This window comes from Actinacidiphila glaucinigra, from assembly GCF_900188405.1.
GTDB lineage: Bacteria > Actinomycetota > Actinomycetes > Streptomycetales > Streptomycetaceae > Actinacidiphila > Actinacidiphila glaucinigra.
In genome coordinates this window covers 115,343-225,845 of sequence record NZ_FZOF01000005.1, presented here as the reverse complement: position 1 = coordinate 225,845, position 110,503 = coordinate 115,343, and the positions used below count along the sequence as shown (strand labels likewise).

Below are 110,503 nucleotides of genomic sequence, written 5' to 3'. Positions count from 1 at the left end.
GGCGTTCCGGCTGGTGGCTGCTGATCGGCCTCGTGCCGATCGTCGGCGCGATCGTCCTGCTGGTCTTCTTCTGCATCGAGGGCCAGCCCTCGGAGAACCAGTACGGCGCGAACCCGAAGTTCGCCGGCACACCGGCGTGACCTCCGCGCGGCCCGCTCCCGGCCGGCCCGGCCGGGGTCGGGCCGCGACGCCCGGGCCGTGCGGTGTTTGATTCGCCGGGTGGGGGGTGTGGGGGGATGCTGGTGTATATGGGTACGCGTGTTCCTGCGGATTCTGTGGCTCGGGCCGATTTGCCTGCGTGGTCGCCGATGCTGGCGGTGGCGGGTCCGTTGCCGGGGGCGGAGGCGGAGGCGGGGTACGGGTTCGAGCCGTTGTTCAACGGGGCGCGGGTGCTGGTGTATCTGCCGGGGGATGGGCGGGTGCGGTTGGTGTCGGGGATCGGGCAGGACGTGACGGCGGGGTATCCGGAGTTGGAGGGGTTGGCGGGGGTGTTGCCGCCGGGTCTGGTGGGGGTGCTGGACGGGGAGGTGGTGGCGTTGGGGAAGCATGGTGGGGTGTCGGTGGAGCGGTTGCAGCGGCGGATGAGTGTGCGGCATCCGGCGGCGGTGGCGGAGGCCGCGGTGGCGATGCCGGTGCAGTTGGTGGTGTACGACATTTTGTATTTGGGGGAGCCGGTGTTGCATGCGCCGTATACGGCGCGGCGGGCGTTGCTGGATGATCTGGGGGTGTCGGGGCCGCATGTGGTGGTGCCGCCGTACTGGCCGGCGATGGCGAGTGAGGCGTTGCACTACATTCGGCAGGAGGGGTATGACGGGGTGGTGGCGAAGCGGTTGACCAGTACATATCTGCCCGGTCGCCGCAGCCGTGACTGGATCAAGGTCAAGAACCTCCACGCCGACGCCACCTGACGCCCGTTGGCGCCGCCGCGGCCGGCGACCGCCGGGCCCGGGGCGCGTCGCACACCGTCCGGGCCCGGCCCTCCCGTGTCACCGCCGGCGGGTGATCGTCTTGTACTCGACGTAGCCGTTCAGGCCCACCGCGCCGTACTCGCGGCCGACGCCGCTCGCCTTGTGGCCGCCGAACGGGCCGTCGAAGCTCATCGGGGAGCCGTTCAGAGTGACGGTCCCGGTGCGCAGCCGGCGGGCGACCGCCAGGGCGCGCTCGGGGCTCGCGGTCCAGACGCCTCCCGACAGGCCGTACTCGGAGTCGTTGGCGATGCGCACGGCGTCGTCCTCGTCGTCATAGGCGATCACGACCAGTACCGGGCCGAAGATCTCCTCCTGGGCGATGCGCATGCCGTTGTCGACGTCCGCGAACACGGTCGGGGTGACGTAGTAGCCCTGCTCCAGGCCGGGCGGCACCTCGGGGCCGCCGGTGACCAGGCGGGCGCCCTCCTCGATCCCCAGCCTGATGTAGTCGATCACGCGCTGCTGCTGGTCGCGGCGGATCATGGGGCCGATGAAGGTGTCCGGCTCGGAGGGGTCGCCCACCTTCAGCGACTCCACCATCTCCTTCAGTGCCGTGACGACCTCCTCGTAACGGCTGCGCGGCGCCAGGATCCGGGTCTGCAGGATGCAGGCCTCGCCGTTGTTCGCCAGGGAGCCGAAGCGCAGGCCCTGCATCACGGTGGGCAGGTCGGCGTCCTCCAGGACGACGGCGGCGGACTTGCCGCCCAGTTCGAGGCTGACCCGCTTGAGCTGCTCGCCGGCGATCGAGGCGATGCGCCGGCCGGCGCGGGTCGACCCCGTGAAGGCGATCTTGTCGACGTCCGGGTGCGAGACGAGGTGTTCGCTGGTCTCCCGGTCCGCGGGGAGCACGCTGAGCACGCCCTCGGGAAGACCTGCCTCGTGGAAGAGGTCCGCCAGCAGCATCATGCTCAGCGAGTTCTCCGGGGAGACCTTCAGGACCACGGTGTTGCCCGCCAGCAGGGCCGGGGTGAGTTTCGCCGTGGCCGCCGAGAAGGGCGAGTTCCAGGGGATGACCGCGGCGACCACGCCGATGGGCTCGCGCCTGACGACGGTGTCGAAGTCCACCGAGGGGTCCGAGGGCGCGAGGACCTCCTCCCAGCCGAGCTCCCCGGCGGCCTTGAGGTAGGCCTCGACCTGGCGGGTCAGGAAGGGCTGGCCGGCCTTGGTGAACCAGCCCGCCGAACCGTTCTCGGCGGATATGGTCGCGGCGATCTCGTCGGACCGGGCCTCGCGGAGCGCGTTGACCCGGCGGATCACCTCCTGCCGCTCCTTGGGGTCGGTGCGCGGCCAGGGCCCGTGGTCGAAGGCCTCGCGCGCCGCGGCCACGGCCGCGTCCATGTCCGCGTCGGCCGCCTGGGCCACCCGGCCGAGAACGGACCGGTCGTGGGGGGAGCGGATGTCGAGGAGGAGGTCCGGGTCACTGGGGGTCACCCAGGAGCCGCCGATGTAGAGCCTGTCGCGAATGATCATCAGTCATGTCCTTCCGGTGAAGGGGCAGGGGCGTTGGAAAGGGCAGGGGCCGGGCCGGGGGGTCAGGCCGAGCGGGGTGCGGCCGGGTGGTCCGTGGAGCGGCTGACGTGCGCCCACGTCCTGGCCTCCGCGAGCCGCGCCTCCTCGGCGCTCAGCGCGATCTCCAGGGCGTCACTGCCGAGCAGCAGGCGGCGCGGGGGCTCCCCGGCGCCGACGACGTCGACGATCGCGCGGGCCATCCGGGCCGGGTCGCCGGGTTCGTAGCCGCTGTAGGCCGCCAACCGCTCCCCCCACAGCCCGACGGTCTGCCGGTAGTCGGCCGTGATGGGGCCCGAGGTCAGCGCGGCACCGGCGGCCCAGCCGGTGCGGATGCCGCCCGGCTCCACGATGGTCACCTTGATGCCGAGCGGGGCCACCTCGTTCGCCAGGACCTCGGAGAAGCCCGCGACGGCGAACTTGGCGCTCTGGTAGGCGCTGAGGCCCGGCGTGCCGCCGACACGGCCGCCGATGGACGAGATCTGCACGAAGTGTCCCGAACGCCGGCCGCGCAGGACGGGCAGCGCCGCCCGCGTCACGTTGACGACCCCGAAGAGGTTCGCCTCGACCTGCGCCCGGAACTCGTCCTCCGGGAAGTCCTCCACCGTGCCGTTGGTGGCGTAGCCCGCGTTGTTGACCACGACGTCGAGGCCGCCGAAACGCTCGACCACCGCCGCGACCACGTCCCGGGCCCCCGACGGCGAGGTGACGTCCAGCGCGAGGCTCTGCAGGCGCTCGGGGTGGGCCTGCGCCAGTTCTGCCAGTGCCTCCGGCCTGCGCGAGGTCACCGCGACCTGGTCGCCGGCCTCCAGCGCCGCGACCGCGAGGGCCCGGCCGAGGCCCTGGGAACCACCGGTGATCAGCCAGGTGCGTGCCATGGAACGTTCCTCCTGTCCTGTGACGAGCGCTCCCGGCCCGATGGGCGGAACCGAGATCACTGTGGAAGCTCGTCGATTAACTGCAACATCAATGTAGCACTATGGATTGTGAATGCGGCGGGCGTGATGGTGATGTACGTCTAACTGCGACTCGCTGTTATCATGTCGCCATCATGAGAGCTGATGCCGCACGTAATCTCGCCGTGGTCCTGCGCACCGGGGCCCGGCTGCTGGCCGAGGATCCCGGCACCTCGATGTCGGCCATCGCCAGTGCGGCGGGGGTGGACCGGACGACCGTGCACCGCCGGTTCGCCACGCGCGAGGCGCTGCTCAGCGCGGTCTTCCACGCGAAACTCGACTCCGCGGAGCGCGTCCTCGACGAGGCGCGGCTCATGGAGGCGCCCGTGCCCGTCGCCCTGCACCGCTACGTGGAGAGGATCGTCCCCGTCAGCCGCGAGTGGCCTGTCGACACGCGCCGCATGATGCGGCAGGACCCCGACGCGGACCGCCGGCGCGCGGAGCAGAGCGCTCGGCTGGACGCCTTCCTGCGGCGCGCCGCCGACGAGGGGCATCTGCGTCCCGACGCCTCCCCGGAGTGGGTGAGGGCGGTCCTCGACCAGCTGGTGGACACCGTCGCCCACCGTTTCCCCGATGTGGAACCGCCGCGGGCGGCCGACCTCGTGGTGGACACGTTCCTCAACGGTTTCGGCCGGTCCTGACCCGCGGGCGGACGGGGCCCGCGGGGCTCACAGTCCGAGTGCGATGGCGGTGCGGGTGAGTTCGGCGGTGCTGTGGATGCCGAGCTTGGCGCGGATACGGCGCAGGTAGGCGTCGACGGTGTGCCTGGACAGTCCCATGTGGCGGGCGGTCTGGAGGTAGGTGCGTCCCGCGGCGATGTGGCGCAGGGTCTCGCGCTCGCGGGGGGCGAGTTCGGGGAGCCCGGCGCCGGTGTCGGCACCCGTCTCGGCGTCGGCGTCGGTGTCGGCGGGGGGCGTGGCGGGTGCGGGGCTCATGGGGTGTCCTTCGGCGGGGCGGCTGTCGTGCCTGCTCGCGCCCTCGGAAGCGGGAGGCGGATGTCTGATTAGGGTGTTTTGCCCTATATCAACTACCTTCGCTCTGCGGCGTCATCACCCTGTCCGCCGACTGTCACAGACGTGTCACACCGCGGCCCCCGGGGACGGCCCCCGTGACCACCGCCCGGGCGATGCCGGTGCGCACGAGGGACGTCGGACCGCCGGGGCGGTCATTCGAGGGGCGGTACGGCGTCCAGGTCGAACGGCTCCGGCGACGGCAAGCAGACGTCGGGGTCCGGCAGTTGCTGCGCCGTCCAGATGCACTTGCCGTTCGGGGTGTAGCGGGTGCCCCACCGCTGGGACAGGGAGGCGACGAGCTGCAGCCCCCGGCCGCCCTCGTCGGTCTCGGACGCGTGACGGATGCGGGGCATCGTCAGGCTGTCGTCGGAGACCTCGCAGACCAGGTCGATGTCCCGCAGCAGCCGCAGCGTCATCGGGCCTCTGCCGTGGCGCACGACGTTCCCCACCAGCTCGCTGGCGAGCAGCTCCGTCGTCGGCGTCAGTTCCTCCAGATCCCAGGCGGCCAGTTGGTCCCGTACGTGCCTGCGGGCGATCCCCGCCGCCCGCGGGTCCTCGGGGAGCGGCCAGCAGGCGATCCGATCGGGCGCGAGCGCGTGGACGCGGGCGACGAGGAGCGCGATGTCGTCGCTGGTGGTCCGTCCGACGGGGAGGAGCCCCGAGATGAGGGTGTCGCAGAGCGCTCCCAGGTCGGCGCCGTCCGCGTCGACCAGCAGCCGCGCCAGGTCGCCGAGGCCCTCGTCGATCTCGCGCTCGGAGGACTCGACCAGCCCGTCGGTGAACAGCACGAGCAGGCTCTCCTCGGGGATCCGCAGCTCGATGCTCTCGAAAGGCTGCTCGGCCGCTCCCAGGGGCGGGTTCGGCGCCGCCTTCGGGAAGCGCACGGTCCCGTCGGGCTGGACGACCGCGGGCGGGGGGTGCCCGGCGCGCGTGACCGAGCAGATGCCGGTGGTCGAGTCGTAGAGGACGTACAGGCACGTCGCGTAGGAGTCCGCGCCGAGTCCGCCGACGATGTCGTTGAGATGCCCCATGATCTCGTCGGGGGGCAGTTCGAGGCCGGCCAGCGTGTGGACCGCCGTGCGCAGGCGCCCCATGGTGACGGCCTCGGACAGGCCGTGGCCCATCACGTCCCCGATGACGAACGCGACCCGGCCGGCGGACAGCGGGATCACGTCGTACCAGTCGCCGCCGACGTCCGCGCCCTGCTCGGTCGGCAGGTAGCGCGCGGCGAGCTCGCAGGACGGCAGCGCGGGCAGTTGCTGGGGGAGCAGGGCGCTCTGCAGTTCCCGGGAGCGGGTGTGCTCGGCGTCGTAGAGCCGTGCGCGTTCCAGGGCGTGGGCCACCAGGGCGCTGATGGCGCTCAGCAGGGTGCGCTCCTCGTCCGTCAGGCGCCGCGGCTGGTCGAAGGCGACCACGCAGACGCCGAAGGTGAGCCCGGAGGCGGTCAGCGGCAGGAAGGCCCAGGACCCCTTCCCCGTCAGATGCGGGCGGTCCGCCATCGCGGGGTACCGCGCCGCGTACTCCTCCGCGGAGGAGACGAACACCGGCCCGCTGGTCGAGATCGCGTCCCACACCGGGTCCTTGGCGCCCCGGGGGCGGCCCTGGAGGTTGTCGAGGAAGGACTGGGGGTAGCCGACGGACCCCACGTTGTAGGCCCTGCCGTCCTCGAGCGCCTGCACCAGCAGCCCGCTGGCGGCGAACGGCGGCAGCACGCGCTGGGCGACGGCGTCCACCACGTCGCGGGACGTCGTCGCCTTGGCGAGGGCGGCGGTGAGTTCGGCGATCCGTGTCGCGCGTTCGCCGGCCGCGTGCTCGGCGGCGGCGCGGTCGGCCTCGTGCCTGCGCCGGTCGGTGACGTCGGTGAAGTACAGCGTCACCCCGTCGGGCAGCGGGACCAGCCGGACCTGGTAGCAGGAGCCCGTGTCCGGCATGCGTACGTCGAAGCTCGTGGGCGCCGCCTTGGCCGCGGCCTCCCGGCAGCGGGACTCCAGCCCGGGGACCTGCCGCACCGACGGCAGCGTCCAGAGCACCCGGCCGAACAACTCCTCCTCGGAGGAGCCGAGCACGTCCTCCGCCTCCAGGTTGACGAAGGTGATCCGCCAGTCCTCGTCGGCGGAGAGGAAGCCGTCGCTCATGTACCGCAGGGCGCGGCTCAGCGCGTCGCGCGCGGACCGCGACTCGTTGCTCTCCCACGCCGTGCCGATCATCCGGTAGGGCTCGCCCCTGTCGTCCAGGACGACCTTGGCGCGGGTCTCCGTCCAGCCGTAGCTGCCGTCCGGGCGGCGCACCCGGTACTCGGCCTCGAACACGCCGCGGTCCCGGATCGCCTTCTCGGCGGCGGCGAGCGTCCAGCGCAGGTCGTCGGGGTGGACGACCTTCATCCAGCTCTCGACCCGGGGCACGAAGTCGGTGGGATCGGTGCCGTAGACGGCCATGGCCGCGTCGTCCCAGGCGAGTTCGCCCGTGCGGATGTTCCAGTCCCACGTGCCTACCTCGACGGCCTTCAGGGCCTGCCGCAGCCGGCTGCCGCTGGGTTCCTCGTGCGGCGGGCGGGTCGGGGGCGGGGCCTGGTCCACGCGTTCCTGGGCCCAGGCGGTCACCGCCTCGAGGAAGCGCCACTGCTCCTCGGAGGGCTCCCCGGCCGGGCCGGTCACGACGGTCAGCGACCCCACCGAACTCACGCCGTCCGACAGAGCCACGGACGCCAGCCCCGTGCCGGGCCACCCCTTCGCCGCCCCCGGCCGGACGGCGCCGGCCGATCCGTCGGCCGCCCACACGCGGCCGCGCCGGCGCACCGCGCGGGCCGGGACCGCGGGGCTCTCCTGGTCGATGATCTCCCAGGGGCGTACGGAGCCCGAGGACAGTCCGACCGTGGACACCAGGCGCAGTGCGGACATCGGCCCGCACAGGTGGACCGTGCCGCCCAGCCCGTCCAGCTCGGCGACCGCGTGCTGCAGTGCGAGCCGGAGCACCTCGCCCTCGGCGATGCCCTTCTCCACAGCGGCGAGCAGCGCCAATCGGTCGTTCACCATGTAAATGTACATTTCGGGAGGAAAGCTGGCAGGCGAGGCAGGCCTTACCTCGTAGCCCGGTTCCGCCCGGGTTCCAGGACGCCGTCGGGCCGCGGGCCGTGCGCGGGTTCCTCCTGGACGTGCAGGCGGAAGAGCGCGTTCAGCACGTCGTCCGACATGCCGGCGAGGACGGCCTCCGGTGTGGTGGCCATCGCCTGTGCGAGATCGTCGACCAGGTGCGCCAGACCGTCGATGCCGGTCTCCTGCGGGCCGGAGTCCGGGCCGGGGCCGGCGGGGCCGTGGTGAGTGGTCGTCTGGTTGCTCATGCGCATCTTCCGAACGGGGCGGGGCCGCCGCGGCGGGAGGCCGTGCGAGGTGTATGGGACGAGGTCAAGGCTGCGTCAACGTGGCGGAGCGGGCCACGGAACGCTGTTCCTATGCCTCCCGGTACCAGGCCGGGTGCGAGGGGGGCGTGTCCCCCCTGTCCCCCCTGTCCCGCCCGTCTCCCGGCAGGACACGGACGGGACACGGGCGGGACAGGGGCGGGACAGGGGCAGGACACCGGCCGGCGTCAGGCGGCCCTGACGCGCTGCGCGACCTCCTTGCCCTTGGTGGTCGCGTCCTCCAGCGCCCGCGCCCACGAGGCCTCGGCCAGCGGGACGAGCTCGGCCATGGCCGGGTTCGACGCCGCCGCGGTGAGTTCGGGGACGATGAAGTCCAGTTCCAGGCCCATGTACTCGCCGAGGATGGACCGCAGGTAGTTCTGGACGTACTCGGAGGACTCCCGCGGGGTGCCCGGCGCGTAGGAGCCGCCGCGGCTGGCGATGACGGTGACCGGCACGCCCTTCACGCTGGACGTGTCACCCGTCGTGCGGCCGACCATGAGTACGTGGTCGATCCAGCTCTTGAGCGTCGAGGGGATCGTGAAGTTGTACATCGGGGCGCCGAGGAGCACGGCGTCCGCCCGCTCCAGCTCCTCGATCAGGGTCAGCCGGCGCGCGAAGGCCGCCCCCTGCTCGGGTGTGCGGGACGGGGCGTCGACGAAGGCCGCGGAGAAGCCGTGCACGTCGAGGTGGGGGAGCGGGTCGGCGGCGAGGTCGCGGTGGAGCACGGTGCCGTCCGGGTGCTGCTCGCGCCAGGCGTCGCGGAAGGAGAGCGCGACGGTGCGGGAGCGGGAGGCGGAGCCCGGGTGGAGGGAGGAGTCGAGGTGCAGCAGGGTGGCCATGTGAAGTTCCAGGTGCGTCAGGTGGGTTCGTGTCCCCGTGGGGCGGCTCCCCGGCGTCATGGCGCCGGGGAGCCCGTTGGCCCGCGTCGCCGGGGGGTGCGAGGTGCGGGTCCCACGCCTCCACCGTGGAGCACCCGGTTGCCGAGGCCCAAAGAGGGGATTAGCCGCTAACTTTTGGTAAGTGGGGTGGTGTGCGGCGGCGAACCCATCCGGACGGATGGGGAGTTGACATGCGAAGAGGCCCCCGCCCGAGCGGGGGCGGGGGCCTTCGGTGGGAGCGGCGGATCGCCGCGTCGCTCGCGGGGTCGTGCCCGGGCGTCGCGCCGGAGGCCAACCGAGGCCTTGCGACGGCGCGTTCGGTCGCCGGGGCGCGGGCGCGGAGCGCGCCGAGGCCGTCCGCGACGGCGTTCACAACGACGTTCACGGGGTGCGGATCGCCGCGACGACGGACCGGACGGAGCCGGTCCGTGAGGCCGGGGGGAGGCGGCGTCGAGCCGCTGCCCGGACGTTCGCGGCGGCGCGGTGAGGGCGCGGGCCGTGTGCCGGGGCGCGTGGGTGCGCGCGGACTCGCGGCCGACTCGCCGCGGAGGCGCCGGAGTCCGTCGTCCCGGCCGGGGTCGGTCCCGCACGAGGGTGCGGACCAGTGGTTCGTCGGTGCCTGAGCCGGTCATGGGGCTCGGGTCGCGGAGCTCGGTGTCGTGCGGCGGCGCCGGGGTGGTTCAGCCCCGGGTGATGGTGCCGCCGGGGACGGGGGCGTCGCTCGGGCGGCGGTGGGTGCCCAGGCCCGGGGAGCCGATGGCCGTGAGGCCTTCACTGGCGGCCCGCCCGCGGTGCCGTCCGGTGCCGGAGGCGGCGGCCGGGGTCTGCCGGCGCCGCATCGCCACGAAGGCGTTGCTGAGCAGTCCGCCGGACTTCGTCGTCGGGGTGGCCTTGAGCATGGTGCTGGTTCTCCGGGTCTTTCGGTGTGCCGGCGGCATCAGGGGAGGAAGAGGGGCGGGAGCGGGCCGGTGCCGGGCCGTGCGAGGACGGGACGGCTCGGCACCGGTGCGGCTCCCTGCCCTGGCGGCCGGGACGTCGTCGTCCGGTCGCCGGGGTGCGCGTGGTCCGGCGGGGTGTGCCGGATGCGGTCGCGCCTCAGCGGACGGGTCCGTGGCCGTAGGACAGCCAGACGGTCACCCAGTGGCCGTGGCTCCAGCGGGCCAGGCGGTGGCCGTCGAACCGGTAGAGCTTGCCGTCGTACCCGTGCCAGTACTGCACGCCGTGGTGGCCGTAGTCGTAGTGGTGACGGGTGATCTCGTTGTTCCAGCGCCGGTCGTCGTTCCCGGCGCGGTCGCCGGTCCTGTCCCATGCCGTGCTGCCGACGGTCACGGTCTGCCGGTCCTGGCCGGAGGGCCGGGGGGCGGCGGAGGCGGAACCGGTGGCTCCGAGCAGGGCGGTGCCGGCGAGTGCCACCGAGGCGGTGGAGGTGGCGATGATGCGCGTCCACTTGTTCATGACTGGTTCTCTCCTTGCTGTGCCCCGGTGTGCGGGGCGTCGGACGACGGTCCGGCCGGTGGGCCGTTCCCGTCGTGCGGGAGCGATTCCGCGGGGCCGCCGGGGCGGGGCTCCTGGTTCGCAGGCGCTGGATCCGTGAGGGCCGGCGTCGCTGTGAATCGCTGGTGAATGGAACCTAACAGATGATTGATGGCGGTCAATCGTTTAAGGGGTGTGACCATCGCCTCGCGCATGGAATCCGGAGAAGTGGAATAACCCGGCACAAACATCCGCCCGGGGGTGCGGCGGATGTCCGTCCGTGCGTGGATCATGATCACCGGAATCGTTGACGGTCATGGATTACCCGCCCTTCACGATGGTTGGTGCCGCGCTATGATGGGGTCATGGCAGTGAACGAGATCGCGATTGAGGGTGCTGCCGGCGGCGACCCGCTGGAGCAGCTCGGTTTTCTGCTGGCCCGGCACGGCGCCGTCGCCAACAGTCGTGTCCAGCGCGCCTTCGGTTCCTGCGGCCTGGCGCCGCGGGCGGGAGCCACGCTGATGCTGCTCGGCGGGTGCGGGTCCATGGGGCAGCAAGGTCTTGTCGCGGCGCTCGAGGTGGATCCGAGCATCATGGTCGCGATCCTCAACGACCTGGAGTCCGCGCAGCTCGTCGAGCGCCGTCGGGACCCGGCCGACCGGCGCCGCCACATCGTCGCCATCACGGACCAGGGGCGCGGCGTCCTGGCCGAGGCCCGGGCCGCGGTGGACGAGGTCGAGCGGGGGCTCTTCGGGGACCTGTCCCCGGAGGAGGTCGCGGCGCTCCGCGGGCTCCTGGCCCGGGTGCGCACCTCGCCGGGCGACGAGGTCTGCTCCGAGGGCTGAGTCGGGCCCTTCCGGCACCCGTCCGCGTACCGCAACGCGAACAGCACCCCCGGTGGCCGGAGGTGCTGTGGTCTTCGGGTCGGCGGGAACGCCGCCGGACGCTCAGTCGAGGATCACGCCGTTGTTGATGGTGCCGTTGTTGACGTTGGTGGAGTTGTTGTTGCCGACGACGATGATGATGCTGCCGTTGCCACTGCTGTTCGGGCGGTTTCCGCCGTGGTTCCAGCCGCCGTTCCCCCAGCCCCGGTCCCCGTGTCCCCAGTTTCCGCCGTGGCCGCCGCCCCGGCCGGACGTCTTTGCGGCGGCCGCGTGCGCCTCGGACGGAGTGGTGGCGGCGAACGCGGTGGCGGGGATCAGTGTCCCTCCGGCGGCCAGGGCGGTCGCGGCGGTGAGGGTGACGAGGCGCTTGGTGCGTCGGTTGCTGGCCATGGTGGTTGTCCTTCGGGAGCGGTGGTGGAGGGGTTCCGGCGGTGTCCGGTGGGCTGCCCCTGGGGGCGTGAACCCGATGCCTCCAGTAAGCCGGGCGCGGCGCCCGGCGTCATGTCGCTGCAATTCGGGACTTGACAGGAATTTTGAGCCCGGGGTACAAGCTCGCGGGCCGCGGTCAGCCGGTGACCATCCCGGCGACCAGGTTGATGGTGGTGGCCAGGATGCTGGTGCCGAAGACGTACGACAGCAGCGAGTGCCGCAGCACCGTCGCGCGGATCGCCGGGCTGGACACGTCCGTGTCGGAGACCTGGTACGTCATGCCCAGGTTGTAGCTGAAGTAGAGGAAGTCCCGGTACGTCGGCGGGTGCGGGGAGTTGAAGTCGATCCCGCCCGCCGAGGCCGCGTAGTACAGGTACCCGTAGCGCGCGGCGTACATCAGGTGGAGCGCCGCCCAGGCCATGAACACCCCGCCCAGCGCGGTCGCCGCCGCGGCGTGATCCCTGTCGGAGCCGCCGCGCAGGAGCAGGACGACGATGGCGAGCAGCCCGCACAGGGCCGCGCCGACCACCACGAGTTCCTCGACGACCGGCCGGAAGTCCTCCCGCCGGGCGTTGCGGTGGGTGGCGGCCGAGTCCATCGGCCACAGCACGAGCCAGCCCGTGACGACGAAGACCGCCTCCGTCGCGGCGATCCCGGCGAGGACCCCCAGCGAGGCGTCCGTCAGGACGCCGCCGACGACCGCGCCGGCGGCCGCTCCGACGACGATCGCGCCTGCCAGCCGGGGGACCGCTGAGAGCGGCGAACTGGTGCTCATGCCGCATCACGCTACAACCCGTCATACATGGTTCACGGCAGCGGCACTTGGGATCGCCCGGAGGGGCGGGCGGTGCCCCGGCTCGTTGGGGCGGGCCGGGGCGTCCGTCCTCAGCCGAACTGGCCGGGCCGGTAGTCGCCGGCGGGCTGGCGGTTGATGACGTTGACGCGGTTGTAGGCGTTGATGACGGCGATGAGGCCGATCAGGGCGACGAGCTGGTCCTCGTCGTAGTGCTTGGCGGCGTTCGCCCAGACCTCGTCCGTGACACCGCCGGCGGCGTCGGCGATACGGGTGCCCTGCTCGGTGAGTTCGAGGGCGGCGCGCTCGGCCTCGGTGAAGACCGTGGCCTCGCGCCACGTGGCGACCAGGTTCAGGCGCACCGAGGTCTCGCCGGCCGCGGCGGCCTCCTTGGTGTGCATGTCGGCGCAGAAGGCGCAGCCGTTGATCTGGCTGGCGCGGATCTTCACCAGTTCCTGGGTCGTGGCCGGCAGGCCCGACTCCGCGGGCACCTTCCCCGCCGAGTTGAGGTGCTTGAAGAACTTGAGCGCGAGGGCGCTGCCGAACAGGTTCACGCGGGCTTCCATGGCGGTCTCCTCTTGCGTGGTGACGGGTACGCAGCCATGACGGGCGGGCCCGGGGAAATGTGACGCGGCCACGGATGTGACGTGGGTCTCACCCCTGGGTGGCTTCGCCCCCGTCGCCGACGAGGAATTCCGGGACCCGCGGCCCGCCGCGCTGTGCGGCGTCCTCGAGAACCCGGGGCGGGGCGGCCTCGGCGCGCGCCGGGTCCTGGACATCGGCTGCGGAACGGGGGTGTTCGCCCTGCGCCCGGCGGGCCTCGGCATCGAGGTCGTCGCCGTCGACCCGGCCCGGGCTGCCCTCGACGTCGCCCGGGCCGAGCCGGGGCGAGCGGGTCCGGTGGATCCACGGTGATGCGACGGAGCTGCCGCCGCCGGGCGTGGACCTTGCGACGATGACGGCCGACGCCGCCCAGGTGATCGACGACCTCGGGGCGTGGCGGGACACCCTGCGCGGGGCGTAAGAGGCGCTGCGGCCGGGCGGCCGTCCGGTGTTCGAGACCCGGGATCCGGCGAAGCGCGCATGGAAGGGCTGGAACCGGGAGGCGTCGCACCGGTTCGTGGACGTGCCGGGCACCGGACCGCTGGAGCACCGGGTCGAGCCGCTCGACGTCAACGGGCCGCTGGTGACGTCCCGTTGGACCTACGTCCCGGCCGCCGACGGGAGGAGGCGGAGGCGGTGTTCACCGCGCAGGGGCACGTCCTCGACGAGGTGCGGGACGCCCCTGACCGGGCCGGCCGGGGGTTCGTCTTCGCGCGCCGTCCGGAAGCGTGACCCGCCCGCACTCCCCTGACGCGTACGGCCGCCGGTGGAACCGGCGGCCGTACGGGGGAGGGCGGCGCGGACGATCAGCGCTTCCCGAAGACCTTCTTGCCGGAACCGAGGTCCATGAAGACCGTCTCTCCGGTGGCGTCGGCCAGGCCGTCGTTGTCGGTCACGGCGTAGACGTGGCCGTCACCGCCCACGGTGAGGCCCTCGAGCTTCTCCTGGGTCCACCCGTTCGTCGCCCGCAGGTCGGGCAGCACGTCGTGGGCCAGCTTCTTGGGCAGTACCTGGAGCGGCCCGGAAGCGGCGGCGGACTTCGGCATGTCGACCGTGTACACGCGCTTGATCTTCGCGGCGGGGCCGTTCAGCTTGTCCCGCTCGATCAGGGCGAGCTTGTCGCCGACCGCCGTGATCTCGGACAGGCCGATCCAGTCGCCCGGGGTCTCCGTGGTGCCGATCCGGTAGCCGAACCAGCTCCAGGTGCCCGACTGGACGTCGTAGCGGCCGATCCGGACGACCCCGGCCGGGTCGCCCTTGACCTCGCGCTGCAGGGTGGCCCAGACCACCTCGCGGCCGCTCCGGTCGGTGGTGGCGGTGACGCCCTCGAAGCCCTGCTTCGCCAGGCCCGCGGCGACGTCCGCCGGGAGCGGGACGACCTGCCGGGTCACTCCGTCGCGGTCGAGGCGGACCAGCTTGTTGCCGTCGCCGGTCGCGCCCTCGACGGCGAGCCAGAAGCCGCCCTGCGGGCGGGCGTGGATGCCCTCGGCGTCGTAGCCGACCGGCTTGCCGTCGGCGTCCTTGACGGTCAGGGCCCGGGTGATGACCGCCGGCTGCCGCGAGGTGTCGATGGTCATGATCTTGGTGACGGAGTACGCCGCGTCGGTGACCGTGTACAGCTCGTGCGGCCTGCCGGGGACGGCGGACAGCGCGCCGAGCGCGCCCCAGCCGATCGGCGCGCCGTCGGAGTCCGAGGCCGAGACGATGCCCGGGAACGACGGGGTGCCCTTGCCGAGCTGGAACAGGCTGACCGAGGCCCGCACGTTGACCGAGGCGTCGTCCTCCTCGCTGGAGACCACGAGCAGGTCGCGCGACGGGATCGGCAGCAGCCCCTCCGGGCCGTTGGTGGTGGCCAGCATCTGGCGGAAGACCGGGGCGGTCGGGCGGCTGACGTCGTACACGGCGACGAAGTTGCTGCGCTCGGAGCCGACGAAGGCGTACCGCACGCCGTGGAAGGTGGCGACGACCACGCCCTCCGGCTCGGTGCCCTTCTTGGCCGCGCGGTCCTCGTTGTGCAGGCCGTAGCGGACGGCGAGGCGCTCGAAGCTGTTGCCCGCGTCCCAGACGACCTTGCCGGTGCGGCTGTCGAAGACGGTCCAGCCGCGCGTGCCGCCCTTCCAGTCGCCCTCGTTGGCGGTCGCGAAGTAGCGGTCGTCGATCCAATTGACGGCGTCGGGCTCGCGCCGCACGTCGGTGATCGAGCCGGTCTGGTCGATGACGCCGTCCTTGACGGTGTCGATGCCGCGGACGGTGGCCGTGCCGGCGGTGAAGGCCTTGGTGATGCGGCCCGTCGGCAGGTCCACCAGGACGACGCCGTTGTTCTCCTGCAGCGTCACGGCCAGCTGGTTGCGGCCGTTGACGGCGACGTACTCCGGCTCCGGGTCGGTGGGCTCCACGATCCCGGCGGCGGACAGCACGGGCAGCGCGGTGCCGTCGGGCCGGGTCAGCGGCACGGCCCGGGTGCTCCAGTGCTGCGGCGCGGCGCCCTTGAAGTCGACGATCTGCACGAAGCCGGCCGGGGCCTGGGGCAGGTCGCCCTCCTCGCCGCCGGGCGGGGTCGCCTCCTCGTCGCGCTCGTTCTCGATCGCGATCGCGGCGTACCGCTTGTCCTTGGTGATGGTGATGGAGTCCGGCTGACCGCCCAGGTCGAAGCTGGTGACCCGCTTGCGGTCGCGCAGGGATATGACGTCCAGACGCCCGGAAGGCGTGGCGTAGCCGCTGCTGGTGTTCACCACGACCAGCACGTACTGGCCGACCACCGCCACGGAGGTCGGCTCGTCCTCGGCGTCGCCCAGCTCCGTCAGCGACAGGGTGCCGAGGCCACGCGGGCTGCCCGGCTTGCTGATGTCGAGGAAGCCGATCCGGCGCGCCAGGGCGTCGGTGTAGACCAGGGTGCGGCCGTCCTCGCTGACCGCCGAGATCTCGGCGACGGTCGCCGTGGCCGGGTCCTCGCCCACGGGGCGGTTCTGGAAGACCGGGTAGGTGGCGGTGCGCTGGAAGGTCGGCGCCACGTGCGGGTGGTGGGCGCTCGCCGGGCTCGCGGCCACCAGCGTGCCGGCAGCGACAGCCGCGGTCGTGAGCGCGGCGTAGGTTCTCTTGGGGAGCATCGTCTCTCCGTTGCGCTACGGTCGGAAAGGCGATCATCTCGCCGCCGGGCCGGCACAATCGGGCCCGCAGGTGAACAACCGGCGAAGTTCGCGCACGAGGTGCCGGTCGGCGCCCCCGGGTCTCAGGGCGCGGCGGAGGGGCGGCGGACGGCCGGGGCGGCCGCGGAGTACCGGGCGGCGCGCCGTGGGGGAGTCTCCTGGGCGTACGGGACCGCGGGAGCGGACCGCTGCCGGGGGATCTGGCAGCCGCGGCACAGGGCGAGGCCACCGGGAGCGGCGATGAGCGTCCCCCACCCGCGGCAGGTCCGGCACCGGCGGGCCCTGCGGGGATCTGCGTGGGGGGCGGGGCCGGTGCCTCGGGTCATACGGGGGTTCCCTCCTCGGGGCGGGGTGTACGCGGCGGCCGCGGCGGGGATCAGCCGTGCTCCCGACGCGCCGTCAGCCGGACGTCCCGCCGACGGCAGCGGCGCAGCAGTCTCGCCTCGCGGGGCAGCAGGCGCGGCCCGCCGATGATCACGAGGTCGCACACCGCGCCGGCGAGGACGGCCCTCTGCACGGGCCTTCGGTGCACACCCATCGATGAGCGCGAGGACCGTGCCGCGCCGACGAGCAGCAGGTCGGCGGCACCGGACGCGACGGCGCACAGCACCGTTCCCGGGGTGCCCCTGAGGACCCGCCGCTCGATCCGTACCTCCGGCGGCAGGCCGCCGAACGCGTCGTCCAGGGCCCGGTCCAGACGCCGAGCCGCATCCTCGGCCCAGAGGCCCGCCCAGGAGGACTCGGGCCGGGCGCGGTACAGGGCCTCGCCCTCCGGCGGCTCCCACGCCATGACGGCGAGGAGCGGCCGGCCGGTGGCCCGGGCCTCGGCAAGCCCGCGGCGCAGCGCCGCGAGACTGGCGAGGGAGCCGCTCACACCGACGACGACCCGGCCCGCCCGGCCGGTCATGAGCCGGCCCCGTGGGCGGTGGTGCCCCGGAAGAAGGGCGGTGTCGCGTTCGGCATGGCCGCGTCCCCTCTGTCGGTCCTGTGAAATCCCTGCCAGCGTGACCGCGCGCCGTACGATGAGGCAAATCGATGGCATTCATCCCGTGATGCGAGGCACCGATGGACGTGACTCTGCGGCAACTGAACGTGTTCGTCGCGATCGCCGACCACCGCGGGTTCGGTACGGCCGCCGCCGCGCTCGGCATGAGCCAGTCCTCGGTGTCGCACTCACTCGCGTCCCTGGAACGTGCCGTACGGGGCGAGCTGATGCGGCGTACCGCCCCTGCCGGGCCCACGCCCCTGGGCGACGCGCTGCTGCCGCACGCACGCGCCACCCTCGCCGCGGCCCGGGCCTTCGCCGCGGCGGCGGCCGCCCGGCACGATACGGCGGCCGAGGGCGCGATCACCGTGGCCGTGCCGCCGACCGCCGCGCACGGGCTGCTGCCGCGGTTGCTGAGGCTGTGGCGCGACAACGCCCCGCACGTCGAGATCAGGATCTTCGAGGGCTTCGCCGAGGAGATCACGCAGTGGCTGGAGAGCGGCACGGTCGACGCGGCGATCCTCATCGACCCGGACCCGGTGCCCCGTGGGGCCGTCCCGGTCGCGACCGACGCGCTGGAGGCCGTCATGCGCGGCGACCATCCGCTGGCGGGCGAGGACTCCATCGCACTGGCCGATCTCCTGGACGACCCGCTGCTCGCCACCACCTCCGGTGCCGAGAGCCAGCTCAGGGAACTCCACGCGCTGGCCGGGGTTCCGTACCGTCCCACGCAGCACATCCGTGAACTCGGCACGCTGCTCTGCATGGTCGAGGCCGGCCTCGGCGTCGCGGTCGTCCCCTCGCTGGCAGGGAGCATGCTGCCGGGCGGGCTCACCCTCGTCCCCGTACTGCCGCGGGTGGAACGGAGGTTGCTGCTCACCGGCCCGGCCACGCGCCCCTGGCATCCGCACGTGACCGCGATCCGCGATCTGTGCCGGGAGACCGGGCCCGCGACGTGAGCCCCGCGCGCGGCGCACGGCGGGCGGGGGCTCACCCCGTGGGCGCCAGTGCGGCCGTACGGCCTCCCAGGGCGACGGAGAAACGGTCGGTGACCTGCGTCAGGGCCTCGGCCGTCGCGGGCGCGACGGTCAGTGTGCCGTCGTCGGCGACGGTGAGGTCCTTGTCGAGCGTGAACCACCCCGGCACGACGTGGCCGGCGCCCATCGAGCTGAGCACCGGACGCAGCGCGTAGTCGATGGCCAGGACGTGGGCCGTGGTGCCGCCGGTGGCCAGCGGCAGCACGGTCTTGTCGGCGAGGGCGAACTGCGGCAGCAGATCGAGCAGCGACTTCAGCAGGCCCGAGTAGGCGGCCTTGTAGACGGGCGTGCCGATCACCACGCCGTCGGCCCGCTGGAACAGGGCCGCGGCCGCGACGATGGCGGGGTGGCGTACGTCGGCGCCGAGCAGGGCCTCGGCGGGCAGCGTCCGCACGTCCAGGGGGACGACCTCGTGGCCCTGGAGCCGGAGCCGGTCGTCCAGATGGCGCAGCAGCCGTGCCGTGCGGGAGGTGGCGGAGGGGCTTCCGGAGACGGAAAGGATGACGGCCATGGGGACCTTCCTGGTTCGGGCGGGCGGGTTGGGGGCGAGCGGGGACCTCGGCGCGGTCACCAGGTGCTGGATTCCACGGCCACAACGGGCATCAGCCCGTTGCGCAGCGTCTCCAGGAAGGTGACGACCTCGGCTGCCACGGAGCGGTGCTGTGTGTCGTTGAGCACGTCGTGATGGGCGCCGCGGACCACCGAGAGCCGGGCGCGGCGCTGGGACTTGGCGGCGCGAGCGAGCGCGGCGTGATCGGCGAGCGGGTCGGTGTCACCGACCAGGAAGAGCGCGGGAAGGGCGAGTTCGGCCTCGTACGCGGCGGTGAGCAGGGGGTCCGGCAGCGGCTCGCCCAGCGAACCCCGGCGTACACGGGGATCCCGGGTGAGCGTGTCGCGGTGGGCGGGGCAGGAGGTGCGGACGTCGAGTTCCCCTTCCCAGCCGCCTGTTTCGGCGGAGGCCGCCCGGCCGGGGAGCCCGGCGAGGACGACGCCGTCCGGCCGGACCCCGGCGGGTCCGGGCCGCCCGAGGAGCGCGGCGAGGGCTGCGGCGCCCGAGTCGGCGCCGACCAGGACGACGGGGGCGGCCGGTGGGCCGGCGGCGGTGCCCTCGACGGCGGCCGCGAGGCGCTCGCCGAACCGGGTCAGGGAGCCGTCCGGGTCGCCGGCGTCCGGCTCCGGGGCGGCGACGACGCGGACGCGGTGGGCGTCCGCGGCCAGCCGCCGCCCGAAGCGGGTGTAGGTCGCCGGTGTCTCGCCGCGGCCGGGCACCACGACGACCGTGCCGCGGGTGAGCAGGCCCTCGGGGACGTGGTGGTCGGCGTGGGCCGTGGTGCCGGGGGTGTGGTCGGTCATGCCGGGACTCCCGTCGGCTCGGGCCGGGGCCCGGGTTCGGCCGTGCGCCGCCAGCCCAGCTCCGGCGCCACCTCCGTCGCGATGAGTTCCAGTGCGCGCAGGGCCGCGTCGTGGTCGGGGACGGCGGGATTGAACTGGGTGATCAGGTCGGTCGCGACCGGCAGGACCCGCTCCTGCCGCAGCGCCGCGACGATCTCCTCGGGATGCCCGTGGAAGGAGTGGAAGCGGCGCAGCGCCTCGTCCAGGTCCAGGCCCTTCGGGAAGGCGCCGCCCTCCGCCATGCGCAGCGCCGCGCGGTGCACGTCGTCACCGATCTGCCGCAGCGCCGTCCGCCGGTCCTTCGCCGGGAAGACGAAGCGGGACAGCCCGATCCGGGGCCGGCGCGGCCGGTCCCAGGCGCGGAGGTACGCGTCCGCCCACGGGCGCTGTACCGCGTCGGTGGGGGAGTCGAAGCCGTACGCCGCCCGGTTGAGCAGGAGGTTCGACCCGCCGGCCGCCGCGTAGGCGGCTCCCTGCGTGCTGAAGGCGCCCTGCCAGATACGGTCGCCGAAGCCGCCGGCGGCCGGCTGGACGCGGAAGCCGGGAGCCCCGACCTCCGCACCTGCCAGTGCCCGGCGCAGTACGTCGAGGTGTTCGCTGGTCAGTTCGCGCTTGCGGTCGACGTCCCGGCCGAAGGCGGCGTACTCCAGGGCGTTGTAGCCGCTGCCCACGCCGATCTCGACGCGGCCCCCGCTGAGGGTGTCGACGGTGGCGACGTCCTCGGCGAGCCGGATCGGGTCTTCGAGCGGGAGGATCGTCACGGCGGTGCCCAGCCGGATCCGCGTGGTGCGCGCCGTGGCGTGGGCGAGGAACGTCCAGGGCGAGGCCAGTCCCCCGCCGCCGAGGGGCACGTGGTGCTGGGCCACCCAGCCGGTGTCGAAGCCCAGTTCGTCGGCGGCGACGAAGAGTTCCAGGGCGTTGCGGTAGGTGCGGACCGGGTCGTCGTCGCGGCCCTGCACATGGGTGAGGAAGCCGAGCCTAAAGCGCGGGCTCTCGGTGGTCATGGCCTGTTCCCGTCCGTCCTCAGTCGGCCACGAGCAGGTGCTCGCGGGTGTGGCGGTTGGCGGGGACCGGCAGGCCGAGGTGGCCGCGCAGGGTGTCGGCCTCGTACGCGGTGCGGAACAGGCCGCGCTTCTGCAGCAGCGGCACGACGCCGTCCACGAAGAGTTCGAGTTCGTCGGCGGTCCGGAAGGCGAGGTTGATGCCGTCGAAGGTGCCGGCCGCGAACCACTGCTCGATGGTGTCGGCGACCGTGTGCGGTGACCCGACGAAGGGGGAGCTGCGGAACTCGTTGGCGGACTGCGCGACCTGGCGTAGCGTCAGATTCTCGGCCCTGGCGCGTTCGATGATCCGGGCCGCGCCCGTGCGACCGCCCTTCTCGGCGAGGTGCGCCACGTCGGGGAAGGGCGCGTCGAGGTCGTGCACGCCGAAGTCGTAGGCGCTGAAGGAGCGGCCGAGCAGCGCGAGGTTGCGGTCGAAGTCGTTGTCCTCCTCGAAGATCTCCCGCTCGCGGCGCCGGGCGGCCGCGTCGGTGCCGGCGACGACGGGCCCGCCGTGGATGAAGATCTTGATGTGGTCGGGGTCGCGGCCGTAGGAGGCGGTGCGCGCCTTGATGTCGGCGTAGTACTCCTGCGCCTGCCGGAGGGTGCCGCCGGGCGCGTAGATGCCCTCGGCCACCTGCGCGGCCAGGTCACGGCCCTCCTCGGAGACGCCGGCCTGGAAGATCACGGGCTGGCCCTGGGGGGACCGGGACAGGTTGAGGGGGCCGGCGACCGTGAAGTGCTCGCCGGCGTGGTCGAGCGCGTGCAGCTTGGCCGGGTCGAGGAAGACGCCCCGCTCCACGTCGGCCGGGAAGGCGTCGTCCTCGTAGGAGTCCCACAGGCCCCGGGCGACCCGCACGAACTCCAGGGCCCGGCCGTACCGTGAGGTGTAGTCCAGGTGCTCCTCGAACCCGAAGTTCCTGGAGGTGCCCGTGTCGAAGCTGGTCACGACGTTCCAGCCGGCGCGGCCGCCGCTGATGTGGTCGAGGGAGGCGAAGCGCCGGGCGAGGTTGAAGGGCGAGTTGTACGTCGAACTCGCCGTGCCGACCAGGCCGACGCGGCGGGTGTGCGTGGCGACCGCCGACAGCAGGGTCAGCGGCTCCAGGCGGTTGAGGTAGTGGGCGGGGTAGGTGGCGTTGATGTACTGGCTGTCCACGATGAAGAGGGCGTCGAAGAGCGCGTGTTCGGCCGCCTTGGCCTGCGCGATGTAGTAGTTGATGTCGATGCTGGCGTTCTTGGCGACGCGGGCGTCCTTCCACAGGCCGTGCTGGCCGGGGCCGCCGACGCCGTAGGGGTGGAGCGCGAGGTGGATCCTGCGGGACATGGTGGCTGTTCCTGTCTGTCGTGGGGTCAGGTGCGCAGCAGGGCGCGCAGCGCCTCGCGTTCGGCCCGGTCCGCCGGGGCGGAGTACAGGGTGGGCGCGGAGCCGATGAGCAGGCGCGTGTAGGGGTGGCGGGGGTGGTTGACGACGTCGTGGGTGGTGCCGGTCTCCACCAGCTCGCCCTGGTGGAGCACGGCGACGCGGTCGGAGACACCGGCCACGGAACCCAGGTCGTGGGAGATGAAGACCAGGGCCGTGCCTGAGGCGCGCAGCTCCTTGAGGATCTCCAGGATCTGCACGCGGGTGGCCGCGTCGAGGGCGCTCACCGGCTCGTCGAGGATGACCAGGCGCGGCCCGGTGACCAGTGCCCGGGCGACCGCGACCCGCTGGCGCTGGCCGCCGGAGAGCTCCCCGGGCAGCCGGGCCAGGAGTTCCTCGTGCAGGCGGACGCGGGGGAGGAACGCCCGCGCCCGTTCGGCCGCCTCCTCGCGCGGGACGCCCTGCAGGAGCAGCGGTTCGGTGAGGGAGTCCTCGACGGTGAGGTCCGGGTCGAGGCTGCGCAGGGGGTCCTGGAAGACGTACTGCACGACACCGCGGCGGCGCAGGGCGCGCCACTGGCGGGGGCCGTGGCGGGTGACGTCCTCCCCGCCGACGACGACCGACCCGGCCGAGGCGCGTACCAGCCCCAGCACGGTCCGGGCCAGGGTGGACTTGCCGGATCCCGTCTCGCCGATGAGGCCGACGGTCTCACCGGGCGCGACGCTCAGGCAGACTCCGCGCAGTGCCGGGCGGCGCCGGTGGCGCGGACCGTAGTGCACGTCGAGGCCGGAGACCTCCAGCACGGGACCGGCGGGTCCCGCGTCGTCGGCGGTGCGGGCCGGTCCGCCGGTCATGTGTCCTCCCCCGTGGTGCGGAACCTGTCCAGGCCGTACTGCTCGTGTTCGGCGATCAGCAGGCGGGTGTACTCGTGCCGCGGGTCGTGGAGCACCGCGTGGGTGGGCCCCTGCTCGACCACCTCGCCCTCCCGCAGGACGAGGACCTCGTCGCAGAGCCGGGCGACGACCGCCGGGTCGTGAGAGACGACGACGAGGGCGAGGCCCGTCCGTTCGCGCAGTTCGGCGAGCATGTCGAGGATCTCGGCCTGGACGGTGACGTCGAGGGCTGTGGTGGCCTCGTCCGCGACGAGGATCCGCGGGCCCGCGGCGATCGCGGCCGCGATCAGGACGCGCTGGAGCATCCCTCCGGACAGCTCGTGGGGGTAACTGCCGTGCACCAGCTCCGGGTCGCGCAACCGCACGGTGCGCAGCAGCTCGACGGCCCGCCGGTGTGCCTCGCGGCGCCGCAGCCCCTTCTTGGCGCGTACGGCCTCGGCGATCTGGGCGCCGACCCGGATCGAGGGGTTGAGGTAGGAGGCCGGGTCCTGGAAGACCGCGCTGATCGTGGTGCCCCGCAGGGCCCTCCACCGGGCGGGGTTCAGGGTGGCGATGTCGGTGCCGTCGATCTCGATCGACCCGCCGGTGACCTCGAAGTGCGCGGGCAGGATGCCGAGTGCGGCGCGGCAGGTGAGCGTCTTGCCGCTGCCGGACTCGCCCACGATGCCGACGGCCCTGCCCGGTGCGAGCTCGAAGCTCACCCCGCGGACGATCTCGCGGTCGCCGGCCCGGTCCCCGATGCGCACGTCGCGCAGGGACAGCACCGGCGGTGCCGGGGCGTCCGGCGCGGCGCCCGGGGCACGCCGGGGGAGCAGGCCTTCGGAGACGGTCGTCATCGCGCACCTCCGGCGGGGGCGGGGGCGGGGGCGGGGTCGGTCCGGTCGGGGCGGCCGTCGCGGGCCCCGCGGTCGTCGAGCAGTACGCGGCCCGCCTCGCCGGAGACGTCGCGGATCGCGTCGGCGAGCAGGTTGCTCGCCCAGACGGTGGCCGTGATCAGCAGGGCGGGCGCCACCGGGGCCCACGGCCGGTGGCTGAGGTAGCCCAGGTCGGAGGCGAGCAGGCCGCCCCAGGTGGGCGCCGGTGGCTGCACGCCGATGCCCAGGAAGGTCAGGCTGGAGACGATCACGAAGCCGACGCCGATGGTCTGGGCGAGCGCGACCGCGATCGGCGGGAGGATCTTGCCCCACACGTGGCGGCGTACGATCCAGCCGGTCGAGGCGCCGGAGACGACGGCCGCCTCGACGTACTGCGAGCGCGCCACGGCCAGCGTGGCGGCGCGGGCCACCCGGTAGAACAGCGGTGACACCAGCACGCCGGTGACCAGCATGGCCTGGGTGAGTCCGTTGCCGAGCAGCGCGACCACGGCGACGGCGAACAGCAGGAACGGCAGCGCGACGAGCGTGTCGGCCAGGCGCAGCGTCGTCCACTCGAAGACCCGGCCCCAGTGGACGGACAGGATGCCGGGAAGGGCGCCCGCGACCAGTGCCGTCAGGGCGACTTCGAGCGAGCCGAGCACACTGACCCGGGAGCCGTCCAGCAGTCGGCTGAGGACGTCACGGCCGAGGTAGTCGGTGCCCAGCCAGTGCGTGCCCGAGGCGGCTGCCAGGGTGTTGTCGCCGGTGGCGAGCGGATCCAGTGGCGCGAGCCACGGGCCGAACAGCGCCAGCAGCGCGATCACGGTCAGCACGGCCGCGGCGATCCGGCCGGAGGTGAGGGCGAGGACACGTCGCACCATCGCTCACACCCCCCGCTGGGCGGCCGGCGTCACACGCGCCAGCACCAGGTTGACGATGAGGTTGAAGGAGACGACCAGGACGATCGACACCACGAGGACGCCCTGGACGGCGGGTACGTCCCCGGCCTGGGCGGCGTCGTTGGCGAACCTGCCGAAGCCCTGCAGACCGAAGATCCATTCGGTGACCACCGAGGCACCCACCAGGGCCGGGAACTTCAGGCCGAGGGTGGCGAGCGTCGGTCCGAGGCCGTTGCGCAGGACGTGGCCGAAGAAGATCCGCCGAGGGCTCAGCCCCCGCACCACCGCGCCCGTCACATAGTTCTCGCGATAGGCCGCCACGAGGCCCGCGCGCAACTGGCGGGCGACGTCGGCGATCACGTCGAAGCTCAACGCGACCGCCGGGAGGGTGATGTGAGCCAGCCACGGTCCGACGCCCTGCTCGGCCGGGACGTAGCCGCCGGAGGGGAACCAGTGGAGGCCGACGGCGAAGACGACGACCAGGACGATGCCCACCACGAAGGCCGGCATCACCGAGATCACCGTGACGAAGCCGGTGATCGCCCGGTCGATCCAGGTGGTGCTGCGCAGCGCCGCCACCGTGCCCAGCATGAAGCCGACGACGACGCCGATGAGCAGGGCCAGGGTCGCGACCGACAGGCTCACGCCCAGGCCGAGACCGATGAGGGTGGAGATGTCGGCGCCGTTGGCCCAGCTGGTGCCTAGCTGCCCGTGCAGGATGCCGTCGAGCCAGTCCCCGTACTGGACGAGGAACGGCCGGTCGAGCCCCCACTGGGCCTCGACCCGTGCGATCGCCTCCGGGGTCGCCTCCTCGCCCAGTTGGATCCGCGCCGGGCTGAGTCCGCTCAGCGCCCGCAGCGCGAAGGTCACGAAGGTCGCGACCAGGAACACGGGCACGATGATCGCGACGGACCGGACGAGGGCGGCCAGGACGCGGCCCGCCGTGTGCCGGGCCCTGGCCGCGGCGAGGCCGCGGCGGGGGGTGAGGGCGACCGGCGCAGCGGTCGTCGTCATGGGGTTGCCTCCCCTCTGTGGTGGACGGTGGTCAGCTGCCGCCGGCGATGGTCACGCCGGTCCAGTCGATGTGGGCCGGGTTCTTCGGCAGGTCGGAGACCGCCTTGCTCTTCGCGAAGAGGTTCGGCGAGGAGTAGGTGAAGACCAGGGCCTTGCTCTTCAGCCCCGCCCGGGTCGCCGCCCGCAGGTTGCGGACGTAGTCGGGGGAGTCCAGCGGTGTGCGGCGGACCTTCGCCACGGCCGCGTCGAAGCCGGCGGGTTCGTACGGCGTGCTGAGGTTGAGCGGGCCGTTCGGGCCGAAGTGCGCGGTGAGGGTCTGCACGGCGGAGTCGCGGCCCGTGGTGCCGTAGAGCGAGAACGTCAGGTCCTTGGCGAAGAAGGGGGTGGCCCAGTTCTTGTCGATCTTGATGCGGACGGTGATGCCGACCGCTGCCAGCTGCGACTGGACGATCTCGGCCTGCGGGTCCTCGGCCGGGATGACCAGGTCGAGCGTGATGTCGCCGGCCTTGTGGCCGGCCTCGGCGAGCAGTTTGCGGGACTTCGCCGGGTCGTACGGGTAGGGGTCCCGGGACTGCGGGTCGTAGGCCACGTAGCCCGTCGGGAAGGGCTGGTCGGTCGCCTCGCCGTGGCCGAAGGTCAGTTTGTCGACGAACTCCTCGCGGTTGACCGCGTGGCGGACGGCGTCGACGACCCTGTCGTCGTCGAACGGCGGCTTGTTGACGTTGAGGCTGAGGTTCGACGCGTTGAAGCCGGGCTGTACGAAGACGTCCAGACCCGCCTTCTCGGCGGCGTCCGCCTGACTCGGGTCGAGGTCGGCGAAGTTGTAGACGCCGGTCCGGAGTCCGGAGACGACCGTGGACGCGTCGGGGGCGGAGACGAGTTCCACGTCGTCGATGTGGATGTTCTTCGCGTCCCAGTAGTCCGGGTTCTTCTTCAGCAGCACCTTGGTGCCGGGGATCAGCTGCTCCACCACGAACGGACCGGCCCCGACCGGCTTCTGGTCCAGCTTCCGCGGGTTCGCGGCCGCCTTGGGGCTGGCGATCTGCAGGACGCGCTGACCGAGCAACTGGGGTATCTGGTAGTCGACCTGGGTGAGGTGGACGACCGCGTCCAGTCCGTCGGCGTCCACCGACCCGATCGACGTCAGGTCGCCGAAGAGCGCGGAGTTCTTCTGCTTCTTGGCCCGCTCGACGGCCGCCTTGACCGCCGCCGCGTCGACGGGCTCGCCGTCGCTGAACTTCAGGCCGGGGCGGAGGTGGAAGGTGACCTCGTCGCCCTTGTCGTTGTACTCCCAGCTCTCGGCGAGGTCGGGGACGGCGTCGCCCTTCTCGTCGGTGCGCGTCAGCGAGGCGTAGACGAGGGCGAGTTCGCGGAACTGGGCGCCGCTTCCGGAGACCACCGGGTCCCAGTGGGCGGGGAAGTAGGAGGAGGCCCACCTGAGGGTGGCGCCTCCGGCCGACGCACCGGCCCCACCGCCGCACGCGCCGAGGACGGGGACGAGTACGGAGACGAGGGCGGTGGCCAGCGCCGTGGTACGCAGGCGGCCCGGGCGCCGGGCGGTACGGGAGCGGGGTCCGGGCCGGGAATCGGGTCCGGGCCGGGAATCAGCTCCGGTACGGGAGTTGGATCCGGGGCGGTGGGGCGTGGGTCGTCCGGGCATGTCAGTGCTTTCTTCGAGGGCCCCCGGACCTGCTCGGGGCAGGCGGGGGCGCGGCGGCGGGCACGGCGCGCACCCGCGCCCGACGCCGTCGTGCCGGGACGGTCGTGCCGACGCGGCTCGGAAGCACACATCGGGCACGCCGCGCTCAGGGCAGGGCGTTCGGGGGCACGCGGGGACTCACCGGGATGCGGTGGGGGAAGGCGGCGGAGCGCGAAAGGGGCGGCGCGGACGGCGGGCGCGGCTCGACGGGGCGGCGGCGCGGCCGGTGCCGACGGATACGGTCAGGCGCCTGTGGGCCGTGGGCGGCGGCCGGTCAGCGACAGAGGGCGCTGCAGGTGCGCCGCAGGTCCACGTAGCGGCACACCACACCGGGGTGCGTCGTGAGCATGCTGTTCATCCTGGCGAGCACCCAGAGCGCCTGTCAATAGACACCAATTGGTGTCTCATTTGGCGGGACGCGCTCCTGACAGCGCCTCAGAGGCCCGTCAGCGCGAGCCGCGAGCGGTGGCCGGGTGCGTCGCGGCCTCCTCGGGGTGCAGCCACAGGGGCCCGTTGCCGGTGTCCACCCGGACCGCCTCCGGCGGCGGCCAGGGGCCCGCGGCCAGCAGCGCCCGCTCGGGATCGGTGAGGCTTCCGTAGCGCCGCAGCGCCTCGGCCGGAGGCAGCGGGGCCGGGGTGCGCGGCAGTCCCGGGCCCAACTCCTCGACGGCGCAGGCGTACTCCTCGTAGGGCCGCCAGCCGGGCACCACGCGCCGCCCGGCCGGGGAGCGCACGAGCAGCGTCGGCAGCGCGTACCGGTGCCCGCCGTCGCCGGTCTCCTTGGCCGCGCCGGGGTGCGGCGACGCGCTCCGCACCGACAGCACCTCGCGCACCGGGCGGCGCGCCTCCGCCCGGTCGGCCCGTACCCGCTCCAGGACGTCACCGGCCGCCGCTTCGGCCGCGAGCCGCACAGGGTCCAGGCCCGGCGTGCCGCGCACCGCGGCCAGCGCGAGCGCGGGTGTGTCGGCGGGCTCCCCGAGCACGAAGACAGTCTCCCGGAGCCTGCGCAGCACCCGCCCGGCGACCTCCTCGCCCTGCAGTTCGGCGGCCTTGGCGACCAGCGAGGCGGGCCAGGAGGTCGCCGCCACCCGGCTCAGCCGCCGAGCCCACGGCGCACCGGTGTGCGCGCCGATCTCCTCGACGTGGCGCGCGTACCAGGCGGTCTCCGCGGCCGGGTCGGGTGGCGGGTCGTCGTCCGCGTCGAACAGGACGCCGTGTACGCGGCGCCACCGCACCCGGCCGGCCAGCGCCGCCCGCAGCCTGCGGAACACCGGCTCCGAGCCCCAGGCCCAGGGGCACAGCGGATCGGTGTACTCCACCACCTCCACGGCCGGCGGGGCGGCTGCGGCCGTCACGCGGCTCCCTTCCGGTCCAGCCCTTCCGCCGAGCCGGCCGGCAGCAGCGAGGCCAGGGTCACACCGCCCAGGACCGCCGCCGCGCCCGCCTCGACCTGGCGCCACACCCCCGGCAGCCCCGCCGCCGGACCGGGGTAGCCGAGTCCGGCCAGCGACTCGCCCCGCAGGGTGATCAACTCGCCGTCCACGGCGCGCGCCACGTCCAGAAGGGTGATCTCGCCGGCGGGCCGGCCGAGCCAGTAGCCGCCCTCGCAGCCGCGCTGACTGCGCACCAGCCCGGCCCTGCGCAGCTCGCCCACCACGGACTTCAGGAAGCGGAACGGGATCTGCTGCGCGGAGGCGATGGCCTCGCAGGTCAGGGGGCGGGCAGGCTCACAGGCGAGCTCCAGCAGAGCCCGCGTGGCGTAGTCCGCCTTCGCGGAGATGTGCATGGGCCCATCATGCCCGAACCGGGCCGCGCCGCCCGGGGGTTCCACCACCGCGCTCGTTCATTGCGGCAGCGTTGCCGCAGGTGAAGCCCAAAGGACACTTCTTGACATCCTTTTCGGGGCCGCCCTAGCGTCCCGGCCATGAGCGAGCCCCTGACGAACCCCGGCGAAGGCTTCCACCCCCATCTCCACGACCCGTCCGGGCCCGGGGCGGCGTCCCTGCACACGCGGCTGCACCACATCCGCGCGGACGCCCTGGACGGGGAGACCGCGCAGACCGGCGGGATGCGCAGGTTCGCCGCCGTCAGCGGGCGGACCGCGGGGTCGGAGAGGCTCTGGATGGGCCAGACCCACGTCGCCCCGGCGACCTCGTCCTCCGACCACCACCACGGCGAGTCCGAGACCGCGATCTACGTGGTGAGCGGGCACCCCGAGTTCGTCTTCCTCGACGACTCGGGTGACGCTCCCGAGGAGGTGCGCCTGCGCACCTCGCCAGGCGACTACGTCTTCGTCCCCCCGTTCGTGCCGCACCGCGAGGAGAACCCCGACCCCGGCGAGGAGGCCGTGGTCGTCATCGCCCGCAGCACCCAGGAGGCGATCGTGGTCAACCTCCCCGCTCTGTACGCCCTTCCGGCCGAGGACGCCTGAACGGGCCGCACGCGCACCCGGAGCCGTTCCCGCGCTCGGCGTACACGCCCAGGGCGGGAACGGCTCCGTGCGTCATGCGGTGGGCGCGAGGGTGGCCGCCGTCCGCTGCGCGTGGAACGCCGGGTGCCGGTCCAGCCGGGCGACGTACGCCGTGAGACGGGCGTAGGGCGGGAGCAGGCCGCCCGGGAGGTGGACGAGGGCGACCCACAGGTCGACGTCGGCCGCGGTCAGATGGGCGCCCAGGACGTGGGGCCCGCCGCGGGCCAGCCGTCGGTCCAGCAGGCCGAGGGTGGTGTGCAGGGTCCGCAGGGCCGCGCCGCGGCCGGACGGCGCCCCCTGCGCGGCCCGCCGCGCGGCACGGGTGAGCCCCGCGTCCACCGTGTGCCGGACGGCCTCGATGCCGGCCAGGAGCGCCGGGGGACACAGCGGGTGCGCGGGAGCACACCCCTCGGCGCCGAGGCGGCCCGTGAGGTCCCCGAGGATGTCCGGGGTGTGGTTGCTGACGACCCGCCCCGTCCACCGGTCGCACAGCGCGGGCACGGTGAGCGGCCCGTCGTAGCGGTGCCATGTGGCCTCGTAGGCCCCGCGCAGCGCGGCGCGGGCGGTGCCGCCGGCGGCCCCCGCGGGAACGGGCGTCGTGACGACGGAGTCCCGCAGCCCCAGCAGGTCGAGGGTGATGGCGACCCGCTGCGAGAGCGGGCATCCCGGCGACAGGAACAACTCGTAGCGGCGCGGCGCCGGGTAGAAGCCGCCGGCGAGGTCGACACCGATGCGGCTGCGGAAGCGGTCGGGGCGGGACGTGCGCGGCAGCGCGGAACAGGAGACGTGGAGGCCGGGGTCGTGCGGGATCGTCTCGGTCATGCCCTCTCCAAGGCGTGGCGGGCCGCCGGCCGCTCCATGGGGGCACCGGCGGCGGGACGGCTGAAGGTCCTGGGTGGGTGTCAGCCGGCCGCGCCGGACGAGCTGCAGACGCGCAGGAAGTCGATGTGCAGGCGCCGGGTCAGGAGGAGGGCTCGTGCCCTGGGCATGTCCGCCTCCCCGGCTCGGGGCCCGCCGGACGCGAGACCGCGCTTGCCCCGCCGCACCGGCGGGACCAGGTCGTCACCCGGGGCACCCCACCGCGATGTGAGGGTTGCCGGTCAGCGGGCCGGGGCCGATGACCCACCGCGCCGCGGGGCGGCGTCGTGGGCGCTGACGATCGTGACCTGCCCATCAGTGTCGAGTCGTCAAACCCCGGGCGTCAAGGGACCCGTTCGCGTCTCATCGGAACGCTCACCATGTGAGACGGGGGCGTTGACACGCCCTCGGTGCCGTGCCTACGGTACGGCGCGACGGCGCAGCCCCGGAGGGAGCGGAGGTGACGGTCGTGCCGACCGAGTCCCGCACACCCGTCGCGGTCCCCGCCCCGGTCCACGGGGTCCTGCTGTACTCCCGCGCGCACATCGACCTGCAGCGCGTGGCCGGCTCCCTCTGTCGTTCCTGATCCCCATCCGCCCGCCGGCCCTCCGGACGAGGGCCGGTGAGACCTGTGGCCGATCAGGAAGGCACCCGTCGTGTCGTCGGACCTCTCTTCGCCGTACCCCTCCGCGTACTCCTCCGCCGGTTCACCGCCCGCGCACGCCCCGCTGCACCTCGCCGTCGCCCTCGACGGGGCCGGCTGGCACCCGGCCGCGTGGCGTGAGCCCGCGGCGCGGCCCCGTGAACTGCTCACCGCCCGCTACTGGCAGGACGTCGTCACCGAGGCCGAGCGGGGGCTGCTCGACTTCGTGACGATCGAGGACTCCCTCGGTCCGCAGTCCTCCCACCCCATCGAACCCGACGGCCGTACCGACCAGGTGCGCGGCCGCCTCGACGCCGTCCTGGTCGCCGCCCGGGTGGCCCCGCTGACCCGGCACATCGGTCTGGTGCCGACGGTGGTCGCGACCCACACCGAGCCGTTCCACGTCTCCAAGGCCATCGCCACCCTGGACTACGTGAGCACCGGCCGGGCCGGTCTGCGCGTCCAGGTATCGGCCCGGCCGAACGAGGCGGCGCACTTCGGCAGGCGCGCCATCCCCCCGTTCGGCCTCGGGGACCTGGACACCCCGGCCGTGCGGGAGCTGGTCGCCGGTCTCTTCGACGAGGCGGCCGACCACGTCGAGGTGGTGCGCCGCCTCTGGGACAGCTGGGAGGACGACGCCGAGATCCGCGACGTCGCCACCGGCCGCTTCATCGACCGCGACAAGCTCCACTACATCGACTTCGAGGGCCGGTACTTCAGCGTCAAGGGCCCCTCCATCACGCCCCGGCCGCCCCAGGGCCAGCCCGTCGTCAGCGCCCTCGCCCACAGCGGCGTGCCGTACCGGCTCGTGGCCCGCGCCGCGGACGTCGGCTACGTGACCCCGCACGACGGCGACCAGGCCCGCGCGATCGTCACCGGGATACGTGCCGCGCAGGAGGCGGCCGGCCGGGAGCGGGAAACCCTGCACGTCTTCGGCGACCTCGTGGTCCTCCTCGACGACGACGCCGGAGCGGCGCGGGCCCGCCTGGGGCGGCTGGACGGCCTCGCCGGCACGCCGTACACCAGCGACGCGAAGGTCTTCGCCGGCACGCCCGCCGGCCTCGCGGACCTGCTGCTGGAGTGGCGGCGGGCCGGGCTCACGGGCTTCCGGCTGCGCCCCGCGGTGATCGGCCACGACCTGCCGGCGATCACCCGGGGGCTGGTGCCCGAGCTGCAGCGCCGCGGCGCGTTCCGGGAGGCCTACGAGGCCCGCACCCTGCGCGGGTTGCTCGGTCTGGCCCGCCCCGCCAACCGCTACACCGCCACCAGCGCGACCGCGACCGCCTGAGCCGGAGGAACCGTACGCCATGAGCAAACCGCGCAAGCAGATCCATCTGGCCGCCCACTTCCCCGGCGTCAACAACACCACCGTGTGGAGCGACCCACGGGCCGGCAGCCACATCGAGTTCGGCTCCTTCGCGCACTTCGCGCGGACCGCCGAACGCGCCAAGTTCGACTTCCTGTTCCTCGCCGAAGGCCTGCGCCTGCGCGAACAGGGCGGCAGGATCCACGACCTGGACGTGGTCGGCCGCCCCGACACCTTCACCGTCCTCGCCGCGCTCGCCGCCGTCACGGAGCGCATCGGCCTCACCGGCACCATCAACTCCACCTTCAACGAGCCCTATGAGGTGGCCCGCCAGTTCGCCAGCCTCGACCACCTCTCCGGCGGGCGCTCCGCGTGGAACGTCGTCACCTCCTGGGACGCCTTCACCGGGGAGAACTTCCGCCGCGGCGGATTCCTCCCGCAGGAGGAGCGCTACTCCCGCGCCAGGGAGTTCCTCGCCACCGCGGGCGGGCTCTTCGACTCGTGGCACGGCGACGAGATACTCGCCGACCGTGCGACGGGCGCCTTCCTGCGCGACGCGCGGGCCGGATCCTTCGTGCACAAGGGGCACCACTTCGACATCCACGGACAGTTCAACGTCCCGCGCGGCCCGCAGGGACGCCCGGTGGTCTTCCAGGCGGGCGACTCCGAGGAGGGCCGGGAGTTCGCGGCCGCCGACGCCGACGCCATCTTCAGCCGCCACAGCACGTTCGAGGCGGGCCGTGCCTTCTACCGGGACGTCAAGGGCCGCCTGTCGAAGTACGGCCGCGGCCAGGACGAGTTGCTGATCCTGCCCGCCGCGACCTTCGTCCTCGGCGACAGCGACGCCGAGGCCGCCGAACTCGCCCGCGAGGTGAGGCGGCAGCAGGTCAGCGGGGCCACCGCGATCAAGCACCTGGAGTTCGTCTGGAACCGCGACCTGTCCGCCTACGACCCGGACGGCCCCCTCCCGGACGTCGACCCCGATCCCGGCGAGCACACCGTCGCCCGCGGTCGCGCCCAGGTGCGCATGTACCGCGACCCTCTGGCCACCGCCCGCGAGTGGCGGGAGCTGGCCGCCGCCAACGGGTGGTCGATCCGCGACCTGGTCATCGAGACCGGCAACCGCCAGTCCTTCGTGGGCTCACCGTCCACCGTCGCCGCGGGCATCGACGACTTCGTGCAGGCCGACGCCGCCGACGGCTTCATCCTCGTCCCGCACGTCACTCCCGGCGGCCTGGACGTCTTCGCCGACACCGTCGTCCCGCTGCTGCAGGAACGGGGCGTCTTCCGCGCCGACTACGAGGGCACCACCCTGCGTGACCACCTCGGCCTCGCCCACCCCGACGCGCGGACCCCGGCGGAGCGGGCCGCGTCGTGAGCCCTCCCGCCGTCCCGTCGTCGCCCGGACCCGCCCACCGCTGAGGAGACCACCCACCGTGTCCCGCACACCGCTCGGAGTCCTCGACCTCGTCCCGATCTCCTCCGGCTCCACCGCCGCGCAGGCCCTGCGCAACAGCATCGACCTCGCCCGGCGGGCGGAGGAGTCCGGCTACGCCCGCTACTGGTTCGCCGAGCACCACCTCAATCCCGGTGTCGCCGGCACTTCGCCCGCCGTTCTGCTGGCCCTCACCGCGGCCGCGACCTCCACGATCCGGCTCGGTTCGGGAGCGGTCCAACTCGGCCACCGCACCGCCCTGTCCACCGTCGAGGAGTTCGGCCTCGTCGACGCCCTGCACCCGGGGCGCCTCGACCTGGGGCTCGGCCGCTCCGGGGGCCGCCCACCGGGCGGCGCGGCCGGTCCGGTGCCGACCACGACACCCGTCGTGGACGGGCGTACGCCGGGCGGGCTGCGGATCCCGCCGAAGTTCTCCTTCGAGCACCTGCTCGGCTCACCCCGCATCGCGCTCCAGCGGCAGCTGCTGCAGCAGCCCGGCGCGCGCTCCCAGGAGTACGGGGAGCAGGTCGACGACATCCTGGCGCTGCTGCGCGGCACCTACCGCTCGGCGGACGGCGTCGAGGCGCACGCCGTGCCGGGGGAGGGCGCCGACGTCCAGGTGTGGATCCTCGGCAGCAGCGGCGGCCAAAGCGCCGAGGCCGCCGGCCGGCACGGATTGCACTTCGCCGCGAACTACCACGTCAGCCCGGGCAGCGTCCTGGAGGCGGTCGACGGCTACCGCGCCGCCTTCCGGCCGGGCGGCGTGCTCGACAAGCCCTATGTCAGCGTCTCCGCCGACGTCGTCGTCGCGCGGGACGACGCGACCGCCCGTGAACTCGCCGCCGGTTACGGTCTGTGGGTGCGCAGCATCCGTACCGCCGAGGGCGCCATCGAGTACCCCACCCCCCGGCAGGCCCGGTCCCACCCATGGACGGAGGCGGACCGGGCCCTGGTGGCGGACCGCGTCGAGACCCGGTTCGTCGGCTCGCCGCAGCGCGTGGCCGATCGGCTGGAGCAGCTCCAGGAGGCCACCGGGGCCGACGAGTTGATCGTCACGACCATCACCCACGGCCACGCGGACCGGGTCCGGTCCCACCGTCTGCTGGCCGAGGAGTGGCACCGCCGCTGAGCGGAGGGGCGGAGCCGTCACTCCCGACCGGGCAGCAGACCGCGCCGGAAGGCGCGGACGAGGTGGACGGGCACCAGCCGCTCGCGGCCGTCGACGGTGACAGGCACCAGGTGGGGGGCCTCGGCCTTCCAACGGGCGCGGCGGTGACGGGTGTTGCTGCGGGAGGTCCTGCGCTTGGGCACGGCCATGGGGTTCTCCTCTGCGGGTGGGCGCGGTCAGCGGGTGGCGTACGGCAGCAGGGCCATCTCGCGGGCGTTCTTTATGGCGCGGGCTAGGGCGCGCTGCTGGCGGGCGGTGACGCGGGTGACCCGCCGGCTGCGGATCTTGCCCCGGTCGGAGATGAACTTCCGCAGCAGATAGGTGTCCTTGTAGTCGACGTACTCGATGCCCGCGGCGAAGAGCGGGTTCGGCCGGGTCTTGCGGGCGTCCTTGCCCTTGCCCGTGTTCTGACCCCTGTTCAGGCCCCTGGTCGTGCCGGTGCGGACGGTCGTCATGGTGCTGTCTCCGTGGTCGTCGCAGTGTGCGGTTCAGGCCGCGTGGTCGAGGAAGCCGTCGAAGGCGTGGGGCAGGCGGCGCCAGCCGTCGGGTCCCGCCGCGTACTCGGCATCAGTGAGCAGGCAGCGGTCGAGGGTGGCCACGAGTCCTTCGCGGTCCAGGCCGGGCGAGGTGAAGGTGAGGTGCTGGCCGCGGTCGCCGTGTTCCGGGTGCCAGTCCAGGGCGGCCGCCACCCGCCGTTCGGGCGGCACCATCTCCCACGCCGCGTCGGGGAGCGCGGCGAGCCACGGCCCGACGTCCTCGATGCACAGCGCGCCGCCGGCGGCCTCCCAGGAGAGCAGGGTGTCGGGGTGGTCGGCCAGCCAGAAGCGGCCGCGGCTGCGCGCGGCGGCGCAGCTGAGGTCCTCCAGGGCCGCGTGCAGCCGGCCGGGGTGGAAGGGCCGGGCGGAGCGCCACACCAGGGTGGCGACACCGTGGGCGTCGGCCTCCTGGGGCAGCAGGGCGCAGGCCGGATGCTGCCGTGCGGCGGCCGCGGCGACGTCGAAGCCGGACCGTGCCGCCGGGGCGAGCCGGCCCGTACCGATCGTGACCTGACGGGCCGTCGGGTGGAGCTGGGTGAGCAGTTCGACGTCGCCGGGGTCGGCGTCCTCGCCCGGCGCGAGGGCGAGGACGCCGGCGTACTCCAGTTGCCGGGCCAGGGTGTCGGCGACGGTGCGGTGGTCGCCCGGAGCGACGGCGAGGCCGTGGTCGGTGAGGTCGTCGCCGCAGCCGAGGTGGTCGAGCAGGAGGGCGGGGTCGACGCAGGTGACCACCCCGGCCGCCGCCAGCACGCTCCCCGAGAGGCTGCCGTCGGGCAGCGGGGTGCCGACCAGGACCTCGGCCATCGCCTGTGGTTCCACCGAGTCCCACAGCTCGACGACGGCGAGCCGGCAGGACGGGTCCGCGGCCAGCGCCAGCAGTTCGGGGAGCAGGTCGGCGCGGAGCGCGCAGCAGGCGCAGTCGTTCACGAGCTCGGTGTCGGTCCGGGAGAGGACGCCGGCGCGGTCACTGAGGACGCGCCGGACGGGTCCGCCGACGGCGGGCCGCAGGTCGTGGTGGAGGGCGAGGGCCCCGGGGGTGGAGTGCAGGAGTTCGCGCACCGCGGCCCGGCGGGCCTCGGCGTGCAGACCGCCGACGAGGACGACGGGCAGCTTGGGGCTGCTGTCCACGGGAGGTGCCTTTCGTGTCAGGGGTCGAGCGGGTGGAGAGGGGGGCGGGTCAGCGTTCCTCGCGGAACTCGACGTGACGCCGGACCACCGGGTCGTACTTGCGCAGGACCAGGCGGTCCGGGTCGTTCCGGCGGTTCTTGCGGGTCACGTAGGTGTGGCCGGTCCCGGCGGTGGAGCGGAGCTTGATGACGGGGCGTAGGTCGGTGCGTGCCATGCCGGGTACTATACAGAACTGGTTTTCATTTCCAATAAGCTCGATGAGCCGACCGAACGGACCGACATGCCCGCACACTGCCAACTCACCGGCCGCAAGCCCGGCTTCGGCAACTCCGTCTCGCACTCCCACCGGCGCACCAGGCGCCGCTTCGACCCGAACATCCAGCACAAGCGCTACCTGCTGCCCAGCGAGGGCCGCACCGTCCGGCTGACGCTGAGCGCCAAGGGCATCAGGACCTTGGACCGCATCGGCATCGAGAAGGCCGTCGCCGTCATCCGGGCCCGGGGAGGCCGGGTCTGATGGCCAAGGCCGGGAAGATCGCGAAGAACGAACGGCGCAAGGCCGTCGTGGCGCGGTACGCCGTACGGCGCGCCGAGCTGAAGGACGTCCTGCGCCGCCCCACCGCCACCCCGCAGGAGAAGGCCGCCGCGCGGCGGGAGCTGGACCGGCAGCCGCGCGACGCCAGCGCCACCCGGGTCCGCAACCGCGACGCCCTCGACGGGCGGGCCCGCGGCCACCTGCGGGCGTTCGGCCTCTCGCGGATCAACCTGCGCGCCCAGGCGCACGCGGGACACCTGCCAGGAGTGCGCAAGGCCTCCTGGTGACACCGCCCCCCGGAACACCGCGCCACCGGCCCCCGCGGCCCGTACGACATCTCACGGAGAACCCATGAAACCCGGCATCCACCCGGACTACCGTCCGGTGGTCTTCCGCGACCGCGCGGCGGACTTCGCCTTCCTCACCCGGTCCACGATGACCAGTGAGAAGACCGTCGTCTGGGAGGACGGCAACACCTACCCCGTGGTGGACGTGGAGATCTCCTCCGCGAGCCACCCCTTCTACACCGGTACCGCCCGCGTGGTGGACACCGCCGGCCGCGTCGAGCGGTTCCGGCGCCGCTACGGGAGCGGGGACACGGCGCCCGGCGGAGGCTGACGGACGCCGCTGTCCCGCGCGGCGCTCCGGCACCGGGAGGGCCGGTGCCGGAGCGCCGCCGCGGCGCAGGAAGGTGGGCGAGATGCACATGAGGACCATCGGAGCGACGCTGAAAGGGGAGGTCCATCCGATGGCAACGGGAGATCCCATGACGGGCGCACGCAAGGCCGAGCTGTACGCAATGGATTTGACCGATGCGGACTGGGTCGCGAGCAGCCACTCCAACAGGTGGGACAAGACGTGTGTGGAGGTCGCAGACCTCGGCGGCGGAGCGGTCGCGGTCCGCGATTCACAGAACAAGGAACTGCCGCCGCTGCGGTTCACCGCGGAGGAGTGGACGGCGTTTCGACTGGGCGTACGTGACGGCGAATTCGGCTAGAGACCGGGAGCCTTCTCCGACCTGACGCAGGTCGCACAGCGGTCGCCGCCAAGGCGGTGCCCGACTGTTCAGGACCCTTCGATGTCCAGCCGCTCCGCGGACCGGAGCAGGTACGCGGGCAGTTTTGAACTGGCGGCCAGCACCTCGATGCCGATGACGCGGCCCTGCTCGTCGAAGTCGAGGTTGATCATGCCGTCGACGTCCACGGGATCGCAGGGATACATGCGTGCGGACTTCACGCGGGCCTGCGGTTCGGTGAAGTAGACGTACGCCGCGTTCGCGGTCTTGTCGTAGGTCACTCTGACCTCTGCCACAGTGAACGGGCTCCCTTGCGGTCGTTTGTCGATGGCGCTGTAGCCAGGACGGCCTTGATGGTGACGGTGATGCGGGTGGAGCCGCAACGGGGTTTGCGCTAGGCCGGCGACTCTTCGGGGTGGCGCCAGTTTGTTCGCCTGCCTACCCTCGACGGCCCTTACCGCCGGGCTTGCAGGGCAGATGCCCCCGCGGGACGCCGTGTCCAGGGGCACTCGTACTCTTCGCGCATGGCTGTGAGACCTTCCCGAAATTGGCGTGACCTGGTTGCTGAGGAGGCACGAGAGGTCGCGGCCGGCACATTGGATTCCGAGTGCGCGTACCTGGCGGACTCGTACTCCGAATCCTTCCTGAGCGACACCGATACCGTCCTGGCAGGGTTCGAGCGCGACGTCAGTGTGCTCGCCGCGCCCTCGGGCGAACAGGTGCTCCACATCGTGGAACGAGTCGTCCTGGCCCTCAACGAGGTCCACCACCGGCACAAAAGCAGCGGCTACGACACCGACGAGCGAGAGCAGCTGTGCGTCTTCATCGACGACGTACTCACCCAGCACGGCATCGACGTGTCCAGGCTTGCATCCCTCCACGGCGTCAGCCGATACGAGATCACCGACAGGTGGCGACGCTGGTGAGGGGGACGCGTAGCTGTCGTAGCTCTTCTCGCTGCCGCTTTCGTCGCCGTCACCAACGGCTGATCGCGAGCCCGTGACCCGCGCAAACGCAGGACCCCGCGGCCTCCGGCACCGGTGCCGGAGGCCGCGGGGTCCGTTCCTCAGCGGGTGGCGGCGGCGAGCGCGGTCCGGATCGCGTCGGCGGGCACGGGGGTCCCCGTCACCTTCGGGAAGTCGGCCTCGCCGCCCGCGTACGGCAGACCGTAGACCGGGGTGCCGGGCTGGGAGCGCCAGCTGTCGGCGAGGGTGCCGTAGGCGACCGCGTCGTAGCCGAGTACGTCGAGGAGGTTCGCCGCGTCCGCGACGGCCGCGGGGTCGTCGCCGGCGATCGGGAGGGCGGTCCGGTCGGGGGAGCCCTTGGGCCGGGCGAGTTCCGCGAGGTGGCGGAAGAAGATGTTGTTGAAGGCCTTCACCACGTGGGCGTCGGGCAGGTGGCCCTGGAGCAGCCCGCTGTCCGTGGTCGTTCCGTCCTCGAGCACGGCGATCCGCCCGTCGCGCTGGGGGTAGTAGTTGCCGGTGTCGATGACCGTCTTCCCGGTCAGCGGGGCCGCCGGGACCTGGTCGAAGGCGCCGAGCGGGATCGTCACCACGACCCAGTCGCCCGCCGCGGCCGCCTCGGCGGGGGTCGCGGCGCGTGCCCGGGGGCCGAGCTCCGCCACCAGGCCGTCCAGGGTCTCCGGCCCACGCGAGTTGCTGAGCACCACGTCCAGGCCCGCGGCCACGGCGAGCCGCGCCAGGGTGCCGCCGATGGATCCGCTGCCGATCAGTCCGAGAGTCGCCATGTAGGCGGCAACCCCGAGCCCCGCGGTTCTGTTTCCGGCGGGCCGCAAAGAGCGGGCAAAGCGGGAGGGGGTCAGTCGCCGAGGAGCAGGGCGAACACCTGCTCCAGCCTCCGGGCCAGGGCCTGCTCGTCGGTGTCGTTGAGCGTGGTGCTGCCGATGACCGAGCGCATCAGCCAGAAGCCCACGACGACCGAGAGGGCCATGGCGGCGCGTTCGGTTCCCCGCAACTGCGGTGCGACGTCGAGCAGATGGGCCTCGACGTGGTTCTCGATGCCCGCCCGCAGGATCTCCGCGGCGCGGGGGTTGGGCGCCGAGCGCAGCATGAGGAGGAACGGGTCGAGGCTGTCGGCGTCCGGCGCGGTCCGGCGGACCAGCGCGGCGGCCACGTCGCGGGCAAGGGCGGCCGGGTCGCTGGTGAGGACCGTGCGCTCGGTCATGGACGCCTCCACCACCTCGGCGAAGAGCCCTTCCTTGGAGCCGAAGTAGCGGCCCACCAGCATCGCGGTGACTCCCGCGGCCTTGGCGATCTCCCGCACCCCGACACCGTCGTAGCCGTGCCGGGTGAAGGCCTCGACACCCGCAAGCAGGATGGCCTCCTTGGTGGCGGCCGCGTCGCGGCGTCGTCATGTCGACGAGTGTAGACTGGAGGCATGTCTACAGGTGTATACATGATCGGAAGGACAACGCGATGGATCTGAACCTGACCGGCCGCCGGGCCCTCGTGACCGGTTCCAGCTCCGGCCTCGGCGCGGCGATCGCCGAACTGCTCGCCGCGGAGGGTGCCGACGTCGTGGTGCACGGACGGGACGAGGCGCGGACGCGCGAGGTCGCGGAGAAGATCGGCGCGGTCGCCGCGGCGATCGGCGACCTCGCCACGGACGAGGGCGCCGACGCCGTGGCCCGCGTCGCGGGCGAGGTCGACGTCCTGGTCAACAACGCCGGTTCGTACGAGCACGTAGGCTGGGCCGAGGCCACCGCGGCGGAGTGGCTGCGGACGTACGAGGTCAACGTGGTCTCGGGGGTCCGCATGATCCAGCGGCTGGTGCCCGGGATGCGTGAGCGCGGCTGGGGCCGGGTGATCCAGATCGGCGGAGGGCTCGCCTCGCAGCCGATCGCGATGCAGCCCCACTACAACGCCTCGCTCGCCGCGCGGCACAACCTGGCCGTCTCCCTGGCGCGGGAGCTGAAGGCCACCGGGGTGACCTCCAACGTGGTCTCCCCCGGGGCGATCCTCGTCGACGCGGTGCAGGACCTGATCACCGGGCTCGCGCCGGAGCGCGGCTGGGGCCGGTCGTGGCCGGAGATCGAGCGCAACGCCGCGCGGGACTTCGTGCCCAACGACATCGGCCGCTTCGGCCGCCCCGGCGAGATCGCGGGCGCCGTCGCCTACCTGGCGAGCCCCTACGCGGACTACATCAGCGGCGCGACGATCCGTGTGGACGGCGGCACGTCTCCCCGGAGCCGGCCCGGCAGCGCCCGGTGGCGGGACCCCGGTGACGGCCGGGGCCTGACAGATCGTGACGGGAACGCTATGCTCCCGGCGATGACGACTGACTCTTCTTCCAGATTGGGGGACCCGTCCGCGCAAGGTGAGTGCTGATGCTCACTCAGACCGCGAACGAGGATTCCCGCCTCTCCTTCTGGCTGCGCGTGCGCGAGTTCGCCGTGCCGCCGTCCATGGTCGAGACCGCGACCGCCCGCCGCCGAACCGGTGACTGGGCCGGGGCGTGTGCCGCCGCCGGTATCGACGTCGACCTCGATCTGCGTTCCCTCGCCCGCACCCACGGCCGGGAACTCGCGGCCCGGGTCCGGGCCGACCTTCGCCAGATGGCTCCCGACCTGCTGCGCTGGCACATGCCGCGGGTCGCCCCCGACGGTCTGCTGCGTCCGGCGCTGACCATCACCCTGGCCCGGTACGGGGCCTCGGGCACGGAGGGCGGTGACCGGGTGCACCTCGTGGTGCGGACCCCGCCCGCGTGGGCGGACGGCGGGCAGCGGTTCAGCCTCGCGCTGTGGGACCCGGCCCACCCCGGGGCGGGCGCCCGCCACCATCCGCACCACCGGCCCCACCGGCGGTTCCGCCTCGATCTGCACCGCCACCTGTGGGACGCGCGCAGAACCGGTGAGCTGCCGTTCCGCGCCGGGACCGGCGGCCGCCGGCCCGACGATCCGCCCCTCCTCCCGGACCTGGAACCACCCGGGCCACTGCCGCCGCACCAGCGCTGCGCGGTCGACCGGTGGGAGGACGAGGCGCGGATGGTGCTGCGTGCCGAGGGCCGGACCTCCGGTTCCGTCACCGTGCGCCTGGGCTCGCGCCACCGGCTGATCGTGGACGTGACCGGCGGGGACGACGGCGCGGGAGCGCCCGCCGCGCGGATCACGCAGGCGACCGGAGCCGGCGGCGGCAACTGGCCGCTGCCGGTGCTGCCTGACGCGGCGACCTGGGTGCCGCCGGATGTGGAACTGCTCGCCGCCGGCCTGATCGGCGCCGACGGACTGCACCCGCTGGTGGCGGCCGCGCTCGTGCCCGGCCACCCGCCGTCCGGGCCGTTGCCGCCGCGGGGCGGGCCGGGACGGCCCCGCGTCGTGGAGTGCCGGGGCGCATCGCACCGGATCGGCCTGGTCGACGGTGTCCTGACCGCGCTGGACCACGATCCCGACGAGATCCGCCGGGAGGAGCTGCTGGTCGCGCTGACCGGCACCCCGCTGCCGTGCCTGCGGGCGATCGACCGGGCGCACCGGCGTCCGGAATCCCTCGCCGACGTACGGGCACGCCTGGACCACGGCGACATCGCCGGCGCGCTGGCCGTCGTCGAGGGCCTGCTCGGTCCCGGCGCGGTGCTCCGCGACGGCCCGCTGCGGGACGAACTGGAGGCGGCAGCCCAACGGCGCATCGCGTACGGCCTGTTCAGGGCCGGCCTCGCGGGGCCCGCCCCCGGGCGGGTGCCGCCGCGCGCGTACTCCCCGGCGCTCCGCACCCGGCCCCGTCGCGGCCGCCCCGACCCGCGGTACCGCACCGCCCGCTGACCGCGGGCCGTGCGCGGAGTCCCCGCGCACGGCCTTGTACCCCCTTCGGCTTCACGAACCCCCGAGGTGATCACCCATGCCCCCGCACGCCCCGTCCGCCCTGCCCTCCGGCCCGGCCGGCGCGCCCCAACTTGACGTGGCCGACGCCCTGTTGACGCTGCTGCGCGACACCACCACCGAACCGCGCCCCGACATCCAGCTGGAGGCCCTCACGCTGGCCGTCGCCGCCGACCTGCCGGTGCTGCTGTGGGGCGAGCCCGGGATCGGCAAGACCGCCGCGCTCACCCAGCTCGCCGTCGCGCTCGACCTCCCGCTGACCACGGTGATCGCCAGCGTCCACGAGCCGTCCGACTTCTCCGGGCTGCCCGTCGTCGGGGACGACCCCGCCGAGCAGGGCGTCCCGATGGCCCCGCCGGACTGGGCGGTACGCCTGGTCCGGGCCGGCCGGGGCCTGCTCTTCCTCGACGAGCTGTCCACCGCGCCGCCCGCCGTGCAGGCGGCCCTGCTCCGCCTCGTGCTGGAGCGGCGGATCGGCGCCCTGCGGCTACCGCCCGGGGTGCGGATCGTGGCCGCCGCGAACCCCCGCTCGTCGGCGGCCGACGGCTGGGAACTGAGCGCGCCGCTGGCCAACCGGTTCGTCCACCTGCAGTGGACCCACGACCACGACGTGGTGGTCCGCGGCCTCGGCGGGACCTGGCCCCGGGCGACGCTGCCCCGGCTCGACCCGGGCAAGCTGGCCGGTGCCGTCGACTTCGCCCGACGTGCGGTGTGCGGGCTGCTCGCCGTCCGGCCCGGCCTCGTCCACCGCCTCCCCACCGGCGAGACCCGCCGCGGCGGTGCCTGGCCGTCCCCGCGCAGCTGGGAGATGACGCTGTGCCTGATCGCCTTCGCGACCGCGGCCGGGGCCTCCCAGGAGGTGCTCTCCCTGCTCGTCCGGGGCACCGTGGGGGACGGCCCGGGGCTGGAACTGCTGGCGAGCATCGACCGGATGGATCTCCCCGACCCCGAGGAAGTGCTCGCCGACCCGGCCGGTGCCGTACTGCCCGAGCGCGGTGACCTGCGCCAGGCCGTCCTGGACGGTGTGGTGGACGCCGTCCGCAACCGGCCGGAGAAGTCACGCTGGGACGCGGCGTGGGCGCTGCTCGTCCGGGCCCTGGAGACCGGGGCCCCCGACCTCGTGGTCGTCCCCGCGACCACGCTCGCCTCGCTGCGCCGCGAGGACTGGGACGTCCCCGCGGCCATCGAGCGGCTCGCCGGAGCGGTGTCCCTGTCCCGGCGCGCCGACCGGGCGGCCGAGCGGTCCGGGCTCGTCGCGAAGGCCGGCCGGTGACCGCGCAGACGCCGGCGGCGCTGGACCGCGAGAAGCTCTTCGCCGCCCGGCTGTACGCCGCGCGGGTCCGCCCCTACCTGGCGACGGCGCTGTTCGCGCTGCACGTCGTGGAGTCCCGGCGGGTTCCGACGATGGCCGTCGACCCGCACTGGCGGTGCTACGTCTCGCCGGCGTTCGTGGACCGCACGCCGCTCGAGGAACTGGCCGGGGTGTGGGTGCACGAGGTGTCGCACCTGCTGCGCGACCACCACGGGCGCGGTGACCGCGTCGCACGGGAGCAGGGACTGGAGGGCCCGGCGGAGCGGCTGCGGATGAACATCGCCGCGGACTGCGAGGTCAACGACGACGCCTTCGGCGAAGGGCTGGACACGCCCCAGGGCGCCGTCCTCCCCGGGACCCTGGGGCTTCCCGAGGGAGAGCTCATGGAGGACTACCTCGGGCGGTTCGGGATCGGGCCGCTCACGCAGGACTTCGTCTGGCTGGACTGCGGCAGCGGCGCCGACGGCCTGGAACGGGAATGGGACCTCGGCCCGGAGGGTGCCCACGGGCTGAGTGAGCAGGAACGGGACGGCGTCCGCTTCCGCGTCGCGCAGGCCATCAACGGCCGCCCGGGCCACGCGCCCAAGAGCTGGCGGCGGTGGGCGGAGGAGGCGTTCCACCCGCCGCAGCAGTGGCGGGAGCTGCTGGGAGCGGCGGTGCGCTCGGCTGCCTCCGGTTCCGGCGCGGGCCAGGACTACAGCTACGGACGGCCCTCGCGACGGTCGGCCGGTGTGCCCGGGGTCGTCCTGCCCAGCCTGCGGCGCAGACCGCCCCGGGTCTGCGTGGTCATCGACACGTCCGGCTCCGTCAGCGACGCGGAACTGGGCAGCGCGCTCCTCGAAGTGGCCGCCATCTCCCGCGCGGTGGGCGGCCGCCGCGACATGGTCACCGTCGTGCCGTGCGACGCCGCGGCACGGATCGCCCACCCGCTGTGCAGCGCCGAGGACATCCCGCTGGTGGGCGGTGGTGGTACGGACCTGCGCAGCGGCTTCGCCCGGGCGCTGCGCACCCGGCCGCGGCCGGACGTCGTCGTGGTGCTGACCGACGGTCAGACGCCCTGGCCGGACGCGCGCCCGGCCTGCCGCACGGTCGTGGGCCTGTTCCCCCGCCGGGGCGGGCGCCGTTCGTGGCGTGAGAACGATCCCGACCACGTGCCGGACACACCGCCCGACTGGGCCCGCGTGGTCGTCATCGGGTCGTCCGGCGCCGCCGGGTGACGGCCGTGGGAGGAGATCTCATGTTCCGTCGGAATCCCCACAGAATCCCTGTGCACAAGCGTTCCCATGCGTCGGCCGCGGACCCTAAGATCACCCCGCCAGTCAGGGGACCGCGGCCGCCGGGGAGGCGACGTGAGCGACAGCGCACCTCAAGGGCAAGATCTCGAGAAGTACGGCTACACCCAGCAGTTGGCTCGGTCACTGGGCTTCCGGGACCTGGTGGTCTACGGCCTGGTCTTCATGGTGCCGATCGCGCCGTTCGGCATCTTCGGCGGCGTCTTCCAGGGCTCGGGCGGCATGGTCGCCCTCGCCTACGCCATCGGCATGCTGGCGATGATGTTCACGGCGCACTCCTACTCGCAGATGTCCCGGGCCTTCCCGATGGCCGGGTCGGTCTACTCGTACGCGGGGCGGGGCATCGGCGCGCCGGTCGGCTTCCTGTCCGGCTGGATGATCCTGCTCGACTACATCCTCGTGCCGGCCCTGCTCTACCTGATCGCCGCCGTGGCGATGAACTCGCTGGTCGCCTCGGTGCCGGTCTGGATCTGGCTGATCGGGTTCGTCGTCCTCAACACCGTCGTGAACTGGTTCGGCATCGAGATGACCGCCCGGATCAACAAGATCATGCTCGTGGCCGAGCTGGTCGTCCTCGTGATCTTCCTGGCCTTCGGCGTCATCGCGCTCGCCCAGGGCAAGGGCAACGGCTCCGGCTTCCACGCCTTCTACGACTCCGGCACCTTCTCCTGGTCCCTGATCTTCGGGGCGGTGTCGATCGCCGTGCTCAGCTTCCTCGGCTTCGACGGCATCTCCACCCTCGCCGAGGAGAACCGCGAATCCGCCCGGGCGATCGGCCGGGCCATGGTGGCCGCGCTGCTGCTCGCCGGAGCGCTGTTCATCGTGCAGACCTGGATCGCGGCGATGCTGGTTCCCGAGGTGCCGACGCTGATCAAGGAGGGAGACCCGGACGGCACCGCCTTCTACGACGCCGCCCGCGTCGCCGGAGGCGCCTGGCTGGGCACCCTCAGCGCGCTCGCCACCGCCATCGCCTGGGGCTTCGCCAACTCCCTGGTCGCCCAGGCGGCCACCTCCCGGCTGCTCTTCGCGATGGCCCGCGACCGGCAGCTCCCCGCCTTCCTGTCCAGGGTCGACCCCCGCCGCCGGGTGCCCGTCAACGCCACCTTCCTGGTGGCGGCGGTCTCGCTCGGCCTCGGCCTCTACATGAACTCCCGCGACGACGGCATCACGCTGCTCAGCTCGCTGGTCAACTTCGGCGCGATGACCGCCTTCCTGGTCCTGCACGTCTCGGTCGTCGTCCACTACGTCGTCCGCCGGGGCAGCCGCGACTGGTGGCGCCACCTGATCGCACCGCTGATCGGCTTCGCGATCCTGACCTTCGTGGTGGTCAACGCCAAGGTCACCGCCCAGCGACTCGGCTTCCTCTGGCTGGCGATCGGCACCGTCCTGATGGTGGGTCTTCTCGTCGCCGGCCGGCGCACGGAGATACCCGACGAGCCCACCGCGGCCGAGGAGGCCGGACAGGCATGAACGACATCGACGTCGTACGGCTCCACCCCACCCCCGAGCAGTACGCCTACGCCTTCGGCGGCCCCCGCGAGCCGCTGCTGCGGGTACGCCCGGGCACGGTCGTGGAGCTCTTCACCGAGGACTGCTTCGGGGGCCTGGTCCGCGGCCCCGAGGACCTGCCGAGCAAGGTGTGCGAGTTCCCGTACCTCAACCCCGTCACCGGCCCGATCCACGTCGAGGGCGCCGAGCCGGGCGACACCCTTGCCGTCCACTTCGTCGACATCGCCCCCGCCCGGGACTGGGCCGTGTCGACCACCTTCCCCCACTTCGGCGCGCTGACCACCACGCACTCCACGGCGATGCTCCACGACCCGCTGCAGGAGGTGGTCTGGCGCTACGGGATCGACCGTGAGCGCAACAGCTGCCGGTTCCAGGCCCGCTTCTCCGACCACACGGTCGAGCTGCCCCTCGACCCGATGCACGGCACGGTGGGGGTCGCCCCCGCCGCCGGCGAGGTCGTCATGAGCATCACCCCGGGCGCGCACGGCGGGAACATGGACACCCCGGAGCTGCGCGCCGGTTCGACCCTCTACCTGGGCGTCAACGTGCCGGGGGCGCAGCTGGCGATCGGCGACGGGCACTGCCGGCAGGGCGAGGGCGAGGTGTGCGGCACCGCGGTCGAGGCCGCGATGGAGACCGTGGTGGTGATCGACCTGCTCAAGGGCGGCGCCCCCGCGTGGCCACGCCTGGAGGACGACCGCTTCCTGATGTCGACCGGGTCGGTACGGCCGCTCGAGGACGCCTACCGGATCAGCCAGCACGACCTGGTCGGCTGGACGTCCTCCCTCACCGGCCTGCACCAGCTGGACGCGTACCAGCTGGTCAGCCAGGCCGGGCTGGCGCCCATCGGCAACGTGGTCGACACCAACTACACCGTGGTCGCCAAGCTGCCCAAGACCGTGCTGGGCGGTGCGCCGGCCTACGACGGGCTGCACCGGTCGCTGCGCGAGAAGGGCCTCGAGTACCTCCGTACGCGCTGAACCGCCGCCGGCGCCGCGGGGACGGCCGGGAAGCGCCGTCCGTCCCCGTACCGCGGTCGGGGACGGTACGGGGACGGACGGACGGCCCGGCCTGGCGGTGCCGGCGGCGGGAACCGCAGGTCAGCCGAACATGCCGAGCTGGTAGCCACCGGCCGGCTGCTGGTTGATCACGTTGATCCGGTTGTACGCGTTGATCACGGCGATGAGCGAGATCAGGGCGACCAGCTGGTCCTCGTCGAAGTGCTTGGCGGCGTTCGCCCAGACCTCGTCGGAGACGCCGCCGGCGGCGTCGGCGACCCGGGTGCCCTCCTCGGCCAGCTCCAGGGCCGCGCGCTCGGCGTCGTCGAAGACCGTGGCCTCGCGCCAGGTCGCGATCAGGTTCAGGCGCACCGAGGTCTCGCCGGCCGCGGCCGCCTCCTTGGTGTGCATGTCGGTGCAGAAGCCGCAGCCGTTGATCTGGCTGGCGCGGATCTTCACCAGCTCCTGGGTCAGGACCGGCAGCGTGGACTCCGCCAGGACCTTGCTCGCCGAGTTCAGGTGCCTCATGACCTTGCCGGCGAGGGCGTGGCCGAAGTAGTTCACGCGGGCTTCCATGCTGAGCTCCTCTGCTGTGGGGTGGGATTCGCAGTGATGACCGGGCCGCCCCGCGAAATGTGACAGCGGGGCGGACCCGGCGGGACCGTCCGGTCAGGCGCCGACGACCGCGCGTCCCGCGGCGTAGATGCGGGCCTGCTCGGCGACCCGGCGGCCGAGGTGCTCGGCGGTCGCGATGTCGGACTTGTGGACCTCGTCCGCGCCGACGTCGGTGTGCGTCTGGGCGCCCGCGCCGAGGTAGATGCCGAGGCGGTTGAGGTCGTCCTCGGAGGCCGTGGTGCTGTTCCAGCCCGGGTGCAGGCCGAGGTTGACCCAGGTCATGCCGTGCTGGGCGGCGAGGATGGAGAAGTACTGCAGGGTGTGCAGCTTGTCGCCGCTCTTGGCACCGGAGTTGCTGAACCCGGCGGCCAGCTTGTTCTTCCACGAGTGGACGAACCAGCGCTTGGAGGTCGTCTCCGCGAACTGGTGGAAGGCGCCCGAGGCCGTGCCCATGTAGGTCGGGGAACCGAAGACGATCGCGTCGGCGGCGTCGAGCAGCTCCCACTGCTCCTCGGTGATCTCGTCGACCTTGACCAGGTGGACGAGGGCGCCGGCCTCCACGGCACCGGCACGCACGGCTTCGGCGAGGACGGTCGTGTGGCCGTAGCCGGAGTGATAGGCGATCGCGACGACGGGGGTGGTCATGGACGTTCCTCCTGCGGTGGTCTTTCCGGCCCCTCACGGGAGCCCTCATCCACCAGGACCGGACAGCCCCCGCCGCTATGACACCGACCGGCCGTTTGTGACCAGGAGCACTCCGGGGGCCGCCGCGCGCCGTCACCCGCGGGCGGCGCCCTCGGGGCCCGACACGCCGGGGGACGGCGGGCGGACGGAACGGCGGGGGCGGCCGTGAATACTGCGGCCATGCGCGTCGACTTCGATCCCGAGGCCATGGGCGGTCCCGCCTTCTACCGCTTCCTGACCTCCGTGGTCGTGCCCCGGCCGATCGCCTGGATCTCCACCGTCACCCCGGACGGCCTGTCCGAGAACCTCGCACCGCACTCCTTCTTCAGCATCGCCAGCACCGATCCGCCGATCGTGCAGTTCACCTCGATCGGTCGCAAGGACTCGCTGCGCAACGTCGAGGACACCGGCGAGTTCGTGGTGAACTTCGCCACCGAGGCGCTCATGCCGCTGGTCAACGTCACGGCCACCGACTTCCCGCGGCACGTCAGCGAGTTCGACCACGCGGGCATCGAGCGCGAGCCCAGTCTGAGGGTGCGTCCGCCCCGCGTCCGCGCGTCACCGGTCGCCCTGGAGTGCCGCTCGCACACCAGCCTGCGGATGGGCAACTCGACCCTCGTCTTCGGGCGTGTGGTGCACGCCGTCACCGACCGGGAGGTCCTGGCCGACGGCCGTCCCAGCGCCCCGCTGCTGAAGCCGCTCACCAAGCTCGGCGCCGACGAATGGGGCACACTCGGCGAGATCCGGCACCTGAACCGCATCCCGTACGAGGAACCGGGCCCCCGGTAGCGCCGGAGGGGAGCGCGGCGCCGGTCACGCCAGCGGCGCCGTCGAACCGCGGATCACCAGGCGGCAGGGCTGCGGTTCGGTCCCCGAGCGGCGCTGCCCGGCGATGGCCGCCGACAGGGCGCGGGCGGCCACCCGGCCCAGGTGCTCCAGCTGCATGTCGACGCTGGTCAGCGGGGGCCGGGAGGCGGTGGTGATGACCTTCCAGTCGTCGAAGCCCATGACCGCGACGTCGTCCGGCACCACGCGCCCGCGCTCCCGGAGGATGTCGATCGCGCCGCGGGCGATCTGGTCGTTGCCGCACACGATGGCGTCCACCTCGGGGTGCTGGTCGAGGAGCATGACGGTCGCCGCGCGGCCCCAGCCCTCGGACCACTCGCCGAAGCGGGCCTCGCCGACCGGTGCGACGCCCGCCTCGGCGAGCACCTCCAGCGCGCCCCGCACGCGGTCGCGGCCCGCGGCGTAGGTCGGGTCGCCCGAGATGTGGGCGACGCGGGTGCGGCCGCAGCTCAGCAGGTGGCGGGCCGCGGTCCGCCCGGCGTCGACGTTGTCGGGGACGATCGACAGGTCGTGCGGGTCCTCGGACGGCGCGTACGCGTACACCACCGGCACGGGCAGCCCGCGCCCCAGCGAGGGTCGCGGGTCGGTACGGCTGCCGACCACGATCAGCCCGTCGACGCGCCGGTCCAGCAGGGCCCGTACGTGGTGCCGCTCGCGGATGGCGTCGCCGCGCGCGTCGCACAGCAGGACGGCGAGTTCGCCCGCACCGAAAGCGTCTTCGGCGCCCATCAGGATCGGGATGCTGAAGCGTCCCTCGAGGTCGCCGGTGAGCAGCCCGACGGTACGGGTCGGCCCGGCCTGCAGGCTGCGGGCCACCGGATTGGGCCGGAAGGACAGCTGCTCGGCGGCCTCGATGACGCGTTGCCGGGTCTCCTCGCGCACCTGGCTGCGGCCGTTGAGCGCCTTGGAGGCCGTGGCCGGGGAGACCCCGGCCAGCCGCGCCACGTCGTTGAGAGTCGCGGGTCGGCCTGCGGCGTGTTCGGCCGGCTGGACCATGGCTGCATCCCTCCTCGTGCTCGTCGCGGTCCCGCGGAGCGGCGCCCCGCGGGTGGGGAAAGGCTACTCGAAAGTCTTTTTCCGTGATGCGTGCAGGGTGGTTGACGCCTGGGGGAGCCGCTTCTACTTTAACGGAAAACGTTTTCGGTGAGTTTAGGCGGCCGGCCGCCGCCCCCTCGACATGCCAGGCCCTCCGAGCAAGGAGCGAGACATGAACACCACCGACGTACGGAGAAGAAGGCGCCACCGCGCCCTGGCCGCGGCCGTGGGGCTGCTCACCGTCACGACCGCGCTCGCGGGCTGCGGCTCCGGCGGGAACGGCTCGACCGAGGACAAGGGCGGGGTCATGGGCCCCGACGACGGCGCGAACCTGACGATGTGGACGCGCGCCGCCACCCAGCAGCAGAGCCAGGCCCTGGTGAAGGCGTACAACAAGTCCCACAAGAACAAGGTGCAGTTGACGGTCATCCCCACCGACGACTACCAGGCGAAGGTGGGCGCCGCGGCCGGCTCCAAGTCCCTGCCCGACATCCTCGCCTCCGACGTGGTGTTCGTGCCCAACTACACCTCCAGCGGCCTGTACGCCGACATCACCGACCGCCTCGACGCGCTGCCGTACGGCAAGGAGCTGGCGCCAGCCCACATGGCGGCCGGCACCCTCGACGGCCGCAAGTACACCGTGCCGCACACCATCGACTCCTCCGTGCTCTTCTACAACAAGACGCTCTACAAGAAGGCGGGACTGGACCCGGAGAAGCCGCCGACGACGCTCAAGGAGTGGGACGAGCAGGCCCGCGCCGTCGACAAACTGGGCGGCGACGTCAACGGCACCTTCTTCGGCGGCAACTGCGGCGGCTGCGGGGTCTTCACCTGGTGGCCGTCGATATGGGCCGCGGGGCAGGAGGTCATGAACGAGGACGGCACCGCCGCCACCCTGGACTCGCCCGTGGCGAAGGAGGTGTACGCGACGTACCGCGGCTGGGCCCAGGACGACATCACCGCCCCCGGCGCCGCCGAGGAGACCGGCGCCACCTGGACCGGGCTGTTCCCCAAGGGCACCATCGGCGTGATGCCGATGCCGTCCACCACCCTCGGCCTGATGCCGGGGGACCTGGACTTCGGTGTCGCCGCCATCCCCGGCCCGGACGGCGGGCAGTCGACCTTCGTCGGCGGTGACTCCCTCGGGATCTCGGCCAACAGCAAGAAGGCGGGCCAGGCCTGGAACTTCCTCGCGTGGTCGCTCGGCGACGAGGCCCAGGTCGAGGTGCTCGCCGCCCACAAGGACATCGTCGCGCGCACCGACCTGGCCGAGAACAAGTACGCCAAGGAGGACCCCCGCCAGGTGATGATCAACACCCTGGTCGCCAAGGGCACGACGCCCTTCTCCCAGAAGTTCGGCCAGACGTTCAACGACCCCAACGGCCCGTGGCTGGCGCTGATGCGGGACGCCGTGTTCGGTGACCCCTCCAAGGTCGACGCGGACAACAAGGCCATCACCGAGTCCCTGAAGGACTGACCGACATGCTGCTCGCGCGATCGCGCGGCTCCGGCTCCCCGGCGCCCGGCGGGGAGCCGGCCTCCCGGTCCCCCTTCGGGGGCGGGAGGGCCCGCGCCGCCCACCGCGTCCCCTGGTGGCGGACCCGCCCGGCACAGGGCATCGGCTACGCGGCGCCGACCGCGCTGTTCGTCGGGGTCTTCTTCGTGGTGCCGCTGGTCCTGGTCGGCCGGATATCCCTGAGCGACTGGCCGCTGCTGGCCGGGAACCGGGGCTTCAACGCGCCGGACAACTTCACCGAGGCCGCCGGCGACGACCTGCTGTGGCCCTCCGTACGCTTCACCCTCACCTACACCGCCCTCGTCACGGTCCTGCTGCTCGGACTCGCCCTCCTCCTCGCCCTGCTGGTCCAGGAGACCCGCCCCGGCACCGGACTGTTCCGCACGGTCTTCTTCCTGCCCAGCGCGCTCGGGCTGGCCTCCGCCTCGCTGCTGTTCCTGGGCATGTACAGCCCCAACGTCGGCCCGATCAGCCCACTTCTGGAGAGACTCGGCGTCGTCGACGAACCGGTCTCCTTCCTCGGCACCCCGACCGCCGCGCTGTGGTCCACCGTCGCCCTCATCGTCTGGAAGTACGCCGGCTTCTACATGCTGATCCTGCTCGTCGGGCTCCAGCGCATCCCGCAGGACGTCTACGAGGCGGCCCGGATGGACGGCGCCGGACGCTGGCAGACCTTCCGCAGCATCACCCTGCCGCTCCTGCGGCCCTCCCTCGCGCTGACGCTGCTGCTGTCGGTCACCGGCTCGCTGCTCGCCTTCGACCAGTTCTTCATCCTCACCAAGGGCGGACCCGACAACAGCACGATGACGGTGGTCTCCCTGATCTACCGGGAGGCGTTCCAGCGGCTCGACCTAGGGGCCGCGGCCGCGCTGTCCGTCGTCGTGCTCGCCGTGCTGCTGATCCTCAACGTCGCCCAGTTCCGCGGACTGCGCGGCACGGACACCTAGCGGACAGGGACCCGTCATGAAACCCCACGGCCTCGGCCGCACCCCCTACCACGTCCTCGTCGGAGGGCTGGCCGCGCTCTTCCTGTTCCCGCTCGCCTGGAGCGCCTGGGCCTCCGTCAGCGGACAGCCCGGCACCGCGCAGCAGTCGGGCTACGGGCTCGGCAACTACCGCTCGCTGCTGCACTACGACGCGGGACTGGCGCAGTACCTGTGGAACTCCACCGTCGTCTCGCTGCTGACCGTCGCCCTCACCCTGCTCGTCTCCCTCATGGGCGGGTACGCCTTCGCGCGTTTCACCTTCCCCGGGAAGAACGCCCTGTTCCTGCTCACCCTGGCCATCCTCATGGTCCCCTATGCCACGCTGCTGATCCCGCTGTACGTGCTGCTGGGCGACCTGGGCCTGCAGAACTCGCTGTTCGGGCTGAGCCTGGTGCTGACGGTGTATCAACTGCCGTTCGCGACCTTCATGATGCGGATCTCCTTCGAGTCGGTACCGCGTGAACTCGAGGAGTCCGCCCTCGTCGACGGCTGCGGCACGGCCCAGGCGCTGGTCCGCATCCTCCTGCCCGCGGTGTGGCCCGGCCTGGTCACCGTCGGGCTGTTCGCCTTCCTCGCCGCGTGGAACGACTTCATCGCCCCGCTGATCCTGATCTCCGACAGCGCCAAGGCGCCGCTGCCGCTTGCCATCGCCAACCTGCGGCAGCGGTCCATGGGGGCCATCGACTACGGGACCACCGAGGCGGGGGTCGTCGTCCTGGCCCTGCCCTGCCTCGTGCTCTTCCTCCTCCTGCAGCGGCACTACATCCGCGGCTTCATGTCCGGTGCGCTCAAGGGCTGACCCCCGCTCCGGCACCACGACCGAAAGAGAGACCATGACACAGCCGATTCCGGCTCCCGTGCTGCCCACCCGCGGCAGCCGACGTCCTCTCGGCCTCGGCGAAGTCCGCATCACCGGCGGCTTCTGGGCCCGACGCCAGCAGGTCAACGCCTCCGCCACCCTCGACCACTGCCGGCAGTGGATGGAACGCGTCGGCTGGATCGACAACTTCCGCGTCGCCGCGAGCGGCGGCCCCCTCGGCGAACGCCGCCGGGGACGGGAGTTCTCCGACTCCGAGGTCTACAAGCTGCTCGAGGCCATGGTGTGGGAGGCGGCCCGCACCCCCGGCAGCGCCCTCGACGCCGACGTCGACGAACTCACCGACACCGTTGTCGCCGCCCAGGAGGGCGACGGCTACCTGAACACGGCCTTCGGGCACCCCGGGCGGCCGGCCCGCTACAGCGACCTCGAATGGGGCCACGAGCTCTACTGCGCGGGCCACCTCATCCAGGCCGGCGTGGCCCAGCTGCGCACCCGCGGCGACGGCGCGCTGGCCAAGGCGGCGATCCGCGCCGCCGACCACATCTGCCACGTCTTCGGACCGGGGGGCGCCAACCCGGGCCTGTGCGGGCACGCCGAGATCGAGACCGCGCTGGCCGAACTGCACCGGGCCACCGGCGAACGCCGCTACCTCGACCAGGCCGCCCTCTTCCTCGAACGCCGCGGCCACGGCAGCCTCGCGGGGGGTGAGTTCAGCCCCGAGTACTTCCAGGACGACGTCCCGGTACGGCAGGCGCACACCCTGCGCGGGCACGCCGTCAGGGCCCTGTACCTGGCCTCCGGCGCCGTCGACGTGGCCGTCGAGACCGGCGACGGCGAACTGCTCGCCGCCGTCGTCCGGCAGTGGGAGCACGCCACCGCGCGCCGCACCTACCTCACCGGCGGCATGGGTTCCCACCACCGCGACGAGGGGTTCGGCGAGGACTTCGTCCTGCCACCGGACCGCGCCTACTCCGAGACCTGCGCCTCCGTCGCCTCGCTCATGCTCAGCTGGCGCCTCCTGCTGGCGACCGGCGACCCCCGCTACGCCGACCTCGCCGAACGCACGCTGTACAACGTCATCGCCGCGTCGCCCGCCGACGACGGCCGCTCCTTCTTCTACGCCAACACCCTCCACCAGCGCGTGCGCGGGACCGTCCCCCCGCACGACAGCGACCGCCCGCGCTCCGAATCGGGCCTGCGCGCACCGTGGTTCGCCGTCTCCTGCTGCCTGCCGAACGTGGCGCGCACACTCGCCGCACTCGGCGGCTACGTCGCCACCGCCGACGACGGCGGGCTGCAACTGCACCAGTACGCCGACGCCGAGATCACCACCCGCACGGCCGGCGGGGAACGCCTCGCACTGCGGGTGCGCACCGGCTACCCCGCCGACGGCACGGTCGCCGTCACCGTCGACGAGGCGCCCACGGGACCGTGGAGCCTGTCCCTGCGCGTGCCCGGCTGGGCGGGCGACGGGGCCCGGCTCGTCACCCCCGACGGGCAGCGCCGTCCGGTACGGCCCGGCACGGCCGTCGTCCCCGGCACGCTCCGCACCGGCGACGAGGTCCGGCTCGAACTCCCCGTCACACCGCGGTGGGTGCACCCCGACCCGCGGGTGGACGCCGTCCGCGGCACGATCGCCCTGGAACGCGGGCCCGTGGTCTACTGCGTCGAGTCCGCCGACCTGCCCGGTGGCCGCGACGTCGACGCGGTCACCGTGGACCCCTCCGTGCCGCCGCGCGACGGCGAGGGCGACCGGGTGGTCGTCGCGGGCGAGCTGACCGGCGCCCGCTCCGGGGGGTGGTGGCCCTACGCGTACGACCGGCCGCCGGCCCCGGCCGGTGAGCGCGCCGAGCTGACCCTCGTGCCGTACCTGACCTGGGCGAGCCGCGGCCCCTCCACCATGCGCGTCTGGATGCCCACCGCCCCCGGTGCCGCGGGGGAGCGCGCAGCGGCCCCGGAGGGCTGACGTCCCCCACCGCGGCCGTACCGCGCACCGGACGCCGCCGGGCGGGACGCCCGGCGGCGGCGCGGACTCAGGGGATGCGGTCGGTGAGCTCCAGAATCGGCGGATCGACCCGGAACGTCTCCGGGTACTTGGCCGCCGCCCCGGTGTTCAGCACCACGACCTCCTCGTCGCCGGACAGCCACCCCTGCTCGCGCAGGACCCGGACCGCCGACAGGGTCGCCGCGCCCTCCGGGCACAGCAGGGCCCCGTCCGCCGCGGCGCACCGGTCGCGGTCGGCGAGCAGCTCCTCGTCGTCGACCGCGACCGCCCGGCCCCCGGTCTCGTACAGCGCGTCCAGGACGAGGAAGTCGCCCAGCGCCTTGGGCACGGTGATGCCGAAGGCCACCGTGCGCGCGTCCTGCCACGGCTCACTGGTGCGCTCGCCCTTCTCGAAGGCGCGCACGATGGGCGCGCATCCTGAGGCCTGCACGCTCACCAGCCGGGGCATCGGCCCCCGCAGCCACCCCAGGGCGCGCAGTTCGAGCAGGGCCTTGTGAATGCCGATGAGGCCGACACCGCCGCCGGTGGGGTAGACGATGACGTCGGGAGCGCGCCAGCCGAGCTGCTCGGCGATCTCCAGACCCATGGTCTTCTTGCCCTCGATGCGGTACGGCTCCTTGAGCGTCGCCGCGTCCATCCAGACGCCGGGCTCGGCGGCGATCTTCTCCGCCACCAGCCGGCCCGCGTCACCGATCAGGCCGTTCACCAGATAGAGGCCGGCCCCCGCCGCGGCGCACTCGGCCCGGGTGATCGACGGCGCGTCCGCCGGCATCGCGATGAGCGCTTCCAGGCCCGCCCGTGCGGCGTAGGTCGCCCACGCCGCCCCCGCGTTGCCGTTGGTGGGCATGGCGATCCCGCGCGCGCCCAGTTCGAGCGCCCTGGCCACGCCGACGGCCGCGCCCCGCGCCTTGAAGCTGCCGGTGGGTATCAGCCCCTCGTCCTTCATCACCAGCCCCGGCACGCCGATCGACGCGCCGTACCGCGGCAGCGGCACCAGGGGCGTCATGCCCTCGCCCAGGGTGACGACATGTGCCGGATCGCGTACGGGCAGCAGTTCGTGGTAGCGCCACAGGGTCTGCGGGCGGTCCGCGAGGTCCGCGGGCGTGAGCGAGTCCCGGACCCGGTCCAGGTCGTAGCGGGCGAGGAGCGGCGATCCGCAGGCGCACAGGTTCTGCACCCGGTCGGCGTCGTGGCGGCGGCCGCACCGCGCGCACTCCAGATGCGTCAGCGCACTGAATGGCAAGGTCATGATTCCCTTCATACCTCGCCGGGTGCCTAGTATGGAAAGGCGTCGCATGCGCGGCGCACGAGGTGCCATGGACGATGTGACGACCGGCCTCCCGTCCGAGGAACGCCGCGAGGGCGAGGTGGTCACCAACGACGGCGTGCGCCTGCACTACACGGAGGCCGGCGCCGGGGAACCCCTCGTCCTCATCCCCGGCTTCGCGCAGAGCGCCGCCGAGTTCGGCCCGCAGATCGACGGGCTGAGCAGCGGCCGCCGTCGCGTGATCGCACCGGACAACCGCGGGCACGGCCGATCGGGCAGACCCGGCCACGGCTACCGGATCGCACGGCTGGCGATGGACCTCCGCAACGTCCTGGACGCCCTGGCCCTGCGGGACGTCAGCCTGCTCGCCCACTCCATGGGCTGCCAGGTCGTGTGGTCCTACTGGGACCTCTTCGGCGGCGAGCGGATCGCCCGCCTCGTCCTGGTCGACCAGCCGCCCGTGATCTCCTCGATCCGGGCCGGCGCCGGGGACGAGGCGCCGCCCTCCGCGGTGTTCACCCCGGAGATGTCCGAGGGCATCGTCGCCGGGCTGCGGGGTACGCCCGAGAGCGCCGCCGCCACCTCACGCGCCATCGTCGGCATGCTGCACGGCCCGTCGCTCCCGGACGCGGAGGTGGAGTGGCTCGTGGAGCAGAACCGCCTCTTCCCGCCGCAGCACGCCGCCGCGCTGCACCTGGACCACTGCGGGTCCGACTGGCGGGACGTCCTGCCGCGGATCGACGTCCCCACCCTCGTCATCGGGGGTGAGCTGAGCTTCTTCCCGCCCGGGACCACCGAGTGGGTCGCCTCCCTCATCCCGGGCGCGCGGGCCCGCGTCTTCTCCGCGGCCGAGGGCGGCAGCCACCTGATGTTCCGGGAGAACCCGGCCCTGTTCAACCGAATCGTGGCCGGCTTCCTCGACGAGCCCGGCACGGGGACCGGCTCCGGACGGCCCGGATAATCCGGGTGCGGCCGGCTCGCCACGCCTGATATCCCTTCGTGCCATGAGTGATCTCGCGACAGCACGGCTCGTGCTCCATCCGATGACCGCGGCCGAGGCCGAGCGCGTGCTGGCGGGCGAGCCGGACGACGCCGCCCGCTGGGCGCCCGGATACCCCGGCGACGGGGATGTGTTCGCCGCCCGGCGCCTGCTGGAGACCTTCGCGGGCCCCGGCGATCCCCGGCCGTTCGGCAACTACGAGATCCGCCGCCGCGAGGACGGCCGGACGATCGGCGGCATCGGCTTCCACGGCGCCCCGGACGACAACGGCGACGTCACCATCGGCTACGGCCTCGTCCCCTCGGCGCGCGGCAGCGGATACGCCTCCGAAGCCCTGCGCGGACTGCTGCTGTTCGCGCGGGAGCGCGGCGTCACCCGTGTGAAGGGCGACACCGACCTGGACAACATCGCCTCGCAGCACGTCATGACCGCGGCCGGCATGCGGCCGGCCGGACAGGACGAACGCCTCAGGTACTTCGCCATCACCTTGACCGGCGCGAGCGCGGACACCGGCCCGCGCTCCTGAGCGTCACGGGCCCGGCGCGCTTCGCCCCGTGCGGGCAACTCCAGGACGTCCTCGCGCAGATGGGGACGGACATCGTCATGCGCCGGTAGGCGGCGACGCCCAGGGCGAGGCGGCGGGGCCGGCGGCGGGCGTCAGTCCTGCGGCCGGCGGTTCCGCAGCCGCGCGAGCTCCGCCGGCCACCGGCTCCGGCGGTCGCCGACCGCCTCGTCGCCCTCCGGAGCGGGCACGGGCAGCCTTACCGATTCGCAGTACGCCTTCCACGCCTGGTACCAGTTGGGTGCCAGGACTGCGGCGAGCATGATGAGCGGCACGAGCACGGCGGATATCAACACGGCTGCTCCCTTCCGTGCGGCCGTCGCGCCGTCGGGGGCGCGAACAACGGTCGGTGGAAGCTGGTCCGCCGACCGGACCGGATGAAACGGGCTCCGTCCGTTATCGTCCTCCCGGCCGCGTCGAACGCAAATCGAGTGAACCGCCGCAGCCCGTGGCGCTCCTGGTCACACCGTCCTCGCGAGGTCGCGACGAGGGCCGCGGCCCCGCCGCCCCCGATGCTCCGAACGGATGACGCGACGGGACCCCTGGCCAGAGGTCATGGCCGCCGTGGACGGACCCCGTCCCGGGTCCCTCCGTCACCCCGGTAGAGCTCCATCGCCAGCGCGACGGCCGCGTGCGTGGCCGGGTGCGGGTCGTGGCGGCGCCAGATGAGGTGCACGGGTACGGGGGCGGCGTCGCGCAGCGGGCGGTACACGATGCCGTCGCGGCGGTACTGGGCGGAGGTGGACTGCGGAGTGACGCCGACGCGGCTGCCGCTGGCGATCGCGGCGAGCCAGTCGTCGATGTCGTGGGTGTACTCGACGGCGGGCCGGGAGTCCTCCGGCCACAGGTCCGGGCTGGTCGTGCCGGTGCGCCGGTCGACGACCAGCGTGCGGGCGGCGATCTCGGCGAGGCGGACTCCGCGGCGCCGCGCCCAGGGGTCGTCCGCGGCGAGGGCGACGTAGCGGGGTTCGTGACCGACGAGCGCGTGGGACCAGCGGTCCAGGTCGACGGGGGCGCGGACGACCGCGAGGTCGCACAGGCCCTCGGCGAGTCCGGCGGTGGGGGTGTTGTGCCGGATGAGCCGGAGCTCGACGCCCGGTTGGCGGTCGCGCCAGACGCGCTGGAACTCGGTGGTGCGCCGGCCGAAGGCGGACCAGGCGTGGCCGACGCGCAGGCGCGTGTGACCGGTGGCGGCCTCTCCGACGAGTTCGTCGACGCCGGCCAGCAAAACCCGGGCCCGGGCGAGGACCTGCACGCCCGCGGTGGTGGGGGCGACCGTACGGCTGGTGCGGTGCAGCAGCCGCACGCCGAGGACGCGCTCCAGGGCCAGCAGGTTGCGGGAGACCGCCGCCTGGGAGAGGCCGAGGTCGAGGGCGGCGTCGGTGAAGCTTCCCGCGTCGACGATGGCGACCAGGCAGCGCAGGTGCCGGAGCTCGAGCCCGAAGGCCCCTCCGCGGTGCTCGTCCATGCGTCCAGCGTATCGATCGTGCGGCGCATGCATTTCGCGTATGGCCCCCGGCGGCGGGACAGTGGCCCGCATGACGATGCAGACCTCCGGCGACGTCGCGCCGGCCGTCCAGGCCCCGGCCGCGGGACGCCTCGGCGGGGTTGCGCTGATGCTGGGCAGCGGCCTGTCCAACCAGGTCGGCGCGTCCGTCGCCGCGCTGGCGTTCCCCGTGATCGGGCCGCTGGGCGTGGTGGCGGTCCGCCAGTGGGTGGCCGCGGCGGTTCTGTGCGGGGCGGGCCGGCCCCGGATGCGGTCCTTCACGGCCGCGCAGTGGCGCCCGGTCCTGGCCCTGGCGGCGGTGTTCGCGGCGATGAACCTCTCCCTCTACACCGCCGTCGACCGCATCGGCCTTGGCCTCGCCGTCACCCTGGAGTTCCTCGGGCCGCTGGCGGTGGCCCTGATCGGCTCGCGCCGCCGCACCGACGTGCTGTGCGCCCTCGCCGTCGCGGCCGCCGTGGTCGTCCTGACCCGCCCCGAGCCCTCCACCGACTACCCGGGCATCGGCCTCGCGCTGCTCGCCGCGGCGTGCTGGGCCTCCTACATCGCGCTCAACCGCGTCGTCGGCGGCCGGCTGCCCGGCCTGCAGGGCCCGGCCGCCGCCGCTGCGGTCTCCGGCGCGGCGTACCTGCCCGCCGGTGCGCTGGCCCTGTGGTGGCATCCCCCCACCGTCACCGCGCTGGCCTGCGCCGTCACCGCCGGGATCCTCTCCTCCGCCGTACCGTTCCTGTCCGACCTGCTGACGCTCCGCCGGGTCCCGCCGCACTTCTTCGGCGTCTTCATGAGCGTGAACCCGGTCTTCGCCGCGCTCGTCGGCCTGGTCGTCCTCGACCAGCGGCTCGACGCGGCGGCGTGGACGGCCACGTTCGTGATCGTCGCCGCGAACGCGACCGCGGTCGGCACGCGCAAGGCCTCGCCAACCGCCCCGCCCGGCGGCGAGACTGTCGCGCATGGGTGAACCTTCGGACGACCAGGCATGCAGGGCGTTCTTGAACCGGATCCGCGTCGGCGACCTCTGGGGCGGGACGGCGGTGGAGGCCACCCACCGCGGGGTGACGGTGACCCTGGACGGCTTTCCGGCGCGTCCGCTGGGCACGGTGGGGTCACTGGACGGGTCCTGGATCTGGCGTCCTGATGTCGTACCCGGGCAGCGGATCACCGCCCGGGTCCTGTCGGTAGACGTGGAAGCGGCGCAGGTGTCGCTGTCGACGGCCGGCACCCTGCACCCCGAGTTGTGGTCGTTCCTCGCGTCACTGCGCCCGGGCGAGCGGATGACCGGCACGATCGCGTCGATCGAGCGGTTCGGGGTGTTCGTGGCGCTGGACGACGGCCCGGACCACCCGGTCTTCCCCGGCGTGGGGTTCATCACCGTTCCCCAACTCTCCTGGCGGCATTTCGAGGACGCTTCGGAGGTCGTCCGGGTCGGGGAACGCGTCACCTGCGAGTTCCTCCAGTTCGACACGACGAACGGCGAGGCCCGGTTGTCGCTGAGGGCGACCCTGCCGGACCCCTTCGCGGAGTTCGCCGATCGGACGGCGGTGGGCCGGACGCTTCGCGGACGGGTCACCAAGCTCGTCCCGTTCGGTGCCTTCGTGGAGGTCGCGGACGGTGTCCAGGGGCTGGTGCACCTCGGCGAACTCGCCGACGCACCCGTCAACGCGCCGGAGGACGTCGTCAGGACCGGTGAACGGATCACCGTCGTCGTGACCGATGTCGACCGTGAACGGCGCAGGCTGCACCTCTCCCTGCGGCGGGTGCCCGCGGCCCGTCGATCCGCCGGATGACGGAGGCGGCCGGGTCTCCGGGGGCGTAGCCGGCGGCCGTGCGGGGGGTGGTTCCGCGACGCGTTGCGCCGGGGGTGTTTCCCGCGGTGGGCGGGTTGGGCAGCCAGGGACTGTGCGTGCGTTCCCCGGGGTTCGTTGACACGAGATGAGGGACCAATGCCTCCTGAGATAGTCGGGCGTCGAGGCGCGTTGGCAGGGGAGAGGTTCGGGATCGGCGACAAGCCCGTCACGTTCGGGCGCAAGGCCGGGAACACGGTGGTGATCGCCAGCGTCAGCGTCTCCCGCGTGCACGCGGAGGTGCGCCGCGAGGGTCACGGCTTCGTTCTCTACGACCGGGGGAGCAGCAACGGGACGCGGGTCAACGGGGAGCCCGTGACGTCCCACGTGCTGCAGCCGGGGGACGAGATCGCCATCGGCGACGAGACCTTCGGCTTCGAGGCCGCCGACGCGATGGAGACCATCCTCGACCTCTCCCTGCTGGAGGCGCTGATGCCGCCGGCGGAGCCGGAGGAGCCCGGACCGGTGCTGAAGGTGACGGTGGCGGGCGGCGGTCCGGTGGGCCTGGCGTTCGCCCTGCTGCTGGAGAACCTGATGGGCCGGCGGGTCTCGATCACCGTCCACGACAGCCGCTGGACGCAGGAGGGGGACCGCGTCGTCTGGAAGGACGAGGGGCAGGGCAACGTCCGGCGGCAGCAGGTCGTGACGGTGCAGAGCCGGCAGTATCTGAACCTGCCCGAGGAGGTGCAGGCCCGGCTGTTCACGGAGGGCACGTACACCGAGATGTGGCCGGCGGGCCCGGACTCGATCCGCGGTTTCAACCCGCGCAACATTCGCATCGCCTACGTCGAGGACACGCTGCTGGACCTGGCGAACGCCAAGCGCGACCGCATCCGCCTGGTCCCCGCCCGGTTCGACGTGGCCGAGCAGAAGGAGGCGGTGGCCCGGGACCACGTCCTGGCGATCTGCGAGGGCGGCCGGTCGCGCACGCGCGAGCACTTCGCCGCCAGGTTCGGGACCCCCGACACGTCCATCTACTCGCTGGACGGGGAGCACCTCCAGGACGTGGTGCTGGGCCTGCGCGTCAAGTCGAGGCTCTCCGACCCGATGACCGTCCTGCTGACCGTCGCGCAGAACCGCTTCCTCCTCAACTCCCTGCGCGGCGAGGGCTTCCTGAACATGCGGCTGACCGACGCCGAGGCGCGGGAGGTCGTCGGGATCGACCCCGTGCGGCAGGTCTTCGAGCAGTGCATCGCCTCCCGCCCCTGTGTGATGAGCCGCGACGGCCACGGGGACTTCCACTGCTCCACCCACAGCACGTTCTTCCTGCCCGCCCTCATCAAGGGTTCGGCGCTGTGGCAGCGCATCAAGGAGGGCCTGGCGCTCTTCGACGTCGACGAGCAGGACCTGAGCGCGATCACCGCCTTCCGGCTGGACATGGTGCAGCGCCCGCGCTTCACGGCGCGCCTGCACCCGGCGACCGCGGCCGGCCCGGGGACGTACGGGTTCCTGCTCGGGGACGCCGCCAACGCCATCCACTTCTGGCCCGGGCGCGGTCTGAACAGCGGCCTGGCCTCGGCGATCTCGCTCGCCCGGACACTGAGCGGCACCTGGCGCGGCAGGGCGCTGCGCGACGCGGACTTCGTACGGCACGAGGCGGCGATGTCGATGCTCCAGTACCGGCACAAGAGCCGCGCCTGGAACGCGATGATCACCACCGACGAGAACGGGGTGGGCCAGGCGATCAAGGACAAGATCGCAACGAGCATCGAGGAGTCCGCCGCGGGCAAGCCGGACCGTGCGGCCGACGTCGACGCCCTCATGGAGCAGCTCCGCGCGATCCGGGAACGACTGGCCCCGCGCATCGCCGGGATGCCCGACGACTCCGTCCTGCGCGAGCGTCTGGAGACCCTCGGGAGCGAGACGCTGCGCACCCTGCGGGACAGCGGTCCGTGGGACACCGTCACCGTCGGCGGCGAGGAGGTCGACATCGACATCTTCTACCAGGACGCGCGGGCCGCCTCGGGCACGGCTCCGGTGGGCGGCTGAGCCGCCGGGTCAGAGGTCGATCGGTCCGGGCGGTGCGGCGCCCGGCTCGTCGACGACGGCGGTGATCAACCCGGGGAAGCGGCTCTCCAGGTCCTGGCGGCGCAGGCTGACCAGGCGCTGCCGGCCGTGCGGGTCGTTGCGGATGACCCCGGCCTCGCGGAGCGTCTTGAGGTGGTGGGAGAGCGTGGACTTGGGGATCTCCCCGTTCACGGGCTGGCAGGCCGACCCCTCCAGGGGACGGTCGGCCAGGCGGCGCACCAGATCCAGCCGCGAGGGGTCGCTCAGCGCGAAGAGCACGTCGGTCAGCACCAGGTCCGCGGTGTCGGGGTGCGGCAGCTCCCGGGGGGCTCCAGTCATGGTTCGATAATAGTTGAACAATCGGCGGATGTGTGTTTACCCTCGAACGGTTCGATATTTTTGGAACCGTTCGGAGAACCGATATGCACACCCAGCGCCCCGTGAGGCGGATGCCGCGTCCGGTCGGCTTCTGGTTGCTCGCCGCCACCCTGCTCGCCTTCCTGGCCGCCTCCAGCGCGCCCTCCCCGCTCTACGTGGTCTACCAGCACCAATGGGGTTTCTCGCCGATCGTGCTCACCACGGTCTTCGCGGTCTACGTGCTCGCGCTGCTGGTGGCGCTGCTCACCGTCGGAGGGCTGTCCGACCACGTCGGCCGGCGGCCGGTGCTGCTCGCGGCGCTCGTCGTCGAGGCCGCGGCCATGGTCGTCTTCCTCGCCGCGGACGGCGTCGGGGCGCTGTTCCTCGCCCGCGTCCTGCAGGGTGTGGCGACGGGCGCGGCCGCCGGGGCCATCAGCGCGGGGCTGATCGACCTGCAGCCCTCGCCCACCTCGCCCCTCGGCTCCCTGCTGAACACCGCGGCCCCGGCCACCGGGCTGGCCGCCGGGGCGCTGGGCGCGGGCCTGCTGGTGGAGTACGCCCCGGCCCCCACCCGCCTGGTCTTCGTGGTGCTGACCGCCGTTTTCGTGGTGCTGGCGGCGCTGGTGCTGTTCCTGCCCGATCCCGTCTCGCCGCGCCCGGGGGCCTGGGCCTCGCTGCGGCCCCGGGCGGCCGTGCCGGCGCAGGCCCGCCGCACCTTCCTGGCGGCGACGCCCTGCCTCGTCGCCACCTGGGCGATGGGCGGGCTCTACCTCGCGCTCGGCCCCTCCCTGACCGCCGGGGTGCTGCACCTCGGCAGCCACCTGGTCGGCGGCCTGGTCGTGACCACCCTCTTCGGTGTGGCGGCCGTCGCCTCCCTGGTGGTCCGCGACGTGACGCCGCAGCGGATGATGACCGGCGGCTCGGCGGTGCTCGCCGCGGGGACCGGGCTCACGCTGCTCGCCCTCGCCGGGCCCTCCACGACGCTCTTCTTCGTCGGGACCGGGCTCGCGGGCTTCGGCTTCGGCGCCGCCTTCCTGGGCGCCTTCCGCTCCCTGGCGGCACTGGCCCGGCCCACGGAGCGGGCGGAACTGTTCGCGTCGGTCTACGTCGTGAGCTACCTGGCCCTCAGCGTCCCGGCCGTGCTGGCCGGGCTCGCCGTTCCGTCCTTCGGCCTGCACGACACAGCGATGGTGTACGGCGCCGCGGTGGTCCTGCTCGCGCTGCTCGCGGCCGTCTCGGGAGCCGTCGTCCGCAGGCCCGCGGTCGTGCTGCCGTCCGCGCCCGCCGCGCCCGCCGCGCCCGCGTCCGCGGGTGAGTCCGCCGCGGGCACCGGCCGGTACGCCGTGCCGGCCGCGGCCTCCGCACCGGACCGCGGGCCCGGGTCGGGCAGCTGACCCCGCTCCGGGCGGGGCGGGTGTGTCCCGTTCCGCCCGGGCCGGGCGCACGCGCCGCGGGTATCGTGGAGACAGCCCGGCCTGCCGCATCCGATCAGGCGTCCGCGTGCCGGGAACGCGGCCGTACGGGATGGCGGCCATGGGTGCTCCCACGACAACCCCCTCCATCGCGGAGGGTGCTGGTCGCTGCTCGGTCCTGATCCGGACGGGCGGTCATGGCTGACGCCGCGTCACGCGCCGAGGAGCAGGTCGCCCGCGTACGCGACGACCCCGCCGCGCGCTACGCGCTGGCGCGGGAGTTCTACCGCCTCGCCGGCGGGCCCCGCCGCCACTACGGCCACGCCGAACTCAGCTTCATGCGCTGGTCGCTGGCCCGCGGCGTACTGGCACCCGAGACCGCCGACCCACCGGGCAGCCCCTGGTGGCGGGCCGTCAACGAACGGCTCCTGCGCGACAAGGCCGAGGCCCAGTTGCTGGCCACGGGAGCCGCGGGCACGCCCGGCGCCCGCAGCGTCGAGTTCTGGCTGGACTTCATCCGCACGCCCGAACCCGGCCGCTGGTACCGCGCGCACAACGCCAGCATCGTCGCCGGCTACCTGCGGCACGAGGAACTGGCCGCCGCGGAACTGCAGGTGGAGCGGTTCATGATGAACGTCGCGCTGCTGCGCGTCCTGTTCACGCACGCGATGCTCGCGCGCCCCCGGCTCGCGCTCGGTCCGCTGGCCGTGTTCGGCCCGCTCATGGCCGACCCCCGGCACCGGGCCGTCCAGATGTACCTCGACCTCGGCCGGTCCTTCCCACCCGGGTACCCGGTCACCACGCCCGTCGAGGACACCGTCCTCGACGAGCACGCCCTCGCCCGCGTGCTGGACTACGGGGTGATCGCCCCGCGGCTGTCCGGTCTGTACGCGTTCTCCGCCGCCTCACTGGAACAACCGCGGCTGCCGGCCCTGCTGGACGACGGCGTCCCGGCCTACGCGTGGCCGCACGCGGACCGGCGGATCTGGTACGTCGGCAACACCGGCCGGCACCTGCGGGCCATCGCCCGCCTCACCGGCGTCCGCCTGCGCTGGGACCCCTCGCCGCGGACCCCCGCCCGGCGCGGACCACGCAGGTTCACGTAGGCCCGCACCGGGGCTGAGTTGTCATCGGCTGATGACTACACTTGATGACATCGTTTGATGACATCAAGGAGAGTCGTGGAGAACCCCGCAACGGGAGAGCCGCGGTCCGGGCGGCAGCGCGCGCTGGTCCCGGTCCTGATATCGCTCGGCTTGCTGGTCGCCGTGGTCAGCAGTCTCGGCGCCCCCCTGGTACCGACCGTCGCCGCCGAGGAGCACGTGTCCCTCGGCGACGCCCAGTGGTCGCTGACCGTCACACTCCTCGTCGGCGCGTTGGTGACACCGGTGATGGGCCGGCTGGGCGACGGGCCACGCCGCCGCGCGGTGATGCTCGGCGCCCTGGTGGCGGTGCTGACCGGCTGCGTCCTGGCGGCGCTTCCGCTGGGCATCGGCTGCCTGTTGACCGGACGGGCGCTGCAGGGCATCGGACTGGGACTCGTCCCGCTGGCGATCGCCACCGCCCGGGACGCCCTGCCGCCCGAGAGGTCCCGCCCCGCGGTGGCCATGCTGTCGATCACCACCGTGGCCGGGGTCGGCCTCGGCTACCCGGTCACGGGGCTGATCGCGCAGTCCTTCGGGCTGTACGCCGGCTACTGGTTCGGAGCGGCGGTCAGCGCCGCCGCGCTGGTGGCCGCCGCCCTGGTCCTGCCGCCGTCCCCGAGCCGCCCCGCGCCGCGCCTGGACGTCGCCGGTGCGCTGCTGCTCGGCGGCGCCCTCGCCGGCCTGCTGCTCGCGCTCGGCGAGGCCGAACTCTGGGGCTGGTCCTCGTGGCGGCTGCTCACCCTGGCCGGCATCTCGGCGCTGCTGCTCGGTGCCTGGGTCGTACACGAGTCCCGGACCGCGCAGCCGCTGGTCGACCTGCGGCTGATCAGGGACCGCACCGTGCTGACCGCCCATGTGACGGCGCTGGTGGCCGGTGTCGGGATGTACCTTCTGGTGTCGTTGGCCACCCGGTTCGCACAGACGCCGCGCGCGGCCGGCTACGGGTTCGGGGCCTCCGTGGCCGTGACCGGGCTGGTGCTGCTGCCGTACTCCCTCGCCAGCACCGCCGCCGGCCGGATCGTGCCGCTGCTGGTCCGGCGGGCCGGCACCGCCCTGGTGCTGCCGGTCGGGTGCGCGGTCTCCCTGGCCGCCGTGCTGGCCTTCGCCCTGGCGCGCGGACAGCTGTGGGAGCTCTTCGCCGTCATGACGGTGGCCGGCTTCGGCATCGGCTGGATGTTCGCCCTGCTGCCCGGGCTGATCGTGGGCTCCGTACCCGCGCACGAGACGGGCAGCGCGATGAGCTTCAACCAGGTGCTGCGCTACGTCGGCTACTCCACCGGGAGCGTGCTGAGCGCCACCGTCCTGCAGGCCCACACCGCCACCGGCCACGCGCTGCCCACGGGCGACGGTTACCGAACGGCCGCCCTGCTGGCCTGCGCGGTATGGTTGGCCATGATCGTCGTGACCGCGGTCCTGCCGCCGCGACGCCGGCGTGGCGCGGTCGCAACTCCCCTGCCGGGGGCGGCCGCCGGGCCCCGGACGCCGGACGAGGACGTGGCGCAGGAGGTGATGCGGTGACCGACGGCACGCCGTCACGCAGGCGGGACTCAGCGCGCAGCCGCGAACTGCTGCTCCAGGCGGCGGGCGAACTCTTCAGCGAACGCGGCTTCGACCGCACCACCATCCGCGACATCGGGGAGCGCGCGGGCGTCGACCCCGCGCTGATCGCCCGGTACTTCGGCAACAAGAGCGCCCTGTACATCGCCGTGGTGCGCGCCGAGATGGGTGACACGCCCCCGCCCGACCTGCTCGGAGCCGACCGTCTCCGTTCGCTCTTCGAACGCAGGAACCGGCGCAGCGCGGGCCCCGTCTTCTGGTCGGCCGTCCAGGCCCACGACGACCCCGCGGTGCAGGAGGCTGCCCACGCCCAGCTCTACCTCCGCCTGGTCGACCCGCTGCGCGAGCGGTTCGCCGGCAAGGGACTGGACCGTCCGCAACTGCGGGCCGAAGTGGCGACCGCCGCTTTCCTCGGGGTGCTGCTGGCCCGCGGCGCGGGAACGCTCGACGAGCTCGCGGCGGTGGATCTGGAGGAACTGCTGCCCCTGGTTCAGGAGACCCTGAGGACTCTCGACTCCTGACGGCGGCCGGCCGCGATCGCCCGTCGAGGCCGGGCGCCCGCGTGCCGGGTGATCGGTTCAGCGTCCCGCGGTGCCCGTCAACTGCCGGGTGAGCTCCCAGGCGGAGCGTTCCACCCAGGCGTGCCGCAGCCCGCCGTCCTCGCGCACCGCCCAGACGGCCGTACCGGAGAAGCAGACCGGACGCCCGTCGGGCTCGGTGCCCAGCAGACCGTTGCTCCTCCCGTGCGCGACCCACCGCGACGCCACGCGGCTCCCGTCCTCGTTCTGGAAGGACCCGACGACCTCCAGCCGCAGGTCCTGGACCTGGCCCAGGAGGACGAAGTCCTCGGTGACGAAGTCGCCGATCTTTGGGGGGTCGTGGGCGTTCCAGACCTCCTGCCAGAGTGACGACACGGTTCAGAGGCGGACCGGCAGCTCCGTCCTCCCGTTGAAGACGAAGGTCGGCAGCGGTTCCAGCTCCTCCAGCGGCGCCGCCGGCCGCAGGCCGGGGAAGCGCTCGAACAGGGCGGGGAGGGCGGCTGCCGCCTCCAGCCGTCCGAGGGGTTCGCCGATGCAGCGGTGCACGCCGTGGCCGAAGGCGACGTGGTCCTTGTCGCGCCGGTGGACGTCGTAGGCGTCCGCGCCGTCCGGGTGCCGGCGCGGGTCGCGGCCGCCGGCCCCGAAGCCCAGGACGATCGCCTCGCCGCGGCGGATCACCACGCCCTCGCCGAGGTCGATGTCCTCCACGGCGTACCGCAGCGGCATGTGCTGGACCGGCGAGTCCGCGCGCAGGGTCTCCTCGACGACCGCCGGCCACGGCACGGCGCCGGCGAGGACGTCCTCCAACTGCTCCGGGTGGCGCAGCAGGCCGATGACGGCGTTGGTGATCAGGTCGGTGGCCGAGGGGACGCCCCCGGCGACGGTGACGACCAAGGCCAGGAGCCGCTCCTCGTCGGTCATGTCCGGGGCCCGGACCAGGATCGTCGCCAAGTCGTCGCCGGGCGCGCCCGCCTTCTCCGCGAGGAGCGCGGCCCAGAAGGCCATGGACGCCTCCGTGGCGGCGGCCGCGGCGCCGGGATCGGAGGGCGGCTCCAGCAGGGCGCGCATCGCCCGCACGGCCTGTTCCCAGCGGTCCTCCGGTACACCGAACAGGTCGCACAGCGTCTCGCAGGCGACGACGCGGGCGTACCGGGCGCGGACGTCGACGACCCGCCCGGAGCCGGGCGTACCGAGCGCGTCCAGATAGGTCTCCGTCCTGTTCCGCAGGCTCGCCCCCAGGGCGGCCGTCCGTCCGGGGGCGAACGCGCGCTCCATGACGGCGCGCAGGCGGCGGTGGTCGGAGCCGTAGGCGTTGAGCACCGTCGGTGAGGCGAGGAAGGGCGACAGCGGCCAGTCCGGGGGCACTTCGCCGAGTCCGGGCCAGTGCTGCCGGGCGTCGCGGGACACCCGGTGGTCGGCGGTGAGGCGCCGCAGCACCTCGTAGCGGGTGACCGACCAGGCGGTGATGCCTCCGGGCAGTTCGACGCGGGTGGCCGGGCCCGCCGCCAGCAGGCGTGCGGTGTCTTCGTGGAGCCGGTGGCCGGTCGGATCGAGCCGGATCGGCTCCGAGGGCTTGTGCATGAGGAGTCCTTCCTTCGGCTTCGCGCCGTCGCCGTGCGGCGGCCGCCGGGAGGGGATCAGTCGCCGGGGAGCGGTCCGCCGATCTGGCAGGCCTGGCAGGGCGGGCGGCCGCAGGTGCACTGGGTGATCGCCTCGAGTACACCGCGGTCGTGGTAGAGGCACTCGTCGCGGCAGGTGTGGCGGGGGATGAACCCGGCCTCGATCTCGCCGGGCCAGGGCTCGTGGCCCTCGCGGCAGCGGGCGAAGCGCTCCGGGTCGGTCGCGTGCAGTTCGTGCATCGCGGAGCGGGCCTCGTCCTCCAGCTTCCGTACCCGGGTCACCAGGGCCTTGAGCTCGGCGGCCAGGCCCTCGAAGCGCTCGGCGCCGGTGCGTACGTGGGCGGCCCGCAGGGCCATCGCTGCGTTGCCCAGGAACCTGCCGGCGTCCTGGAGGTCGGTGACGTGGTGCATCTGAAGGCCGTTCACGCCACGGACCCATACGGCGTCCATGCTCACTTCTCCACCTCTCCGGTGATCGCCGTGTTCCGCGCGACAGGCCGTGCAGCCTGGCGGACTCTCGCGGGGCGGACCTGGGGTAGCGCTGCCATGGTGGATCCGGGCATCAGGTGAGGCAAATCGATGGACTGCATACCGCGATGCGGCACGTCGATGACCTTCGTGCCGCGCCGCCCCGCGGGATGCCGGTCAGCGGGCGGCCGTGGCGAAGGGACCGGTGCCGGCGAACACCAGCCGGGCGAAGTTCCCGCCGATGCGCCGGTGACCCGCGGGGTCGGGGTGGACCTCGTCCGGCAGCGGCAGTTCCGCGTAGTCGGCCGCGCCGTAGAGCTTGCGGCCGTCCAGGTAGTGCAGGTTCGGGTCGTCGGCCGCCCGCCGGGCGACGATCCGGGCCAGTTCGTCGCGGATGACGTTGAGGGTCAGCCGGCCCGCGGCGCGTTCCGCCGGGTCGCCCGTGGCCCTGAACCGCAGGGTGCCGCCGTCGAAGTCCGGCGCCAGAGGGCCCGGGGTGTCCTCCTGGACGGGGCAGAGGACGGGGGAGACCACCAGCAGCGGCGCCGTGGGATGCCCCTCGCGCACGATGTCGAGGAAGCCGTGGACCGCCGGGGTGAAGGCGCGCAGGCGCATCGCGTCGGTGTTGACGATGTTGATGCCGATCTTGAGGCTGATGAGGTCGGCCGGGGTGTCGCGCATCGCGCGGGCGGTGAACGGGTCCAGCAGCGCGCTGCCGCTGAAGCCCATGTTGACCAGTTCCACACCGCCCGCCGCCGCGGCCAGGGCGGGCCAGATCTCGCTCGGATGCGCGGCGTTGGAGCCGTGGCTGATGGAACTGCCGTGGTGCAGCCAGACTTTGCGGTCCCGCGGCGCCGGCGGCTCGACTGGGGCGTCGGTGCGCAGGGTGATCACTTCGGTGATCTCGTTGTGGGGGAGCCAGATCTCGACCTCCTTGTCCCCCGGGGGCAGTTCGCAGAACCGGGCGGTGCCGGCAGGACCCTCGTGCAGTTCGGAGGCCTGGGTGACCATGTCGGTGATCTCCCGGACGTTGCCGCCGGCCACGGTGGCCCGGGCGGCGAGACGGCCGTCGGCCAGCAGTTCGTACACGCCGTCCGCCGGGGGAGGGAAGCCCCGGTAGACCCGCTTGGTGGGCAGCGTGTCGAGTTCGACGGTGGTGGCCCGGGTGCGGAAGACCAGACGCACGCCGGACGGCTGCGCCTCGGCGGTGGCCAGTTGCTCGTCGGGGATCTGCCGGCGTGCCGCGGCGGGCAGGCGGTGGGGGAGCAGCCCGCGGCGGGTGCGCTCCACGTCGAGGGCGCCGCGCAGCAATTCCTCGGTGACGGGTGTGGTGATCAGGTTCTCGTTCGTGTGCATGGTCCGGTGCCTGTTCGTGGGCGGTTCGCGGGCCGGGGGCCCGTACGTCGGGTGGGGTGGTGCCGGGGCGCGCGCCCTCAGGACGCGGACCGCTCGCGCAGCAGGGCGTCGAGCGAGTCCAGCGCCCACGTCCACGACGCCTCCGCCGTGACGGGGGTGTGGTCGAAGCCCCCCGCCAGTTCGAGGCTGACGTAGCCGTGGAAGACGCTGCCCAGGAGGCGGACGGCGTGCGTCTGGTCCGGCTCCGGGATGTCGTATCCCCGCAGGATGGCCCGCGTCATCTGGGCGTGCCGGACCCCCGCGCCGGCGGCCGCCGTCTCCGGGTCGAGCCTCAGCTGGGCCGCCGCGTAGCGGCCGGGGTGCTCCCGGGCGTACGTGCGGTACACGTTCGCGAAGGCGACCAGGGCGTCCTTGCCCGCGCGGCCGGCCAGCGCCTCGGCGGCACGGTCGGCGAGTTCCTCCAGGGCCAGCAGGGCGATCCGGGTCTTGAGGTCCTGCGAGTTCCTGACGTGCGAGTACAGGCTGGCGACCTTGACGCCGAAACGCTCGGCGAGCGCCGAGACGGTCACCTGGGCGAAGCCGACCTCGTCGGCGAGTTCCGCGCCCGCCCGGGTCAGGCGTTCCGCGGTGAGTCCTACGCGTGGCACGGCGGGCCTCCCTTCATCCGTAAGAGATTATGCGCATACCTAAATGCGTTAGGCAAGCGCCTAGTGGATTATCGGGTGCGTACTCTCCGCTACGAACGGCCCACCCAGGATGCGGCCCAAGTCACCGCATGTAACGGTCGTCTTGTGCAATGCGGGTTCGACTGGGACCAGGGGACTCCGGGACGGCTTCCGCCGTCGCATCACCGTCCTCCTCGCCCAGGACGTCGAGGTCGACTCCCCCGGGTACGGCTCCTGCCGTAGCGGAGGCTCGTCGAACGCATCCCCGCACGATCCACGACCACTCACCAGGTTCTGCTGAAACGCGAAGGGCCACGACCCGGCCGCCGTCGTGTCGTGCCGTGCTGCCGTGCTGCCGTGTGCCGCTCAACGCCTCGGCGCAGGCGGCGGATCGGACCCTTCGGCTACCCGGAAGGAATGGGCTGTGAAGGCTCGTCTTGGCTTGAGTCGGGGAAGGACGCTCGTGGCCGTCGCGCTGGCCACGATCGTCACCTCGACGCTCACGGGATCGATGTCCGCCGTCGCGGACGGAAGCTCCATACGCTCGGACCACTGGGGCGTCATCGCCCGCAACACCATCGGTTCCCCCGTCGCCGACCTCAGGGACGGCCCCTACGGCTCGTACGGCGTGACGGGGTCCGCGGCCAGGCCGCCGTACGGCAGGGGCAGCCTGGGACTCGCGGTGTCGGACGACTCCACCTCACTGACTCCCCCCAGCGAGAAGGTCGACTTCGGCAACGAGGTCGACTTCTACAACGACCGCGTGCGGGACCTGACGAAGCTGGGGTTCCACGTCTTCCAGACGGCGGAGAACGTGAGCTACGGCGGCACCCGCAACCTGCCCGGCATCAGGATCGAGATCAACCCGAACCTGGCCTCGCGTCCGGGCGACACCTACTCCACGCTGGTGTGGGTCCCGCCCGCCGTCGCGCCGACCAACCAGTGGAGCGGCTACCTCGACGCCACCGTCTCGAACGGCGAGTGGTTCCTGTCGGGCGGCGAACTCGCGCCCCTGTGCACCCAGGCCAGCCCGTGCAACTTCACGACGTTGAAGAACTCCATCGACAGCGACGGCGGTTCGCCCGCGACCATCTACACCATCGCCGTCGGCAAGGGCCGCGACCACATCTGGGTCGGGGCGGTCGACGGCCTGCGGATCAACCGGTACGTCTACGACTTCGAGGCCAACGCCGTCACCGCCCGCCGCGTCGGCTGACGACCGGGATTCCCCTCCCGCGAGGAGCTTGGGCCGTCACCGGGGCGAGCTGCCCGGTGACGGCCCAGGCGGCGTCAACCGCCTTCGCGCCGCGCCTGGATGAGCAGCAGCGCGATGTCGTCGCTGCGCGCCGGTGACTGCTCCGCGTGGTGCACGAGCGCGTCGGCGACCTCGTCGACGGTCCCGGTCCCGGCGCGTGCGAGACGGCCGGCGAGCGCGGCGATGCCGTCCTCGATGTCGGCGCCCGGAGTCTCGACCAGACCGTCGGTGTACAGGGCGAGCAGCGCGCCGGGCGGCAGGGGGATCTCGGTCGGCGGGTAGGTGGCGTGGGGGTCGATGCCCAGGAGCAGCCCCGGCGCCAGGTCGAGGACCTCGACGTGCCCGTCGGGGTGGCGCAGCAGCGGCGGCAGGTGGCCCGCGGTGGCCAGCCGGGCCCGGTGGTGCGCCAGGTCCAGCTGGACGTACAGGCAGCTGGTGAACAGACCCGGGTCCAGGTCGGTGAGCAGGCGGTTGGTGCGGGCCAGGACCTCGTCGGGCGGAGCGCCCGCGGTGGCGTGGACGGCCGTGCGGACCTGCCCCATCAGTGCCGCGGCGCTGACGTTGTGCCCCTGCACGTCGCCGATGGCCGCGCCCGCGAGGTGCGTGCCGAGCCGGATGAGGTCGTAGAAGTCGCCGCCGATGCCCATGCCGCGGCCGGCCGGCAGGTAGCGGGCCGCGACGTCCAGGCCGGGCACACACGGGAGGGTCCGGGGGAGCAGGCCCTCCTGCAGTCGTTGTGCGAGGCGGTGCTTGGCGTCGTACAGGCGCGCCCGGTCCAGGGCCTGGGCGATCAGCCCGGCGGCGGAGGTGAGGACGGTGCGCTCCTCGTCGGTGAAGGGGCGGGGCCGCTCGTAGGCGAGCACCAGCGAGCCGACGGGACGGCCCGAGGTGATCAGCGGTAGGAAGGCCCAGGAACCCATGCCGTCCTGGTGGACGGCGGGCGGGTAGGCCCGCCGGAGCTCGGCGAAGGTCGGGAAGAAGCCGGGGACGCCGGTGGTCATGGCCCGGACGGCGGGGGTGTCCGAGGTCAGCGGGGCCGCGTCGAAGCGTTCCATGAGCTCGGAGGGGTAGCCGCGGTGGCCGATGATCCGCAGCCGGCCGTCCTCCGCCGTCATGAGCGCCAGGGCCTGGGCACCGAAGGCGGGCAGCAGTTGGTCGGCGGCCTGGTCGGCGACGTCGCGCACGCCGATCGCCTCGGTGAGCGTGGCCGCGAGGTGCATCAGGTGGTAGAGGACGGCCGCCCGGCCGGGTTCGGCGGGCGGCGCGGGGCGCAGCACCCGTGCGGGGTCGGTGGGGAGGGCGGCGGGGACGATGCGGACGCTGACACCGGAGGAGCCGGGGTAGAGGTGGAAGGACAGGCAAGGGCCCGCGGGCGGCGAGGCGGTGAAGGAGGCCGGCTGCCCGCTGATCGTCGCGGCCCGGTAGTGGTCCTCGACGACGGGCTCGTCCAGCCACGGCAGGACCTTCCACAGGCAGGCGCCGAGGAGTTCGGTGACGTCCGCGCCCAGGAGGCGGCCGGCCTCGGTGGTGGCGAAGAGGATCCGGCCGTCCAGGTCCAGGGTGCAGCAGCCCCCGGGGAGGCGTTCGGCGAAGTCCACCGCCGACTGCGCCTCGGCCGGCCATGCCGCGCGCGGGCGCGGCGGCGGCAGTATCCGCGGTTCCCGGGGCGCGGCGAGCGGCCGGCCCTGTTCCTCGGCGCTCCGCAGCAGCGCCAGCAGGTCGCGGCAGGCGGTGTCGATCGCGGCCCGCTCCCGCGGGCTCGGGTGCGGCGGGTGCGTACCGGGCCACTGCAGGACCAGCCCGCCCGGCGTGCTGGTGCCGTCCGTGACCGGCGCGGCGGCCAGCGCGAAAGGGTAGGGCAGCATCAGCGCGAGACGGGGGTAGGTGCGCGCCATCTCCTCCTGGCCGCCGACCCACACCAGGCGGCGCTCGCGTACGGCGTCGGCCACCGGGGTGTGGTCGGTCAGCGCCACCCGCGTCCACGGCACGGCGGTCTGCCGGGAGACGCCGCTCAGCACCGCCAGCCGCAGGACCGGCTCCCCGGGCGGGAGCAGGTAGACCGCGCCCACGGACGCCTCGCTGTCCCGCAGCGCCCCGGCCAGGACGGTGTCGAGCGACACCGCCCCGAAGCCGGTGGCGGCCGGGGGGCCCGCAGCGTCCATGCCCTCACCCTCCTCCGGCGGCCGGGCGGCGGCCCGTCGGCGTGGTGCGTCCGCCCCATAAAAGAATTACCCATATGTACGTTTCGTGTCCGCGGTCGCCGGGCTTCCCGGAGATGTCGCGGCGGCCTGGTCACTCCCTGTGCTGGAGTTCCGGATCCTGTGTGTTCCCTCGCCGGACGATCCGGCGCCGGATGATCCGCCCCCGCGCCGTCCCGTCCGCGTCGACGGCGACGTACGCGATCAGCGCGGCCAGGGCCAGGATCCCGGCGCCCCACCAGTAGGCGACCGAGAAGCCGTGCACCAGGGAGCGGCCGGTCAGGTCCGGCGGAGCCGCGGTGGGAGGCCAGGTACCCGGCGGTGGCGCCGGCGGCGACGGTGTTGAGCAGCGCGGTCCCGATGGAGCCGCCCACCTGCTGCGCGGTGCTGGTCATCGCCGAGGCCACGCCCGCGTCACGCGCCTCGACGCCGTGGGCGCCCAGGCTGAAGGCGGGCATGAACGCCGTGCCGATGCCGGCGCCGACGACGATCTCGGCGAGTGCCACGGAGGCGTAGGAGGAGCCGGGGTCCAGCAGCGCCGCGGGTCGGGTGCGGGGGTGTCGTCGGACATGGTCGTGCTCCTCGGGGAAGGGGGGCTGGGGGGAGGGGGTGGAGGAGTAAACTGGACTGTTCGTTCCGGATAGGCGTACACTCCGCCCATGGCACGCGTGAGGGAGTTCGACACCGACACGGCCGTGGAGGCAGCGATGAACGCCTTCCGCACCAAGGGCTACGAGGGCACGTCGGTCCAGGACCTGGTGGACGCCACCGGCGTCGGCCGCGGCTCGCTGTACGCGGCCTTCGGCAGCAAGGAGGGGCTGTACCTGGCGGCCATGGACCGCTACCGGGAGCAGTACGCGCTGCCCCTGGTCGAGGTCCTGCGCTCCGGCGCCCCCGGTCGCGAACTGCTCCGTGAGGTGCTGGTCGCCGCGGTCGACGAGATCGCGCGCGACGGCAGCCGGCGGGCCTGCCTGATCGTCGGTGCGGCCATGGAGCGCGTCGCCCACGATCCGCGGGTCGCCACGCACGTGGAGTCGACGACCGCCCTTCTGGAGGACGCGCTGGCGCAGGTCGTCGCACAGGCGCAGGCGGACGGCCAGGTGTCCGGCAAGCGCGACGCGCGGGACCTCGCGCGGTACCTCGTCGTCACGATGCACGGCCTGCGGGTCATGGGGGCCATCAACCCCGACCGGGAGGCGCTGACGGCCGTCGTCGACGCCGCCCTGGACGCTCTCGGCTGACTCGCCGGCGGCCGATCCGCGCCTCCCGGCCGGCCTCCGTCCTCATCGCGCGGTGAAGCCGCCGTCGATGGCGAGCGCGGCACCGTTGACGAACCTGCTCTCGTCGCTCAGCAGGAAGGCGGCGAAGGCGGCCACGTCCTCCTCCGCGCCCGGCCGCCCGGTGGGGATCTGCCCCAGGAACCGGTCCTCGATCTCGGGGTACGCCTGGATGGCGGAGCGCCACAGCGGGGTGTCGATCAGACCGGTCACCAGCGCGTTGACGCGTACGCCCGCCTTCGCGGAGTCGAGTGCCGCGGAACGGGTCAGGCCCACCACGCCGTGCTTGGCCGCCACATAGGCCGGCATGCCCGCGTCGCCCACCACGGCCGCCGTCGAGGCGTTGTTCACGATCGACCCGCCGCCCGAGGCGGTGATCGCCGGGAGTTCGTGCTTCAGGCTGTAGAAGACGCTGGTCAGGTTGGTGGCGATCATGTGGTCCCAGAAGGCGGCGTCGGTCGTGCCGAAGGTGCGCTGGTTGTCGCCGCCGCCGGCGTTGTTGAACGCCCCGTGCAGGCCGCCGAATTCGGTCACCGCGTAGTCGACCAGGCGGGACACGTCGTCCTCCGTGGTGACGTCCGTCGGCAGGAAGGACGCGCGGCCGCCCGCGGCCGCGATCCCGGCCACGGCCGCCTCGCCGCGCGCCTTGTCGCGTGCGCCGATGACGACGGTCGCGCCCTCGGACGCGGCGCGCCTGGCGAAGGCCGCGCCCATGCCCGACGTCCCTCCGGTGACGATGACGACCTTGGATTCCAGACGGCTGGACATGTCTGCTCCCTCCGGGTGCCCGCGGGCGGCCTGCGGCCGGCCGCGGGGTGCTCCCGTTCCGTGCGATGTCGGGGTTCTGGCGGGCCGTACTTCCCGGCCTGCCATCGGAGGCTAGCACAATCTGGAACGAACGGTAGGTAAAGAAAGGTCCGAGGCTGGGAAGGGCGCCCCGATACGGGCCGTCGTAGATTGTTCGCATGGGGGCGGTGGGCCGGCGATCACTCACCGGCCGGCACTCGGTGACCCGCGAAGGGACGGCCAGGGATGACGGGCTCAGCCGCCGGCGACCGCGTCGTGCCTCCCGCCGCGGAGGCTCCCCCGCCGCCGTCGCCGTCCTCGCCCACGGTGCGCGTCGACCTCGGCGGCCCCTGACCGGAACTTGGTGGTGACGGTGGAGTACACCAGGGACCATTTCGTGGTGATGCTGCGCAAGGCGGGCCTCGCGGAGGTCGCCGACGAGGCCGAGCGGGTCCTGCCCGACCCGGTCGAGGACCGGAGGATCGCGGCCTTCCTCGTGCCGTACGGCATCACCCTCGACCAACTGGCCAGCCGGATGGGCGGCACGCTCTAGGTCGTGTCGTCAACGCCCTTCCCCAGCCTTCGGCCGGGGGTGCCCCCACCCCGCGGCACTCCCCCAGCTTCGCTGGGAGGTGCCCCCACGCTGCGTTGTCGAATCGTCCGAGTAGCCCACTACGAGGACGACTCTCCGCCTTGCGATGCACCGCACTGAGGGCACCTCCCAGCGCAAGCTGGGGGAACCGCGGGGCCCGCCCTTCGGGCGGTGGGGGCACCTCCCAGCGGTAGCTGGGGGAGCTCATGTGACGACACGGCCTAGCCCGGCCGCCGGCAGCCGCGCTCACCTGCCGGTGCGCGCGCCGCGGCGGCCTCGTCGCGTGGGCCGACCGGCGAGGGCCGTTCGTACGGCCCCCGCCGGAACTCCGCCTCGACGCGCGGCAGTACGGCGCCGAACCGGCCCGCGCCCGGCGGCCGGCCGGGTCAGTGACCGCGGCCCAGGGTGGACTCGCGGACGACCAGGTCGAAGCCGGGCCGCACGCGGCGCGGCGGGGCGTCCGGCGCCCCGGTCAGCCGCTGCACGAGGCAGTCGACGGCCTGGCGGGCGATCGCCTTTTTGTCGGGGGAGACCGTGGTCAGGGTGATCGTGCCGTAGCGCCCCTCCTCGATGTCGTCGAAGCCCACGAGCGCCACGTCCTCCGGCACCCGCAGCCCCCGGGTGGTGAGCACCCGCAGGGCGCCGATGGCCTGGAGGTCGTTGTAGGCGAACACCGCGTCCGGCCGGGCCCCGCGGTCCAGCAGGTCGGCCATCGCCTGGGCGCCGTCGGCCCGCCCGTACCCGGAGGCCGTGGCGACCAGGTCGTCGCCGTGCGGCAGCCCGCAGGCGGCCAGTTCCTCGCGCCAGCCGCGCAGTCTCAGGTGCGCGGGCTGCCGGGCGATCTCGCTGCGGGCGCCGATGAAGGCGATCCGCCGCCGTCCCGTCCCCGCCAGATGCCGTACCGCGCTGCGCGCCGCGGCCACGTTGTCGATCACGATGTGGTCGTAAGGGGCGTCGTACTCGCGCTCCCCGAGGAGCACCAGCGGTGAGCTGTCGGTGCGGGCGAGCAGGTCCGGCGTCTCCAGCTCGATCGGCGAGAGGATCAGCCCGTCGATCACATGGGTGCGGAAGCCCTGCGTCACCAGGATCTCCTTGCGCCGTTCGCCCGCGGTGTGGTCGAGCAGCACGGTGTAGTCGTGGCGCGCGGCGGCGTCGATGACGGCGCCGGCCAGCTCGGCGAAGTACGGGTTGCCGAGCTCCGGCAGCGCCAGCGCGATGATGCCGGTGCGGCCCTTGCGCAGGTGCCGGGCGGTGAGGTTGGGCCGGTAGCCCAGTTCGTCGATCGCCTGCTGGACCCGCGCCCGCATCGCGGGTGTGACGTGCTGGTAGCCGTTCACGACGTTCGAGACGGTCTTGATGGACACTCCCGCGCGCTGCGCGACGTCCTTGAGGCTGACGCCCACGGCGCTCCCTCCGGGTTGGGCCGGTGCCGGAGGGCCGCGCGCGGTCCACCGGCACCGGCACGGTCATGTGGTGCGCGGACCCCGCGCGAGATACCGCTGGGCCACGACCACCACGATAAGGAAGCCGCCGCTGACCACCGATTGGTACGAGGAATTGAGGGAGCCGATCTGGTTGATGAGGTTCTGGATCACCGCCAGCACCAGGACGCCCCACAGGGTGCCGCTGACCGAACCCGCACCGCCGACCAGCAGCGTGCCGCCGATGACGACCGCGGCGATGGCGTCCAGCTCCATGCCGACGCCGATGATGGTCACGCCGGAGGACAGCCGGGCGGCGTTCAGTGCCCCCGCGAAGCCCGCGAGCAGCCCGCTGATCGTGTAGACCAGCACCCGGGTCCTGGCCACCGGCAGCCCCATCAGCGTGGCCGCGTCCGGGCTGCCGCCCACCGCGAACAGGGACTGCCCGAACGACGTCCGCTGGAGCACCAGTCCGCCGGCGGCGAACAGCACCAGCGCGATCAGGACCGGGTGGCCGAACCCGGCCACGGTGCCCTGCCCGAGCTCCGCGAAGGCCGAACCGTGCGGCACCAGATAGGTGTCGGCGCCCTCGTCGGTCAGGGCCAGCAGCAGTCCCCGGGCCGCCAGCAGGCCCGCCAGCGTGACGATGAACGGGGCCATCCCCGCCCGCGCGATGAGCAGGCCGTGCACGGTGCCGAGCAGACCGCACACCGCGAGCGGCAGCAGCAGCGCCGGCAGCATCCCGTACTGCGACGCCCACGCGGCGAGGACGCCGCCGAGCGCGAAGACCGAGCCGACCGACAGGTCGATGCCGCCGGTGATGACCACGAGCGTCATGCCGAGCGCCACGATCGCCAGGAACGAGGCCTGGACGGTGACGTTCCGCGCGTTGTCGAGGGTTCCGAAGGACGGGAAGACGAAGGAGGAGACCAGCACCAGCAGCAGCAGGACGGCGAGTACGCCCTGCCGCTGCACCAGTACGGCAAGCCGCCGCCGGTCCCCGGCGCGGGCCGCCGCCACCGCGGGCGGCTCCGGTGCGGCCCCGGCGGAGCGGGGCGTGGTGAGTGACTTCATCGGGATCGACGCTCCCGGGCGACGTAGACGGCGACGAGGATGATGACGGCCTGGGCCATCTGCGCGGTGGAGTCGGGCAGATCGTGCTTGACCAGGGTGGCCCGCAGCAGCTGCATCAGCAGTGCCCCGCAGACCGTGCCGAGGACGCGCACGGACCCGCCGGTGAGCGGGGTGCCGCCCACCACCACCGCGGTGATCGCGGACAGCTCCATCAGGGTGCCGAGGGTGGACGGGTCACTGGCCGTCAGACGGGCCGTGGCCAGCACCCCGGCCAGGGCGGCGAGCACCCCGCATACTACGTACACGCCGATCAGCACCCGCTTCACCGGCAGTCCGGCCAGCCCGGCGGCGGCGCGGTTGCCGCCGATCGCGACCAACCGGCGCCCGAAGGTGGTGCGGTGCACGACCCCGGCGACGAGCAGGGCGAGCACACCGGCGATCAGCACGACCACGGGGACGCCCAGGACGTCGTCGGTGCCCAGGCCCAGCAGGCCCGGGTTGGCGATCTGCTTGAGCTGCCCGTCGGCCAGGACCAGCGCCAGCCCCCGGCCGCCCACGAAGAGCGCGAGGGTGGCCACGATGGGCTGCAGCCCCACCACCGCCACCAGCGTGCCGTTGACCGCGCCCACCACCGCCCCGGCGGCGAGTGCCATGAGCAGCGCGGACAGCAGTCCGTAGCCCAGGTACAGCGGGAGCAGGGCCGCGGCGAGGGCCATGACGGACCCCACCGACAGGTCCACCCCCTCGGTACCGATCACCAGCGCCATGCCGAGTGCCACGATCACCACCGGGGCCACCTGGACGAGTTGGGTCCGCAGGTTGGCCCCGGTCAGGAAGTGGTCGGTGAAGACGGCGTTGAACAGGACCAGTACGGCCACCGCCGCGTACACCCCGTACGCCTGGAACCAGGCGGGGGTGGGGAGCCTGACCGCACCCCGCCGCACGGCGGGGGAGAGCTCAGCCATCGTGCCGGACCTCCTCGTCGTCCGGGCCGCTGCCGGCCGCGGGCGCGTGCGCCGCGAGGACCTCCAGCAGCTCCCCCTCGCCGACCCGTTCGCCGGTCAGCTCCCCGGCCACCGCGCCGCCGCGCAGCACCACCAATCGGTCCGCGCCCTCCACGAGTTCCTCGATGTCGGAGGAGATGAGCAGCACCGCCAGTCCCTCCTGGGCCAGTTCGTCCACCAGCGCCTGCACCTCGGCCTTGGCCCCCACGTCGATGCCGCGTGTCGGCTCGTCGAGGAGGAGCACCTTCGGCTCCAGGCAGAGCCAGCGGGCCAGCAGCACCTTCTGCTGGTTGCCGCCGGAGAGCTCGCCCACCTTCTGCTCGGGTCCCGAGGCCTTGATCCGCAGGCGTTTCATGAAGACTTGGACGACGCGGTCCTGCCGGGCGCGCGAGACGACGCCCGCCCGGGACAGCCGCGGCATCGCGGCCAGCACGATGTTCTCCCGCACCGACAGGCCCGCGACGATGCCCTCCGCCTTGCGGTCCTCGGGCAGCAGGCTGACGCCGGCGCGGATCGCGGCGGCGGGGGAGGGGCGGCCCAGCCGCCGCCCGGCGACCGTCACCGACCCCGAGTCCAGCGGCAGCGCCCCGGCCAGCGCCTTGGCGGTCTCACTGCGCCCGGAGCCGAGCAGACCCGCCAGGCCCAGCACCTCGCCCGGGCGCAGCTCCAGGGAGACGTCGTCCAGGACATGGCGCCGGGTCAGCCCGGAGGCGGTGAGCACCGCCTCGCGGTCGGGGTGGTGGTCCTCGCCGAAACCGGTCCGCCCGTGCCTGCGCACCTCGGAGACCTCGCGGCCGAGCATCATGGCGACCAGTTGCATCCGGTCCAGGTCCGCGAGGTCGCCGGTGTGCACCAGCCGCCCGTCGCGGAGCACCGTGACCCGGTCGCAGATCCGGTACAGCTCCTCGAGGCGGTGGCTGACGTACAGGACGGAGATGCCCCGGTCGTGGAGGTCGCCGATGACCCGGAAGAGCGTCTCGACCTCGCGCGGCTCCAGCGCGGAGGTCGGCTCGTCCATCACCACGACCCCGGCCCGTACCGACACCGCGCGGGCCAGCGCCACCATCTGCCGGGTGCCCACGCCGAGGCTGCCCAGCGGGTGGCGGACGTCGGCGGTGACGCCGAAGCCCGCGAGCAGCGCCGCCGCCTCCCGGTGCATCCGCGGGAAGTCGATCAGGCCGAGGCGGTTCCTGGGCTCGCGGCCCAGGAAGATGTTCCGCGCCACGCTCATCAGCGGGACGAGGTTGACCTCCTGGTAGATCGTGGTGACCCCGGCGTGCTGTGCGTCGGACGGCCGCGCGAAAGCGACCGGGCGGCCGTCGAGCCGTACCTCGCCGGTGTCCGGCCGGTGCACGCCGGTGAGGACCTTGATGAGGGTGGACTTGCCGGCGCCGTTCTCACCGACGAGGGCGTGGATCTCGCCCCGGCGCAGGGTGAGGGAGACGTCGTCGAGCGCCACCACACCGGGGAAGCGCTTGCCGATGCCGACGGCCTCCAGCACCGCGGGCGCGGTGGGGCCTTCGTCCGGACCGGGCGGCGGTGCGGCGGGTGCCGCGTCGGGGGGTGCCATGGCGGGCCTTCCGTGGGGTCGCGGTGTCGGGGAGCCGGGGAGGCGGGGGGCCGGGGAGGCGCGGGCCTGCCGCCCGGCCGGGGAGGAGGACCGGGCGGCAGGCGCGGGGGCTCAGTAGGCCCCGGACAGCGAGTTCTTGGCGTTGGACGCGTCGTACTCGCGGTCGGAGATGATCACGTCCTCGGGGATGGCCTCGCCGGCGAAGAACTTCTGCGCGGTGGCGAAGGCGAGCGGCCCGAAGCGCGGGTTGGACTCGATGACGCCGTTGTACTGGCCGTTCGCCAGGGCCTGCACGGCGTTGCGCGTGCCGTCGATCGACACGATCTTGACGTCCTCGCCGGGCTTCTTCCCGGCCGCCTTGAGCGCGGTGACCGCTCCGAGGCCCATCTCGTCGTTCTCCGCGTAGACCGCGGTGATCCCGGGGTTCGCCTGGATCAGCTGCTCCATCACCTGCTGGCCCTTGTCGCGGGCGAACTCGCCGGTCTGCTGGGCGACGATCTCCAGGCCGGGGGCCTGGGCCTTGATCTGGTCGACGAAGCCCTTGGTGCGGTCGGTGGTGACGTTGTTGCCGGAGGCCCCGAGCAGGATCGCGACCTTGCCCTTGCCGCCGGTCACCTTGATCATCTGGTCGGCGGCGCGCTTGCCCTGCTCGACGAAGTCCGAGCCGAGGAAGGCCACGTAGTCCTTGCAGGCGGTGGCGTTGATCTTGCGGTCGATGGTGATGACGGGCACGTGCTTGGCCGCCGCCGCGCGCAACGCGGGCTCCAGGCCGCCGGAGTTGAGCGGGGCGACGATCAGCAGCTGGGCGCCCTGGGCGAGCATGTCCTGGATGTCGCTGATCTGCTTGGGCAGCTGCGACTGCGCGTTGGTGGTGAGCAGCTTCTTGACGCCGAGCTTCGCCGCCTCGTCCTTGATGGACTGGGTCTCCGCGATGCGGAAGGGGTTCGCCTCCTTCTCCGACTGCGAGAAGCCGACGACGGCGTCCTTGAGGTCCAGCTTGCTCGCCCCGTAGGTCTGCAGGGTGCAGCCGCTGCCGGAGGCGTCGGCCGCCGCGGTCGGGGACTGCACGACCTGGGCGCCCTCGGAGGAGGAGGGGGAGGCGCTGCCGGAGCCCTCCTCCTTGGCGCAGGAGGTGGCGGTCAGGGCGGCCGCGGCGGTGAGGCACGCGACGGCAAGGAAGCGGGTGGAACGGGAGGTGCTCATGGACGTTCAACTCCTCGGAGAGCGGCGTGCGACCTGATCGGGGTTGGTGCGGTGGTTCCTGCCGTCGCCCCGGGGGGACGGCCCCGGAGGCGGCCCGCCCCGCCCCGTGACGGGGCGGGCCGCTCATGGTCGGTGCTCTGTCAGCGCTTCGCCGGGACGGCGGGTTCGCCCGCGGCCAGCGACGCCACCTCGGCGGCGCTCAGCGCGCGGTCGTAGGCGTGCACGTCGGAGATCGCGCCGCCCCAGTAGTCGACGCGGTTGCCGCCGTACTTGCCGCGGCCGATCACCAGGTGGCCCGAGGGCCCCTCGGCGTTGCAGCCGCGGACGGAACCGGACTCGTCGCCGTCCACGTAGACGCGCAGCCGGCCGTCGCGGTGGCTGTAGCTGCCCACCAGGTGGTACCAGCGCCCCGCCTCCGGCTCGCCGATGGTGCCCGCGAGGGCCCGGCTGCCGGCGAAGCTGAACGCGAACCGCTTGTCGGCCTGCGAGTACTGCAGGTAGAAGGCGCTGTTGGTGTCGCCGTCGACGGACACCGCGGTGCTGAAGTGGCCCTTGTCGTCCAGCCGGACCCAGGCGGCCACCGAGTAGTCGTGGCCGTCGGTGTCCAGGACGGCGGCTCCGGTGTCGACGGAGCCGGTGCGGCCGTCGAACTGCAGGGCGGCGCCGTTCGGACCGGTCGTCCAGCTCGTACCGTCGCTCAGCGTGCCGTCGTGGTCCCCGGCGACGTCCTTGACGACGGTTCCGGAGCCCTCGTGCAGCGGCCACCATCCGACGCCGTTCGGTCCTGGCGTGCCGGGCGGCACGTCGGCCCCGCCGGCGGCGGCGCCGGCCGCGATGACCTGGCGGTTGACCTCCCGTACCTGCTCCGGGAGCACCTTGACCACGTCGCGGTCGTAGGTGAGCAGGCCGTTGAGCTCGCCCTCGACGTCGGTGATCTGCGTGTAGACCGAGCCGGACAGGCCGCAGGCCGCCGGGCGGAGCAGCTTGCGCGTGTTCTCCACGTAGGCCGCGGTCAGCTCCTCCTTGCTGTGGGCGGCGTCGCCGTAGTCCTGGCCGCCCGCGGTGCCGAGGATGTGACCGGGGACGAGGTAGGAGTAGCCGCCGTGCTCGCCGTCGACGGCGGCGCGGGTGTCGTCCGGGGCGGGACTGGCGGGCCCGTGGTAGTCGTGGAAGTCGATCAGGTCACCGCGGCCCGAGTCGCCCTTGGAGGCACAGCAGTTGACGCCGGAGTGGGCGTCCACCAGACGCGAGGGGTCCTGCTGCCTGACGGCGTCGGCGAGCTCGCCGGTGGCCTGCCTGCTCCACTCGCCCCAGCCCTCGTTCATCAGCGTCCACACCAGGACGGACGGGGTGCTGATGTGCTGGTCGACGATCTGGTGGACCTGGTCGACGAAGGTCTCGGTCTCCGGGGTGCCGGCGGCCGCGGTGCCGCGGCTGGGCATGTCCTGCCACACCATCAGGCCCAGCCTGTCCGCCCAGTAGTACCAGCGGGCGGGCTCGACCTTGATGTGCTTGCGGACCGCGTTGAAGCCGAGCTTCTTGTGCTGGACGAGGTCGTACTTGAGGGCCTCGTCGGTCGGCGCGGTGTGGAGGCCGTCGGGCCAGAAGCCCTGGTCGAGGGTGGCGAGCACGAACACCGGCTTGCCGTTGAGCTTGATCCGGTTGGTGCCGCCGGCCGGGGACACCTCGATCGACCGCATCCCGAAGTAGGAGCCGACGCGGTCCTTGCCGCGGCCGTCGGTGAGGGTGACCTCGAGGTCGTAGAGGTACGGGTCGTCCGGGCTCCACAGGTGGGCGCGGGGGACGGGCAGCCGCAGGGCGGTGCCGGCGGCGCCGGTGACCGAGCCGGCCTTGCGCCCGTCACGGGTGTACGCGGTGGCGGTGACCTTCGCGCCCGGCGAGGTGCCCGCGCCCGGCCGTACGGTGACGGCGAGCGAGGAGTCCGCGACGTCGGGGGTCAGCACCAGGGAGTCGACCGACGCCTCGGGGACCGGCTCCATCCAGACGGTCTGCCAGATGCCCGAACTCGGCGTGTACCAGATGCCCCCGGGTGTGCGGGACTGCTTGCCGAGCGCGTAGCGGTCGTCGGTGGTGTCCTTGACCTTCACCAGCAGGGTCTGCGGACCGCGCCCGGAAAGGGCGTCGGTGACGTCGGCGCCGAACGCCTGGTAGCCGCCGGTGTGGTGGGCCACCTCGCGGCCGTTGACGTACACCCAGGCCTCGTAGTCCACGGCGCCGAAGTTGAGCTTCAGCCGGTTGCCGGAGCGGACCCGCCAGTCGTCGGGGACGGTGAAGGTGCGCTGGTACAGCGACCAGTCGTGGTGCCGGGCGACGCCCGACAGGCCCGACTCCATCGGGTAGGGCACGACGATGCTGCCGCTCAGTGTGCCCTGGGGGAGCGCCGCGTCCTGGGCGGTCGGCTGGAACTGCCAGGTCCCGTTGAGGTTCTTCCACTTCTCGCGGGTCAGCTGCGGCCGCGGGTAGTCGGGCAGCGGGCGGGACGGGGAGACGTCCTTGGCCCATCTGGTCTGGAAGTACCAGGTCGAGTCGTTGCGCGCGACGACCGAGAAGGGGCCGAGCTCGCCGTCGGCGGTGGTGATGCCGGCCCTGCCGTCGTAGCTGATCCGCACGTCGGCGTGGAGCGAGACCGGGGAGTCGGACTCGGCCGGCTTCAGCACCAGCCGGGTGGGGTGCCTGGGGTCCCGGGAGACCGTGGCGGACCAGCGGGTGCCGCCGGACAGCAGCGCCAGGTGCGAGGCCGCGTCTTCGGGGAGGGCGGTCACGGGGGAGTCCAGCTCGACGGTGGCGGTGCGGCCGGTGGTGGCGACCGACGCCTCGGCGTCCGCCGGGGTGAAACCGGCCGGCAGGTGCAGCGCCGAGTCCGGTACCGGGCGGCGGTCGAAGCCCGGCCCCGACCACTCGGTGTGCAGGTAGGCGCCGCCGTTCCCCTGGTTGTAGTCGTAGGCGAGCTCGTGCAGTCCGGCGGTCAGGGTGATCGGCTGCGAGGTCGTCTGGACGTCCCAGTCGGTGGTCCAGTGGTCGATCACGCTCGCACCGTCCAGGGACATGCGGAAGCCGTTGTCGCCCTTGATGTAGAACGTGTAGGTGCCGTCGGCGGGCACTTCCAGGCGGCCCGTCCAGCGCACGGCGACGTTGTCCGTGGTCCCGGCGTAGGCGCGCAGGGTGGGCAGCAGGTCGTCCACGTGGAGTGAGCTGTCGATCCGGGTGCCGGTGTACCGGGCGAAGTCCAGGGCCGTGCCGCTGGACATCCGGTAGTAGTCGCCGCGCAGGCCCGCGTCGGCGGAGGCGGCGGTGACGTCGGTGGGGACGTCGGTCGTGGCGGGGGGCCGGGCGGACGCCGTGACCGGCGTCAGCAGGGCCGCTCCGAGGAGGAGCGCCACCAGGGCGATCAACCGAGCAAAGCCGTTGGTACGTCGTCGGCCAGGACTCATGGTGCACCTTCCGTGGGAGTCGTCGACGCCTTGACGGGAAAGTTGCGGGTCAGGAGTGCGCGGTGCCTGGAACCAAGAGCGCTGCGCGCCGGGAACGCGGTTGTACAACGTTGGAAATTCTCGGCGCGGAGAGCATGAAAGCAGGGCCCTGACGCCGTGTCCAGACCTCGCGTCGAACCTCGTCAGCGGGCCGTCGGGTCAGGTGGAAACGCGGCATGCAGCCCTGTGTGCCCTTGCGGGCACTGAGCGGAAGGGGATCACGGGGCCGGGGTGAGGGGTATGAAGTGGCCCTGACAAGCGGCAGGTTGGGGGTGTGCGGGATGCCCTCACGGCGAACCGGAACGTGTTCAACGTTGGAAATGGGTACGGTCGCAGGACCGCTCCGGAGCCGGCCGCCGCGGCCTGCTCCGGAGCGGTCCCGGTGGGTCAGCCGATGCTCAGGTTCTGCACCCGCGTGTTCGCCGCGAAGCCGTTCACCCCGAACAGACCGGTGGCGTAGGCGTCGTCGGTGGCGTCGATGACGGGATCGGCGGCGCCGCCGAGCCAGACCCGGATGCGGGAGCCGTCCGTGCGCACCTTCAGGTGGTAGGTGCGGCCCTCGACGATCTGCGTGGCATGGGTCGCGATGTCCCGGCCCGGCCGCCACAGCTTGACGACACCGCTGGTGTCGATGTTCGCCGTGTAGCCCGCGCCGTCGTCGCGGGCCCGGAAGGTCAGGCCGGCCGCCGTGCCGTTGGTGACGGACAGGTCCCCCTCGTAGGTGAAGTCACCGCCCGTGCGGTCGCTGAGGTAGAAGCCGTCCTGCGGCGAACTGCCCCTCAGCCCGGACGGTGTGACCGTCCAGGTGCCGCCCCGCGGGGACCACCTGCCGGCGGGGAAGGCCGAGAAGCCGGCCGTACCGGTGTCGAGGTTCTGCACCGTCGCCGTGCCGCTGAAGACGTTCACCCCGAACACGCCGGAGGTGTAGGTCGTGTCGGTGGCGTCGATGACGGGGTCGGTGCCGTTGTCCAGCCAGACCCGGATGCGCGGGCCGGCCGTCTGCACCTTCAGGTGGTAGGCGCGGCCCTTGGTGATCGGGGTGGCGTAGGTCGCGATGTCCCGGCCGGGCCGCCACAGCTTCAGGACGCCGCTGGTGTCGATGTTCGCCGTGTAGCCCGCGCCCTGGGCGTTCGCGCGGAACGTCAGGCCCGCCGCCCGCGCGGTGTCCAGGGTGAGGTCGCCCTGGTAGACGGCGTCACCGCCGCTGCTCCCGCTCAGGTAGAACCCGTCCCCGCCGGCCGAGGCGCGCTTGCCGCCGCTGACGTCGGTCCATGCCCCGCCCGCGGCGTGCCACGGGCCCTTGAGGTTGCTCTCGAGGGTGGACTGGGCCGTGCCCCAGCTGGTGTTGAGCCGGGTGAAGGTCGCGGAGTCCAGCTTCACCTTGCCGCCCACGGCGAAGAGCCGGATGCCCTGGCTGTCGGCGGCGGAGTCGAAGTCGACGTTGTCGGACAGGGAGTAGAGGCCGCCGTCGGCGAAGGTCTCCAACTGCCCGCGGTCCACCAGCAGGCGCATCGTGACCTTGCCGTTGCGCGGCTTGAGGGGCTTGCCGCGCAGGGTCTGCGCCCTGGTGTCGTAGACGACACTGCGGTCGGCGGTGCCGTCGGAGCGGGCGTGCAGGTCGAAGCCGAACTCCGTCGCGGTCGCGCCCTTCACGTCGAACTGGGCGGTGATCTCGTACGTGTCGGCCTTGATGTCCCCGAAGAGGTTGCCGCCCTTGGCCGCGTCGACCGTCTGGCTCTTCCAGCTCCGGGTCTCCGAGCCCAGCGAGGCGAGTTCGGCGACCGGGGTCCGGGTGATCCGCGGCCCGTCCGGGGTGCTGACCAGGCCGAGGGAGACGGGGAAGGTGGAGTTGCCCGTCCAGGTGCTGCCGCGGTTGCCGCCCTGCCAGGCCATCTGCACGGTACGGCCGTCGGGCGTGTCCGCGAACGTCTGGGCGGCGTAGAAGGTACCCCCGGCGAAGGTGGTGCCCAGGTCCATCTGCTGCGGGCCGGTCCAGTCGGTGCGGAAGGTCGTGCCGTCGAAGGAGCCGACGACGTACTGGCTGGACGCGGAGGTCAGGACCCACCGCTGCTGCCCGGCTTGGCCGTCCAGGGCGAGGGGGTACATGTCGGGGCACTCGAAGAGCCACGGTGCCCTGAAGCGGCTGGCGAAGGTCCAGTCGAGGAGGTTCGGGGAGGTGTAGACGTCCACGCCGTTGCCGCCCTGGTTGGACCAGACGACCATGGCCCAGCGGTGGCGTGCCGCGTCCCAGAACACTTTGGGGTCACGGCTCTCGACGGGGATCTCGATCTGCTTGCGGCCCTTGTCGTACGCCTGGAACGTCCGGCCGTTGTCGTTGCTGTAGAAGACGCTCACGCCGTCGGTGTTGGAGAACACCACGATCGGGTCCAGGGAACCCGTCTTCAGCCCGGAGGTGTTGTCCTTGTCCACGACGCCGCCGCCCGAGAAGAGCGTGCCGGGGTGGACGCCGGGTTCGAGCGCGATCGGCTTCTGGGTCCAGTGCACCAGGTCGGGGCTGGTGGCGTGGCCCCAGTGCATGGTGTCCCAGTCCAGGCCGTGCGGATTGTGCTGGTAGAAGAAGTGGTAGAGCCCGTTGGCGAACACCAGGCCGTTGGGGTCGTTCATCCAGCCGGACTGCGAGCTGAAGTGGAACTGGCCGCGCAACGGCTCGCTGTAGGTGGTGGCCGGATACGGGAACTCCGCGTAGTCCCCCACGGTCCCGGCGACCGCGGGGGTGCCCGGCAGTAACGCGGCCAGGCTCGCGATCAGGGCGACGAGCAGCGCCCCGACTCTTCGACGCATGTGAACCCACTCTCTGCACGCCGGTGATGTCATCGTTGACATATGTCATCGCTGACATCCGATCGATGACCGATGATGGGCCCCTGCCGGGGAGCCGTCAACGCCCCGCACAGGATCAGCCGCCTCCGGTCAGGCTCCCGGACGGGCGGTCAACTCGACGCCGTCCGAATCGACTTGGCGGGCCCACGGAGGGTTCGGCCCCGGGACCGCGCAGGTCAGCGCGGCCACCCGCGTCGCGTATGCGCAGGCGGCCAGGACGTCCTCGATCCGCAGGCCGTCGAGCCGGCCGCCCAGCAGCCCGCGGCCGCCGAGATGGTGCAGCAGCCCCGCGGTGAAGGAGTCCCCGGCGCCGACGGTGTCGACCACCCGCGCCGGCACACCGGGTACGGAGATCCGCCTGCCCTCGAGCGAGGCGAGGACGCCCCGCGCGCCGCGGGTGACCACGACCAGCCGGGCCCCCGCCGCGTGAAAGCCGTCGCAGGCCGCCTCGGGCGGGGTGTCCGGGGCCAGTACGGCGAGGTCGTCCTCGCTCAGCCGGAGGATGTCCGCCGTCGCGCACCACGTCCGGATCCGGTCGCGGTAGACCCGTGGATCGACCAGGGCGGGCCGGACGTTGGGGTCGATGCTGACCGTCGCATGCCGTCGCGCCCCGGCCAGGACCTCCTCCACGAGCGCGGCGCCCGGCTCCCTGACCAGGGCGAGCGAACCGGAGTGGATGCAGGCCGGGTCACCGAGGGCGGCGCGGTCCAGCTCCCCGCGCGTCCACTGCCAGTCCGCGGTGCCCTCGGCGTGGAAGGAGTACGCGGCCTGCCCGTCGCCGTCCACGTCGGCGACCGCCAGCGTGCTGGGTTCGGGAGCGGCCGTGGCGGCCGACAGGTCGACGCCGGATTCCAGCAGGTGGGCGCGGAACAGCCGGCCGAAGACGTCCCCGGACAGCCGCGCCAGCAGCCGGGTCGGTGTGCCGAGGCGGGCCAGGCCCACAGCGGTGTTGGCCGGGCCGCCGCCCGGCAGGACGCGCAGCCGCAGCCCCTGCGAGGGGTCCGGGGAGCGGCCCTGCGCACCGGACGGGACCTCCCCGTACCCGGGTTCGGGGAAGACATCGGCGACGCACTCTCCGAGCACGGTGACCTGACGCGGCTGCATGGGGAGGTTCCTCCAGGTGGGGACGGGGACGCGGGCCGGACCCCGGCGGTGGCCCGGGGCGGAGTGCGGGGCGGGCTCCCCGTCCCGCCAACGGGCTTTCTCCGCAGGGGCATTGACGTTGCCGGAGCGGGAGTCCATCATCCTCCGCAAGCGGTGTCAACGATGACATGTGTCAACGTTGGCACCCTCCTGGCGAGATCCTTCGCCGACGCAGCGCCATACGGCTGTCCCCGCTCACTGCATCCCGTAGGAGTCGCAGATGTCCCGTAGAGCCCGTCCGGTCCTCGTCATCGGTGCCGCCGGCCTCGCCCTGTCACTGGCCGCGTGCGGTTCCGGTTCCGGCGGCGGCTCCCCGTCCGGGGGCAAGGTGAAGGTCGGCCTGATCACCAAGACCGACACCAACCCCTACTTCGTCAAGATGAAGCAGGGCGCGGAGCAGGCCGCCAAGAGCGAGAACGTCGAACTGACCACCGCGGCGGGCAAGTTCGACGGAGACAACGCGAGCCAGGTCACCGCGCTGGAGAACATGGTCGCCGCCGGCGTCAAGGGCGTGCTCATCACCCCCAACGACTCCAAGGCCATCGTCCCCGCGATCGCCAAGGCACGCGCCAAGGGCGTGCTCGTCATCGCGCTGGACACCCCACCGGAGCCGCAGGACGCCGCCGACGCGCTCTTCGCCACCGACAACGTGAAGGCCGGCGAGCTGATCGGCGCGTACGCCAAGGCCGCGATGGCAGGCAAGACGCCGAAGATCGCCACGCTGGACCTCGCCCCCGGTGTGTCGGTCGGCGTGCAGCGCCACGAGGGCTTCGTGAAGGGCTTCGGCGTCAGCGCCTCCGACCCCTCGATCGTCTGCTCCCAGGACACCGGCGGCGACCAGGCCAAGGGCCAGACCGCCATGGAGAACTGCCTGCAGAAGGCGCCGGACATCAACCTGGTCTACGCGATCAACGAGCCCGCCGCGCTGGGCGCGTACACCGCCATCAAGGCCAAGGGCCGCGAGAAGGACGTGATGATCGTCGCCATCGACGGCGGCTGCACCGGCGTGCAGGCGGTCAAGGACGGCAGGATCGCCGCGACCTCCCAGCAGTACCCCCTGAAGATGGCCGCCGACGGCGTCAAGGCGGTGGCCGCGTTCGCCAAGGACGGCAAGAAGACCAGCGGCTACACCGACACCGGCGTCACCCTGATCACCGACGAGGCGCAGCCGGGCACGCAGGCCGAGGACACCGGCTTCGGCCTGCAGAACTGCTGGGGCTGAGCCGTGACCGCATCCACCTCGCTCACCGCCGTGGGCAAGGAACCGGCCGTGCTGCGCCGGTTCCTCACGGCGCCCGCCGCGGGACCGTTCGCGGCCCTCGTCCTCGCCTCGGTGTTCTTCTCCCTGGCCACCGACCAGTTCCTCTCCGGCGGCAACTTCTCGCTGATCCTCCAGCAGGTCATGGTCGTCGGCACGCTCGCCATCGGCCAGACGCTGATCATCCTCACCGCCGGCATCGACCTGTCGTGCGGGGCGGTCATGGCCTTCGGCGGCATCCTCATCGCCAAGCTCGCCGTCCAGGGGCCGCTGCCGCCGCTGCTCGCGATCGGTCTGGGCATCCTGGTCTGCGGGGTGTTCGGGCTGGTCAACGGGCTGCTGGTGCGGACGGTGCCGCTGCCCCCGTTCATCGTGACGCTGGGCATGCTCAACGTCGCCTTCGCCCTCACCCACATCTACTCCGACGAGCAGACCGTCACCGGCCTTCCGGAACCGCTCACCGCGCTGGGCCGCACCTTCCCGCTCGGCAGGACGGACGTCACCTACGGGTCGCTGGTCACCATCGCCCTCTTCCTGGGCTTCGCCTACGCGCTGAGCAGCACCGCCTGGGGCCGTCATGTCTACGCCCTCGGCAACAGCGCGGAGAGCGCGCGGCTCAGCGGCATCCGGGTCTCCCGGCTGACCGTCGGCGTCTACGCGGTGGCCGGACTCGTCTACGGGGTCGCCGCCCTGCTGCTGGTGTCGCGGACCGGGGTCGGCGACCCCCAGGCGGGGCAGACCGACAACCTCGACAGCATCACCGCCGTCGTCCTCGGCGGGACGAGCCTGTTCGGGGGCCGGGGTACCGTCCTCGGCACGTTCGTCGGCGTGCTCATCGTCGGCGTCTTCCGCAACGGCCTGCAGTTGATGGGCGTCTCGTCCGTCTACCAGACGCTGGTCACCGGTGTGCTGGTGATCCTCGCGGTGACCGTCGACCAGCTCTCGCGAAAGGGGACCCGATGACCGGCCCCGCCCCCCACGACGCCGCGTCCCACGACGCCGCGTCCCACGACCCGGCGTCCGCCGCGCCCGTTTCCCCCGCGTCCCCCGCCGCCCCCGAACCCGTGCTCAGCGCGCGCGGCCTGGTCAAGCGGTACGGGCACGTCACCGCCATCGACCACGCCGACTTCGACCTCATGCCGGGCGAGGTGCTGGCCGTCATCGGCGACAACGGCGCCGGCAAGACCAGCCTGATCAAGGCACTCACCGGCGCCTTCGTACCCGACGCCGGCGAGGTACGGCTGCACGGAAGGCCCATCAGGTTCGCCGGGCCGCAGGACGCCCGGGCGCACGGCATCGAGACGGTGTACCAGGACCTCGCCGTCGCCGCGTCCATGGACATCGCGTCCAACATGTTCCTGGGGCGCGAGATCCGCCGTGCCGGTGTGCTCGGCTCGGTGTTCCGCCTCCTGGACAAGAAGGCGATGCGCCGTCAGGCCGCCGACCACATGGCCGCGCTCAAGGTCGGCGTCGGCTCCATCACACAGCCGGTGGAGACGCTCTCCGGCGGCCAGCGCCAGGCCGTCGCCGTCGCCCGCGCCGCGGCCTGGGCGCGCAGCGTCGTGGTGATGGACGAGCCGACCGCCGCCCTCGGGGTCAAGGAGTCGGGACAGGTCCTCGACCTCATCCGCCGGGTACGGGACAAGGGCATCCCGGTGATCCTCATCAGCCACAACATGCCCCACGTCTTCGAGATCGCCGACCGCGTCCACGTCCACCGGCTCGGCAGGCGGGAGGCAGTCATCAAGCCGTCGGACTACTCCATGGCCGAGGTGGTGGCCATCATGACCGGCGCGCTCGGCGTGCGTCCGGACGGCGGTACGGTCGTGGCGGACAGTGACGCAGCCTCGGCCGCAGGAGTCCTGGGGAGCTGACCGACGCGCTCCGGCATCCGCGGGGCCGACACACGGAGAAAAGGTGGTCCATGACAGCGACCCGCAGACCGACCCTCGCCGACGTGGCCCGCGAGGTGGGTGTCAGTGCCAAAACGGTCTCCCGGGTGCTGAACGAGGACGGTCCCAGCTCCCCGGAGACCAGAAGGCGGGTGCTGGAGGCCGTGGCGAAGCTCGGTTTCCAGCCCAACCTCATGGCCAGGAGCATGCGGGTGGGCGGCCCCGACACCACCGTGGGGCTCGTGGTGCCCGACCTCGGCAACCCGTTCTTCGGTGCCGTCGCGGGCGGCATCGAGGACGCCGTGCACGGCCACGGACTGACCCTGCTGATGGGCTCGTCGGACGACGACCCGGAGCGGGAGCACGCGCTGATCCGCACCTTCCTGGCCCGCCGGGTCAGCGTGCTCATGGTCGCGCCGGCGGTGGGCGCCGACCACGCCCACCTCAAGTCCCACCGGGCCGCCGGGATGCCGGTGGTCTTCCTCGACCGGCCCGGCAACGGCCTCACCACCGACACCGTGGTCAGCTCCAACCGGGCCGGCACCCAGGAGGGCGTCGCCCACCTGATCGCCGGCGGGCACCGCAGGATCGGCTTCATAGGCGACCTGCCGGCCCGGCTCTACACGCGCCGCGAACGCCAGGCCGGCTACCGCGCGGCGCTCGCCGGCGCGGGCCTGCCCCACGACCGCGGCCTCGTCGCCGACGCGCACGACCCGGCGGGCGCCGCCGAGGCGACGGCCCGGCTGCTCGCCCTGCCGGACCCGCCCACCGCGCTGCTGTCGGGCAACAACGTCATGACGATCGGGGTCATGACGGAGCTGTCCCGCAGCGGACGCAAGGACGTCGCCGTGGTCGCGTTCGACGACGTCCCCATGGCCGGCATCCTCGAACCCGCGCTCACCGTCGTCGCCCAGAACCCCGTCACCATGGGCGAGTCGGCGGGCGCGGCGGCCCTCGAACGCCTCGGGGGCGACCGCGGCCGCGCCCGGACGATCCTGGTCGACACCCGGCTCGTGCCCCGCGGTTCGGGCGAGCTGCCCCCACCCGCACGCACGCGCTGAGCGCCCGCCGCCGCGCCGCGGACCGGCCGGGCCGGAGCCCCGCGGCCACCGAACGGGTTGTCGGCCCCGCCCGCGGTGCGCATTACCACCCATACCGACCGTCGTGACCTAAGGTGATCGTCCTGTCGCGAAAGGGTCGTGGTCGATGTGATGGCGGTGGCGAACACGGGCGGTCCGGGCCGGAAGCCCCTCACGGACGGACGGTGCGGACGGTGACCGGGGCCTGGGACCTCCTGGCGCAGGGCCTGGCCTCGGCGGGCGAGCCCGACCAGCTGCTGCCGGCCCGTCAGCAGATGGCCTTCACCCTGGGCTTCCACATCATCCTGGTGCCGTTCGGAGTCGCCCTCACCGCGCTGATGCTCATCGCGAACCACCGCGGTCTGCGCCGCGGGGACGCCGACGCCATGCTGCTCGCGCGGCGCTGGTCGAAGGTGGCCGCGGTGCTCTTCGCCGTGGGGGCGATCACCGGCACCGTCCTCTCCTTCGAGCTCGGCATCCTCTGGCCGGGCCTGATGCGCGGGTACGGGCCGGCGTTCGGCTTCCCGTTCGCCATCGAGGGGCTCTTCTTCTTCCTGGAGGCGATCTTCGTCTCCCTCTACATCTACGGCTGGGACCGGCTCTCGCCCTGGGCGCACTTCTGGACGGGCGTCCCCGTCGCGCTGTCGAGCATCGGCGGCGCGGCCGCCGTCATCGCGGCCAACAGCTGGATGAACCAGCCCGGCGGCTTCACGATGCGCGACGGCACGATCGTCGCCGTCCAGCCCGCGGAGGTCTTCTTCAACGGGGCCTTCCTGTGGGAGTTCCTCCACATGCTGCTCGCCGCCTACATCGTGGCCGGCTTCGCGGTGGCGAGCGTCTACGCGGTGGGCATGCTGCGCGGCCGCACCTCCCGCTACCACCGCACGGGGTTCCTCATCGGGTTCGTCACCGCCGCCGTCGCGCTGCCCCTGCAGGTCCTGGTGGGCGACACCATCGCCCGGTACGTCTACCAGGCCGAGCCCGCCAAGTTCGCCGCGATCGAGATGCTGCCGGACACCGGCACGCACGTCCCCGAGACGCTCGGCGGCGTGCTCGTCGACGGAAAGGTCCGCTACGGCCTCCCCGTACCGGACATGGCCTCCCTGCTGGCCGGCTTCCACCCCTCCACCGAGATCAAGGGGCTCGACGCGATCCCCGCCGACGTGCGCCCCTCGGACCGGATCGTCAGCACCGTCCACCTCGCCTTCGACGTCATGGTCGGGCTCTCCTTCGCGCTGCTGGCGCTGGCCGTGTGGTTCGCCTGGCTGTGGTGGCGGCGGCGCCCCCTGGACCGGCAGCGGTGGTTCCTGCGCTGCTGCGCGGTCAGCGGGCTCGCCGCCGTTGCCTGCCTGGAGAGCGGATGGGTCGTCACCGAGGTGGGCCGCCAGCCCTGGACCGTGGTCGGTCACCTCCTCACCCGGGACGCGGTGACCACCCAGGGCAACCTGTGGCCGTTCTTCGGGTCGGTCGTCGTCATCTACGCGGCGGTGGGCGCCGGCGCGGTGACGGTGCTGCTGTCGATGAAGCGGCGCTGGCGGGCCGAGGGCGACGACAGCGTGGACGTCCCCTACGGTCCGCGCACCGGCCCGCAGCCCGTCGGCGCGCGCGCCGGGACGGAGGAGTGATGCCGGACGCCGTCGCCGCCTTCCTCTTCCTCGGCGTCATCGCCTACAGCCTCTTCGGCGGCGCCGACTTCGGCGCCGGGTTCTGGGACCTCACGGCGGGCGGGGCCGCGCGGGGCAGAGGCCCCAGACATCTGATCGACACCTGTGTCGGCCCGGTGTGGGAGGCCAACCACACCTGGCTCGTCTACTGCCTGGTCTTCCTCTGGTCGGGGTTCCCGGTCGCGTTCACCGCCATCACCACGACCCTCTACATCCCGCTCGGCATCGCCGTCCTCGGGATCGTGCTGCGCGGCGCCGGCTTCGCCTTCCGCAAGGCCTCGCTGCGCACCCCGGAGCAGCGCCTGTACGGCGTCGCTTTCGCCGCGTCGTCCGTCCTGACCCCCTACTGCTTCGGGTCGATCGCCGGGGGCATCGCCTCCGGGCGCGTGCCCACGGCAGGCAACGGGGACGCCGTCACCAGTTGGCTGAACCCGACCTCGGTGCTCGGCGGCGTGCTGGCCGTCCTCGTCTGCGCCTACCTCGCCGCGACATATCTGTACGTCGCCGCCCGTCAGCAGCGCGACCACACCCTGCAGCGGCACTTCCGCGGCAGGGCCCTGCTCGCGGCCGTGCTGACCGGGGCCGTCAGCATCGCCGGAGTGTTCGTCCTGCGGCACGACGCGCCGCACCTGTTCCGCCGGCTCAGCCACGGCGCCCTGCCGCTGGTGCTGCTGGCCGCCCTCTGCGGGATCGCGACGATGGTCATGGTGTGGCGTGAGCGGACCCGGTTCCTGCGCGGGCTCGCCGCGGCCGCGGTCGCCCTGGTCGTGCTGGGCTGGGGCGTCGCCCAGTACCCGTACCTGCTCGGCACGCATCTGGAGATCGACGCGGCGGCGGCCCCGGAGGCCACGCTGGCGGTGACGATCGGCGTCGCCGTGGTGGCCGGACTCCTCATCTTCCCCTCGATCGCGCTGCTCTTCCGGCTCGCCAACCGGGGCAGCCTGCGGCCGGGGGACCAGGAGCCGGTCGAGCCCGGTCCCTGAGCGCGCGTGGGGGGAGCGGGCTCGCCGTGATCGGCGACGCCCTGCGTGGACCGGGCCGAACCGCCGGAGTTCGGCGGCGAGGGGGAAGGCCCGTCACGGCAGCGGGTGTGCCTGCCCGGGCGGGGTGGCCGCGGGGGCCCTGCCGACCGGTCCGCTCACGGGTGTCGCCGGGCTGGTGGCGGCGATGGGCGTTCCGGGGGCGGCCGCAGCCGGCGGGGTGGTCATGGGCCGGGTGTGCGGGCGTGGGCGGGTCCCGGGCGGTCGCGCGCCGTGCGCGCGCAGGCGCGTCGCCGCGCCGTCGGCAAGGGCCCGGGTGCGGCCCGGCCGGCGTACCCGTGGGGGCACGCCGGCCGGGCCCACGGGCTAGCCGGAGACGCCGAGCACGGTCTCGCCCGAACGACCCGCCCCGGTCCCGGTCACCCGTACCGTCAGCGTCCGGTCGTGGGTGTGCCGGACGGGGACGAACGCGTGGGCGAAGCCCCCCGCCGTCGCGCGGCCGAAGCCGACGACCCGGCCGTCGAGCCGCACGGTGAAGCGCTCACGGGGCGACAGGCCCGCCGCGGTGACCGACGCGGTGGTACCCGCGGCCGCCTCCCGGGGCATGGTGTCCACGACGAACGCCGGCCGGGAACCGGAGCCGCGCACCGGCTGGAGGTCCGCCGCGGCCACCGGCGGCACGAGGATCCGCCGCACCGCCAGGGCCTGGAAGATCGGGCCCTGGACCTCGTAGTACGCGGTGGCCCACAGCGGCCGCCCGGCGGGCACCGTGACGGTCCGCGAGACGGGCGCCCCCTCCTGCGCGCTGCGCGGGACGGGGATGCGCTCGTCGAGCAGGAGCGACGTGCCCGCGTAGATCTCCGGGCCCTCGCCGACCGTCAGGGCGAATCCCCCGCTGTACGCCGCGGGGCGGTTGGTCACCGTCATCTCCAGCGACGCGGGACCGCCGTGCTGCCTGGCCGAGCCGCCACGCTGGAAGGTCGTGTAGAACGGCTCCACCATCGCGGGCCGGCCGGTGAGCCCGGCGCGGTCCCTGTTCCGGTACGTGGCCACGGTCGTCCCGTCGATCACGAGGTCGAGGCGGCCCACCCCGGTCGTGTCGTAGGAGCGGGTGAACGTGTCCTCCGGATCGGCCTGCAGGGTGGCGAGCACCAGGTCGCCGTTGGTCAGCTTGTAGCGCAGTGTCGGGAAGGCCGGCACCTCCGAGTTGTTGGTGTAGCTCACCTTCGCGGTGTGCGCCGCGGCGCGGTCCTCGGTGATCGACGCGCTGCTCGCCTTGACGGCCGCGGGGGTCCAGGTCAGGGACGTGCTCTGCCCGGTGCGGCCGTGGTCCGCGACCACGGCGAGCGTGGCGGTGAGCTTCTCCGGCCTGGTCTCGACCGGCTCGGACTTCCAGGCGTACCAGCCCAGTTCGCCGGCGTCGACGGCGAGGGTCCGGCTCAGGTAGGTGCCGGACGCGCCGCGGACGGTGATGCGCACCGTGCCCTTGCCCCGGACGGCCGTGGTCATGGCGGCCAGCGGGTTGCCGTCGAAGGCGTGGGCGTCGGAGTGCTCGGAGTCGCCCAGGACCAGCTTGGCGACGGTGAAGGAGCCGCCCGCGCTCCGGCTGCCGTACCTGACCTCCAGGGTCTGCTTCCCGGTGGCGATGTCGGCCGGCAGGGTGACCAGGCGGCCCACGCCGCCGTCGTCGGTGGTGCGGCCGCTCGCCAGCACCCGGTTGGTGCCCTTCACCCGGATCTGGAAGTCGACGGCCGGGGTCAGCCCCTTCGCCACGACGACGGCGGACTGGCCGGGCACGGCGTAGGCGGGCTGCACGGCGACCGTGGGCCGGGCGCCCGGGGTACCGCTGGGCGGGCCGTTCCGCGGGTCACCGGTGACGGTCACGTAGGTGGTCCGTCCGGTGTCGCCGTAGGCGACCCGGCCGAGGTAGACCGCTCCGGCCCGCAGGCCCTTCCAGGACAGCGTGACCGGCGTGGTGCCGCCCGCCCGGAGGGGGGCCGTGGCGGGCTGCGCGGTGAACGAGCCCTCGGCACCCTTGTCGTTCAGGGCGAAGCTGGTCACGGTGAAGCCGAGCGGTCCGGACCCCGCGAAGAAGTCCACCTCGACCTCGTACAGACCGGGTTCGGGGTCCTCCAGGTCGAGCTGCTCGTCGGCGGACTCGGTGGCCGCCCGCTCGACCAGCGCCGTGTCGCCGTACTGGTTGAGCCGGTACACCGACAGGTCGAGGTCGGCCGAGTCGTCGGCGGCGTCGAGTGCGAAGCGGGCGTGCTCCGTCCCGGCGGGCACCTCCACGACGTGGGTCTGCGCGGGACCGCCGACGGTCCCCGAGCCCTGGACCCGCAGGCCCCGGGAGAGCCCGGTGAGGTCCAGCGGCAGGTCGCGGTCCTCACCGCCCTTGAGGTTCACGGTGGTCCGGCCGGTGCTGCCCGCGGCGGCGACCGCCGTGGGCGCCACCAGGGTCACCGGTCGTACGGCGAGCGCGCTGCGCACGCTCTGCCCGCCGTCGCGCCAGGTCAGGTACCCGGTGGCGTACTCGCCCAGCGGGGCGGTGGTCCGGGTGAACGTCACCTTGAACGTCCTGGACTGCCCCGCCGCGGTGAAGGTCAGCGACCGCGGCTCGACGACGGTGTCCACGCCGGGGATCCGCACGGGGTCGGCGGTGAAGGTGCCGGGCCCGGTCGAGGTCACGGTGCGGGTCACGGTCTGCCGGCCGGCCAGCGAACCGACGCCGATCGACGCCAGGTTGAGGTCGGACGGCGCGGGGGCCGTCCGGTCGCCCTTGACCGCCGCGACGTACCGCGCCCAGTCGTCGGGACCGTTCAGGTACAGCAGCCCGGGGTGCAGGTAACGGGTCGCGTCCACCTGGCCGTTGCCCTGTGCGAAGACGTCCTCCGACGCCTCTCCCGCCCCCGTCACGGTGGGCCGGGTGGTGGTCATCAGCGCGGACTTGATCTCGGCCGGGGTCGCCTGCGGGTGCAGACCCAGGTAGAGCGCGCCGAGACCGGCCACGTGCGGGGAGGCCATCGAGGTGCCCGACATGAAGGTGAAGCTCGGTCGCCCGCCCGCGGCGTTGGCGCCGTCGGCGAGGACGGCAACGCCCGGTGCGGCGAGGTCCGGCTTGATCAGGTCGCCGCCGTCGGCCTGGACCGGGCCGCGCGAGGAGAACCCGGCGATCTGCGGGACCGCCGCCGACGCCAGGTGGTGCGGGTTGCCGTCCACCAGGGTCGCCGTGGGTGCCTCGGTGCCGGCGTAGGAGAGCAGCGCGTCGTAGCCGTCCGCGTCGACGGCGATCGTCGGGACGGCGTGGGTGTCGAGGTCGGTCGAGTCCGGCGAGGGGTTCACCAGGACCATGCCGATGCCGCCGGCGCGCTTGACCTCGGCCGACTTGGCGGCCCGGTCGTACGTGCCGCGCTCGCACAGCACGATCGCGCCCTTGACCTTGGCGCCGTCCAGGCTGTCCGGGCCGCACAGCTGGGGCCGGACGGAGATCGGGGTGCCGGCGCCCGAGGCGGCCACCAGCGGGGCGGACACCTTGCGGCCGTCCGCCGGGAGGGAGACGGAGGCGCCCAGCACGTTCTGGCCGTCGCCGAGTTCCACCGTGGCCTCACGGGTGGGCATGGTGCTCGCCGCCGCGGTGGTGATCCACGGCGAGGCGTTGTCGACCGTGCTGTCGCCGGGGCCGGAGTTGCCGCCGGCGGTGGCGACGAAGATGCCGCTGGCGGCGGCGTTGCGGAACGCCTCGTCGACGACCGAGTCGGTGGTGCGGGCACCGTCGGCCGAGCCGATCGAGTAGTTGATCACGTCGACGTTGTCGGCGACGGCCGCGTCGATCGCGGCCAGCAGGTCACCGGTGGCGCAGCCGTCGTCCGTGGTGTCCTTCGCGTCGGGACCGCTCCAGCAGGCCTTGTAGGCCGCCACCTTGGCGGCCGGCGCGACGCCGGAGACCGGGCCCATCGGCACGCCGCCGAGGTCGGCTTCGACACCGTTGGCGCCCGCCGCCGTGCTGGCGGTGTGCGATCCGTGCGCTTCACCGTCACGCGGCGACAGGTACTCGCCGATGGAGGGGCCGCCGATGCGGGTGGCGCCGAAGTTGTCGACGAAGTAGCGCGCGGACACCAGCTTGGTGGAGCAGTCCGCGGCGGTGAACTGGACGCCCGCGGTGCAGGCGCCGGTGAAGGTGCCGCCGTCCGCCTTGCGGTAGGTGACGACGGAGCCGTCCAGGTACGGTTCCCGACCCGGCGCGGTGCCCAGCGGCGCACCGGAGAACGAGGGGTTCTCCGGGGCGATGCCGGTGTCGACGACGCCGACCACCACGCCCTTGCCGGCGCCCTCGACGCCGCCGTTGCCGGCCCACACCCCGCCCTTGCCGCTCAGGCCCAGGTAGTCGGTGGAGTTGACAGCGGCCAGCGGCTTGCGCAGGTCGTCCTTGACGACCGACACCACCGTGGGGTCGGCGCGCAGTTCGTCGACCTGACGCGGCTGGAGTTCGGCCGTGAAGCCGTTGAGCGCCGCGGAGTACGACGAGATCACGCGGGCGCCCACCGTGCGGGCCGCGTCGTCCTGACGCGAGCGCAGGTAGGTGCGGTAGGCCTTCACGGGGGCCGAGCCCGCCTTCAGGCCCTCGCCGTCGCGGGGCGCCGTGCGGGCCTTGCCGGCCACACCGCCGGCGTAGGTCGCCGCGGCCGGTTCGCGCAGGGTGACGATGTACCGCCCGGCGGACGGTTGTTCGCCGGATCCCGGGTCGTGCGCGCCGAACGGCGCCGGGACGGCGGGTGGGGTCGGGACCGGGGCGGCGACGGCCGGCGCCGGGGCGGCGGCGAGGACCGTCAGGCTGACGCCGGTGACGAGGGCCGCGAAGGATCGCGGTATCGCCGAGCGGCGCGCAGGAGGATGGGCAGGTGGTGCCACCAAAGCTCCTTCGTCAGGGGGGCGGCCGGGGAGGTCCGGCCGGGTGATACGCCGTTCGGGCGCACACAAGTTCTAGCCGGGGTGATCCTTTGGTGACCAACGTCCTACGCTGCCGAAACCGGCCAGTGGCCAGAAAGGGCCACCCGCGCCGGTCAGATCCAGTCGCGGCGGGCCGCGGCAACACCCGCGCCGAATCGGTTGGTGGCGCCGAGCTCGGTGAACAGCTCCTGGATCCTGCGCCGCAGCGTCCGCGGAGAGATGCCCAGTTGGCGGGCGATCGCCTCGTCCTTGACGCCGGCCGCGAAGAGCGCGAGCAGTTTCCGTTCCTCGTCGGTCGGCCGGTGGGAGCCGTCCGTTCCGGTCACTGGCGCCTCCGGCGCCGCTGCGGGCAGGCTGCCTGATCCGGGCTCACCGGTCAACGGGGACGCGGAGGCCCAGTAGTTCTCGAAGAATTCGCCCAAGGTCGCGAGCAGCGGCGGGGATTCGGTGTACAGGTATTCCGCGCTCCCGACGGACAGGCTCAGCGACACCATCGCGGCCGAGCGGTCGGCCATCGCCAGCTTGATCGGCAGCGCCGGTACGACCCTGGCCTCCTCCCCGCGCGACACGAGGCTGCCCAGTTCCTGCCACCCGCCGTCGGCCTCGAAGCTGGCGGCGGCGTAGACCGCCCGCACCCGCACCCCGCGCCCTACCGCCGCCTCGTCCAGCGGCTCGTTGGGGGCGAGCAGGAAGGGCGGGCGGTCCAGGGCGCAGAGCTCGGTCCGCGCGGCCTGCTTGAGTCGGTAGTAGCGGTCCCCGACGGCCTCCAGGCCACTGATCACACCGGTGCCGGGGCCGCCGTCCCCGGTCCTCCTCGCCGCGTCGAAGAGCGCCCCGAGCGGGCCGGCCGCCTCGCGTACGGCGGCCAGTTGGCGTTCCCGCGACTCGACCAGCGAGCGCAGCGCGTGCCGCGGGTCCACGGTGAAGAACTCCCCCGAGGAGCGGCGGCTCATCAACCCCGCGTGGTGCAGCCGTTCGAGGACCGCCAGCCCCTCGGCCGCCGGCACGCCCAGCGCGGACACCACGTCGTCGACGGTCGTGCTGTCGCGGGACAACAGGAGGCGGTACGCCCGTTCCGCAACCGTGTCCACCCCGACCCACGCGAGCGGTGTGTCATTCTCCACGAGAGCATCCATTCCTGCGGTCCACATAGCCGACGCGATGGAACCAAGAACGGGCGGCAACTTCAAAGCCGCAGGTCAGGTGACGTCGACCACCACCTTGCCCCGGGAGCCGCCCGAGGCCAGCAGGCGCTGCGCGTCGGCCGCGCGTTCCAGCGGGTAGGCGGCGGCGATCCGCACGGACAGCCCGCCGGCCTCGGCGAGTTCGACCAGAGCGGCGAGGTCCGCCCGTTCGAGGCGGCAGAAGACCGGTACGACCCCCGGCACCCCGGTCTCCGCGACGGAGGCCGTCCGGGCGCCCGCACGGGCGGCGTCCGCCGTCGCGGCGAGCGTCCCGCCCCCCGCGGTGTCGAGGACCGCGTCGGCCCCGCGCGGCGCCAGTTCCCGCACCCGGGAGGCGGCCCCGTGGCCGTAGACGACCGGTTCCGCGCCGAGCGAGCGAAGGTAGCCGTGGTCGGCGGGGGCGGCGGTTCCGATGACGCGGGCGCCGCGGGCCAGCGCGATCTGGACGGCGAGGGAACCGACGCCGCCGCCCGCGCCGTGTACGAGCAGCGTCTCGTCCGGCCGGACGTCCAGGGCACGCACCACGGCCTGATAGGCGGTGAGCCCCGCGAGGGGCAGTCCGGCCGCCTCGGCGAAGCCCATGGTGACGGGCTTGCGCACCAGGGTGCGCACGTCGGCGGCGACCAGTTCGGCCAGTCCGCCGTGTGCGCGCTGCACGTCGCCGCGGATGTAGCCGATGACCTCGTCGCCCGGGGCGAACTCCGGGGCGGCGGGCCCGGCGCGCTCGACCACGCCCGCGATGTCCCAGCCGGGAACCACGGGGAAGTACGTCTCGACGGCGGAGTCGAGCGCGCCCGCCTGGAGCGCCAGGTCGGCGGGATTCAGCGCCGCCGCGCGTACCCGTACCAGCACCGAGTCGACATGAGTCCTGGGCGTGGGGAGTTCGGTGAGCTCGAGGACCTCGGGGCCGCCGTAGCGGCGGTAGACCACGGCCCGCATCACGCCCCCGGGAGGGCGATCGGCATGTCCATCAGGACGCGATGGCGGGCGATCTTCCACGCACCGTCCACCCGGATCAGGTCGGTGTCGTAGTAGCCGGACTCGACCGGCTCCACCGTGCCCTGTGCGCCGAGGGTCCCTGCGGGCCATCCGCCGGCGGGGCGCGGGACGGATCGCGTCCGGAAGACGACGAACTGGGCGTTCATGTGGGCGCGGTCGCCGTCGACCTCGACGATGTGGTCGGCGGTCATGTGGTGGCTGGAGCAGCCCTCGGGGTGCGGGGCCATGTAGTGCTCGACCGCGTACGCCACGGCCGCCCCGCCGATGAGGGGCTCGCCGACGGGTTCGTGGTCGCCGGCGCCGGTCCTGGCGTAGATCTGTACGACGGCGTCGTCCGTGAACAGGGCTCCCTGGCCCTTGCCGTCCCGCCGGTCCGTCGCGCGGACATAGCGGGCCAGGACCTCCCGGACCTCGCGCTCCTGCGTGCTCATGTGCGGTGCCTTCCTTTCCTCGTGCGTCTCGGGCACCCGTTCTCCGCGGTGCCCGGTCCCAGTGGACCAAGGGCTGTGCGCGGGAGCCATGACGCTTCTGACATGCGGCGATACTCTGGAGGTATGGATCGGTTGGAGACGCGTGAGCTCGAGTACTTCGTGGCCGTCGCCGACGAGCTGCACTTCAGTCGCGCGGCGGAGCGCCTGGGCATCGCACAGCCGCCGCTGTCACGGGCGATCGCCCGCCTGGAGCGCCGTATGGAGGTCCGGCTGCTGGAGCGGACCAGCCGCCGTGTCGCCCTCACCCCCGCCGGCGAGGTCTTCCTGGACGAGTGCCGGGGACTGTTGCGGGAGCTCGACGGGGCCGTGGACCGCGCCCGGCGGGCGGCCGCCCCCGCGCGGCTCGCCCTGGCGGTCCGGCCGGGTACCGGCTCGGGCCTGCTGGCGGAGTTGCTCGGGTCGTACGACGGTGCCGCCCCCGAACTCGTCTTCACCTACGACCGGGTGGGCGCCCTGCGCGACGGCTCGGCCGACGTCGCGCTGCTGTGCGTCGGTAGTGACGACCTGACCGGCCTCGGGACGGTCGAGGTGGCGGAGGAACTGCCCGTCGCGCTGATGCCGCGGGGTCACCGGTTCGCCACCCGGCGCGAGGTGACCACCACCGAGCTGCGCGAGGATCCCGGCTACCGGGAGCAGTGCCCTCCGGTGGGCCTCGACGAGATCGTCGACCGGGTGGCGCTCGGTCGGCTGGTCACCGTCGTCGGCTCGGCCGCCGTGGACCGTCTGACCCGGGACGTGGTCGCCGTCGCGGTGGCGGACCTGCCCGCGACGAGGCTGGCGCTGGCCTGGCCGCGGCAGGCCTCGCGCCCCGATGTCGCCGCCTTCGCCGCCACAGCGCGGCGGATGGCCGGTGAAGCGGGGGCTCGTAAGCGGACTGCGTGACACCGGATGTCGCCGCCTTGGCCCGCACCGCGCGGGGGGCGGTTGGTGAAGCGGGGGCTCGTAAGCGGACTGCGTGACATTCGTCGCACGGACACCGGTGGACAGGGGTGCCCCAATGTTGTTTATTCTTCAACCAGTGAAGCGCGGCCCGCCCCCACGGGCCGCGGGATCCCTGGACCGTGCACCCCCGACGCGTGGGGCAGGTCCTCCTTGAAAGGAACCACCTTGTCGATCAAGCTTGCGATCGTCTACTACTCCTCCACCGGCACCATCACCGAGATCGCGAAGGAGATGGCCGAGACCGCGGAGAAGGCCGGCGCCGAGGTGCGTCTGCTCAAGGCCGCGGAGCTCGCCCCGCAGGCCGCGATCGACTCCAACCCCGCCTGGGCCGCCAACCACGCCGCCACCGCGGACATCCCCGTGGCCACCCCGGCCGACGTCGAGTGGGCCGACGCCGTCATCTTCGGCACCCCCACCCGCTTCGGCAACATGTCCTCGCAGCTCAAGCAGTTCATCGACACCCTCGGTGGCCTGTGGGCGCAGGGCAAGCTGGCCGACAAGGTGTACAGCGGCTTCGTCTCCACCGCCACCTCCCACGGTGGCCAGGAGTCGACCCTCCTCGCCCTGTACAACTCCATCCACCACTTCGGCGGCATCGTCGTGACCCCCGGTTACACCGACCCCGCCAAGTTCGTCGACGGCAACCCCTACGGCACCTCCCACGTGGACGCCCAGGGCAACAACCCCGTCAACGACACCACCCGCACCGCCGCCCGCATCCAGACCGAGCGCGTCATCAAGCTCACCGCCGCGCTGAACAGCGGCCTCGCGGGCTGATCCCACGCCGACGGCGCACCCGCTCGACCAGTGGGTCGCGGGTGCGCCGTCAGTCACTCGGCGGCGTCTCCTCCTGTCGTGCCGGAGGCGCCGCCGGCCCGTATCCGCGTCGCTGTCAGGCGCAGGAGCGGGTGAGGTAGACCCACCCCAGCGGGTTCCACCGCAGGAGCCGCACCTCGACGCCGTCGATCTCGGCGTCGTCCTCGCGCGCCCCGCGGGAGCGGGGCAGTGAGGCCCGCGCCATCGCGATCGCCACCGCGTCCTCGGCGTCGGCGGCCTCGCCGACCACGAAGAACTGCCTGCCCACGGAGCCCCGGGGGGTGCGGAAGCGGAAGCCCACGAACCACCGGTCGCGGCCCGTGCTGCCGATGTCC

General features: G+C 73.2%; 107 protein-coding genes, 1 pseudogene and 1 riboswitch (2 of these 109 cut by a window edge). Of the genes and pseudogenes, 48 read left to right on the top strand and 60 right to left on the bottom strand.

Annotated elements, in window-relative coordinates:
- Both CHF15_RS12215 and CHF15_RS12210 read left to right on the top strand, forming a co-directional pair.
- Positions 1–140 carry the 3' end of a DUF805 domain-containing protein gene (locus CHF15_RS12215; protein ID WP_089223752.1) on the top strand. It extends 217 nt beyond the left edge of the window, so 140 of the gene's 357 nt are visible here — the last part of the coding sequence; its start codon lies beyond the left edge, outside the window; its stop codon occupies positions 138–140.
- A gap of 96 nt (positions 141–236) precedes the next feature.
- Positions 237–908: an ATP-dependent DNA ligase gene (locus tag CHF15_RS12210; RefSeq protein ID WP_089223751.1), complete on the top strand. Its 672-nt coding sequence runs from the start codon at positions 237–239 to the stop codon at positions 906–908.
- A 78-nt stretch (positions 909–986) separates the two neighbouring features.
- Here the strand turns inward: CHF15_RS12210 and CHF15_RS12205 are convergent, their stop codons facing one another.
- Positions 987–2,438, bottom strand: a complete 1,452-nt coding sequence (locus CHF15_RS12205) for an aldehyde dehydrogenase (RefSeq protein ID WP_089223750.1) — start codon at positions 2,436–2,438, stop codon at positions 987–989.
- A 62-nt stretch (positions 2,439–2,500) separates the two neighbouring features.
- Complete coding sequence (locus tag CHF15_RS12200) at positions 2,501–3,352, bottom strand: oxidoreductase (RefSeq protein WP_089223749.1); 852 nt, start codon at positions 3,350–3,352, stop codon at positions 2,501–2,503.
- Between the two features lie 173 nt (positions 3,353–3,525).
- Here CHF15_RS12200 and CHF15_RS12195 point away from each other — a divergent pair, with 173 nt between their 5' ends.
- A complete protein-coding gene (locus CHF15_RS12195) occupies positions 3,526–4,071 on the top strand; it encodes a TetR/AcrR family transcriptional regulator (protein WP_179279756.1) in 546 nt (181 codons plus the stop codon).
- 27 nt (positions 4,072–4,098) lie between these two features.
- Here CHF15_RS12195 and CHF15_RS12190 read toward each other — a convergent pair whose 3' ends face one another.
- From CHF15_RS12190 to CHF15_RS46390, 6 genes are all read right to left on the bottom strand, one after another.
- A complete protein-coding gene (locus tag CHF15_RS12190) occupies positions 4,099–4,365 on the bottom strand; it encodes a response regulator transcription factor (RefSeq protein WP_089223748.1) in 267 nt (88 codons plus the stop codon).
- A 230-nt stretch (positions 4,366–4,595) separates the two neighbouring features.
- On the bottom strand, positions 4,596–7,472 hold the full coding sequence (locus tag CHF15_RS12185; protein ID WP_245938791.1) for a SpoIIE family protein phosphatase: 2,877 nt from the start codon (positions 7,470–7,472) through the stop codon (positions 4,596–4,598).
- Between the two features lie 47 nt (positions 7,473–7,519).
- Positions 7,520–7,780, bottom strand: coding sequence for a hypothetical protein (locus tag CHF15_RS12180; RefSeq protein WP_089223746.1), 261 nt, complete (start codon positions 7,778–7,780; stop codon positions 7,520–7,522).
- Positions 7,781–8,025: 245 nt separating this feature from the next.
- Entirely contained in the window at positions 8,026–8,679 is a 654-nt protein-coding gene (locus CHF15_RS12175; protein ID WP_089223745.1) for an FMN-dependent NADH-azoreductase, read from the bottom strand.
- 719 nt (positions 8,680–9,398) lie between these two features.
- Entirely contained in the window at positions 9,399–9,617 is a 219-nt protein-coding gene (locus tag CHF15_RS12170; RefSeq protein WP_089223744.1) for a hypothetical protein, read from the bottom strand.
- Positions 9,618–9,813: 196 nt separating this feature from the next.
- Positions 9,814–10,173 (bottom strand): hypothetical protein, encoded by a 360-nt coding sequence (locus CHF15_RS46390; protein WP_089223743.1) that lies wholly within the window; start codon positions 10,171–10,173, stop codon positions 9,814–9,816.
- A 383-nt stretch (positions 10,174–10,556) separates the two neighbouring features.
- On the opposite strand from CHF15_RS46390, the gene CHF15_RS12160 reads away from it, so the two are divergent.
- Positions 10,557–11,036 (top strand): MarR family winged helix-turn-helix transcriptional regulator, encoded by a 480-nt coding sequence (locus CHF15_RS12160; protein WP_245938790.1) that lies wholly within the window; start codon positions 10,557–10,559, stop codon positions 11,034–11,036.
- Positions 11,037–11,138: 102 nt separating this feature from the next.
- Here the strand turns inward: CHF15_RS12160 and CHF15_RS12155 are convergent, their stop codons facing one another.
- The 3 genes from CHF15_RS12155 to CHF15_RS12145 form a co-directional block, all read right to left on the bottom strand.
- On the bottom strand, positions 11,139–11,465 hold the full coding sequence (locus tag CHF15_RS12155; RefSeq protein ID WP_089223742.1) for a hypothetical protein: 327 nt from the start codon (positions 11,463–11,465) through the stop codon (positions 11,139–11,141).
- 175 nt (positions 11,466–11,640) lie between these two features.
- Positions 11,641–12,279 carry a DUF1345 domain-containing protein gene (locus CHF15_RS12150; RefSeq protein WP_089223741.1) on the bottom strand — a complete coding sequence of 213 codons (639 nt, stop codon included), beginning with the start codon at positions 12,277–12,279 and terminating at the stop codon, positions 11,641–11,643.
- A 110-nt stretch (positions 12,280–12,389) separates the two neighbouring features.
- The gene (locus tag CHF15_RS12145) at positions 12,390–12,863 is read right to left on the bottom strand and encodes a carboxymuconolactone decarboxylase family protein (protein ID WP_089223740.1); all 474 of its coding nucleotides are present in this window, start codon (positions 12,861–12,863) and stop codon (positions 12,390–12,392) included.
- 94 nt (positions 12,864–12,957) lie between these two features.
- On the opposite strand from CHF15_RS12145, the pseudogene CHF15_RS12140 reads away from it, so the two are divergent.
- A pseudogene (locus CHF15_RS12140) lies at positions 12,958–13,632 on the top strand (class I SAM-dependent methyltransferase).
- Positions 13,633–13,706: 74 nt separating this feature from the next.
- On the opposite strand, the gene CHF15_RS12135 reads toward CHF15_RS12140, so the two are convergent.
- Positions 13,707–16,007 carry an esterase-like activity of phytase family protein gene (locus CHF15_RS12135; protein WP_089223739.1) on the bottom strand — a complete coding sequence of 767 codons (2,301 nt, stop codon included), beginning with the start codon at positions 16,005–16,007 and terminating at the stop codon, positions 13,707–13,709.
- A gap of 415 nt (positions 16,008–16,422) precedes the next feature.
- Positions 16,423–16,953 (bottom strand): universal stress protein, encoded by a 531-nt coding sequence (locus CHF15_RS12130; RefSeq protein WP_089223738.1) that lies wholly within the window; start codon positions 16,951–16,953, stop codon positions 16,423–16,425.
- A gap of 158 nt (positions 16,954–17,111) precedes the next feature.
- Here CHF15_RS12130 and CHF15_RS12125 point away from each other — a divergent pair, with 158 nt between their 5' ends.
- Positions 17,112–17,990, top strand: a complete 879-nt coding sequence (locus tag CHF15_RS12125; RefSeq protein WP_089223737.1) for a LysR family transcriptional regulator — start codon at positions 17,112–17,114, stop codon at positions 17,988–17,990.
- 31 nt (positions 17,991–18,021) lie between these two features.
- Here the strand turns inward: CHF15_RS12125 and ssuE are convergent, their stop codons facing one another.
- The 11 genes from ssuE to CHF15_RS12070 all read right to left on the bottom strand — a co-directional run bounded on the left by ssuE (position 18,022) and on the right by CHF15_RS12070 (position 29,005).
- A complete protein-coding gene (gene ssuE, locus CHF15_RS12120; RefSeq protein ID WP_089223736.1) occupies positions 18,022–18,579 on the bottom strand; it encodes an NADPH-dependent FMN reductase in 558 nt (185 codons plus the stop codon).
- Positions 18,580–18,635: 56 nt separating this feature from the next.
- Positions 18,636–19,421: an alpha/beta hydrolase gene (locus CHF15_RS12115; RefSeq protein ID WP_089223735.1), complete on the bottom strand. Its 786-nt coding sequence runs from the start codon at positions 19,419–19,421 to the stop codon at positions 18,636–18,638.
- Entirely contained in the window at positions 19,418–20,464 is a 1,047-nt protein-coding gene (locus CHF15_RS12110; RefSeq protein WP_089223734.1) for an LLM class flavin-dependent oxidoreductase, read from the bottom strand. The genes CHF15_RS12115 and CHF15_RS12110 overlap by 4 nt, the downstream gene beginning before the upstream one ends.
- A gap of 19 nt (positions 20,465–20,483) precedes the next feature.
- The gene (locus tag CHF15_RS12105; protein ID WP_089223733.1) at positions 20,484–21,824 is read right to left on the bottom strand and encodes an NtaA/DmoA family FMN-dependent monooxygenase; all 1,341 of its coding nucleotides are present in this window, start codon (positions 21,822–21,824) and stop codon (positions 20,484–20,486) included.
- A 26-nt stretch (positions 21,825–21,850) separates the two neighbouring features.
- On the bottom strand, positions 21,851–22,714 hold the full coding sequence (locus CHF15_RS12100) for an ABC transporter ATP-binding protein (RefSeq protein WP_089223732.1): 864 nt from the start codon (positions 22,712–22,714) through the stop codon (positions 21,851–21,853).
- Positions 22,711–23,589, bottom strand: coding sequence for an ABC transporter ATP-binding protein (locus tag CHF15_RS12095; RefSeq protein WP_089223731.1), 879 nt, complete (start codon positions 23,587–23,589; stop codon positions 22,711–22,713). The genes CHF15_RS12100 and CHF15_RS12095 overlap by 4 nt, the downstream gene beginning before the upstream one ends.
- Entirely contained in the window at positions 23,586–24,488 is a 903-nt protein-coding gene (locus CHF15_RS12090; RefSeq protein WP_089223730.1) for an ABC transporter permease, read from the bottom strand. Before CHF15_RS12090 ends, CHF15_RS12095 begins: the two co-directional genes overlap by 4 nt.
- A 3-nt stretch (positions 24,489–24,491) precedes the next feature.
- Positions 24,492–25,520 (bottom strand): ABC transporter permease, encoded by a 1,029-nt coding sequence (locus CHF15_RS12085; protein WP_089223729.1) that lies wholly within the window; start codon positions 25,518–25,520, stop codon positions 24,492–24,494.
- A 31-nt stretch (positions 25,521–25,551) separates the two neighbouring features.
- Positions 25,552–27,180, bottom strand: coding sequence for an ABC transporter substrate-binding protein (locus CHF15_RS12080; protein ID WP_089223728.1), 1,629 nt, complete (start codon positions 27,178–27,180; stop codon positions 25,552–25,554).
- A 485-nt stretch (positions 27,181–27,665) separates the two neighbouring features.
- Positions 27,666–28,574: a DsbA family oxidoreductase gene (locus tag CHF15_RS12075; protein WP_089223727.1), complete on the bottom strand. Its 909-nt coding sequence runs from the start codon at positions 28,572–28,574 to the stop codon at positions 27,666–27,668.
- On the bottom strand, positions 28,571–29,005 hold the full coding sequence (locus tag CHF15_RS12070; protein ID WP_089223726.1) for an RrF2 family transcriptional regulator: 435 nt from the start codon (positions 29,003–29,005) through the stop codon (positions 28,571–28,573). The genes CHF15_RS12075 and CHF15_RS12070 overlap by 4 nt, the downstream gene beginning before the upstream one ends.
- A gap of 138 nt (positions 29,006–29,143) precedes the next feature.
- Here CHF15_RS12070 and CHF15_RS12065 point away from each other — a divergent pair, with 138 nt between their 5' ends.
- Complete coding sequence (locus CHF15_RS12065; protein ID WP_089223725.1) at positions 29,144–29,650, top strand: cupin domain-containing protein; 507 nt, start codon at positions 29,144–29,146, stop codon at positions 29,648–29,650.
- Between the two features lie 72 nt (positions 29,651–29,722).
- Here CHF15_RS12065 and CHF15_RS12060 read toward each other — a convergent pair whose 3' ends face one another.
- On the bottom strand, positions 29,723–30,511 hold the full coding sequence (locus tag CHF15_RS12060; protein ID WP_089223724.1) for a glutathione S-transferase C-terminal domain-containing protein: 789 nt from the start codon (positions 30,509–30,511) through the stop codon (positions 29,723–29,725).
- 201 nt (positions 30,512–30,712) lie between these two features.
- A riboswitch (SAM riboswitch) is annotated at positions 30,713–30,816 on the bottom strand.
- Positions 30,817–31,007: 191 nt separating this feature from the next.
- Between CHF15_RS12060 and CHF15_RS46385 the strand changes: the two genes are divergently transcribed.
- The 4 genes from CHF15_RS46385 (at position 31,008) to CHF15_RS12045 (ending at position 35,060) form a co-directional block, all read left to right on the top strand.
- Positions 31,008–31,133 (top strand): putative leader peptide, encoded by a 126-nt coding sequence (locus CHF15_RS46385; protein ID WP_265737396.1) that lies wholly within the window; start codon positions 31,008–31,010, stop codon positions 31,131–31,133.
- A 142-nt stretch (positions 31,134–31,275) separates the two neighbouring features.
- Positions 31,276–32,478 carry an LLM class flavin-dependent oxidoreductase gene (locus CHF15_RS12055; protein ID WP_179279776.1) on the top strand — a complete coding sequence of 401 codons (1,203 nt, stop codon included), beginning with the start codon at positions 31,276–31,278 and terminating at the stop codon, positions 32,476–32,478.
- 19 nt (positions 32,479–32,497) lie between these two features.
- On the top strand, positions 32,498–33,874 hold the full coding sequence (locus tag CHF15_RS12050; protein WP_089223722.1) for an NtaA/DmoA family FMN-dependent monooxygenase: 1,377 nt from the start codon (positions 32,498–32,500) through the stop codon (positions 33,872–33,874).
- Positions 33,875–33,932: 58 nt separating this feature from the next.
- The gene (locus tag CHF15_RS12045) at positions 33,933–35,060 is read left to right on the top strand and encodes an LLM class flavin-dependent oxidoreductase (RefSeq protein ID WP_089223721.1); all 1,128 of its coding nucleotides are present in this window, start codon (positions 33,933–33,935) and stop codon (positions 35,058–35,060) included.
- Positions 35,061–35,077: 17 nt separating this feature from the next.
- On the opposite strand, the gene rpmF is transcribed toward CHF15_RS12045, so the two are convergent.
- Genes rpmF through rpmG form a run of 4 tightly spaced genes read right to left on the bottom strand, consistent with a single transcriptional unit; the run spans position 35,078 to position 36,977 of the window.
- Complete coding sequence (rpmF, locus tag CHF15_RS12040) at positions 35,078–35,248, bottom strand: 50S ribosomal protein L32 (RefSeq protein WP_089223720.1); 171 nt, start codon at positions 35,246–35,248, stop codon at positions 35,078–35,080.
- Between the two features lie 27 nt (positions 35,249–35,275).
- A complete protein-coding gene (rpsR, locus tag CHF15_RS12035) occupies positions 35,276–35,554 on the bottom strand; it encodes a 30S ribosomal protein S18 (RefSeq protein WP_089223719.1) in 279 nt (92 codons plus the stop codon).
- Positions 35,555–35,587: 33 nt separating this feature from the next.
- On the bottom strand, positions 35,588–36,763 hold the full coding sequence (locus CHF15_RS12030; protein ID WP_245938789.1) for a GTP-binding protein: 1,176 nt from the start codon (positions 36,761–36,763) through the stop codon (positions 35,588–35,590).
- 49 nt (positions 36,764–36,812) lie between these two features.
- Positions 36,813–36,977: a 50S ribosomal protein L33 gene (gene rpmG / locus CHF15_RS12025; RefSeq protein ID WP_089223718.1), complete on the bottom strand. Its 165-nt coding sequence runs from the start codon at positions 36,975–36,977 to the stop codon at positions 36,813–36,815.
- A 66-nt stretch (positions 36,978–37,043) separates the two neighbouring features.
- Here rpmG and rpmB point away from each other — a divergent pair, with 66 nt between their 5' ends.
- The 4 genes from rpmB to CHF15_RS12005 all read left to right on the top strand — a co-directional run bounded on the left by rpmB (position 37,044) and on the right by CHF15_RS12005 (position 38,295).
- Positions 37,044–37,280: a 50S ribosomal protein L28 gene (rpmB, locus tag CHF15_RS12020; protein ID WP_089223717.1), complete on the top strand. Its 237-nt coding sequence runs from the start codon at positions 37,044–37,046 to the stop codon at positions 37,278–37,280.
- A complete protein-coding gene (gene rpsN / locus CHF15_RS12015) occupies positions 37,280–37,585 on the top strand; it encodes a 30S ribosomal protein S14 (protein WP_089223716.1) in 306 nt (101 codons plus the stop codon). The genes rpmB and rpsN overlap by 1 nt, the downstream gene beginning before the upstream one ends.
- Before the next feature lie 64 nt (positions 37,586–37,649).
- Entirely contained in the window at positions 37,650–37,916 is a 267-nt protein-coding gene (locus tag CHF15_RS12010) for a type B 50S ribosomal protein L31 (protein WP_089223715.1), read from the top strand.
- An 88-nt stretch (positions 37,917–38,004) separates the two neighbouring features.
- Positions 38,005–38,295 carry a DUF397 domain-containing protein gene (locus CHF15_RS12005; RefSeq protein WP_322975677.1) on the top strand — a complete coding sequence of 97 codons (291 nt, stop codon included), beginning with the start codon at positions 38,005–38,007 and terminating at the stop codon, positions 38,293–38,295.
- A gap of 68 nt (positions 38,296–38,363) precedes the next feature.
- Here the strand turns inward: CHF15_RS12005 and CHF15_RS12000 are convergent, their stop codons facing one another.
- The gene (locus CHF15_RS12000; protein WP_089223714.1) at positions 38,364–38,609 is read right to left on the bottom strand and encodes a DUF2283 domain-containing protein; all 246 of its coding nucleotides are present in this window, start codon (positions 38,607–38,609) and stop codon (positions 38,364–38,366) included.
- 228 nt (positions 38,610–38,837) lie between these two features.
- On the opposite strand from CHF15_RS12000, the gene CHF15_RS11995 reads away from it, so the two are divergent.
- Positions 38,838–39,239: a hypothetical protein gene (locus tag CHF15_RS11995; protein ID WP_089223713.1), complete on the top strand. Its 402-nt coding sequence runs from the start codon at positions 38,838–38,840 to the stop codon at positions 39,237–39,239.
- A gap of 140 nt (positions 39,240–39,379) precedes the next feature.
- Here the strand turns inward: CHF15_RS11995 and CHF15_RS11990 are convergent, their stop codons facing one another.
- Both CHF15_RS11990 and CHF15_RS11985 read right to left on the bottom strand, forming a co-directional pair.
- Entirely contained in the window at positions 39,380–40,060 is a 681-nt protein-coding gene (locus tag CHF15_RS11990; RefSeq protein WP_089223712.1) for an NADPH-dependent F420 reductase, read from the bottom strand.
- A gap of 71 nt (positions 40,061–40,131) precedes the next feature.
- Positions 40,132–40,647: a TetR/AcrR family transcriptional regulator gene (locus tag CHF15_RS11985; RefSeq protein ID WP_089223711.1), complete on the bottom strand. Its 516-nt coding sequence runs from the start codon at positions 40,645–40,647 to the stop codon at positions 40,132–40,134.
- Between the two features lie 101 nt (positions 40,648–40,748).
- Here CHF15_RS11985 and CHF15_RS11980 point away from each other — a divergent pair, with 101 nt between their 5' ends.
- The 6 genes from CHF15_RS11980 (at position 40,749) to CHF15_RS11955 (ending at position 48,237) form a co-directional block, all read left to right on the top strand.
- The gene (locus CHF15_RS11980; RefSeq protein WP_089223710.1) at positions 40,749–41,660 is read left to right on the top strand and encodes an SDR family NAD(P)-dependent oxidoreductase; all 912 of its coding nucleotides are present in this window, start codon (positions 40,749–40,751) and stop codon (positions 41,658–41,660) included.
- Complete coding sequence (locus CHF15_RS11975; protein WP_089223709.1) at positions 41,660–43,087, top strand: hypothetical protein; 1,428 nt, start codon at positions 41,660–41,662, stop codon at positions 43,085–43,087. The genes CHF15_RS11980 and CHF15_RS11975 overlap by 1 nt, the downstream gene beginning before the upstream one ends.
- Before the next feature lie 76 nt (positions 43,088–43,163).
- Positions 43,164–44,417, top strand: a complete 1,254-nt coding sequence (locus CHF15_RS11970; protein WP_089223708.1) for an AAA family ATPase — start codon at positions 43,164–43,166, stop codon at positions 44,415–44,417.
- Positions 44,414–45,673 (top strand): vWA domain-containing protein, encoded by a 1,260-nt coding sequence (locus CHF15_RS11965; protein ID WP_089223707.1) that lies wholly within the window; start codon positions 44,414–44,416, stop codon positions 45,671–45,673. The genes CHF15_RS11970 and CHF15_RS11965 overlap by 4 nt, the downstream gene beginning before the upstream one ends.
- Positions 45,674–45,805: 132 nt before the next feature.
- Positions 45,806–47,218: an APC family permease gene (locus tag CHF15_RS11960; RefSeq protein WP_245938788.1), complete on the top strand. Its 1,413-nt coding sequence runs from the start codon at positions 45,806–45,808 to the stop codon at positions 47,216–47,218.
- Positions 47,215–48,237, top strand: coding sequence for an acetamidase/formamidase family protein (locus tag CHF15_RS11955; protein ID WP_089223706.1), 1,023 nt, complete (start codon positions 47,215–47,217; stop codon positions 48,235–48,237). Before CHF15_RS11960 ends, CHF15_RS11955 begins: the two co-directional genes overlap by 4 nt.
- 120 nt (positions 48,238–48,357) lie before the next feature.
- Here the strand turns inward: CHF15_RS11955 and CHF15_RS11950 are convergent, their stop codons facing one another.
- Positions 48,358–48,831, bottom strand: coding sequence for a carboxymuconolactone decarboxylase family protein (locus tag CHF15_RS11950; protein ID WP_089223705.1), 474 nt, complete (start codon positions 48,829–48,831; stop codon positions 48,358–48,360).
- A 93-nt stretch (positions 48,832–48,924) separates the two neighbouring features.
- Positions 48,925–49,515, bottom strand: coding sequence for a flavodoxin family protein (locus tag CHF15_RS11945; RefSeq protein ID WP_089223704.1), 591 nt, complete (start codon positions 49,513–49,515; stop codon positions 48,925–48,927).
- A gap of 219 nt (positions 49,516–49,734) precedes the next feature.
- On the opposite strand from CHF15_RS11945, the gene CHF15_RS11940 reads away from it, so the two are divergent.
- A complete protein-coding gene (locus tag CHF15_RS11940) occupies positions 49,735–50,343 on the top strand; it encodes a flavin reductase family protein (RefSeq protein WP_089223703.1) in 609 nt (202 codons plus the stop codon).
- Positions 50,344–50,367: 24 nt separating this feature from the next.
- On the opposite strand, the gene CHF15_RS11935 is transcribed toward CHF15_RS11940, so the two are convergent.
- Positions 50,368–51,396: a LacI family DNA-binding transcriptional regulator gene (locus CHF15_RS11935; RefSeq protein ID WP_089223702.1), complete on the bottom strand. Its 1,029-nt coding sequence runs from the start codon at positions 51,394–51,396 to the stop codon at positions 50,368–50,370.
- Positions 51,397–51,607: 211 nt separating this feature from the next.
- Between CHF15_RS11935 and CHF15_RS11930 the strand changes: the two genes are divergently transcribed.
- From CHF15_RS11930 to CHF15_RS11915, 4 genes are read left to right on the top strand one after another with little or no spacing between them, the layout of a single operon-like run.
- Complete coding sequence (locus CHF15_RS11930) at positions 51,608–52,912, top strand: ABC transporter substrate-binding protein (RefSeq protein ID WP_089223701.1); 1,305 nt, start codon at positions 51,608–51,610, stop codon at positions 52,910–52,912.
- Positions 52,913–52,917: 5 nt separating this feature from the next.
- Positions 52,918–53,898, top strand: coding sequence for a carbohydrate ABC transporter permease (locus tag CHF15_RS11925; RefSeq protein ID WP_089223700.1), 981 nt, complete (start codon positions 52,918–52,920; stop codon positions 53,896–53,898).
- Between the two features lie 16 nt (positions 53,899–53,914).
- Complete coding sequence (locus tag CHF15_RS11920) at positions 53,915–54,736, top strand: carbohydrate ABC transporter permease (RefSeq protein ID WP_089223699.1); 822 nt, start codon at positions 53,915–53,917, stop codon at positions 54,734–54,736.
- Between the two features lie 34 nt (positions 54,737–54,770).
- On the top strand, positions 54,771–56,723 hold the full coding sequence (locus tag CHF15_RS11915) for a glycoside hydrolase family 127 protein (RefSeq protein ID WP_089223698.1): 1,953 nt from the start codon (positions 54,771–54,773) through the stop codon (positions 56,721–56,723).
- A gap of 67 nt (positions 56,724–56,790) precedes the next feature.
- Here the strand turns inward: CHF15_RS11915 and CHF15_RS11910 are convergent, their stop codons facing one another.
- The gene (locus CHF15_RS11910; RefSeq protein ID WP_089223697.1) at positions 56,791–58,011 is read right to left on the bottom strand and encodes a threonine synthase; all 1,221 of its coding nucleotides are present in this window, start codon (positions 58,009–58,011) and stop codon (positions 56,791–56,793) included.
- Positions 58,012–58,078: 67 nt separating this feature from the next.
- Between CHF15_RS11910 and CHF15_RS11905 the strand changes: the two genes are divergently transcribed.
- Positions 58,079–58,990: an alpha/beta fold hydrolase gene (locus CHF15_RS11905; RefSeq protein WP_179279755.1), complete on the top strand. Its 912-nt coding sequence runs from the start codon at positions 58,079–58,081 to the stop codon at positions 58,988–58,990.
- Between the two features lie 43 nt (positions 58,991–59,033).
- On the top strand, positions 59,034–59,555 hold the full coding sequence (locus CHF15_RS11900) for a GNAT family N-acetyltransferase (RefSeq protein WP_089223695.1): 522 nt from the start codon (positions 59,034–59,036) through the stop codon (positions 59,553–59,555).
- Positions 59,556–59,686: 131 nt separating this feature from the next.
- On the opposite strand, the gene CHF15_RS11895 is transcribed toward CHF15_RS11900, so the two are convergent.
- Positions 59,687–59,887 (bottom strand): hypothetical protein, encoded by a 201-nt coding sequence (locus tag CHF15_RS11895; RefSeq protein WP_143681553.1) that lies wholly within the window; start codon positions 59,885–59,887, stop codon positions 59,687–59,689.
- Positions 59,888–60,144: 257 nt separating this feature from the next.
- Positions 60,145–61,059, bottom strand: coding sequence for a LysR family transcriptional regulator (locus CHF15_RS11890; protein ID WP_089223693.1), 915 nt, complete (start codon positions 61,057–61,059; stop codon positions 60,145–60,147).
- 148 nt (positions 61,060–61,207) lie between these two features.
- On the opposite strand from CHF15_RS11890, the gene CHF15_RS11885 reads away from it, so the two are divergent.
- From CHF15_RS11885 to CHF15_RS11875, 3 genes are all read left to right on the top strand, one after another.
- The gene (locus CHF15_RS11885) at positions 61,208–62,053 is read left to right on the top strand and encodes an EamA family transporter (protein ID WP_089223986.1); all 846 of its coding nucleotides are present in this window, start codon (positions 61,208–61,210) and stop codon (positions 62,051–62,053) included.
- Positions 62,046–62,879, top strand: coding sequence for a S1 RNA-binding domain-containing protein (locus CHF15_RS11880; RefSeq protein ID WP_089223692.1), 834 nt, complete (start codon positions 62,046–62,048; stop codon positions 62,877–62,879). Before CHF15_RS11885 ends, CHF15_RS11880 begins: the two co-directional genes overlap by 8 nt.
- A gap of 156 nt (positions 62,880–63,035) precedes the next feature.
- Positions 63,036–64,925: an FHA domain-containing protein gene (locus tag CHF15_RS11875; RefSeq protein ID WP_179279754.1), complete on the top strand. Its 1,890-nt coding sequence runs from the start codon at positions 63,036–63,038 to the stop codon at positions 64,923–64,925.
- A gap of 9 nt (positions 64,926–64,934) precedes the next feature.
- Here the strand turns inward: CHF15_RS11875 and CHF15_RS11870 are convergent, their stop codons facing one another.
- Positions 64,935–65,282, bottom strand: a complete 348-nt coding sequence (locus CHF15_RS11870) for an ArsR/SmtB family transcription factor (RefSeq protein ID WP_018560147.1) — start codon at positions 65,280–65,282, stop codon at positions 64,935–64,937.
- 83 nt (positions 65,283–65,365) lie between these two features.
- Here CHF15_RS11870 and CHF15_RS11865 point away from each other — a divergent pair, with 83 nt between their 5' ends.
- The 4 genes from CHF15_RS11865 to CHF15_RS11850 all read left to right on the top strand — a co-directional run bounded on the left by CHF15_RS11865 (position 65,366) and on the right by CHF15_RS11850 (position 69,935).
- The gene (locus tag CHF15_RS11865; protein WP_089223690.1) at positions 65,366–66,694 is read left to right on the top strand and encodes an MFS transporter; all 1,329 of its coding nucleotides are present in this window, start codon (positions 65,366–65,368) and stop codon (positions 66,692–66,694) included.
- A 215-nt stretch (positions 66,695–66,909) separates the two neighbouring features.
- Complete coding sequence (locus tag CHF15_RS11860; RefSeq protein ID WP_179279753.1) at positions 66,910–67,818, top strand: hypothetical protein; 909 nt, start codon at positions 66,910–66,912, stop codon at positions 67,816–67,818.
- A gap of 75 nt (positions 67,819–67,893) precedes the next feature.
- Positions 67,894–69,375 (top strand): MFS transporter, encoded by a 1,482-nt coding sequence (locus tag CHF15_RS11855; RefSeq protein WP_089223689.1) that lies wholly within the window; start codon positions 67,894–67,896, stop codon positions 69,373–69,375.
- A complete protein-coding gene (locus CHF15_RS11850; protein WP_179279752.1) occupies positions 69,372–69,935 on the top strand; it encodes a TetR/AcrR family transcriptional regulator in 564 nt (187 codons plus the stop codon). Before CHF15_RS11855 ends, CHF15_RS11850 begins: the two co-directional genes overlap by 4 nt.
- Before the next feature lie 57 nt (positions 69,936–69,992).
- On the opposite strand, the gene CHF15_RS11845 is transcribed toward CHF15_RS11850, so the two are convergent.
- The 5 genes from CHF15_RS11845 to CHF15_RS11825 all read right to left on the bottom strand — a co-directional run bounded on the left by CHF15_RS11845 (position 69,993) and on the right by CHF15_RS11825 (position 74,043).
- Positions 69,993–70,328: a nuclear transport factor 2 family protein gene (locus CHF15_RS11845; RefSeq protein WP_089223688.1), complete on the bottom strand. Its 336-nt coding sequence runs from the start codon at positions 70,326–70,328 to the stop codon at positions 69,993–69,995.
- 3 nt (positions 70,329–70,331) lie between these two features.
- On the bottom strand, positions 70,332–71,534 hold the full coding sequence (locus tag CHF15_RS11840; RefSeq protein ID WP_089223687.1) for a cytochrome P450: 1,203 nt from the start codon (positions 71,532–71,534) through the stop codon (positions 70,332–70,334).
- A gap of 56 nt (positions 71,535–71,590) precedes the next feature.
- Positions 71,591–72,022 carry a hypothetical protein gene (locus CHF15_RS11835; protein WP_089223984.1) on the bottom strand — a complete coding sequence of 144 codons (432 nt, stop codon included), beginning with the start codon at positions 72,020–72,022 and terminating at the stop codon, positions 71,591–71,593.
- 195 nt (positions 72,023–72,217) lie between these two features.
- Positions 72,218–73,396, bottom strand: a complete 1,179-nt coding sequence (locus CHF15_RS11830) for a GDSL-type esterase/lipase family protein (protein ID WP_089223686.1) — start codon at positions 73,394–73,396, stop codon at positions 72,218–72,220.
- 77 nt (positions 73,397–73,473) lie between these two features.
- On the bottom strand, positions 73,474–74,043 hold the full coding sequence (locus tag CHF15_RS11825; RefSeq protein WP_089223685.1) for a TetR/AcrR family transcriptional regulator: 570 nt from the start codon (positions 74,041–74,043) through the stop codon (positions 73,474–73,476).
- Positions 74,044–74,524: 481 nt separating this feature from the next.
- On the opposite strand from CHF15_RS11825, the gene CHF15_RS11820 reads away from it, so the two are divergent.
- Complete coding sequence (locus CHF15_RS11820) at positions 74,525–75,277, top strand: hypothetical protein (RefSeq protein ID WP_245938787.1); 753 nt, start codon at positions 74,525–74,527, stop codon at positions 75,275–75,277.
- Between the two features lie 74 nt (positions 75,278–75,351).
- On the opposite strand, the gene CHF15_RS11815 is transcribed toward CHF15_RS11820, so the two are convergent.
- Together CHF15_RS11815 and CHF15_RS44835 are read right to left on the bottom strand one after the other, a co-directional pair.
- Positions 75,352–77,478 carry a SpoIIE family protein phosphatase gene (locus CHF15_RS11815; RefSeq protein WP_089223683.1) on the bottom strand — a complete coding sequence of 709 codons (2,127 nt, stop codon included), beginning with the start codon at positions 77,476–77,478 and terminating at the stop codon, positions 75,352–75,354.
- 130 nt (positions 77,479–77,608) lie between these two features.
- Positions 77,609–77,779, bottom strand: a complete 171-nt coding sequence (locus CHF15_RS44835; RefSeq protein ID WP_179279751.1) for a hypothetical protein — start codon at positions 77,777–77,779, stop codon at positions 77,609–77,611.
- A gap of 95 nt (positions 77,780–77,874) precedes the next feature.
- Here CHF15_RS44835 and CHF15_RS44830 point away from each other — a divergent pair, with 95 nt between their 5' ends.
- On the top strand, positions 77,875–78,030 hold the full coding sequence (locus CHF15_RS44830) for a hypothetical protein (protein ID WP_179279750.1): 156 nt from the start codon (positions 77,875–77,877) through the stop codon (positions 78,028–78,030).
- 143 nt (positions 78,031–78,173) lie between these two features.
- Positions 78,174–78,755: a TetR/AcrR family transcriptional regulator gene (locus tag CHF15_RS11805; RefSeq protein ID WP_089223682.1), complete on the top strand. Its 582-nt coding sequence runs from the start codon at positions 78,174–78,176 to the stop codon at positions 78,753–78,755.
- A gap of 42 nt (positions 78,756–78,797) precedes the next feature.
- On the opposite strand, the gene CHF15_RS11800 is transcribed toward CHF15_RS11805, so the two are convergent.
- Entirely contained in the window at positions 78,798–79,559 is a 762-nt protein-coding gene (locus CHF15_RS11800) for an SDR family NAD(P)-dependent oxidoreductase (protein ID WP_089223681.1), read from the bottom strand.
- Between the two features lie 391 nt (positions 79,560–79,950).
- Between CHF15_RS11800 and CHF15_RS11795 the strand changes: the two genes are divergently transcribed.
- Positions 79,951–80,130, top strand: a complete 180-nt coding sequence (locus tag CHF15_RS11795; protein ID WP_143681552.1) for a hypothetical protein — start codon at positions 79,951–79,953, stop codon at positions 80,128–80,130.
- Positions 80,131–80,555: 425 nt separating this feature from the next.
- Here the strand turns inward: CHF15_RS11795 and CHF15_RS11790 are convergent, their stop codons facing one another.
- The 8 genes from CHF15_RS11790 to CHF15_RS11755 form a co-directional block, all read right to left on the bottom strand.
- The gene (locus CHF15_RS11790; RefSeq protein WP_089223679.1) at positions 80,556–81,572 is read right to left on the bottom strand and encodes a LacI family DNA-binding transcriptional regulator; all 1,017 of its coding nucleotides are present in this window, start codon (positions 81,570–81,572) and stop codon (positions 80,556–80,558) included.
- A 63-nt stretch (positions 81,573–81,635) separates the two neighbouring features.
- A complete protein-coding gene (locus CHF15_RS11785) occupies positions 81,636–82,664 on the bottom strand; it encodes an ABC transporter permease (protein ID WP_089223678.1) in 1,029 nt (342 codons plus the stop codon).
- Entirely contained in the window at positions 82,661–83,629 is a 969-nt protein-coding gene (locus CHF15_RS11780; protein ID WP_089223677.1) for an ABC transporter permease, read from the bottom strand. The genes CHF15_RS11785 and CHF15_RS11780 overlap by 4 nt, the downstream gene beginning before the upstream one ends.
- Entirely contained in the window at positions 83,622–85,238 is a 1,617-nt protein-coding gene (locus tag CHF15_RS11775) for a sugar ABC transporter ATP-binding protein (protein WP_089223676.1), read from the bottom strand. Before CHF15_RS11775 ends, CHF15_RS11780 begins: the two co-directional genes overlap by 8 nt.
- Positions 85,239–85,349: 111 nt before the next feature.
- Complete coding sequence (locus CHF15_RS11770; protein ID WP_089223675.1) at positions 85,350–86,441, bottom strand: ABC transporter substrate-binding protein; 1,092 nt, start codon at positions 86,439–86,441, stop codon at positions 85,350–85,352.
- Positions 86,442–86,581: 140 nt separating this feature from the next.
- Complete coding sequence (locus CHF15_RS11765) at positions 86,582–89,893, bottom strand: LamG-like jellyroll fold domain-containing protein (protein WP_089223674.1); 3,312 nt, start codon at positions 89,891–89,893, stop codon at positions 86,582–86,584.
- A gap of 426 nt (positions 89,894–90,319) precedes the next feature.
- Complete coding sequence (locus CHF15_RS11760; RefSeq protein WP_089223673.1) at positions 90,320–92,734, bottom strand: glycoside hydrolase family 32 protein; 2,415 nt, start codon at positions 92,732–92,734, stop codon at positions 90,320–90,322.
- Between the two features lie 129 nt (positions 92,735–92,863).
- Positions 92,864–93,877, bottom strand: coding sequence for a carbohydrate kinase family protein (locus CHF15_RS11755; protein ID WP_089223672.1), 1,014 nt, complete (start codon positions 93,875–93,877; stop codon positions 92,864–92,866).
- A gap of 259 nt (positions 93,878–94,136) precedes the next feature.
- Between CHF15_RS11755 and CHF15_RS11750 the strand changes: the two genes are divergently transcribed.
- The 6 genes from CHF15_RS11750 to CHF15_RS11725 all read left to right on the top strand — a co-directional run bounded on the left by CHF15_RS11750 (position 94,137) and on the right by CHF15_RS11725 (position 100,792).
- Positions 94,137–95,138: a sugar ABC transporter substrate-binding protein gene (locus tag CHF15_RS11750; protein ID WP_089223671.1), complete on the top strand. Its 1,002-nt coding sequence runs from the start codon at positions 94,137–94,139 to the stop codon at positions 95,136–95,138.
- A 3-nt stretch (positions 95,139–95,141) separates the two neighbouring features.
- The gene (locus CHF15_RS11745) at positions 95,142–96,137 is read left to right on the top strand and encodes an ABC transporter permease (RefSeq protein WP_089223670.1); all 996 of its coding nucleotides are present in this window, start codon (positions 95,142–95,144) and stop codon (positions 96,135–96,137) included.
- Complete coding sequence (locus tag CHF15_RS11740) at positions 96,134–97,048, top strand: ATP-binding cassette domain-containing protein (protein WP_245938786.1); 915 nt, start codon at positions 96,134–96,136, stop codon at positions 97,046–97,048. The genes CHF15_RS11745 and CHF15_RS11740 overlap by 4 nt, the downstream gene beginning before the upstream one ends.
- A 50-nt stretch (positions 97,049–97,098) precedes the next feature.
- On the top strand, positions 97,099–98,127 hold the full coding sequence (locus tag CHF15_RS11735) for a LacI family DNA-binding transcriptional regulator (RefSeq protein ID WP_089223669.1): 1,029 nt from the start codon (positions 97,099–97,101) through the stop codon (positions 98,125–98,127).
- Positions 98,128–98,339: 212 nt separating this feature from the next.
- Complete coding sequence (locus tag CHF15_RS11730) at positions 98,340–99,770, top strand: cytochrome ubiquinol oxidase subunit I (RefSeq protein WP_089223982.1); 1,431 nt, start codon at positions 98,340–98,342, stop codon at positions 99,768–99,770.
- Positions 99,770–100,792: a cytochrome d ubiquinol oxidase subunit II gene (locus CHF15_RS11725; protein ID WP_089223668.1), complete on the top strand. Its 1,023-nt coding sequence runs from the start codon at positions 99,770–99,772 to the stop codon at positions 100,790–100,792. The genes CHF15_RS11730 and CHF15_RS11725 overlap by 1 nt, the downstream gene beginning before the upstream one ends.
- Before the next feature lie 363 nt (positions 100,793–101,155).
- On the opposite strand, the gene CHF15_RS11720 is transcribed toward CHF15_RS11725, so the two are convergent.
- The 4 genes from CHF15_RS11720 to CHF15_RS11705 all read right to left on the bottom strand — a co-directional run bounded on the left by CHF15_RS11720 (position 101,156) and on the right by CHF15_RS11705 (position 108,350).
- A complete protein-coding gene (locus CHF15_RS11720; RefSeq protein WP_107418546.1) occupies positions 101,156–105,697 on the bottom strand; it encodes a S8 family serine peptidase in 4,542 nt (1,513 codons plus the stop codon).
- A gap of 152 nt (positions 105,698–105,849) precedes the next feature.
- The gene (locus tag CHF15_RS11715) at positions 105,850–106,860 is read right to left on the bottom strand and encodes a helix-turn-helix transcriptional regulator (protein WP_179279749.1); all 1,011 of its coding nucleotides are present in this window, start codon (positions 106,858–106,860) and stop codon (positions 105,850–105,852) included.
- A gap of 75 nt (positions 106,861–106,935) precedes the next feature.
- Positions 106,936–107,859, bottom strand: coding sequence for an NADP-dependent oxidoreductase (locus CHF15_RS11710; protein ID WP_089223665.1), 924 nt, complete (start codon positions 107,857–107,859; stop codon positions 106,936–106,938).
- Positions 107,859–108,350: a nuclear transport factor 2 family protein gene (locus tag CHF15_RS11705; protein WP_089223664.1), complete on the bottom strand. Its 492-nt coding sequence runs from the start codon at positions 108,348–108,350 to the stop codon at positions 107,859–107,861. The genes CHF15_RS11710 and CHF15_RS11705 overlap by 1 nt, the downstream gene beginning before the upstream one ends.
- 123 nt (positions 108,351–108,473) lie before the next feature.
- Here CHF15_RS11705 and CHF15_RS11700 point away from each other — a divergent pair, with 123 nt between their 5' ends.
- Positions 108,474–109,292, top strand: a complete 819-nt coding sequence (locus CHF15_RS11700) for a LysR family transcriptional regulator (protein WP_089223663.1) — start codon at positions 108,474–108,476, stop codon at positions 109,290–109,292.
- A 225-nt stretch (positions 109,293–109,517) separates the two neighbouring features.
- A complete protein-coding gene (wrbA, locus tag CHF15_RS11695) occupies positions 109,518–110,129 on the top strand; it encodes an NAD(P)H:quinone oxidoreductase (protein ID WP_089223662.1) in 612 nt (203 codons plus the stop codon).
- 115 nt (positions 110,130–110,244) lie between these two features.
- Here wrbA and CHF15_RS44380 read toward each other — a convergent pair whose 3' ends face one another.
- Positions 110,245–110,503, bottom strand: the 3' portion of a protein-coding gene (locus tag CHF15_RS44380; RefSeq protein ID WP_089223661.1) for a hypothetical protein. The gene runs 47 nt beyond the window's last position; the window shows 259 of its 306 coding nt (coding positions 48–306); the start codon falls outside the window, past its right edge; it ends in the stop codon at positions 110,245–110,247.

Excerpts from the sequence above, each read along its gene's own strand:
- CHF15_RS11920 (WP_089223699.1), top strand. The coding sequence starts at position 53,915 with ATGAAACCCCACGGCCTCGGCCGCACCCCCTACCACGTCCTCGTCGGA.
- CHF15_RS12155 (WP_089223742.1), bottom strand. The coding sequence starts at position 11,465 with ATGGCCAGCAACCGACGCACCAAGCGCCTCGTCACCCTCACCGCCGCG.
- CHF15_RS11945 (WP_089223704.1), bottom strand. The coding sequence starts at position 49,515 with ATGACCACCCCCGTCGTCGCGATCGCCTATCACTCCGGCTACGGCCAC.
- CHF15_RS12085 (WP_089223729.1), bottom strand. The coding sequence starts at position 25,520 with ATGACGACGACCGCTGCGCCGGTCGCCCTCACCCCCCGCCGCGGCCTC.
- CHF15_RS11995 (WP_089223713.1), top strand. The coding sequence starts at position 38,838 with ATGGCTGTGAGACCTTCCCGAAATTGGCGTGACCTGGTTGCTGAGGAG.
- CHF15_RS12160 (WP_245938790.1), top strand. The coding sequence starts at position 10,557 with ATGGCAGTGAACGAGATCGCGATTGAGGGTGCTGCCGGCGGCGACCCG.
- CHF15_RS11910 (WP_089223697.1), bottom strand. The coding sequence starts at position 58,011 with ATGACCTTGCCATTCAGTGCGCTGACGCATCTGGAGTGCGCGCGGTGC.
- CHF15_RS11830 (WP_089223686.1), bottom strand. The coding sequence starts at position 73,396 with ATGCACACGAACGAGAACCTGATCACCACACCCGTCACCGAGGAATTG.
- CHF15_RS11980 (WP_089223710.1), top strand. The coding sequence starts at position 40,749 with ATGGATCTGAACCTGACCGGCCGCCGGGCCCTCGTGACCGGTTCCAGC.
- CHF15_RS12105 (WP_089223733.1), bottom strand. The coding sequence starts at position 21,824 with ATGTCCCGCAGGATCCACCTCGCGCTCCACCCCTACGGCGTCGGCGGC.
- CHF15_RS11990 (WP_089223712.1), bottom strand. The coding sequence starts at position 40,060 with ATGGCGACTCTCGGACTGATCGGCAGCGGATCCATCGGCGGCACCCTG.
- CHF15_RS12195 (WP_179279756.1), top strand. The coding sequence starts at position 3,526 with ATGAGAGCTGATGCCGCACGTAATCTCGCCGTGGTCCTGCGCACCGGG.
- CHF15_RS11805 (WP_089223682.1), top strand. The coding sequence starts at position 78,174 with ATGGCACGCGTGAGGGAGTTCGACACCGACACGGCCGTGGAGGCAGCG.
- CHF15_RS12010 (WP_089223715.1), top strand. The coding sequence starts at position 37,650 with ATGAAACCCGGCATCCACCCGGACTACCGTCCGGTGGTCTTCCGCGAC.
- CHF15_RS11925 (WP_089223700.1), top strand. The coding sequence starts at position 52,918 with ATGCTGCTCGCGCGATCGCGCGGCTCCGGCTCCCCGGCGCCCGGCGGG.
- CHF15_RS44830 (WP_179279750.1), top strand. The coding sequence starts at position 77,875 with ATGGAGCCGCCCACCTGCTGCGCGGTGCTGGTCATCGCCGAGGCCACG.
- CHF15_RS12170 (WP_089223744.1), bottom strand. The coding sequence starts at position 9,617 with ATGCTCAAGGCCACCCCGACGACGAAGTCCGGCGGACTGCTCAGCAAC.
- CHF15_RS11725 (WP_089223668.1), top strand. The coding sequence starts at position 99,770 with ATGCCGGACGCCGTCGCCGCCTTCCTCTTCCTCGGCGTCATCGCCTAC.
- CHF15_RS11765 (WP_089223674.1), bottom strand. The coding sequence starts at position 89,893 with ATGAGTCCTGGCCGACGACGTACCAACGGCTTTGCTCGGTTGATCGCC.
- CHF15_RS11870 (WP_018560147.1), bottom strand. The coding sequence starts at position 65,282 with ATGACTGGAGCCCCCCGGGAGCTGCCGCACCCCGACACCGCGGACCTG.
- CHF15_RS11900 (WP_089223695.1), top strand. The coding sequence starts at position 59,034 with ATGAGTGATCTCGCGACAGCACGGCTCGTGCTCCATCCGATGACCGCG.
- CHF15_RS12065 (WP_089223725.1), top strand. The coding sequence starts at position 29,144 with ATGAGCGAGCCCCTGACGAACCCCGGCGAAGGCTTCCACCCCCATCTC.
- CHF15_RS11710 (WP_089223665.1), bottom strand. The coding sequence starts at position 107,859 with ATGCGGGCCGTGGTCTACCGCCGCTACGGCGGCCCCGAGGTCCTCGAG.
- CHF15_RS11780 (WP_089223677.1), bottom strand. The coding sequence starts at position 83,629 with ATGGCTGAGCTCTCCCCCGCCGTGCGGCGGGGTGCGGTCAGGCTCCCC.
- CHF15_RS12100 (WP_089223732.1), bottom strand. The coding sequence starts at position 22,714 with ATGACCGGCGGACCGGCCCGCACCGCCGACGACGCGGGACCCGCCGGT.
- CHF15_RS11700 (WP_089223663.1), top strand. The coding sequence starts at position 108,474 with ATGGATCGGTTGGAGACGCGTGAGCTCGAGTACTTCGTGGCCGTCGCC.
- CHF15_RS11840 (WP_089223687.1), bottom strand. The coding sequence starts at position 71,534 with ATGCACAAGCCCTCGGAGCCGATCCGGCTCGATCCGACCGGCCACCGG.
- CHF15_RS11770 (WP_089223675.1), bottom strand. The coding sequence starts at position 86,441 with ATGAGCACCTCCCGTTCCACCCGCTTCCTTGCCGTCGCGTGCCTCACC.
- CHF15_RS11785 (WP_089223678.1), bottom strand. The coding sequence starts at position 82,664 with ATGAAGTCACTCACCACGCCCCGCTCCGCCGGGGCCGCACCGGAGCCG.
- CHF15_RS12205 (WP_089223750.1), bottom strand. The coding sequence starts at position 2,438 with ATGATCATTCGCGACAGGCTCTACATCGGCGGCTCCTGGGTGACCCCC.
- CHF15_RS11740 (WP_245938786.1), top strand. The coding sequence starts at position 96,134 with ATGACCGGCCCCGCCCCCCACGACGCCGCGTCCCACGACGCCGCGTCC.
- rpsR (WP_089223719.1), bottom strand. The coding sequence starts at position 35,554 with ATGACGACCGTCCGCACCGGCACGACCAGGGGCCTGAACAGGGGTCAG.
- CHF15_RS12175 (WP_089223745.1), bottom strand. The coding sequence starts at position 8,679 with ATGGCCACCCTGCTGCACCTCGACTCCTCCCTCCACCCGGGCTCCGCC.
- CHF15_RS11915 (WP_089223698.1), top strand. The coding sequence starts at position 54,771 with ATGACACAGCCGATTCCGGCTCCCGTGCTGCCCACCCGCGGCAGCCGA.
- CHF15_RS11800 (WP_089223681.1), bottom strand. The coding sequence starts at position 79,559 with ATGTCCAGCCGTCTGGAATCCAAGGTCGTCATCGTCACCGGAGGGACG.
- CHF15_RS12190 (WP_089223748.1), bottom strand. The coding sequence starts at position 4,365 with ATGAGCCCCGCACCCGCCACGCCCCCCGCCGACACCGACGCCGACGCC.
- CHF15_RS12130 (WP_089223738.1), bottom strand. The coding sequence starts at position 16,953 with ATGACCGGCCGGGCGGGCCGGGTCGTCGTCGGTGTGAGCGGCTCCCTC.
- CHF15_RS11970 (WP_089223708.1), top strand. The coding sequence starts at position 43,164 with ATGCCCCCGCACGCCCCGTCCGCCCTGCCCTCCGGCCCGGCCGGCGCG.
- CHF15_RS11835 (WP_089223984.1), bottom strand. The coding sequence starts at position 72,022 with ATGGACGCCGTATGGGTCCGTGGCGTGAACGGCCTTCAGATGCACCAC.
- CHF15_RS12210 (WP_089223751.1), top strand. The coding sequence starts at position 237 with ATGCTGGTGTATATGGGTACGCGTGTTCCTGCGGATTCTGTGGCTCGG.
- CHF15_RS11950 (WP_089223705.1), bottom strand. The coding sequence starts at position 48,831 with ATGGAAGCCCGCGTGAACTACTTCGGCCACGCCCTCGCCGGCAAGGTC.
- CHF15_RS12070 (WP_089223726.1), bottom strand. The coding sequence starts at position 29,005 with ATGCACATCTCCGCGAAGGCGGACTACGCCACGCGGGCTCTGCTGGAG.
- CHF15_RS46390 (WP_089223743.1), bottom strand. The coding sequence starts at position 10,173 with ATGAACAAGTGGACGCGCATCATCGCCACCTCCACCGCCTCGGTGGCA.
- rpmF (WP_089223720.1), bottom strand. The coding sequence starts at position 35,248 with ATGGCCGTGCCCAAGCGCAGGACCTCCCGCAGCAACACCCGTCACCGC.
- CHF15_RS11875 (WP_179279754.1), top strand. The coding sequence starts at position 63,036 with ATGCCTCCTGAGATAGTCGGGCGTCGAGGCGCGTTGGCAGGGGAGAGG.
- CHF15_RS12095 (WP_089223731.1), bottom strand. The coding sequence starts at position 23,589 with ATGACGACCGTCTCCGAAGGCCTGCTCCCCCGGCGTGCCCCGGGCGCC.
- CHF15_RS12145 (WP_089223740.1), bottom strand. The coding sequence starts at position 12,863 with ATGGAAGCCCGCGTGAACCTGTTCGGCAGCGCCCTCGCGCTCAAGTTC.
- CHF15_RS12060 (WP_089223724.1), bottom strand. The coding sequence starts at position 30,511 with ATGACCGAGACGATCCCGCACGACCCCGGCCTCCACGTCTCCTGTTCC.
- CHF15_RS11885 (WP_089223986.1), top strand. The coding sequence starts at position 61,208 with ATGCTGGGCAGCGGCCTGTCCAACCAGGTCGGCGCGTCCGTCGCCGCG.
- CHF15_RS12090 (WP_089223730.1), bottom strand. The coding sequence starts at position 24,488 with ATGGTGCGACGTGTCCTCGCCCTCACCTCCGGCCGGATCGCCGCGGCC.
- CHF15_RS11935 (WP_089223702.1), bottom strand. The coding sequence starts at position 51,396 with ATGGTCCAGCCGGCCGAACACGCCGCAGGCCGACCCGCGACTCTCAAC.
- CHF15_RS11735 (WP_089223669.1), top strand. The coding sequence starts at position 97,099 with ATGACAGCGACCCGCAGACCGACCCTCGCCGACGTGGCCCGCGAGGTG.
- CHF15_RS11930 (WP_089223701.1), top strand. The coding sequence starts at position 51,608 with ATGAACACCACCGACGTACGGAGAAGAAGGCGCCACCGCGCCCTGGCC.
- CHF15_RS11815 (WP_089223683.1), bottom strand. The coding sequence starts at position 77,478 with ATGGACGCTGCGGGCCCCCCGGCCGCCACCGGCTTCGGGGCGGTGTCG.
- CHF15_RS12125 (WP_089223737.1), top strand. The coding sequence starts at position 17,112 with ATGGACGTGACTCTGCGGCAACTGAACGTGTTCGTCGCGATCGCCGAC.
- CHF15_RS11750 (WP_089223671.1), top strand. The coding sequence starts at position 94,137 with ATGTCCCGTAGAGCCCGTCCGGTCCTCGTCATCGGTGCCGCCGGCCTC.
- CHF15_RS12005 (WP_322975677.1), top strand. The coding sequence starts at position 38,005 with ATGAGGACCATCGGAGCGACGCTGAAAGGGGAGGTCCATCCGATGGCA.
- CHF15_RS11890 (WP_089223693.1), bottom strand. The coding sequence starts at position 61,059 with ATGGACGAGCACCGCGGAGGGGCCTTCGGGCTCGAGCTCCGGCACCTG.
- CHF15_RS12110 (WP_089223734.1), bottom strand. The coding sequence starts at position 20,464 with ATGACCACCGAGAGCCCGCGCTTTAGGCTCGGCTTCCTCACCCATGTG.
- CHF15_RS11775 (WP_089223676.1), bottom strand. The coding sequence starts at position 85,238 with ATGGCACCCCCCGACGCGGCACCCGCCGCACCGCCGCCCGGTCCGGAC.
- CHF15_RS12080 (WP_089223728.1), bottom strand. The coding sequence starts at position 27,180 with ATGCCCGGACGACCCACGCCCCACCGCCCCGGATCCAACTCCCGTACC.
- CHF15_RS11975 (WP_089223709.1), top strand. The coding sequence starts at position 41,660 with ATGCTCACTCAGACCGCGAACGAGGATTCCCGCCTCTCCTTCTGGCTG.
- CHF15_RS12180 (WP_089223746.1), bottom strand. The coding sequence starts at position 7,780 with ATGAGCAACCAGACGACCACTCACCACGGCCCCGCCGGCCCCGGCCCG.
- rpsN (WP_089223716.1), top strand. The coding sequence starts at position 37,280 with ATGGCCAAGGCCGGGAAGATCGCGAAGAACGAACGGCGCAAGGCCGTC.
- ssuE (WP_089223736.1), bottom strand. The coding sequence starts at position 18,579 with ATGGCCGTCATCCTTTCCGTCTCCGGAAGCCCCTCCGCCACCTCCCGC.
- CHF15_RS11705 (WP_089223664.1), bottom strand. The coding sequence starts at position 108,350 with ATGAGCACGCAGGAGCGCGAGGTCCGGGAGGTCCTGGCCCGCTATGTC.
- CHF15_RS11865 (WP_089223690.1), top strand. The coding sequence starts at position 65,366 with ATGCACACCCAGCGCCCCGTGAGGCGGATGCCGCGTCCGGTCGGCTTC.
- CHF15_RS11860 (WP_179279753.1), top strand. The coding sequence starts at position 66,910 with ATGGCTGACGCCGCGTCACGCGCCGAGGAGCAGGTCGCCCGCGTACGC.
- CHF15_RS12115 (WP_089223735.1), bottom strand. The coding sequence starts at position 19,421 with ATGACCGACCACACCCCCGGCACCACGGCCCACGCCGACCACCACGTC.
- CHF15_RS12135 (WP_089223739.1), bottom strand. The coding sequence starts at position 16,007 with ATGCTCCCCAAGAGAACCTACGCCGCGCTCACGACCGCGGCTGTCGCT.
- CHF15_RS12050 (WP_089223722.1), top strand. The coding sequence starts at position 32,498 with ATGAGCAAACCGCGCAAGCAGATCCATCTGGCCGCCCACTTCCCCGGC.
- rpmB (WP_089223717.1), top strand. The coding sequence starts at position 37,044 with ATGCCCGCACACTGCCAACTCACCGGCCGCAAGCCCGGCTTCGGCAAC.
- CHF15_RS11880 (WP_089223692.1), top strand. The coding sequence starts at position 62,046 with ATGGGTGAACCTTCGGACGACCAGGCATGCAGGGCGTTCTTGAACCGG.
- CHF15_RS11760 (WP_089223673.1), bottom strand. The coding sequence starts at position 92,734 with ATGCGTCGAAGAGTCGGGGCGCTGCTCGTCGCCCTGATCGCGAGCCTG.
- CHF15_RS11955 (WP_089223706.1), top strand. The coding sequence starts at position 47,215 with ATGAACGACATCGACGTCGTACGGCTCCACCCCACCCCCGAGCAGTAC.
- CHF15_RS11905 (WP_179279755.1), top strand. The coding sequence starts at position 58,079 with ATGGACGATGTGACGACCGGCCTCCCGTCCGAGGAACGCCGCGAGGGC.
- rpmG (WP_089223718.1), bottom strand. The coding sequence starts at position 36,977 with ATGGCACGCACCGACCTACGCCCCGTCATCAAGCTCCGCTCCACCGCC.
- CHF15_RS12150 (WP_089223741.1), bottom strand. The coding sequence starts at position 12,279 with ATGAGCACCAGTTCGCCGCTCTCAGCGGTCCCCCGGCTGGCAGGCGCG.
- CHF15_RS12200 (WP_089223749.1), bottom strand. The coding sequence starts at position 3,352 with ATGGCACGCACCTGGCTGATCACCGGTGGTTCCCAGGGCCTCGGCCGG.
- CHF15_RS11940 (WP_089223703.1), top strand. The coding sequence starts at position 49,735 with ATGCGCGTCGACTTCGATCCCGAGGCCATGGGCGGTCCCGCCTTCTAC.
- CHF15_RS11755 (WP_089223672.1), bottom strand. The coding sequence starts at position 93,877 with ATGCAGCCGCGTCAGGTCACCGTGCTCGGAGAGTGCGTCGCCGATGTC.